Source organism: Halalkalibacter wakoensis JCM 9140 (assembly GCF_000513095.1).
In the GTDB taxonomy this organism is placed as follows: Bacteria; Bacillota; Bacilli; order Bacillales; family Bacillaceae_D; genus Halalkalibacter; species Halalkalibacter wakoensis.
This window is the reverse complement of the sequence record NZ_BAUT01000011.1, coordinates 1-87495: the sequence shown is the minus strand read 5'-3', so window position 1 is coordinate 87495 and position 87495 is coordinate 1. Positions and strand designations below refer to the sequence as shown.

General features: G+C 38.2%; 84 protein-coding genes, 3 pseudogenes, 3 riboswitches and 1 other annotated feature. Of the genes and pseudogenes, 25 read left to right on the top strand and 62 right to left on the bottom strand.

The features are described from left to right. Positions 1-354 precede the first annotated feature (354 nt). Together JCM9140_RS07045 and JCM9140_RS07040 are read right to left on the bottom strand one after the other, a co-directional pair. Positions 355-774 carry an SRPBCC family protein gene (locus JCM9140_RS07045; protein WP_034744264.1) on the bottom strand — a complete coding sequence of 140 codons (420 nt, stop codon included), beginning with the start codon at positions 772-774 and terminating at the stop codon, positions 355-357. Positions 775-870: 96 nt separating this feature from the next. Continuing rightward, positions 871-2502, bottom strand: coding sequence for a DUF2339 domain-containing protein (locus JCM9140_RS07040; protein WP_034744261.1), 1632 nt, complete (start codon positions 2500-2502; stop codon positions 871-873). A 159-nt stretch (positions 2503-2661) separates the two neighbouring features. Between JCM9140_RS07040 and JCM9140_RS07035 the strand changes: the two genes are divergently transcribed. The 5 genes and pseudogenes from JCM9140_RS07035 to JCM9140_RS07020 all read left to right on the top strand — a co-directional run bounded on the left by JCM9140_RS07035 (position 2662) and on the right by JCM9140_RS07020 (position 5965). After that, the gene (locus JCM9140_RS07035) at positions 2662-3195 is read left to right on the top strand and encodes a DinB family protein (RefSeq protein WP_034744258.1); all 534 of its coding nucleotides are present in this window, start codon (positions 2662-2664) and stop codon (positions 3193-3195) included. Between the two features lie 151 nt (positions 3196-3346). Next, positions 3347-4181: pseudogene (locus JCM9140_RS07030) on the top strand (alpha/beta fold hydrolase). Positions 4182-4190: 9 nt separating this feature from the next. Next, complete coding sequence (locus tag JCM9140_RS07025) at positions 4191-5402, top strand: PP2C family protein-serine/threonine phosphatase (RefSeq protein ID WP_034744256.1); 1212 nt, start codon at positions 4191-4193, stop codon at positions 5400-5402. Positions 5403-5543: 141 nt separating this feature from the next. Continuing rightward, the gene (locus tag JCM9140_RS23060; RefSeq protein WP_081727598.1) at positions 5544-5669 is read left to right on the top strand and encodes a YtxH domain-containing protein; all 126 of its coding nucleotides are present in this window, start codon (positions 5544-5546) and stop codon (positions 5667-5669) included. A 17-nt stretch (positions 5670-5686) separates the two neighbouring features. Beyond that, positions 5687-5965 carry a thiamine-binding protein gene (locus JCM9140_RS07020; RefSeq protein ID WP_034744253.1) on the top strand — a complete coding sequence of 93 codons (279 nt, stop codon included), beginning with the start codon at positions 5687-5689 and terminating at the stop codon, positions 5963-5965. A gap of 40 nt (positions 5966-6005) precedes the next feature. Here JCM9140_RS07020 and JCM9140_RS07015 read toward each other — a convergent pair whose 3' ends face one another. Continuing rightward, positions 6006-6884, bottom strand: coding sequence for a radical SAM/SPASM domain-containing protein (locus JCM9140_RS07015; RefSeq protein WP_034744251.1), 879 nt, complete (start codon positions 6882-6884; stop codon positions 6006-6008). A gap of 223 nt (positions 6885-7107) precedes the next feature. Here JCM9140_RS07015 and JCM9140_RS23055 point away from each other — a divergent pair, with 223 nt between their 5' ends. Together JCM9140_RS23055 and JCM9140_RS07010 are read left to right on the top strand one after the other, a co-directional pair. Next, entirely contained in the window at positions 7108-7212 is a 105-nt protein-coding gene (locus tag JCM9140_RS23055) for a YjcZ family sporulation protein (protein ID WP_081727597.1), read from the top strand. Between the two features lie 104 nt (positions 7213-7316). Next, positions 7317-7790, top strand: coding sequence for a CBO0543 family protein (locus tag JCM9140_RS07010; RefSeq protein WP_034744248.1), 474 nt, complete (start codon positions 7317-7319; stop codon positions 7788-7790). An 11-nt stretch (positions 7791-7801) separates the two neighbouring features. On the opposite strand, the gene JCM9140_RS07005 is transcribed toward JCM9140_RS07010, so the two are convergent. Together JCM9140_RS07005 and JCM9140_RS07000 are read right to left on the bottom strand one after the other, a co-directional pair. After that, the gene (locus JCM9140_RS07005; protein WP_034744245.1) at positions 7802-8044 is read right to left on the bottom strand and encodes a hypothetical protein; all 243 of its coding nucleotides are present in this window, start codon (positions 8042-8044) and stop codon (positions 7802-7804) included. Then, positions 8041-8598, bottom strand: a complete 558-nt coding sequence (locus tag JCM9140_RS07000) for a GNAT family N-acetyltransferase (RefSeq protein WP_034744242.1) — start codon at positions 8596-8598, stop codon at positions 8041-8043. The genes JCM9140_RS07005 and JCM9140_RS07000 overlap by 4 nt, the downstream gene beginning before the upstream one ends. Positions 8599-8816: 218 nt before the next feature. Between JCM9140_RS07000 and JCM9140_RS06995 the strand changes: the two genes are divergently transcribed. Beyond that, positions 8817-9233 (top strand): DUF1284 domain-containing protein, encoded by a 417-nt coding sequence (locus JCM9140_RS06995; protein WP_034744240.1) that lies wholly within the window; start codon positions 8817-8819, stop codon positions 9231-9233. Positions 9234-9422: 189 nt separating this feature from the next. Here JCM9140_RS06995 and JCM9140_RS06990 read toward each other — a convergent pair whose 3' ends face one another. From JCM9140_RS06990 to JCM9140_RS06970, 5 genes are all read right to left on the bottom strand, one after another. Next, the gene (locus JCM9140_RS06990; RefSeq protein WP_052002120.1) at positions 9423-11132 is read right to left on the bottom strand and encodes a methyl-accepting chemotaxis protein; all 1710 of its coding nucleotides are present in this window, start codon (positions 11130-11132) and stop codon (positions 9423-9425) included. Positions 11133-11296: 164 nt separating this feature from the next. Beyond that, a riboswitch (guanidine-I (ykkC/yxkD leader) is annotated at positions 11297-11398 on the bottom strand. Between the two features lie 145 nt (positions 11399-11543). Next, a complete protein-coding gene (gene tenA / locus JCM9140_RS06985) occupies positions 11544-12212 on the bottom strand; it encodes a thiaminase II (protein ID WP_034744237.1) in 669 nt (222 codons plus the stop codon). Positions 12213-12233: 21 nt separating this feature from the next. Then, positions 12234-12977, bottom strand: coding sequence for an ABC transporter ATP-binding protein (locus JCM9140_RS06980; RefSeq protein ID WP_052002119.1), 744 nt, complete (start codon positions 12975-12977; stop codon positions 12234-12236). Positions 12978-12992: 15 nt separating this feature from the next. Continuing rightward, positions 12993-14036, bottom strand: coding sequence for an ABC transporter substrate-binding protein (locus JCM9140_RS06975; RefSeq protein ID WP_034744235.1), 1044 nt, complete (start codon positions 14034-14036; stop codon positions 12993-12995). Between the two features lie 23 nt (positions 14037-14059). Then, positions 14060-14833, bottom strand: a complete 774-nt coding sequence (locus JCM9140_RS06970; protein WP_034744233.1) for an ABC transporter permease — start codon at positions 14831-14833, stop codon at positions 14060-14062. Positions 14834-14898: 65 nt separating this feature from the next. Continuing rightward, a riboswitch (TPP riboswitch) is annotated at positions 14899-15011 on the bottom strand. 247 nt (positions 15012-15258) lie between these two features. Between JCM9140_RS06970 and JCM9140_RS06965 the strand changes: the two genes are divergently transcribed. Beyond that, positions 15259-16911 (top strand): alpha/beta hydrolase, encoded by a 1653-nt coding sequence (locus JCM9140_RS06965; protein WP_034744230.1) that lies wholly within the window; start codon positions 15259-15261, stop codon positions 16909-16911. A gap of 585 nt (positions 16912-17496) precedes the next feature. Continuing rightward, a complete protein-coding gene (hmpA, locus tag JCM9140_RS06960; protein ID WP_034744227.1) occupies positions 17497-18726 on the top strand; it encodes an NO-inducible flavohemoprotein in 1230 nt (409 codons plus the stop codon). A 62-nt stretch (positions 18727-18788) separates the two neighbouring features. Here the strand turns inward: hmpA and thiH are convergent, their stop codons facing one another. The 3 genes from thiH to JCM9140_RS06940 form a co-directional block, all read right to left on the bottom strand. Then, positions 18789-19892, bottom strand: coding sequence for a 2-iminoacetate synthase ThiH (gene thiH, locus JCM9140_RS06955; RefSeq protein ID WP_034744224.1), 1104 nt, complete (start codon positions 19890-19892; stop codon positions 18789-18791). Between the two features lie 26 nt (positions 19893-19918). Further along, positions 19919-20686 (bottom strand): thiazole synthase, encoded by a 768-nt coding sequence (locus tag JCM9140_RS06950; RefSeq protein WP_034744221.1) that lies wholly within the window; start codon positions 20684-20686, stop codon positions 19919-19921. Between the two features lie 220 nt (positions 20687-20906). Beyond that, positions 20907-21596: a Crp/Fnr family transcriptional regulator gene (locus tag JCM9140_RS06940; RefSeq protein WP_034744215.1), complete on the bottom strand. Its 690-nt coding sequence runs from the start codon at positions 21594-21596 to the stop codon at positions 20907-20909. A 190-nt stretch (positions 21597-21786) separates the two neighbouring features. Between JCM9140_RS06940 and ric the strand changes: the two genes are divergently transcribed. Further along, positions 21787-22494 carry an iron-sulfur cluster repair di-iron protein gene (ric, locus tag JCM9140_RS06935; RefSeq protein WP_034744212.1) on the top strand — a complete coding sequence of 236 codons (708 nt, stop codon included), beginning with the start codon at positions 21787-21789 and terminating at the stop codon, positions 22492-22494. A gap of 211 nt (positions 22495-22705) precedes the next feature. Here the strand turns inward: ric and JCM9140_RS06930 are convergent, their stop codons facing one another. Beyond that, the gene (locus tag JCM9140_RS06930) at positions 22706-24943 is read right to left on the bottom strand and encodes an MMPL family transporter (RefSeq protein ID WP_439644278.1); all 2238 of its coding nucleotides are present in this window, start codon (positions 24941-24943) and stop codon (positions 22706-22708) included. Between the two features lie 149 nt (positions 24944-25092). Here JCM9140_RS06930 and JCM9140_RS06925 point away from each other — a divergent pair, with 149 nt between their 5' ends. Both JCM9140_RS06925 and solA read left to right on the top strand, forming a co-directional pair. After that, the gene (locus JCM9140_RS06925; protein ID WP_034744206.1) at positions 25093-25719 is read left to right on the top strand and encodes a TetR/AcrR family transcriptional regulator; all 627 of its coding nucleotides are present in this window, start codon (positions 25093-25095) and stop codon (positions 25717-25719) included. 40 nt (positions 25720-25759) lie between these two features. Continuing rightward, positions 25760-26923 (top strand): N-methyl-L-tryptophan oxidase, encoded by a 1164-nt coding sequence (solA, locus tag JCM9140_RS06920; protein WP_034744203.1) that lies wholly within the window; start codon positions 25760-25762, stop codon positions 26921-26923. 222 nt (positions 26924-27145) lie between these two features. Here the strand turns inward: solA and JCM9140_RS06915 are convergent, their stop codons facing one another. From JCM9140_RS06915 to licT, 9 genes are all read right to left on the bottom strand, one after another. After that, entirely contained in the window at positions 27146-28537 is a 1392-nt protein-coding gene (locus JCM9140_RS06915) for a histidine kinase dimerization/phospho-acceptor domain-containing protein (RefSeq protein ID WP_034744200.1), read from the bottom strand. A 325-nt stretch (positions 28538-28862) separates the two neighbouring features. Next, a complete protein-coding gene (locus tag JCM9140_RS06910; RefSeq protein WP_034744197.1) occupies positions 28863-29774 on the bottom strand; it encodes a LysR family transcriptional regulator in 912 nt (303 codons plus the stop codon). A 12-nt stretch (positions 29775-29786) separates the two neighbouring features. Further along, the gene (locus JCM9140_RS06905; protein ID WP_034744194.1) at positions 29787-30488 is read right to left on the bottom strand and encodes a nuclease-related domain-containing protein; all 702 of its coding nucleotides are present in this window, start codon (positions 30486-30488) and stop codon (positions 29787-29789) included. Between the two features lie 18 nt (positions 30489-30506). Continuing rightward, the gene (locus JCM9140_RS06900) at positions 30507-31058 is read right to left on the bottom strand and encodes a hypothetical protein (RefSeq protein WP_034744191.1); all 552 of its coding nucleotides are present in this window, start codon (positions 31056-31058) and stop codon (positions 30507-30509) included. Between the two features lie 133 nt (positions 31059-31191). Continuing rightward, complete coding sequence (locus JCM9140_RS06895; protein ID WP_034744188.1) at positions 31192-32070, bottom strand: polysaccharide deacetylase family protein; 879 nt, start codon at positions 32068-32070, stop codon at positions 31192-31194. A gap of 196 nt (positions 32071-32266) precedes the next feature. After that, the gene (locus JCM9140_RS06890; protein ID WP_052002117.1) at positions 32267-33649 is read right to left on the bottom strand and encodes an MFS transporter; all 1383 of its coding nucleotides are present in this window, start codon (positions 33647-33649) and stop codon (positions 32267-32269) included. Positions 33650-33950: 301 nt separating this feature from the next. Continuing rightward, entirely contained in the window at positions 33951-35387 is a 1437-nt protein-coding gene (gene ascB / locus JCM9140_RS06885) for a 6-phospho-beta-glucosidase (RefSeq protein ID WP_034744185.1), read from the bottom strand. A gap of 88 nt (positions 35388-35475) precedes the next feature. Next, entirely contained in the window at positions 35476-37425 is a 1950-nt protein-coding gene (locus JCM9140_RS06880; protein WP_034744183.1) for a beta-glucoside-specific PTS transporter subunit IIABC, read from the bottom strand. Between the two features lie 212 nt (positions 37426-37637). Further along, positions 37638-38486 carry a BglG family transcription antiterminator LicT gene (gene licT / locus JCM9140_RS06875; protein WP_034744180.1) on the bottom strand — a complete coding sequence of 283 codons (849 nt, stop codon included), beginning with the start codon at positions 38484-38486 and terminating at the stop codon, positions 37638-37640. A 286-nt stretch (positions 38487-38772) separates the two neighbouring features. On the opposite strand from licT, the gene JCM9140_RS06870 reads away from it, so the two are divergent. Together JCM9140_RS06870 and JCM9140_RS06865 are read left to right on the top strand one after the other, a co-directional pair. After that, on the top strand, positions 38773-39651 hold the full coding sequence (locus JCM9140_RS06870) for a Cof-type HAD-IIB family hydrolase (RefSeq protein ID WP_034744177.1): 879 nt from the start codon (positions 38773-38775) through the stop codon (positions 39649-39651). A gap of 229 nt (positions 39652-39880) precedes the next feature. After that, complete coding sequence (locus JCM9140_RS06865) at positions 39881-41320, top strand: glycoside hydrolase family 1 protein (RefSeq protein ID WP_034744174.1); 1440 nt, start codon at positions 39881-39883, stop codon at positions 41318-41320. Between the two features lie 62 nt (positions 41321-41382). Here JCM9140_RS06865 and JCM9140_RS06860 read toward each other — a convergent pair whose 3' ends face one another. The 4 genes from JCM9140_RS06860 to JCM9140_RS06845 all read right to left on the bottom strand — a co-directional run bounded on the left by JCM9140_RS06860 (position 41383) and on the right by JCM9140_RS06845 (position 42587). Continuing rightward, positions 41383-41571, bottom strand: coding sequence for a hypothetical protein (locus JCM9140_RS06860; RefSeq protein ID WP_034744170.1), 189 nt, complete (start codon positions 41569-41571; stop codon positions 41383-41385). Between the two features lie 104 nt (positions 41572-41675). Continuing rightward, complete coding sequence (locus JCM9140_RS06855; RefSeq protein WP_034744167.1) at positions 41676-41960, bottom strand: hypothetical protein; 285 nt, start codon at positions 41958-41960, stop codon at positions 41676-41678. Positions 41961-42001: 41 nt separating this feature from the next. After that, positions 42002-42265, bottom strand: a complete 264-nt coding sequence (locus JCM9140_RS06850; RefSeq protein ID WP_034744164.1) for a hypothetical protein — start codon at positions 42263-42265, stop codon at positions 42002-42004. A 64-nt stretch (positions 42266-42329) separates the two neighbouring features. After that, entirely contained in the window at positions 42330-42587 is a 258-nt protein-coding gene (locus JCM9140_RS06845) for a hypothetical protein (protein ID WP_034744161.1), read from the bottom strand. Between the two features lie 218 nt (positions 42588-42805). Here JCM9140_RS06845 and JCM9140_RS06840 point away from each other — a divergent pair, with 218 nt between their 5' ends. Next, positions 42806-43093, top strand: coding sequence for a hypothetical protein (locus JCM9140_RS06840; protein WP_034744158.1), 288 nt, complete (start codon positions 42806-42808; stop codon positions 43091-43093). Positions 43094-43458: 365 nt separating this feature from the next. Here the strand turns inward: JCM9140_RS06840 and JCM9140_RS06830 are convergent, their stop codons facing one another. From JCM9140_RS06830 to JCM9140_RS23660, 10 genes and pseudogenes are all read right to left on the bottom strand, one after another. Next, positions 43459-44784 carry a DUF4179 domain-containing protein gene (locus tag JCM9140_RS06830; RefSeq protein ID WP_034744153.1) on the bottom strand — a complete coding sequence of 442 codons (1326 nt, stop codon included), beginning with the start codon at positions 44782-44784 and terminating at the stop codon, positions 43459-43461. Next, a complete protein-coding gene (locus JCM9140_RS06825) occupies positions 44759-45298 on the bottom strand; it encodes a sigma-70 family RNA polymerase sigma factor (protein WP_052002116.1) in 540 nt (179 codons plus the stop codon). The genes JCM9140_RS06830 and JCM9140_RS06825 overlap by 26 nt, the downstream gene beginning before the upstream one ends. A gap of 117 nt (positions 45299-45415) precedes the next feature. Further along, entirely contained in the window at positions 45416-45814 is a 399-nt protein-coding gene (locus tag JCM9140_RS06820) for a DUF5412 domain-containing protein (RefSeq protein ID WP_034744150.1), read from the bottom strand. A 95-nt stretch (positions 45815-45909) separates the two neighbouring features. Further along, positions 45910-46317 carry an NUDIX domain-containing protein gene (locus tag JCM9140_RS06815; RefSeq protein WP_034744147.1) on the bottom strand — a complete coding sequence of 136 codons (408 nt, stop codon included), beginning with the start codon at positions 46315-46317 and terminating at the stop codon, positions 45910-45912. Between the two features lie 29 nt (positions 46318-46346). Beyond that, positions 46347-46877, bottom strand: a complete 531-nt coding sequence (locus JCM9140_RS06810) for a hypothetical protein (protein ID WP_156314823.1) — start codon at positions 46875-46877, stop codon at positions 46347-46349. Between the two features lie 136 nt (positions 46878-47013). Continuing rightward, a pseudogene (locus JCM9140_RS06805) lies at positions 47014-48263 on the bottom strand (MFS transporter). Positions 48264-48326: 63 nt separating this feature from the next. Continuing rightward, positions 48327-48578: a binding site (T-box leader), on the bottom strand. An 82-nt stretch (positions 48579-48660) separates the two neighbouring features. Then, positions 48661-49206 (bottom strand): hypothetical protein, encoded by a 546-nt coding sequence (locus tag JCM9140_RS06800; RefSeq protein WP_034744144.1) that lies wholly within the window; start codon positions 49204-49206, stop codon positions 48661-48663. A 59-nt stretch (positions 49207-49265) separates the two neighbouring features. Then, positions 49266-49481, bottom strand: coding sequence for a helix-turn-helix domain-containing protein (locus JCM9140_RS06795; RefSeq protein WP_034744141.1), 216 nt, complete (start codon positions 49479-49481; stop codon positions 49266-49268). A 10-nt stretch (positions 49482-49491) separates the two neighbouring features. Further along, positions 49492-49992 (bottom strand): DUF2975 domain-containing protein, encoded by a 501-nt coding sequence (locus JCM9140_RS06790; protein ID WP_034744138.1) that lies wholly within the window; start codon positions 49990-49992, stop codon positions 49492-49494. A 269-nt stretch (positions 49993-50261) separates the two neighbouring features. After that, entirely contained in the window at positions 50262-50432 is a 171-nt protein-coding gene (locus JCM9140_RS23660) for a hypothetical protein (RefSeq protein ID WP_166485454.1), read from the bottom strand. Between the two features lie 511 nt (positions 50433-50943). On the opposite strand from JCM9140_RS23660, the gene JCM9140_RS06785 reads away from it, so the two are divergent. Then, positions 50944-51123, top strand: a complete 180-nt coding sequence (locus JCM9140_RS06785) for a hypothetical protein (RefSeq protein ID WP_034744136.1) — start codon at positions 50944-50946, stop codon at positions 51121-51123. Between the two features lie 197 nt (positions 51124-51320). On the opposite strand, the gene JCM9140_RS06780 is transcribed toward JCM9140_RS06785, so the two are convergent. Continuing rightward, positions 51321-51581: a hypothetical protein gene (locus JCM9140_RS06780; protein WP_034744133.1), complete on the bottom strand. Its 261-nt coding sequence runs from the start codon at positions 51579-51581 to the stop codon at positions 51321-51323. 320 nt (positions 51582-51901) lie between these two features. On the opposite strand from JCM9140_RS06780, the gene JCM9140_RS06775 reads away from it, so the two are divergent. Further along, on the top strand, positions 51902-52396 hold the full coding sequence (locus tag JCM9140_RS06775) for a L,D-transpeptidase family protein (RefSeq protein WP_034744129.1): 495 nt from the start codon (positions 51902-51904) through the stop codon (positions 52394-52396). A 473-nt stretch (positions 52397-52869) separates the two neighbouring features. After that, positions 52870-53367 (top strand): fasciclin domain-containing protein, encoded by a 498-nt coding sequence (locus tag JCM9140_RS06770; protein ID WP_034744126.1) that lies wholly within the window; start codon positions 52870-52872, stop codon positions 53365-53367. Positions 53368-53442: 75 nt separating this feature from the next. Here the strand turns inward: JCM9140_RS06770 and JCM9140_RS06765 are convergent, their stop codons facing one another. From JCM9140_RS06765 to JCM9140_RS22420, 7 genes are all read right to left on the bottom strand, one after another. Next, positions 53443-53937 carry a GNAT family N-acetyltransferase gene (locus JCM9140_RS06765; protein WP_034744123.1) on the bottom strand — a complete coding sequence of 165 codons (495 nt, stop codon included), beginning with the start codon at positions 53935-53937 and terminating at the stop codon, positions 53443-53445. Positions 53938-53981: 44 nt separating this feature from the next. Beyond that, positions 53982-54542, bottom strand: coding sequence for a DUF7010 family protein (locus JCM9140_RS06760; protein WP_034744120.1), 561 nt, complete (start codon positions 54540-54542; stop codon positions 53982-53984). A 77-nt stretch (positions 54543-54619) separates the two neighbouring features. Further along, positions 54620-54928 carry a YjcN family protein gene (locus JCM9140_RS06755; RefSeq protein ID WP_034744118.1) on the bottom strand — a complete coding sequence of 103 codons (309 nt, stop codon included), beginning with the start codon at positions 54926-54928 and terminating at the stop codon, positions 54620-54622. A gap of 58 nt (positions 54929-54986) precedes the next feature. Further along, positions 54987-55082, bottom strand: a complete 96-nt coding sequence (locus JCM9140_RS23050) for a DUF3885 domain-containing protein (RefSeq protein ID WP_081727599.1) — start codon at positions 55080-55082, stop codon at positions 54987-54989. A gap of 110 nt (positions 55083-55192) precedes the next feature. Beyond that, positions 55193-55462 carry a DNA-binding protein gene (locus tag JCM9140_RS06750; RefSeq protein WP_369384402.1) on the bottom strand — a complete coding sequence of 90 codons (270 nt, stop codon included), beginning with the start codon at positions 55460-55462 and terminating at the stop codon, positions 55193-55195. A 178-nt stretch (positions 55463-55640) separates the two neighbouring features. Next, positions 55641-55799, bottom strand: coding sequence for a hypothetical protein (locus JCM9140_RS23655; RefSeq protein ID WP_166485453.1), 159 nt, complete (start codon positions 55797-55799; stop codon positions 55641-55643). 13 nt (positions 55800-55812) lie between these two features. Beyond that, a complete protein-coding gene (locus JCM9140_RS22420; protein ID WP_052002114.1) occupies positions 55813-56439 on the bottom strand; it encodes a TetR/AcrR family transcriptional regulator in 627 nt (208 codons plus the stop codon). 167 nt (positions 56440-56606) lie between these two features. Between JCM9140_RS22420 and JCM9140_RS06740 the strand changes: the two genes are divergently transcribed. Then, on the top strand, positions 56607-58070 hold the full coding sequence (locus JCM9140_RS06740) for an MDR family MFS transporter (protein WP_034744114.1): 1464 nt from the start codon (positions 56607-56609) through the stop codon (positions 58068-58070). A 72-nt stretch (positions 58071-58142) separates the two neighbouring features. Here JCM9140_RS06740 and JCM9140_RS06735 read toward each other — a convergent pair whose 3' ends face one another. After that, a complete protein-coding gene (locus JCM9140_RS06735) occupies positions 58143-60119 on the bottom strand; it encodes a methyl-accepting chemotaxis protein (RefSeq protein ID WP_034744109.1) in 1977 nt (658 codons plus the stop codon). A gap of 84 nt (positions 60120-60203) precedes the next feature. Next, a riboswitch (cyclic di-GMP riboswitch) is annotated at positions 60204-60289 on the bottom strand. Positions 60290-60649: 360 nt separating this feature from the next. After that, complete coding sequence (gene brnQ / locus JCM9140_RS06730; RefSeq protein WP_034744106.1) at positions 60650-62005, bottom strand: branched-chain amino acid transport system II carrier protein; 1356 nt, start codon at positions 62003-62005, stop codon at positions 60650-60652. Between the two features lie 373 nt (positions 62006-62378). Between brnQ and JCM9140_RS06725 the strand changes: the two are divergent. Continuing rightward, a pseudogene (locus JCM9140_RS06725) lies at positions 62379-63541 on the top strand (dicarboxylate/amino acid:cation symporter). 104 nt (positions 63542-63645) lie between these two features. Here JCM9140_RS06725 and JCM9140_RS06720 read toward each other — a convergent pair. Continuing rightward, positions 63646-64986: a sodium-dependent transporter gene (locus tag JCM9140_RS06720; protein ID WP_034744102.1), complete on the bottom strand. Its 1341-nt coding sequence runs from the start codon at positions 64984-64986 to the stop codon at positions 63646-63648. Positions 64987-65217: 231 nt separating this feature from the next. Here JCM9140_RS06720 and JCM9140_RS06715 point away from each other — a divergent pair, with 231 nt between their 5' ends. Then, positions 65218-66642 (top strand): alanine/glycine:cation symporter family protein, encoded by a 1425-nt coding sequence (locus JCM9140_RS06715; RefSeq protein WP_201769716.1) that lies wholly within the window; start codon positions 65218-65220, stop codon positions 66640-66642. Positions 66643-66704: 62 nt separating this feature from the next. Here the strand turns inward: JCM9140_RS06715 and JCM9140_RS06710 are convergent, their stop codons facing one another. Both JCM9140_RS06710 and JCM9140_RS06705 read right to left on the bottom strand, forming a co-directional pair. Further along, positions 66705-68150, bottom strand: coding sequence for a DEAD/DEAH box helicase (locus tag JCM9140_RS06710; protein WP_034744095.1), 1446 nt, complete (start codon positions 68148-68150; stop codon positions 66705-66707). Positions 68151-68279: 129 nt separating this feature from the next. After that, a complete protein-coding gene (locus JCM9140_RS06705; RefSeq protein WP_034744092.1) occupies positions 68280-68480 on the bottom strand; it encodes a cold-shock protein in 201 nt (66 codons plus the stop codon). Positions 68481-68714: 234 nt separating this feature from the next. On the opposite strand from JCM9140_RS06705, the gene JCM9140_RS06700 reads away from it, so the two are divergent. Beyond that, entirely contained in the window at positions 68715-70559 is a 1845-nt protein-coding gene (locus JCM9140_RS06700) for an SLC13 family permease (RefSeq protein ID WP_034744088.1), read from the top strand. Positions 70560-70589: 30 nt separating this feature from the next. Here JCM9140_RS06700 and JCM9140_RS06695 read toward each other — a convergent pair whose 3' ends face one another. Next, positions 70590-71012 (bottom strand): ASCH domain-containing protein, encoded by a 423-nt coding sequence (locus JCM9140_RS06695; RefSeq protein WP_034744085.1) that lies wholly within the window; start codon positions 71010-71012, stop codon positions 70590-70592. A gap of 229 nt (positions 71013-71241) precedes the next feature. Here JCM9140_RS06695 and JCM9140_RS06690 point away from each other — a divergent pair, with 229 nt between their 5' ends. Next, positions 71242-71862 carry a 3'-5' exonuclease gene (locus JCM9140_RS06690; protein ID WP_034744082.1) on the top strand — a complete coding sequence of 207 codons (621 nt, stop codon included), beginning with the start codon at positions 71242-71244 and terminating at the stop codon, positions 71860-71862. Between the two features lie 286 nt (positions 71863-72148). On the opposite strand, the gene JCM9140_RS06685 is transcribed toward JCM9140_RS06690, so the two are convergent. The 8 genes from JCM9140_RS06685 to JCM9140_RS06650 all read right to left on the bottom strand — a co-directional run bounded on the left by JCM9140_RS06685 (position 72149) and on the right by JCM9140_RS06650 (position 83645). Beyond that, the gene (locus tag JCM9140_RS06685) at positions 72149-72433 is read right to left on the bottom strand and encodes a DUF2798 domain-containing protein (RefSeq protein WP_034744079.1); all 285 of its coding nucleotides are present in this window, start codon (positions 72431-72433) and stop codon (positions 72149-72151) included. A gap of 380 nt (positions 72434-72813) precedes the next feature. After that, positions 72814-74235: a dihydropyrimidinase gene (gene hydA / locus JCM9140_RS06680; protein ID WP_034744077.1), complete on the bottom strand. Its 1422-nt coding sequence runs from the start codon at positions 74233-74235 to the stop codon at positions 72814-72816. A gap of 103 nt (positions 74236-74338) precedes the next feature. Continuing rightward, positions 74339-75073 (bottom strand): aspartate/glutamate racemase family protein, encoded by a 735-nt coding sequence (locus JCM9140_RS06675; protein ID WP_034744073.1) that lies wholly within the window; start codon positions 75071-75073, stop codon positions 74339-74341. Beyond that, positions 75074-76501, bottom strand: coding sequence for a cytosine permease (locus JCM9140_RS06670; RefSeq protein WP_034744070.1), 1428 nt, complete (start codon positions 76499-76501; stop codon positions 75074-75076). Positions 76502-76528: 27 nt separating this feature from the next. Further along, positions 76529-77770 (bottom strand): Zn-dependent hydrolase, encoded by a 1242-nt coding sequence (locus tag JCM9140_RS06665; RefSeq protein ID WP_052002113.1) that lies wholly within the window; start codon positions 77768-77770, stop codon positions 76529-76531. A gap of 88 nt (positions 77771-77858) precedes the next feature. Continuing rightward, positions 77859-79625 carry a hydantoinase B/oxoprolinase family protein gene (locus tag JCM9140_RS06660; protein ID WP_034744066.1) on the bottom strand — a complete coding sequence of 589 codons (1767 nt, stop codon included), beginning with the start codon at positions 79623-79625 and terminating at the stop codon, positions 77859-77861. Position 79626: 1 nt separating this feature from the next. Then, positions 79627-81702, bottom strand: a complete 2076-nt coding sequence (locus JCM9140_RS06655) for a hydantoinase/oxoprolinase family protein (RefSeq protein ID WP_034744063.1) — start codon at positions 81700-81702, stop codon at positions 79627-79629. A 236-nt stretch (positions 81703-81938) separates the two neighbouring features. Then, positions 81939-83645, bottom strand: coding sequence for a sigma-54 interaction domain-containing protein (locus JCM9140_RS06650; RefSeq protein WP_052002112.1), 1707 nt, complete (start codon positions 83643-83645; stop codon positions 81939-81941). Positions 83646-83794: 149 nt separating this feature from the next. Here JCM9140_RS06650 and nfsA point away from each other — a divergent pair, with 149 nt between their 5' ends. Continuing rightward, positions 83795-84538 (top strand): oxygen-insensitive NADPH nitroreductase, encoded by a 744-nt coding sequence (nfsA, locus tag JCM9140_RS06645; RefSeq protein WP_034744061.1) that lies wholly within the window; start codon positions 83795-83797, stop codon positions 84536-84538. A gap of 110 nt (positions 84539-84648) precedes the next feature. Here nfsA and JCM9140_RS06640 read toward each other — a convergent pair whose 3' ends face one another. The 3 genes from JCM9140_RS06640 to JCM9140_RS06630 form a co-directional block, all read right to left on the bottom strand. Continuing rightward, the gene (locus JCM9140_RS06640) at positions 84649-85377 is read right to left on the bottom strand and encodes an alpha/beta fold hydrolase (RefSeq protein ID WP_034744057.1); all 729 of its coding nucleotides are present in this window, start codon (positions 85375-85377) and stop codon (positions 84649-84651) included. Between the two features lie 70 nt (positions 85378-85447). Further along, entirely contained in the window at positions 85448-85996 is a 549-nt protein-coding gene (locus tag JCM9140_RS06635) for a GNAT family N-acetyltransferase (RefSeq protein ID WP_034744055.1), read from the bottom strand. 174 nt (positions 85997-86170) lie between these two features. Next, positions 86171-87235: an HD domain-containing protein gene (locus JCM9140_RS06630; protein ID WP_235715298.1), complete on the bottom strand. Its 1065-nt coding sequence runs from the start codon at positions 87233-87235 to the stop codon at positions 86171-86173. Positions 87236-87495: the final 260 nt, after the last annotated feature.

The window sequence follows — 87495 nt, the reverse complement described above, 5'->3', positions numbered from 1 at the left end:
CTTCTGACTCCTTTATCCTTTTTCATTGCAATCCTGTCAGAAGGTGACCTCTCTTCTGACTCTTTTATCCTTTTTCGTAGCAATTCTGTCAGAAGGTGACCTCTCTTCTGACTCTTTTATCCTTTTACATTGCAATCCTGTCAGAAGGTGCACCCTCTTCTGACTCCTTCTTCTTTTTTAACACCAATCCTGTCAGAAGAGGCCCTCTCCTCCCTTTTCAGTGTGATGTCTTATTTTCATTCCTTAATCGTATCTTTGACGTGCAAAAAAAAGCTGTCTCTCCCGGTTCCCAAACCGAAAGGACAGCTGTTTACTTGTAATAATCAATTTTCGCTCGTAGCATTTTTTCTTACATTATTTCTCCACCACTTCTTTCAACTTTTGAAGAATTCCAATCCAACCTTGGTTCATTCTTTCACGGATCACTGAGCTTTTCTCATTTGCTTTTTCAACCATTTGATCATTTTCTTTCCATCCGCGATGAACCAGAGTAAAGGATGTTTGATGTTCGTCTTCTTTAACTAATTTAAACTCAACGACCCAACCATCTTGATCCCATGAAAAAACAATGTGATTTGGTTTTTCGATCTCAAGAACTTTACATGGTGATGGACCAAACGGAGATTGAAGGTGAAATTCATGTCCTTTAATTGCTTCAAAATCATTGTCCATAAACCAAGAAGCAATTCCGTTTGCTGTAGCTACCTTCTCCCATACGTCTTCAATCGATGCATCAAGGACGAGCGTTTGTTTAATATCTTGAATGGTTTTCATTTTTAACCCCTTTTTATGCAATCATGTAATTGTCCTGATTATACCATTTCTGATCCATTTGAAAAACAAATGCTGCATCCACCACACTCTGCCCTGCTATTTTTTATAAAAAAACCTTGAAATTGCTACGCCAATTGTACCAAGAGAAATAAACAAAAGAGCACGAACAACGATTGAGATGGCTTCTATGTCTACAAAAATAACTTTCAACAATGTTAAAAACAACAAAACGATACCTAAAAGTCGAATGTTCTTTCTGTCTTTAACAACACCTAAAACGACACCGAAAATGGCGTAACAAGCCCATAATGTTGATACTGTTACATTTTGAACGGTAAAAGAAAATTCAGTTGTCGCAGCCATTCCCAATTGAGTTATAAAAATAAGAAGCAGAACAGACTTACTCCCAAAAAGAAAGGTCATCATAGCTTGACGATTAAATGACTTCTCATAAACCGAGTGAAACGAATTAAGGATCACACGTAAACCGAACAAACTCCCAATTAATACAAGCCAAGATATAGTCTCATAGGAAGCCACACGTTCAATTGGTGTAAGGATCGCAATAGCCGCTCCAAAAAAGAGGATTACGAAACCAAAGATCGTCTGCAACTTTCCTCTTGTATAAAGCCCCATATAAATAGCAGCCATCCCCTGAAGAAGCAAAAACACACTTAAATGATCATAGCTAAAAAGATCTGCAAGTAGCATCGCTAAGCTATAGGTTGCTATTGGTAGAAAGATATGCACATGTTCTGTTTGCCTCCGTATATAAGAAACAACACAATACCCTATAAAAGCAACTATTAGAAAAACTGTTTGATCTACATGCCCAGTTGAAACAACCCAAATATGAGTCAAAACAAAACTAGTTAACAGCGTAACTTTCTGCTGATCGAAAAATGCATTTCGTAACAGAAGAGCTAATAATAAGAAAAGATGTTGAGTGATAACCCCAGCAACGATTAATTCACTCCCAAAACCCGTAATAACCATAAAGGCAACGAATGTAAGGTGCAATAAAAAGGTTGAAACAAAATAAAGAGTTATATATTTCTTTATGAAAGAAAAAAAGAGCAATCCAAGAAAAAAGAATATTTCATAACCAACAAACAAATAAACGTTCGGTGACGTACCCTCGACTAAGAAAGGAACAAAAAAACCAGCAATTGATGCTAACACTGCGATTGATTGCGAGCTGTACGTATGAGCCGCATACATTCCCGCTAACACCCAGATTACATTTAAAGTGAACGCTAAAAATCCAGGAATCAAACCATAGAGAGCATTTCCAGCAAATGTACTTAAAATTAAAACAACAATGGCTCCACCCATTAAAACTTGACCTAATGCGTGTCGCTTATGACGGAATTGTCTAGCACCCGTCCAAATCAAAAAGACCGCAGCTACATATCCTAACAGCACACGAACAAACTCATTAATGAAGCCGACATCAATAAGGGCTTTAAACCCCCACAACACACCCATTAATAACACAACGATAAAAATTCGAGGCATCCATACCTGACCAATCAATTTCTCATAATCGACTTCTTTTTTTGGCTTTTGTTTTTTAGAATGTGTTTTCGTCAGTTCCGTACCCCGGTCTTCCTCTTTTACTGTCGTCTTTGTATCAACGGATTGCAACAAACCGCTTAACCGTGAAACTTCATTTTCCAATTTAATAATACGTTCTTCTAATTGTTGCACTTTTTTATCATGTGTCATTCGAACCTCCACTCATTTTTTTCTATATTTTACCATTACTGTACAGACAATAAATAGTTTACTTGAATATTCACGCAGTCTTTTACTTTTAAAAAAAGGGATTTACACAGATTTGTAGAATGAATCTTACTAAAAAATAGGAAAGTCAGGAGTTGCTATATGAATTTTACGATGGAAGAAGCGATTGAAGTACTTGAACGAACTCCAGAGATGCTTGTATCCTTTTTATCTGAATTATCATACGGTTGGCTGACATGTAATGAAGGAGATGGGACTTGGAACGCTTCTGAAGTAATCGATCATCTTATTGAAGGGGAGAAAAACAATTGGATTCCAAGGTTAGAAATCATTCTTGAAGAAGGTGAGGCTGTCCCCTTTCCACCATTTAATAGATATGCTCACATAAACGAACAAAACACACTACCCATTAAAGAAAAATTGCTACAATTTCAGAGCATTCGAATGAAAAATCTAGCAAAACTCAAAACCCTTATGGATTCTTACGCGCATCTTGAATTAACAGGTACACACCCTGCATTTGGCAAAGTAAAAGCAAGAGAATTAATCTCCACTTGGGTCGTACATGATTTGACCCATGTAGCGCAAATTACGCGGGTTATGGCTGAGAGATACAGAGACGATGTTGGGCCTTGGAAAGAATACTTAGGGGTGTTAAAACAAGTTAATAAATAATAAAAATCTCTACTCGGCGCAAAGCGACATTTCCTTGCTTTTCGCCTTTTTCTTTTCTTTTTAGTATATCTTATCTACCACTCACAAAGTTTAAAATGATATGATAGAGTTACGACTATTTTTTTACTGTTCAACACGAAGGAGTCAAACTATGAATGAGACCATTTTGCATCGTAATAATGTAAAAATCCGAGGAAAAGGGAAAAAGCATATGCTATTTGCTCCTGGTTTTGGCTGTGACCAACGTCTGGGAATCGGTCGTTACAGCTTTTGAAGAAGAGTATACAATCATTTTATTTGATTATGTTGGTTTCGGGGAATCAGATATACAAGCTTATGACTTGAAAAAGTACCAATCCCTTGACGGATATGTGCAGGATGTTCTTGATGTTTGCTCCGCTTTACATATGAAGGATGCCATTTTAGTTGGACATTCTGTTGGAAGTATCATCGGGATGCTAGCTTCACTTTCGCAACCCAACTTTTTCTCACACCTTATTATGATCGGCCCCTCACCATGCTATTTAAATGACCCACCAAAATATTATGGTGGTTTTGAGAAAGAACAACTATACGGGTTACTTGACATGATGGAAAAAAACTATATAGGTTGGGCTTCAATGTTCGCTGGAACATTAACAAATAATACCGATCGTCCAGACGTGAAGAATGATCTGGAAAAGCGCTTTTGTTCAACAGACCCTGTGATGGCTCGGCAATTCGCTGAAGCGACATTTTTCGCTGATAATCGAAAAGAATTACCATACGTCACTGTACCAGCCCTAATTTTACAATGTTCCGATGACATTATTGCACCTAATGCCGTGGGCGATTTTCTTCATCAGCACTTGCCTTCAAGTATGCTTATCAAAATGAAGGCAACAGGACACTGTCCTCACATTAGTCACCCAACAGAAACAGTTGAATCGATTCGTCAGTATTTAAGTAAATTTCAATTGTCGAATGATCGGGTAAAACAGAGGTGACCAAAAAGAATGGATGACCAGTTAAATTACGCACCATGTGGTTTTTTAAGTTTATCAAAGGATGGTTTTATCCTAGCCATTAACGAAACGTTATTAACATTGCTTCAATATCAACGCGAGGAACTACAGGGAAAGCATATTAATACCATCCTTACTGTTCCAGCGCAACTGTTTTATCAACTCTATTTCGTTCCGCTTGTAAACGTTGAAAAGAAGATTGAAGAAATCCATACGTCCTTACAATCAGTAGATGGCAGAGAAATTCCCGTCATCATAAACGGTCTGGCTAGAAACAAAGGCGACAGAATAGAAATTGACTGTGTTTTATTTCCCATTCAGAAACGAAGCAGATATGAACAGGAACTGTTAACAGCAAAAAAAGAAGCGGAAGCCGCTTTACTTGCTAAAAATGAAGCGAATAGTCGGCTTGAAGCAGCCTTACAGGACTTAAAACAAAAACAAGCTGAATTACTGGAGCTAAATAAACAAAACCACGCCTATAAACAAAGTACTGAAAAAGAATTGGAACTTGCTCGAAAAATTCAAGAAACGTCGTTAACGGACCCAATCATAAATGAGCACATTCACATTGAATCTTTTTATCAAGGTTCAAATAAACTATCTGGTGATATTTATGGATTTTATCAACTCGACTCATACCGCTATGGGATTATTCTTCTTGACGTAATGGGACACGGCATTTCTTCGGCTTTAATTACAATGTCACTTCATTCTTTGTTCCAAAGACTTATTTCAAGAGGGGTTAACACAGAGACCGTGATGCACGAGCTTGATCATTATCTTCATAACTTGTTTCAAAATAACAAGGAAGCCTGGCATTACTGTACGGCTATCAACTTAGTTATTGATACGAACGAAAAAACCATTGAATATATTAACGCCGGACACCCTCCAGCTTTTTGGCAAGATGAAAGCGGACAGGTTCAGGAGCTTTCTTCAAAAACTCCTCCTCTTGGAACATTTGAAGGCATTCACTTTAAAACAAGCTCGTTTGCATACAAAAATGGTGGTAGACTTCTCCTTTATACAGACGGAGTCACCGACCCGCTTGGAACTGATTCATTATGCACATTAATTGAACATAACGATGCTATGCCTTTAATCAAATTGAAAGACCATATTATCGATTCTCTTCAGAAACAAACTCTGTCAGATGAAAAGAGCGATGACCAATGTTTTATTTTAGTCGATTTAAAATGAATAAAAATGCCACAAGCGTAGAGTTGCTCAAGCTTGTGGCATTTTTATTTCGACAAGATTTGAGATAGATCGACTTTTCATGTTTTACATCGATTGTTACGGGTATCCAACTAATAGAACAAGAAAAAGGAGTTGGTCATTATGAAACGTCAAAGCGTTGCACTTGGAACGGTCGCAGGTGTCGTAGTTGGTGCTACCGTTGCATTACTCACAACACCAAAAACAGGAGAACAACTTCGGGAAGACCTTAAAAATACGATAAACTAGAAAGGACTGATGATCAAATGGCTACTGTAACTGCCGGATTTCAAATTTTACCAGATGGAAAAGACATGCATACAGATGGAATGATTCCAGAGGTTCTAAATGTAGTCAAGGAATCGGGTCTTGAATTTTATATTGGGCCAATGGAAACAGTTGTAGAAGGTGATCTAAATGAAGTCTTCGAACTTATAAAAAAAGCCCAACACGTTGGAATCGAAGCTGGTGCAGGTGAATGTATGACAAATATTAAGATACACTATAAACCGAGCGGCATTGCTATTGAAGAAAAAGTGTATTAATGAAAAAGGGTTGTCAAAAGGACAACCCTTTTCTCTAAGCCTATTTCCCAAACCTTTTTCGGTACCCGCATTTCCTACATAATTCCTCCACAGCTTCTCTTCTTGAAAAGCCATCAACCAGATTGTTTGCTCGTTCCCCTTCAATGATGTTCGAAAAAGAATCCGTGTTAATGTTACCAAGATCAATGATCCCTTCTCCATCTAAACAACAAGGAATCACTGTACCATTGGCTAAAATACCAGCTTGATTTCTAAGACCGTGACAGAAGCCCCTTCCATCATCCTCTTCTTCATGTAACGCAGGCCATTGAAATTCATAATCCTGATTGATATAAATTCGCTCAGCAATTTTAACCCCACTTCCAGGCGTTACTTTTTCTTCAATTTTAAAATCAAGATCAAATTCCTTTTCAATAAGCGCTAACACTTCACGATTTCTTTGTCTTTCTACATTCGTCTGATTGTCTTCAGTCAAATTCCATAGTCTAAGCGAAACAATTAAATCAGACTCGCTCGTTGCCTCTTTAATAAAAGAAAGAACACTTCCTACATATCCTTCCTTATCGACAGAACCAGCATGTCCATCAAAGCTATGAAGAGAAAAATTCATTTGCCTTAGTGCTGGTTTATTTAATAACTTGTGTTTATTTTTGTTAATTAACGTCCCATTTGTTGTAATATTGACTTTAAACCCCTTTTGATGACTTATGTCAAGAAGTTGATCAATCTTAGGGTGGAGCAACGGCTCGCCTTTCACATGCAAATAAATAAAATCTGTATAAGGTTTAATTTCATCAAGCCGTTTCGAAAAATCCTCTACCGAAAGAAACTGTTTCTGACGTTCGGTTGGAGGACAAAAACTACAGGCCAGATTGCAAATACTCGTAATTTCCAAGTAAAATTTTTTGAACTTTTTCAACCTATATCCCCACTTCTTCCACTACTTGAACTCGTTAATAAATACGGTCCTCCCTTTATTAGAGCATAAAATCTCCGTAAAGCAAACAGGTTAGACAAGGAAATTAATGTGATCGCTTAATTGCTTCGGAAAATTAAAGCAGAAGTTGAACAAAACAAGACGATGCGCATACGATACAGTGTGAAGTTAAGCTTCTCAATACAATATGTTAGGAGTTGTTACAATGGGTGCAGCAGCAGGATACGGCGGAGGTTTCGCTTTAATCTTAGTGTTATTTATCCTTCTTGTTATTATTGGAGCAAGCTGGATGGGTTACGGAGCATACTAATTTAGTAAAAAAGAGCCCTTTGTGGCTCTTTTTTTGTATTAGGAAAACATGCATATTTATTCTGTTTGTTTGCCTATACTATTACTCAAAAGGAGGGAATTTCATTGAAAATAGAAGCATTCATTTTGAGATTTGGTGTTGTTTTTGGACTAGTTTCTTCGTTCACCTTATTTAAAAGACCTTCATCTAAATTATGGATTTCTTTATATTTGTCTAACTGCCTATTTAATTATCTGTTTGACAAATCATTAGTCGAAACGAAGCAAATTGAATATCCTGTACGTTTTAAACCGAAAATCTTCAAAATAAATGTTATTTATGATTTTTTAGTTTGTCCCTTCTTATCCGTTTGGTACTGTCAATCGACCTATCACTCAAAGTGGTCCGGGATTATAGGTAAATTAATTCTTTTCTCGATTCCTCAAGCTATTTATGAAGTTTTACTCGAACGAAAAACAGATGCACTAAAATTCAAAGGAAAATGGAAGTGGCTTTATTCATTCTACTTAGTTTTTTTAGTGAAAATTATTTCTAGAAGCATCTTTGCCTTTATGAAAAAAGGAGAACTAAGTAAGTGAGTTGCACACACTTACTTAAATTCCCCTTCATTATACTTAACAATTAACAGCGTTTGTACATATTCTCTGCAACTAGCTGATAATGCCGATCTATCAGCGTGAATGAGATCCCCAAATGGTCTCCCTCCAACAAATTTAACTTCCCCTTCAAACTTATTGTTGGACTCCGCATCGTAACCAACCAATTTTACAAAAGTCGTACGATGTTCCGTCGTTTGAAAATCCACAATTGTAACTAGATGTTCTTCCATCATTCAGTCTTCCCCTTGTTCAAGTAGTCACTTTTAATTAGCCCAAATACATAATGATCAACATATTTATCGTATAGCCATTCAGCACTTCTAAGACATCCTTCTTTTTGAAACCCGAGTTTTGGCGGAATCGCTGCACTTTTTTCATTTTTGGTTGCAGCACGAATTTCAACCCGATTTAAATTCAATTCTTCCAAGCAATATTCAATGACTGCTTGACAAGCATTCGTCATTAACCCTTTACCTTGAAATTCTTTTCCTAACCAATAACCAATCGAGGTTGATTTGTTTGACCAATTTACATGATGCAAGCCAATGACACCTGCTAGCTTTCCTTTATACCAGATCCCCGCTTGAAAGCCATTGTTGTTCCTAAATTGGTCCAAAGTGCCTTCGATAAATGTCCTTGAATCCGCGATAGATGTAGTGAAGTCAACCCAAGGTAACCATTCTCTAAGGTAATCTCTTGATTGATCCGTTAACTCGAACAATTCCTCTGCATGTCTAACTTCTAACAATCGTAATTCCGTATGTTCATTTACTATTTTGGTAAACATGGTACTCCCCCCGCCTGCCATTATGTTTTTGTTTATATGTATCTTACATGCATAATACAAACTGTTACTAGTCATTTTTTATTATGAGACGAAAAAGCTGTACAAATGTTCATACATCCTTAGTTTGAACCATCAAAAAACTCTATGATTATGTTATAATAATCAAAATTGTTAACCGGCGATAAATGATAGTTTACAATCACGAAGGAGTGTTGCTTATGTTCAAGTTAAGAGGCCACCATCTTTTTTGTCTTCTTGGTTATAGGGGGATGGGCTATTCTCCAGAATACACGGAAAATATGACACGCTTGCATCAGGAATTAAGAAGGGAGCCGAACACCATCATCCAAATTGTAGAGGGTCCTGATCATTTGTGTTTGAAATACCCAAATTCCGGTGAATACCATTGTCAAAATTCAGTTATTTATGAACGAGATGCTGTTATCTTAAAAAAGCTAAACCTCAAGATTGGCCAAGTCAAAAGCTGGGATAGCATCGAGACAAGTATTCAAAAGTACGTGACCCCCTCCGATATTGAAACGATTTGCGATACTTGTTCGTGGCGTGCTTATGGCGTTTGTGAAGAAGGTGTCCAGGAGATTCTTGAAGGGAAAGGGTTGAGGGAGGTACGATAGTGGAAAAGGGTTGATTCATAGTTTTTTTGACCTTTGAACCAACCCTAGGCTTTTAAAAATAATCAACTTAATAGAACCTTAACCCCATTTTACTCTCAAAATGAATTAGCAACATTTTGGAACAACGGCAATTCAGTTAGATGCTTAACAAGCATCACACCCTTTAATATTTTATTACCCTTACAAGATTCAATTGCCTTTGCTCTTTTCATGAATTTTAAATTTCCCTACCGTTCCTTGCAGAAGATCGGCCATTTTCGAAAGGTTTTCTGCTGACATTGTAATTTCCTCAATGGAAGCTAATTGTTCTTCTGATGAGGCTGCAACATTTTGCGAACTAGCAGTAGATTGTTTCGATATATCTGATAGATTTTCTACGGCCACCGCAACTTGTCCAACACCAGATGACATGTCCCCTGAAGCCATTGATACATCCTGAATTTGTTTTGTAACTTCCTTAACCGACTGTAAAATTTCTTCAAAAGCAGTTCCTGCCTCATTCACTAAGATAATTCCACTATTTACTTCCGACTCCCCTTTTTTTATCACATTTGAAACTAAATTCGTGTTGATTAATACTTGGTGAATGATCTCCGTAATTTGGGCAGCAGATTTCTTAGACTCTTCAGCAAGTTTTCTCACCTCATTAGCGACAACAGCAAAACCTTTACCATGCTCCCCTACTCTCGCTGCCTCAATAGATGCATTTAAAGCAAGAAGATTTGTTTGTTCAGCAATGTTTGTTATCATATTTGAAATTTGGCCAATCTTCTGAGTCAAATCACTTAAATCATTTGTTCTGTCATTTGCTTCTCCGACGGTAGAGTGAATTAATTTCATTTGATTAACAGCTTGTTGAACAACTCGGTTTCCTTGGACAGCAACCTCTGTTGTGATCCCAGCTGAATCTGAAACCGTTTGAGAAGAAATTGCAATTTGTTGGAGTCCATTTCTCATCTCCATAATCGAATGTTCAATATCTCCTGAACTTAGCAATTGTTGTTCAGAACCCGAGGCAATGCTTTGAATCGACATGGTGATTTGTTTCGTTGCTTGTTCGTTTTGTTCGGCACTGGCGGATAATTCCTCAGAAGATGATGCGACGTCATTTGTAACCTTCGTTACATCTTGAAGAATGGATTGAATGGTATCTAACATTTTATTAAATGCAATTGATAGCTGTCCAATCTCATCTTTGCTGCTAACTGAAATTCTAGCTGTTAAATCTCCCTCATTGCTCGAAATTTCTTCTAGTTTATGTACGACTTCAGTAAGAGGCTTTGTTGTTTGCCTAGAAATAAAAAAGGCAATCAATCCTCCAATTATTAAAGCAACCACTAATCCTATAATACCGAATATCGATCTCTGAGCAATCATCGCTTCATCGACTTCTATTTGAGAAGCAATCGACTCTAATTGAATTTGTTTAAATTCTTCAATATGTGAACTAAAAATTTGACGTACTTCTGCATACTCTCCATTAAAAATTTCTAATACTCTCTCATCATTTGTTCCTGCTAATTGAAGCATTTCTTCCTCTAATTCGATCAATTGTTGATTATGAAGATCGAGTTCAACAAATATTTGTTCTGCCCTTTCACTTGAGACAAGAGGCAATACCGCGTTTATATGCTCATCAATTGTTATTGCATATTGGTCGTATCTGTCTCTTTCCTCTCTATTATTAGGTTCAATTATGACTCCTCTTACTGAATCTGTAAGCGTTAAATCTTCAAACTGAATTTGTTGAGCCAAATGCAATGCTTGGATTTCTTGTTCAGCTAAATGCCTATATTGTTTGGCGACATCCTGCAAAGCCGTATAAGCAATGAGAAACGCACCTAAAGCTGTTAGCAGCACTAGACCAAACCCTAAAAAAAGCTTATTCCTTATCCTCATGTTACTCCTCCATATTAGCTGTTTTTCTCTCGATTGTGTCACGTACCTTTCTTACTCAGGCTATGTAGACACAAATGTCGAGTAGTCTTCCGTCCTGGCCTTGTATCCATACGTAGAGGTTTCTGAAAGGGAAGAAAAAAAGAGAGCTAACGTATCATTACGTTACCTCCCGGGCTTTTCTCCCTCCGTGTAGCATATCTCTATGCCGCCAACTCTCGGACCAGTCTTTTATCTATTGATGAAACGGAACCCTAGTTAGCTTTTACTTATTAAGTTATTAATATGTTAACAGACTTCACATTATAAATTTCTTATGACGTTAAATTATCTTACATAGTTTTTAAAGTTACCTAATTGCAATTCCAAAGAAAGAAACCCATTTGATTCAAAAGTCAAATGGGTTTCTTCATATTATACTGGCCATTTCTCAAGCGTATAGGCCATCTCCCAAAACATGTACTCATACTTACTGCTCGTTACAAAGATAGATTCCATTCGTTCTTTTTCTTCTTCTGATGCTTTTTCGGCCCATTCATCCAGACGATTAATTTGTTCTTTTACTAAATTAGCAAACCATTCGTCCCCGTATGTATCAATCCATTTTTGGTAGACAGGATGACCAGGGGTTGAACCTTTATACTTTTCTCCAATTTCCCAATACAACCAGTAACAAGGCAAAATCGCGGCAATCACTTCACCAAGAGAACCTTTATATGCTGCAGAGAACATATGATTGGTATAAGCAACAGCAGTTGGGGCAGGTTCAGAAGCCATGTGGCCTTCACTATTTTTTTCTAAACCTAAGTCTTTTGCAAATCCTTCATGCAACATATGCTCTGCATCAAATGTTGATTTTGCATGGAACGCCATTCGTGATGTTGTGTCAAAATCAAGTGCTTTGGCAGCTGCGAGTGATTGAACTTGGGCAAATTTTGAAAGATAATATGAATCCTGCTGAACATAATATGAAAAACACTCAATTGGCAGTGTTCCATCGGCTACTCCTGTTACAAATGGATGTTCAAAGCTTGCATTCCAAATAGAATCTACCTTTTGACGAAGTTGTTCTGAAAATTTCATGATATTCATCTCCTCTTAATCTCAATTCATTTCATATAATGCGTTCATTAATTGTTGTTTTACTTCTAAGTATTCGGGCGTCACGGTCATCTCTTTATTTCTTGGACGAGGCAAAGGTACCTTCACGTCAAGAATAACCTCTGTTGGACGTGGTCCGAACACATAAATGCGATCTGATAAAAAAATGGCTTCATCAATGCTATGTGTAATGAACAAAACGGTTCGCTGCATGTGGCTCCATATGTCTAGAAGCCAGCTATGCATCTTCTCTCGAGTTAACGCATCTAATGCACCAAAAGGTTCATCTAACAGCATGAGCTCCTTTTTATGCAAAAAAGTTCTAAGCAAGGCTGCCCTTTGCTTCATCCCTCCTGATAGCACTTCCGGATAATAATGCTCATATCCTTCTAATCCAAACATCGGAAAAAGAGAACGTGCTTCTTCTACTGCTTCTTGTGCTTCCTGTTTTGTAATAGTAGGACCTAAAAGAACATTTTCTAAAACCGTTTTCCACGGAAACAGTAAATCTTTTTGCATCATATAACTGCTATGTCCCCGTTTACCCAACATATTTTTGCCATCAAACAAAATGTCTCCCTCATCAGGTACTTCTAATCCTGTAATGAGATTAAACAAAGTACTTTTGCCACAGCCACTCGGTCCAATGATCGAAACAAATTCTCCTTTTTTTAGCGACAAATCAATGTTTTTGATAACAGATTCCCCATTATACGAATGCTGTAGATTGCGAATGCTTATTTCCATAATAAGAACCTTTCTTTAGGGCAAGAATCGATTTGTCATCACTTCATCTGTTGATACATCCGATTCAATCAATTCAGCCTCAAGCAGCCATGCGGTAAAATCGTTCCAAACATCTTCACTTTGAATGCCCCACTTCTCTGCGTCTCCTTTGTAGCGCGGGCTTAACCACTCTTGTGATGCACGAATGAGCTCTTCACTTGTTTCAGGACTGGCTGCTATTAAAATCTCAGCCGCTGCCGCCGGCTCTTCAATCGCAAATTCGTACCCTCTTGATACAGCTCTTGTGAAGCTTTCAACCAGCTCTGGTTGTTCTTCCATTACGGCATCACTACTAAAAATAACAGGAGAATAATAATTAAAGACCGGATCAATGTCTTTCAGATAGATCATGTTGATGTCTTCTCCGCGAACTTCAGCTTCAATCCCTGTCCACCCATAGAAGATCCATTGAAAGTCAATGTCTCGTTTCGTATTTGTAAAAAAGTCAGCTGAACCGACGATAACATTATCAACAGAAGCTGGGTCGACTTCATACTGATTTAACACCGTGTTTAAAATGGCTTCTTCTTCAGCTCCACCAAATCCTCCATACGTCTTTCCTGCAAAATCCTCTGGAGATGTAATCTCTTTCTCAATAGGAGAGGCAAATCCAGACGTATGCTCTTGAATGACAGCTGCAATGGAAGCCACTGGAATCCCTGTTGACCTAGCAATGGTCACACCCGTTTGCGAACCTATCCCAAAATCAGCTTGGCCAGCAGCCACAATTGGAACGGCCCCTTCCATCGCTGGTTCAATAATCGTTAAATCAATTCCTTCTTCTTCAAAAAAACCTTTTTCTAATGCTACATAAATTCCAGTATGATTCGTGTTTGGTACCCAATCTAAAATAAACGTTGCTTCCATCAATTCCTCTGACTCAGCCGGTGCTTCCGCTCCAGCATCGGATTCAACCTCTGTTTCAACCTCTTCTACTTGCGTAGGCTCATCCACTTGATTACACGCTGCTAAAACGAACATCCCCGCAACGACTAAACTTGTGCGTAGTTTTTTAAACATGACCTTCTCCTCCAACTATGTTTCTATTTTTTATGAGACTTATGTTTCCATGGCATCATCAGTCTGCCAAGTAACACAACAACGAAAAACAAAAGACAGCTTAAAAGCGAAATGAGGGCGATTACAACGAAGACTTTATCCGTTGCAAACGAACTTTGAGCTTTTATCAAGTAGATTCCTAATCCTTTACTCGCACCAACCCACTCTGAAATCACCGCTGCTAACACACTATATGTAGCTCCAATTCGTAATCCTGTAAATAAATAAGGAAGAGCGTGCGGGAAGCGAACAGACCAAAACACCTGCCAGAACGATCCTCCCATCGACCGAACCAGTCGAATCATATCGCGATCACTCGATTGCAATCCCTCAGCTACACTGACAACAACAGGAAAGAACGTCACTAAGGCAACAACGAGAACTTTTGGGAGAATGCCATATCCAAACCAAATGATCAATAAAGGGGCAATCGCAATAATGGGAATCGTTTGTGAGAATAGAAGAATCGGATAAAAACTTTTTCGCAACAATGGCGAAATGTCTAAAATAAAAGCAATTATTAACGCAACAATAATCCCTAATAAAAACCCAAGTACGGCTTCTTTTGTCGTCATCCAAATATGATCAGGTAGTAAGTGCCATGTATCAAAAAACGCCTGAAAAATTAAACTTGGCGCTGGCAAGATCCACTCTTCAACGTTCCAAATCCACACAGAAACTTCCCAAATGACGAGAAAAAGAATAACGGCAATAACTGCAGGTGCCGCAAACGAGATCCCCCGTCGCAAAGTACGCATAAATACCTCCTTTCAACAAAAAAAGTCTACACACCAAGAGAGGCGTGTAGACTTCACATGTAAACATGCAATTCTAATAAACATCCCTCCGCTGGCATTATCCAGATCAGGTTTAAAGGGTCGATATCTTCAACGGGATATCCTCTCAGCCAACCTCGTAGCTCCCCTATTCATATTTTCATAATTTTCTTACCAAGAGTAACATAGATTTCCAGCTACGACAACTACCTGTTTGAATAGCATTAAATGCTACTCTTACCATACTCCAGCAAAAAACTCACAATTCATTGTGAAACAAGGACCTCTAGAAAAAGATAAGTATGTATTCCAAGTAAGGAGTTAAAAATAAAAAGCGTGCAACTTTTAGACAAACATCATTCCTTAAGAATAGTTTGTGTTTACAATTCAATTAAGGAGCATACATTATGAAAAATTCCGTAAGACACGAACGAAAACACCTACAAATTTTGATTAAACTTTTACTTAGTGCGAATATCGCATCGATTTTTCTCGGATTTCTTTATATCGTAACCGGGGCCTCCCATAACAAGTGGAACATCTTCGGACTGCTCCTTATCCTTACTCTTTTAGGAAACGTGGCTGCGACTTTGCTTGAAAGTGAACATACATACTTAGATTATCTTTATTATTTATTAACGATTGTTGCAATGGTCCTCATCCCAATTATGAATCGATCCGCTTCCGAGGAAGTTGTGAATGCGACATCACGAAGTATTACTTCCCTTATTTTATTTTTTTCACTGTTTGTTCTTGGCATCGTCATTTCAAACGTAAAATTACAACCAATCAAAAAAGTCAAACGAATGCGTAAAAGACCTATTGAAATTAGATTACTCCGAATGATGGCGCTTCTAATTTTTACAGGTTTGATCTTGTTGTTCGGTATTTACTTAACCTATAAATTGTTAGTCGGCAGGAGCAGTGATCTAGTCGAGATGGTTTTGCCAGCTAATTCGTTGTATGTCAGCATAATCTTTTTTACACTGTGTGTATTTGTTTTAAAGATGCTTCCGAAGACATTACGAGTACTTCGCATCAGTGTGATGATCATGGGTTTATCATTTGCTCTTATTTTTAGTTTGCCTTTATTGAGTACGTTGTTAACCATTTCAGACGTTGAATCGGCTTATGCAAAAGCATTTGATAAAGAGCCAACGAAAATCGTAGCACCTACAGACAAACAGTACTTTTCAGAAGCTCCTTTCCGACTTCCAGATTACTTCCTCGGGGTTGCATCAGGGGATCATCAAGTACAGCAGAATATTCTATATTATGAAGGAAAAACAGGTGTTGACCAGGGGATCAAGCTCTATTTCGATGCGTACATGCCCCCTGAAGGCAAAGAAGATCTTCCTGGAAAACACGCTGTCTTAATCAGGATTCACGGAGGCGCTTGGACAGCTGGTGACAAAGGCTCTTTAAATCGGGCTCAAATCAATAAACACTTTGCTAGCCAAGGGTATGTCGTGTTCGACGTTCAGCATGGACTTAGCCATGCGGATCAGCTTTTTGATTCTCTTGATGTTCCTAAAAATAAAGTTGCTGGTTTTACCATTGATGACATGGTTCGTCATGTTGGGATCTTCACTGATTATTTAGCTAAACACCACGAAGAGTTTGGGGCTAATTTAGATTCTGTTTTTCTCTCAGGAAGATCTTCCGGCGGACAATTAGCAAATGCTGTTGCACTAGGGGCTCAATCTAGAGATCATAACGTAATCCATCCAAACCTAACGATTAAAGGGATTATTTCCGTTTACCCGGCAATTGGTTTATCAGAACAAGCAGGGATAGATGGAAACATGATGTTAACAGACCCAGGTCTCTTAGTAAAAAAAGATAGTCCTCCTACTTTAATCTATCAAGGGACACATGATGGATTTGTTGATCAATCGATCTCAAAAAAATTTCATCAATCTTACTCCGAAAAAGCTAATGGAAACTCAGTTTTAGTACTAATGCCACTAGCTGGACATGCAAGCAACACGTATTATCCAGGCTACTACAACCAAGTTTTTATTTATTATATGGAGCGGTTTATGTATCAATTTCGATAATCTAAAAAGGCGTTATATGCGAGCACTGAACGATTCCACTTCTCAGTGCTCCTTTCTCTTGTTCACAAGGCTTCATGGCTACTAGCCCTACCACCTTAATCCCCACCAATTAACATCTACTTCCTATTTCACTATAACAAAAACAAAAGGCTCGACATCAAAGTCGAACCTTTTATTTTTTATTTAAATGTAATGTGCTTCTTTTATCCCTCTTGTTATTGCATGGCGCTTGGTAAGCACTTGGATAACAAAATGAACTGATCGGACAATAAATCATAAAAAGTGGACAATAAATGCCTCATTCCCGACAATAAATCATAGAAACTCGACAACAAATCAGTTTTTCATCTATTTGAACACGTATAAAAAGGTGTCTATGGTCATTAAAAGGACTCATAGACACCTTTTTCTTTTAAAAACAGTTTAATGAACTAGTTCATATTAATTTAATCCCCTTCTCCTTGAAACTTTTTTATTAAAATTTGTCTATTTTTTAAAGATGCATTTAATATATTGCTTTTAATCATAATCAGATTCATAATAAACATGTATTACAAATACTGGATATATGAGGGGGATTTTCCTTTGTCTACTAAAACATTGGATTCAAGAACAATTGAGATCATCAAATCAACGGTACCTGTACTAGCAGAACACGGTACAGCAATCACGACCCATTTTTACAAAACACTTTTCAACAACCACCCAGAACTGCTACATATTTTTAATCATGTGAATCAAAAACAAGGTAAACAGCCGCAAGCGTTAGCCAACACTGTTTATGCTGCGGCCCAATATATTGATAATTTAGAAGCGATTTTGCCAGTTGTAAAGCAAATAGCGCACAAGCACCGCAGTCTAGGAATTCAAGCGGAGCACTATCCGATCGTTGGTAAATATTTGCTCATAGCGATTAAGGATGTACTAGGAGAAGCGGCAACAGACGAGATCATCGAGGCATGGGGAGACGCTTATGGAGTGATCGCGGACGTATTTATTTCGGTTGAAAAAGAAATGTATCAAGTGGCTGCGTCTAAAACCGGCGGATGGGATGATTTCCGTGAGTTCGTTGTCGCAAAAAAAGAAGTTGAAAGTGATGTCATTACTTCTTTCTACTTAAGTCCGAAAGATGGAGCTCAAATTTCTGAATTTCAGCCTGGTCAATACATTACCGTGAAAGCGGTTATAAACGGTGAGACTTATACGCACTTAAGACAATATAGTTTATCTGATGCATCAGGGCAACCTTACTACCGAATAAGCGTAAAACGTGAAGACCAAAAAGGAAATGTCCCAGCAGGCATTGTGTCAACGTTCCTTCACAACGAAGTTTCAGTTGGAGATGTGATTGAAGTTACGGCACCTGCTGGCGACTTTGTCCTAGATTCAGAGAACAGTCGCCCTGTCGTTCTCATTAGTGGAGGTGTCGGTCAAACTCCGATGCTAACCATGTTAAAAGCAGTGGCCAACCATCAACCGAATAGAAAAGTAACCTATATTCATGCGGCCATTAACAGCAAGTATCATGCCTTTAACGAAGAAGTTACGAATCTAGCAAACCAATCAGAGAACATTTCTTACTTCTTAGCGTACGAATCTCCAACTGAACAAGACAAAGAAACAAAGAACTATCAAAAAGAAGGCTATGTTGACCTTGCTTGGCTTCAATCGATTTTAGAAAACAATGATGCAGAATTTTACTTCTGTGGACCTGTTCCCTTTATGAAAGCCATCAACAAAGCATTACAAGACTGGAACGTACCACAAGAAAGAACCCATTATGAATTTTTTGGTCCTAAAGGGAGTTTAGAATAGTAGTAGTTTGAAAGGAAAAGTCAAGCCAGAGCCATGGTTTGACTTTTCTTTTCATTAACTCCTTATGTCAGTACCCAATCTTTAAACACGGGCTGATACCCATTTTTGTACAACACCTTGGTGATCTCTTCTACACTACGCTCATCTGAAATTTCAAATTGATTCGTTCCTTCAGCTTCAAACGTATAGCCGCCCACCTCTGTTTTAGAGCCTGCAGACATTTTTGTCACTCCAAGTGAAATGAGATGATCTCGCAACGGAGCTGGTTCCCTCGTTGAGAGCGTAATTCCTGCCCTTGGTAAAAATAAACGCAATGCAAGTAGACTTTGAACAAAAGCTCGATCGTCCACTTCTGACCTCGGTGTAAAGCTCCCTAAATGTGGACGGATTCTTGGAAGAGATACACTGATGTCTGTTCCGATGTATGTTCTTTGGAGATAATCAGCATGCATGCCGGTAAAAAAAACTTCTTTTCGCCAATTATCTAAGCCAAGAAGTGCACCGATATTCACACTTCGCAGACCTGCTTCACACCCTCTTTCCGGTGTTTCTAAGCGGTAACGGTAATGCCTTTTCGGTCCTTTAACGTGAAAATTTTTGTAAATCTCTTCATTGTACACTTCTTGATAAACGGTTAGCCCATCCACACCAGCTTCCTTAAGTTGTTGATACTCTGCCGTGTCAAGTGGATTGATTTCAATCGAAATCGAGTCGAAGAACTTTTTTAACACCTCGACCGTTTCCTTTATATACACTACAGACGAATGCTGCTTCGATTCTCCCGTCAAAATCAAAACATGCTTAATGCCGGTTTCCGCTAATTTTTTTGCTTCTCTCTCTATTTCTTTCATTGAAAGTTTTTGCCGTTTAAATTGATTCGTTACGCTAAAGCTACAATATGTACAATGATTCACACAAAAATCAGATATGTAAATGGGATTAAACAATTGAATCGTTTTTCCAAAATGCTGCACAGTTACTCGGTGGGCTTTTTGTGCGAGTAGTTCTAAGCACTCTCCTGCAGCTGGTGATAAAAGCTGTAGAAAGTCTTCTTTATTGAGCACATCTTTTTGAAGAATACTTATCACATCCTGCGCTGTCACTGAATCAAGAAAATTCTCTAAATCATGTGTCTTCAATTGCTGATACACGTTATAAAAACTCATTTTCGCCTCCCTCCTTCAAATTGAAATCAGCCTAAAAACCCTGTCAACGGCGATGATGCTCTTGCTTCTAAAGCCGTATCTGCGAGTCCACTGAGATAAGCACTTCTCCCTGCTTTCACACTGTTTGCAAAAGCTTCCGCCATCTGGACCGGGTTGGATGAAGTGGCAATGGCTGTATTCACTAATACCGCATCCGCCCCAAGCTCCATCGCTTCACACGCTTCAGACGGCTTGCCAATTCCAGCATCTACGATAATGGGAACATTGCTCTCTTCAATCATAATCCGCACTAACTCTTTCGTCCGAAATCCCCTATTTGAACCAATTGGGGAGCCTAAAGGCATCACTGCGGCTGCACCAGCTTCCTCTAATTGTTTTGCCACTACTAAATCCGGGCTCATATAAGGCAACACAATGAACCCTTCTTTTGTTAATGCTTCCGTCGCTTTTACTGTTTCATAGTTGTCTGGTAGTAAATATTTTTGATCTGGAATGACTTCAATTTTGACCCAATTCCCAAGACCCGTGGCTCTAGATAACTTGGCAATCCGAACAGCCTCCTCTGCGGTTCTAGCCCCAGATGTATTCGGCAAGAGAATCATGTTTTCAGGAATAGAATTGATAATGTTCTCTTCAATTGAATCAAGATCAACCCTTCTCATGGCAACAGTTATCACCTCAGCCATCGAGCTTTTGACGACATTGTGAATTAGGCTATTTCGATGAAATTTTCCCGTTCCGATCATTAGCCGACTTTTTAGCGTAACCCCGCCTATCTTTAATTCATCTTTCATTTTTTCTCCTCCTCTCCATCGTTGGCATGGACAAGGTGAAAATCGACCTTTTTTCGATGCCCTTGCGCAATCTCCTCCCTACTATAAATCTTCAGAGCATATAAGGCTGTTACATCATTCACACTAGATACTAAAAAATCAAACAAATTTACTGAAATTTTATTATCATTTGTCACACGTAAAAAAGACTACTGATTTTTTCGATCAGCAGTCTTTTCTATCACATAATCTCATCTTCTAATTTTGTTGCATGAATCAGAAAGAACCCATCGTGATCTGGAGATATCATACCCCTCTTTCTCAGCTGATTAATGGTTCGATTGATAGTCTCTCTTGACGTCCCAATCATGTTAGCGAGTTCTTTATTGGTAAAATGGGAGGTTAGTTTGTATTGATTAGCCACTTGTTCACCATGAGATTTACATAACCTAAGAAGGAGCATCACAATTTGTTCATACGTGTCACGAAGAATTTTTTCCTCTAGGCGGTTTTGAAGATCAACTAATTTCTCTCCTAAAACTTTAAACATCTTCACACACAGCTCGGGATATGTTAATAAAATGTTTTCAAATTCCCCAACTGGAATGACAATCAACTCAGCTCGCTCCACAATTTCAGCATGAGCTGGGAAATCCCCTCCCCGAAAAAAGCCAGCATGCGGAAACATATCTCCTGCCTGCAAAATCGAGACAATTTGCTCTTTCCCTGCTAAGTCGGTTTTGTGTATTTTAACTTTTCCAGAATGTATGAAAAACACTCGATCAAGTGGTTCGCCCTGCATAAAGACAAAGGATCTTTCCGAATACGGCCGCAGCCTGGCAATCCTGACGATTTGTTCAATTTCATCTTCAGATAACTCTTTGAAAAGTGACACTTCCTTTAAATGTCTTTTTATTGTTGCTAGTTTCATTTACAAAACCCCTTAGCATGGACTTTCCTCTATTTTACTGAATTGAGATCATGAAAACTGTGATCAATGTCATACCTGCACTCTGTTAGAAAAATCACATCAAATACGTGATCTGAATCACAACGAAAATGTATGTTTATTGTTACCATTTTGATAGAAAGTTAAATCAAACGTACTGGAGGAATAAAACATGACACAAACATTTACTGAAACATCTGTTGTCGCTGAGATCGTAACCAAATTCCCTAAATCAAGTGATCTATTTAAAAAATATCGGATTGATTTTTGTTGCGGCGGGAATCGTCCGCTCATTGAAGCGATCCAAGAAAGAAACCTATCGGCTGAGGAAGTGTTAACCAATTTAAACACTCTTTTTGAAGAAACAACGGCTTTACATGGAGCCAGTATTGAATGGGAGAATGCTTCCTTTAGTGAATTAATTGATTACATTATTCAAAAACACCACCGCTATCTTAATGAAGAGTTGCCTCAACTAAGCCCATACATCACAAAAGTGCTGCGCGTACACGGGGAGCATCAACCTCATTTAGCGCAAATTCATCGACTGTTTCATGAATTACGGGTGGAATTAGAGCAACATTTAATAAAAGAGGAAACGGTTGATTTCCCTCTTATTCTAGCTGTTGAGAAGCATCGCACCGAAGAAACGGTCGAGCAATTGCAAAAAATTGTTGATGCGCTTGAACATGAACACAGTCATGCTGGCAATATTTTAAAAGAACTTCGTGATGTTACCAATGACTTCACTCCACCACCAGGTGCATGCGGCACGTACCGCCTTGTCTATCAACGTCTGGAAAATTTAGAATCAGATCTCTTTTTGCACATTCATTTAGAGAATAACGTGCTGTTTCCACGCGCACTTGCAGGGGAGTAAGTTCGCTTTAGTGGGTGTTATTGTCCGGTCACGTTGATTTATTAGCCGGTGGGAACGATTTATTGTCGAGCACGGCCATTTTATTGTCCACATTCACGATTTTATTGTCCCGCAAACCAACACTCCCAGCTGTGCCAACACATAAGGCATTGAAAAAGGTAAAATTGACCTTTTTCAATGCCCTCACAAAGCTCCACGCTAGGGGTGTTCTCTAACTATACTCCTTTGACTTGCTATCTTTCTTTTCTTTTTTCCACAAAACTCCAGGCCAGAATGCATATTTTCCTAATACAGTCGTAATCGCAGGCACAAGTAATGGTCGAACGATGAATGTATCCATTAAGATTCCAACAGCTGTAACGATCCCAAACTGCACCAATACTTGAATGGGCATAACAGCGAGAACAGCAAATGTCCCAGCCAAAATGAGGCCGGCTGAACTAATGACACTACTTGTTCCTTCGACCCCTGTTGCAATCGCCTTTTTATACGGCATTGTTTTACTCTTTTTCCAAATGCTTGAGATCATAAAGATGTTATAATCTCCTCCAAGTGCAACAAGGAAGACAAAGGTATAAAGCGGAATCAGTCCCTGCATAGCTGGGGCAAGACCATAATGAATAATCAACCAACCTAATCCAAGTGCAGAAAAGAAGGATAATACAACCGTAAACAGGAGATACGCCATGGCAACAACAGAACGTAAATAGATGACTAATAAAATAGCCATGATGATTAGAATGACAGGGATGATGCGATTTTGATCTGCGTTTGTAATCACTTTCGTATCATACAATTCTGCCGTTTCCCCACCAATCCACACGTTCTCAGAGGCACGGTTAACACCAGCTCCATTAAGCGCGTCCTCTACTACTTGTTTGATCAACGGTATTTCTTCAATCGCTTGTGATGAATAAGGATCCATTTGCACCTTTACTTCATATTTTTGAATCTCCTTATTTTTCTCTCCCAAAACGGGTTCGCTTACATTCTCAACTGCTTCTAGTGCAAGAAGCGTATCTTGTAAATCAACCTCATTCCCTTTTGTATCAACAAGCACTTGTATTGGTGCTATTTCACCAGCAGGATAATGCTCTGCAATGATTGAAAAGCCTTCTCTAGATGGCATATCCTCTGGAAACGAATCTAGTAATCCATAACTATACTCGATTCTTGGTACAACAGCTGCTAACGAGACTAAGAGAATCATAGTTACAATAATAATCCTCCACGGTTTTTCCGTAACGAGGCGACCTGTCATTTTACTAAAAGCACTTCGCATTTTTGGTTTTCGAACAGGCTTCCCTTTTTTCTTTTCCAATTCAACAATCATGCGTTCTGTTCTTGGAATAAAGGGGAAAAATGCTACTCTTCCAATCAGAGCAAGTAAAGATGGCAACAGCGTTACAACAGCAATCGCCATCACGAGAATCGCCAAACTAAAAGGTACAGCAAACCGATCATAGGAAGCATAATTGGCAAGACCTAAACTTAACAACCCGATCATCGTTGTTAATCCACTCATCATAATAGCTCCGCCAGAGTTTGCTAGAGCTAGCTGCAATGCCTTATATTTGTTTTCTTCCAATTGCAATTCATCACGGTATCTTGAAATTAAAAACAAGCAATAATCCGTCCCTGCACCAAACAAAAGAACCGTCATAATGGAAATAGCTTGTGCATCGACAACAATCCATCCCTCTCGAGCTAAAAACCCGAGCAAAGGACTAATAATCCCAAAAGCAAAACCAACTCCTATTAAAGGTACAATCGCTAAAATCGGTGATCGATACAACAAAATCAACAAAATCAACACTAATAAAACGGTCGCAATGAGCAAGGTGAAATCTGCTTGGCTAAACAACTCAGTTGCATCAATGGAAATCCCAACTGGTCCACTAAAGCGAAGGTGCAACCCTTCTTCTGCTAGGTCGATATGTAAAAGTTCTGTTCCTGTTAGGCTCCCTACCTTTTCCTCGAGTACGCTTAAAGCCTCTTTCAATTCATCGACGCTTGCATCACGATTAAAAAATACAGGAGTCGTAATTGCCTTTTCGTCCTCTGAAGCTGCATTTCGTAACACATCAATCGGCAACTGACCAAAAGGTGGAACCATAGACTGCTCTTGAAGTGGGTTTACTTCTAAGTCCATGTATAACGATTGAATCAGTTGAAAGTTCTCTTCTGTAAGGCCACTTTCTTGGTACCAAACTAATAGCAAAGGAATTCCAACATCATCAGAAAACTGTTCTTCTATGATCTGGTCGGCTACAACGGACATCGCATCTTCCGGCAACAAGTTACTTGTATTGGTCTCATGTTCATTAACTGCTGGCCAAATAACAGACACTAGTCCAATCAAGACCATCCAAACGATTAACGTGAGCCAACGAGTTTTTGAACCCGCCACATATGAAGTATAATTTTTTAGAAAATGGTTCATTTCCATCTCTCTCCCTTTTTCAGTCAAAACACATATTTGCATTAATTATATATACCGGTTAGTTAATTATCAATTAAAATGTGTTTATATAGAGCAACAAGAGCTGTTTATGTATGCTATACTAAAACATAATTTTATTTTTCAAGGAGAGACAGATGGGAAACACATCGAAACGAGCTTTAGGGAGACCTCCTACTAATCAACAAAAGCAACCAACAGATCATCTCATTCTAAATGCTGCTACGAGCCTGTTTTTAAAGAATGGCTACAAAAATATCTCCGTTGATGACATTGCAGCAACATGCAATGTCACAAAAGCAACCGTCTATTATTACTACTCCAGCAAAACGGAATTATACACGGAAGCAATGATACAGTTAATGTACCGGATTCGTCAGCATATGGAAACGATGTTAAGCAAAGATCTTCCTTTACGCGAGCGCTTGTTAGAAGTGGCAACTGGTCACTTAAAAGCGACAGTCGACATCGATTTAGATCATTTTTTGAGAGAAACAAAAGACGTCTTATCAGATGAACAAATCAAAAAAATGCATGATGCCGAGCATTACATGCATGATGTAATAGAAAAAGCCTTTAACGAAGCAATGGACTCAGGAGAAATAACTGCTGTAAATCCTTTATTTGCTACACAAGCATTTATCTCTTTAATGAAGGTTGGAAATTACCGAAATCCAGATAACACTCCTATTTTCCCAACGATTCAAGAATCGGCTGAACAACTTGTCGCTTTCTTTTGGAATGGACTTTTTCAAAAAAACTAATTTCATAGTAACAAGACAAACGTAGATTAAGGAGATTTTCATGAAAAGACATTTTGACGTGATTATTATTGGCGCAGGTTCAATGGGGATGGCTGCGGGATATTACTTAGCAAAGCAAGGCGTTACAACTTTACTTGTTGATGCGTTTGACCCTCCTCACACTGAAGGTAGCCACCACGGGGATACACGAATCATCCGTCATGCTTACGGAGAAGGCCGTGGGTATGTGCCGCTTGCGTTACGCGCACAACAATTATGGGATGAATTACAAAATGAAACACACCACAATATTTTTACGAAAACTAGGGTCTTAGGGTTTGGTCCCAAAAACGATTCTGCTTTTATTGATGAAGCCATCGAAAGCGCCAAACAATATTCCCTGCCTATAGAAGTACTTGATGCAACCGAAGTTCAAAACCGTTGGTCTGGCGTCAAACTTCCGGATGATTATCATGCTATATTTGAGCCTGAATCAGGTGTATTGTTTAGTGAAAATTGTATTCGTGCGTACCGTGAGCTTGCACTTGCTCACGGCGCAACAATCTTACCGAATACGCCCGTTGAGGACGTGACCGTTGGGGAGAATAGCGTTTCCATTCAGACAGATAAAGGCTTATTCACCGCCAATAAACTGATATTAAGCTCTGGTGCTTGGAACAGTAAATGGTTCGCTAAACTCGACTTAAACGTTCCCATTGAGCCACGTCGGCAAACAATTGGCTGGTTTGAAGCGGATGAAATGCTATATTCATCGACTACATTCCCAGCGTTTACGGCTGTTAGCTCAATCGGAATGTATTATGGCTTTCCAAGTTTTGATGGGAGTGGTGTCAAAATAGGGCGGCATGATTACGGTCAACCAGTTGATCCGGATAAGGTTGATCGTCAGTTTGGTATTTATCCAGAAGATGAAGCGTATACTCGAGAGTTTTTAGAGCGTTATATGCCCCAAGCTGCTGGCAGCCTAAAAAGAGGACGGGTGTGCATGTACACGAATACCCCTGATGAACATTTTGTGATCGACTTGCATCCTTTTTATAAACATGTCGTTCTCGCCGCTGGTTTTTCTGGTCATGGATTTAAATTTGCTAGTGTAATAGGAGAAGTCCTAAGCCAATTAGCTCTTACTGGAAAAACCAAACATGATCTTTCACTTTTTTCGATCACGCGACCAGCATTGCAACAATCTAGCCGAAACAATTAAAAAACTCAGGGTTGAGTAGAGCACGAAAAAAGGAAAATCTCCCTTTTTTCGTGCTCTTGGCTCAAAAGTACCCTGAGTTTCTCTTTATCTTATTTCACTTTCAGTAGCCTTCTGTTTTTTTCTCGTTCAAAGGAAGAAAAAGATCAACCACCGCGCTACCATGTTCATTGTTAAAAACCTTCAATTGCCCCTTATGAGTTGATTCAATAATTCGCTTGCAAATCATGATCCTAAGCCATTCCCGCCTTGTTTTGTTGTGACAAATGGTTGACCAGCTTTTGTAAGAATTTCATTAGGAAATCCTTCTCCATTATCCTCAAACCGAATCCGGATAGACTGAGCAGAAGCCAACTGGACAGAAATCGAAATAACCCCATTTTGTTCAACTGCCTCGACACTGTTTTTAAATAAATTGATAAAGACTTGCTTCAATTGATTTCCATCACAATACATAGCTGGAACGTCTTCCAAGTTCAACACAAAATCAATGTTTTTAGGAAGTGCTAGACTGGATAAAATCACTTCAAGTTCTGTAAATAATTTACTCATCACATACCAATCTTTTGCATTCACAGTTGGTCTAGATAAATTCAGAAATTCATTTGTAATATGGTTAATTCTCTCAATTTCTTTTAGTAGAACTGGTGTGAAAGATTCATCATATTGATTTTCTTGAATGAGTTGAATAAACCCTTTTAACGTTGTTAAAGGATTTTTAATTTCATGTGCAACTCCAGCTGCTAATTGCCCGAGGATTGATAATTTCTCTGCATCCTGAATGTACGATTCCGTTTTTTTATACTCAGAAATGTCGTACAACTGAATTAAACTTCCTTCTAAAAAAGGAAAACAATCCACTAAACAAATACTCGTTTGGGGGTTGCGCAGAACCATTTCATAGTCATTTAAGCTGTTGCCTTGTTCAATGAATTCCTGAATGTCATGAAACTCTTTTATATCATGGATAAACTGTCCCTTTTTTTCAAGGGCAGGCATGAGCGATTTTGCTTTTGGATTAGCCGTAATAATATGACCATTTTTCTCAATCACGATATATCCAATCGTCGATTTTTCTAGCATCATTTGATTGATTTGATCTAAATAGCGGTTTTGTTCGCGTAAATCTAATTCTCTTTGAATGGAATCAACAACAGTTTCTAAGGAAGTGAGAATCATAGGATGCGCATAGTTTAAAAATGTCATAACCGATATGGTGCCTTTTAACTTGTTGTTTACAGATAGCGGAACACTGTAACATGCAGCTGAATGAAGAAAATGGTGATAGTGATCAGATCCTAACAATTGAATGGGACGATTTAACTCTATTGCAGCCAAAACAGAGCTAACACCAGCTTTCTCTTCTGTAAATTGAATCCCTTTCTGTAATCCAGCATGGTGTACCATTGTATCTTTCATGCTTTTATCTCCAATTGACTCAATAAAAACTCCATTCTGATCGGTTACTGAGACTAATAATGGAATTCCTTTACTTTTCTCTAAAAATTTTTTGATAAAAAAATGAATGACAACGATCATCTCGTTGTATTCCATCTCCATTTTTGCTAATTCTTCAGCCGTAACCTTTGAAAAAGAAGGAATCTTACTTGGATCCACTCCATTTCTTACACAACGCTCTCTTACCTCGCTATATATGCTTGAACCATGCCTAAATCAACCCTTTTGATTCTATTTCTATTAATATCTAAAACATGTTTTAATCCATCTCTAGTTAAAAATTTCTAAATCATCACAAACTTCACTAACGTGTAGCCATTCCTAGTGCTTTTTAACTAGTTACGCAATTACATTTATAAACACTTTCAAACTAAAGTTACTGACTCTTTCATTATAAAAAATTTCCTGGTCATTTCATATACATCGTGCTACCGAATTGCTGATATTTTTCAGATCATTACACCTTTATCAAAATGAACCTTCCTCATGAGACATGCGAATCAATGATCTGCTCTAGCTCCTGTAAATATAATTTGGCCATTCGAGTCAATTGTGTTTTCTTATGAACAATCCAGCCAACCGAGATCGACTCATCCTCTTCAAGAGGAACGGACACAATATTCGATCCATTTAAATCTGAGTTTAAAATTCCAGTTGAGATCGTATATCCATTTAAACCAATTAACAAGTTAAAGAGAGTGGCTCGGTCACTTACTTGAATGCTTTTTTTGTGCGGAATGGTACTAAAAATTTCTTCTGAGTAATAAAATGAATTAAATTCTCCTTGTTCAAATGATAACCTTGGATACTCTTCTAAATCTTCAAGCGTGATTGATTTTTTACACGCAAGAGGGTTTTCTGAGCTAACGAAGATGTGAGGAGATGCCTCAAAAAGCGGGTTGAACTCTAGTCCTTCTTCTTTCAGCATTTGCCTCATAACCTTCTCGTTAAATGAACTCACATACAAAATGCCAATTTCACTGCGCAAGTTTTTCACATCTTCAATAATTTCATATGTTCTTGTCTCTCTTAATGTAAATTGATATTCGTCAGCACCGTACTTTTTAATCATTTCTACAAAAGCATTGACCGCAAACGCGTAGTGCTGAGTCGAAACGGAAAACAACTGCTGAGTAGGAGCCGTATCAAAATAGCGTCGCTCTAACAGTTCCGTTTGCTCCACTACTTGTCTAGCATAACCTAAAAATTCAGCTCCGTCTGGAGAAAGAGTAATTCCTCTTGTTGTTCGTGTGAAAATCGTAATTCCTAATTCCTTTTCTAATTCCTTAACCGCTTTTGACAGGCTAGGTTGTGACATATAAAGCCTTCTTGCTGCTTCATTAATTGATCCACAAAGGACTATTTCAATTACATATTTTAATTGTTGTAGTGTCATCGTATGTCACCTCTATTTTCTTCCGCTAACTTTTCTCTTTTCTCTCACCTGTTCGATATGTAACTTTTTAACCGTATCATCCACTCGTGAATATGTAAAAAGCTTCGAGAAAATGCTATCAACCTGGAAGGAGCTCCAACGTTTTTCTGACCTACTCATTTCGTCTGTAAGTGTTCGAGTTAGGTCATTCCTCTTCATAACTTTTACATCTGGAGAAACGACATCAATCTTTTTCAACGTGCACCTTTCACTAAAAATAATGTAAGACTTAAACAAATGAGCTTCCTGCATATCCAGAACGCCTTTTATTGCGTTGATGTGCGCGCTATTTTGCCAAATCGGATTAAAAAATTGATGTTTTTGCTTGTTTGGAAACATCTGCATCCAATACCTCGATTTCTCACTTCCAAAAATCCAGCCACTATAATTTTTTGATTCAACTACATACAGCCCTGTCTCGGTGATCATAAGCAGATCGACTTCTGTCGTCTTGCCATCTTTTCCTGGTATATATAAATTCGTCATAATACGTTTATATCCATCGACCTTCTGTAACTTTAAATAAGTTAAATACTCTCCGTAATTGCCTTTGTCAAAAAACGTTTTTATAAAACCATTTCCACTAGCTGCCTCATATTTCGAATCGCGAAAATTCTTAAAAGGTACATAGACGATGTATCCTAGCACTAGTAAAAATGCGATAAATCCTATCATCACCCAACCCCCCTTTCACTATCTATTTTTCCATACCTTTGCATATTTCTTCTGATACTTTTCATCTGATTCGTCTTGAATTAATTCAAGAGCTTGCTGTTTAATTTCTTCATTTTTAGTAGCATCATATAACTTTCCTAACCCCTCCATAATATCAAATCGAATCAACGTGTAGTTTTTTTCCGTTAAACAATTAAGATACCTCTCTCGAAGGTGATTGACGACCATCTCTCTCTGCTCTTCTCCTGCTAGCCCTACGCGCCAAATTGCTTGCAAGCTATGTCGAGCTGTCACAAATTTCTCATCTTTCATCACTTCCCAGACAGCCGAAAAATCTTGAATTATCCTTTTTTCTGGATCACTAATAGCCAAATTCGCTAGAAATTGCGCTGCTCTCGAACGCTTATGCGCGTCTTTATTCGTGACCTCTTCTCGCAATTGATCCCATACTTCATAAGCCCAGTCTACTTCTTCTTTTGTAACCTCTATAATGGTTTGATAAGCCTCATATTGTATTTGTTTGTCTTTAGATGCGAGGTCTTTAAGAACTTGCTGGATAGATTGCTCCATTGGTTCAACTCCTATAACTTTCTATTTCTCATTAATCATACAGGAACCTAGCTTTTTTGTTAATATTTGTCTATACAATAGACAAAAGAAGAAGGTCACGTATTTTACATACATGACCTTCTATTTATGAGTCTCACTTCGTAAACGGAACATTCAATAATTCCGGTACGGTGACGAATTCGTAACCTTGTTCTTGCAAGGTCGGAATTATTTGACGAAGAGATTCAATCGTATTCGTTCGATCTCCGTCCCAATCCGCGCCGTCATGCATGAGAATAACCGCACCAGGGTGAACGTTATCTAATACATTCGATGCGATCACTTCTGGCGGATCTTCTTGCCAATCCAACGAATCGACAGACCAGCCAATAATTAAGTATTGCATTTCAGCAAGTTTTTCTACCAATTCATTATACAAAAAACCGTATGGTGGCCGAAATAAACTGGTTCGATACCCAATCACGTCATTCAGAGCGTCTTCCGTTCTAGCTACTTCCCTCTCTAATGTAGGTATATCTCCCTCTTCCACAAGGTTCGGATGGAAGTACGTATGATTTCCAATCACATGACCTTCATTATTGATTCGCTGAGCAATCTCAGGAAATGCAACTGCTCTTGATCCCATTAAGAAAAATGTAGCTGGAACATTGTATTGATTTAATACATCCAATACTTCCTCCGTAAAACGAGGGTCTGGACCATCATCAAACGTTAAAGCGATTCTATTTTGATCAGCAGGGCCTTGTAAAATAAATGTATCTGGGTAGCGTTGCTGCAAGATCCTCATATCTACTGGTACCTGACGAACTCGTTCTGGATTTTCAGGCCCTCCTCTAAGATCAGGAATGTCTTCTTTAGGGTTATCAGACTTGTCTTTCTTCCACCAAAACTGCTGCTCCACATCACCATTTACAGCGCTCGTCTCATTTGCTTGAGTAGCTAAGCTATCTGAAATTTGAAAACATAATATAAGCGCTAAAACCAACATCCATTTGATCATTTTCTTTTTCATCTATTCATCTCCTATCTACTAATAAACACATCGTTATTTTTTATTAAAAAGGAGGGTTTATTCAAAGAAAAAGAAAATAATTCTAAATTCAAAGGCTGTTTGTGAAAATGGTTGTTGGTGAAGCAAGTTTTTTTCATAATCAAATGGAGTAGAAGTCACAGACATTTGCTCCATTTGATTCAAAAGATTTTCTAATTTAAACAGTTGAATTCCTTAAAGTTAAATAAAAACAAAAACCATTCACGACCGTCAACAACAACAAACCAATAAACACATTGCTATACATGATGGCGTGGTCCTGCGCAAAAGAAAGAGGATTAAGCAGGACTCCACTTTCGTAATCTAAAATTTTCCCGATAACAGCTCCACCAATTGCTCCTGACATAAAATTAAATAAGTTGTAAATTCCCATTCCAACCCCTATTTCATTTTTAGGAAGAGAGGTGGAAATTAACGTCGCCGTTCCTGTTTGAATAAACGGAAAGGCAATATAACTTATAATCACAACCAACCCTATGACCCAAGCCGGGCTGCCAACAAATGTCGATAACAAGAAAAAACCAGTTACCATTAACACAAATGCAATGATAACTACCTGCTTACTCCCTCTTTTATCGGTTAAAACCCCCGCTATTCTTCCAGTAAAAGCAGCCGCCATTGCAGCTGGGAAAATCGTAAGCCCGATATGTAATGTGTTAAGATGATTCACTTCATTTAACATAAGAGGCAGCATTAACATCATGCCGAACATCGTCATAATCGCAAAAAAGCCAGCAAGAATCGTCGTTCTAAATGGTCTGTTCCGAAATAAATCAGGACGGATAAATGGATTCTCACTAGTCCGCGTTCTTGCGGCAAACAACCCAAAAAATCCGATACTACTTACGAGAAACCACCAATTAACCACTGTAATGAAAAGCATTAATGAAGCAACCGCGAACGCAATCAGCCCTGCCCCAAAAATATCGACTTTTCCCTCCTTCTTTTTCTCTTCCGGCATCCAAATCCAAAAAAACGGAATAGCGAAAATGACCAATGCAGAGATTAAAAAGAGAAACTGCCAATTAAGAACACCAGCAATAAATCCACCAATGACTGGTCCAATTCCTGAAGCAAAAGCCATTGTACTTGAGACAATTCCAAGTACTTTTCCCCTTTCCTCCTGAAAATATCTTGTCGGCACAATAAAAACTAATGCCACAATGGAAGAGGCACCGGCTGCCTGAATAACCCGAGCAAGAATAACAACCCCAAAGCTAGGTGCAAAGAAACCCAAAATAGAACCAGAAACAAAAAAACTTAATCCAATGGTTAATAACGTTCTTAAAGGATAAATATCCGCTAACTTCCCGTACATTAATGCCCCAATCGCATAAATGACAATGTACCCAGTAACAACCCAACTGACTTGTGAGGGAGCAAGCGAGAACGTCAGCGCAATATCAGGCACTGCAATCATAAACATCGTTCCATTCATGACAGAAAACAATAAAACTGAGCAAATTAAAAAGATGACTTTCTTCTTTTCCGATTTAGTTAGACTCTTTTCTAGACTGGCTTGCCCGGCAATCGTTGTCATGTTTTCACCTCTCCTTCCATCTTCAAACTGTTATCTCGAATTCATTATACTCCTGTTCCGAAGAATTTACCTTATTTTAACAATGGTTTTTGGTTTTTATTAGCTCTTTTATAATAGTTCGGCCTCACACAATGCTTTACCTATTTCAAAATGAAAACCTTAAACAAGAAAAAAACTACTCCATCTTAGAGTAGTTTTCTTAGCTTGATTCTTTTATTGAAAATAGATGATTAATATTTTTTCATGTTAACACTGAATAATACTTTCACATAGCTTCATAAAAACCAAACGCCTCTTTTTTTTAATCTAATTTTTGACCATTTGATTCGATTACTTGTTTGTACCAATCGAAACTTTTCTTTTTCGTGCGATTCAAAGAGCCATTTCCTTCATTATCTTTATCTACATAAATGTAGCCATAACGTTTCTTCATTTCTCCAGTCGAAGCACTAACAATATCAATTGGGCCCCAGCTTGTATAACCGATGATTTCGACCCCATCTTCAATCGCTTCTCCCATTTCGGCGATATGTTTCCGTAAATACTCGATTCGGTAATCATCCCTTATTTCACCATCACCGTTCACTTCATCAATAGCACCTAATCCATTTTCGACGACAAATAAAGGTTTTTGATAACGATCATATAATTGGTTAGCTGTGATACGGAACCCTTTAGGATCAATCGTCCATCCCCATTCTGATTTTTCTAAGTACGGGTTTTCAATTGAACCAAATACGTTACCGGCTGTTTGATTTTTAAGTACTTCCGGATCTGTACTCGTTGCTCGACTTGCGTAATAGCTAAATCCTATATAATCAACGGTATGTTTTTTTAATAACGCTTCGTCCCCCTCATTCATTTCAATCAACAGGTTATGGTCTTTAAAGAAGCGTTTCGCATATCCTGGATAAGCTCCACGAGATTGTACGTCGATAAAGAAAAACGATTCACGGTCTTTATCCATCGCATCCATAACGTCTTCTGGGTTGCACGAAAATGGGTACGTCATCCCTGCAGCAAGCATACATCCAATTTTAGCATCTGGGTTGATCTCATGACATGCCTTTACCGCTAAAGCACTTGCTACTAATTGATGATGCGCAGCCTGGTACTTAATCTGCTTCTGATCTTCTCCTTCTTGAAACACAAGACCTGCTCCAACAAAAGGGAGATGTAAAAGCATGTTAATTTCGTTAAATGTCATCCAGTATTTCACTTTCTCTTTGTAACGCTCCAAAATTGTTTTTGCGTATGTCTCAAAAAAACCAACAAGCTTGCGGTTTCTCCAGCTACCGTATTTCTCAATCAAATAAACAGGAACATCAAAATGAGCAATCGTGACAACGGGCTCAATATTATGCTTCAATAATTCATCAAATAAGTCATCGTAAAATTGCAAGCCTGTTTCATTCGGTTCTGCATCGTCGCCATATGGAAAAATACGAGCCCAACTAATGGACACACGAAGAGCTTTAAAACCCATCTCCGCAAAAAGAGCGATATCCTCTTTATATCGATGGTAAAAGTCGATTGCTTCATGAGAAGGGTAAAATTCTCCTTCTATCGGTGTAAACTGTTCTAGTTTCCCGAACATCATATCCCAACGCTTCTTTCCAGTTGGCAATAAGTCAACAAGCGTCAACCCTTTTCCTCCCTCTAAATACGCACCTTCTGTTTGATTGGCAGCAATCGCACCGCCCCATAAAAAGTTCTCTGGGAATTGCACTTTAGACATCATAAAACTCCTTCCATTATTAAAAGAAAAACCAGAAGGAAGGCCAAGATATCGTCCTGTATTCCTTCTGGTTCTATCATTTAGACCATTATTTAATTAATGTAATTAAGCTATCACCATGTTTCACTTCTTTTTCATTCGTTGTCATCAAGTTATAGTGATCTGGATTTGTGACAACTACAGGTGTAGAAATCTCGTATCCAGCTTCCTGGATTCCCTTAATATCGAACTCAATCAGAAGTTGTCCTTTTTCAACACGATCTCCTTGTTTCACAAGTGCTTCAAAGAACTTGCCTTGTAATTGAACCGTATCCATCCCTACATGAATTAACAATTCCGCACCGTTATCAGAAGTAATCCCAATTGCATGCTTTGTTGGGAACAAGGCTGAAACCATACCCGACACAGGAGCTACTAATTTTCCTTCTGCTGGAACAACCGCAACACCTTTACCGAGCGCCTCTGTAGAAAACGCATCATCTTTAATGTCTGATAAAGGCAGTACTTGACCGACGAATGGACTGGAAATGACTTCACCTTTTGCTTCTACTTCACTGTTTACGTTTTTTTCTTCTACTCCTGAATCTACAGATGTTTCAGACGTCTTTCGTTCTGCTTTCTCAAGTGGCGTTTCTTCTTTATTCACACCACCAAATAAATACGTTAAAACTGTACCTAATACAAAGGCTACAACCATCGCAATTAAAGCACCCCATACAGTCATATCAAGACCATTTGGACCAATAAAGGATGGGATCATGAAGATTCCAAGGCCACCAATCATATACGTTTGTGTTCCGAAGAATCCAATGATTCCTCCACCAATACCAGCAGCAATACAACTGATGATAAATGGTTTTTTCTTCGGTAGCGTAATCCCGTAAATGGCAGGTTCTGTCACTCCGAAGATACCTGAAATGAATGCCGGAATACTAAGTGACTTTAATTTTTTATTCGTTGTTTTTAAATAAACACCAAGTACCGCACCAATTTGTGCAAACGAAGCAGCAAACATCATTGTTAATACTGGGTCTGCACCAAATGTTGATAAGTTGTTAATGACAACAGGTACAAGGCCCCAATGTAACCCAAAAATAACTAATACTTGCCAGAAACTTCCGATAAATAAACCTGCAATGACTGGACTTAAATCATAAACAAATACCGTCCCTTGACCAATAATTCGTGCTGCCCATGTAGAAATTGGTCCAATGATCATAAATGTTAATGGGACAATAACAAGCAATGTAAAAAATGGTACTAAGAATGTTTTTACAACATCAGGAATAACTTTCTTAAACCAGTTCTCAATTTTTGCTGCAAAATAGGTTGCTAGAATAACTGGAATAACGGAAGATGCATAACTCATTAAAATAACCGGTATCCCCAAAAATGTTACATAAATAGGCGATTCAAACATCGTTCCTGCAAATAATACGTAAAGCGGATCTCCTGTCATTAATGTATCAACTGCTGGATACACTAATGCCGCACCAATCGTAATCCCGATAAATGGTGATCCACCAAACTTCTTCATGGCCGTGTAACCTAAGAAGATCGGTAAGAAATGAAACAAAGAATCTCCAACAATATTGAGGATTTGATACGTACCATCACTTGCATCAAGCCATCCAATCGCTAAAAATAAGGCAGTAAATCCTTTAATCATCCCAGTAGCAGCTAACACACCTAAAATTGGTGTAAAGATGCTTGCGATGATATCGATAAAGCGACTTAAGAGACTACCTTTCTCTTCTTTTTCCTCTTCTCCACTTTGCTGTGATTGATCCGCAAACCCACCGACAGCGACAACCTCTTTATACACATCTGGAACATGATTCCCAATGACAACTTGATACTGACCACCGCTTTTCATAACGGTTACCACATCATCCATCTCTTTTAACGCTTCTGTTTGCGCTTTGCTTTCATCTTTTAATTTAAAACGTAATCTTGTAATACAGTGAACAACACTTTTCACATTTTCTTTTCCGCCAACTCTTTCAATAATGGTTTTGGCTAATTGCTCGTATTTCATGACTAACCCCCGCTTTCTCATTATCTTTCGTCTTTTTTTCCAATAAAAAACCTGATCCGATCGAGCGCACAGAGATATCATTTGTGCTTCTCATCAGACCAGGTTAAGCCCACTTAAGGTAACATTCCATGGTAGAAATATTAAGTTTTGACTTCTATCTTTCTCAAAAAAAGTAAGAGTGCTGTTGCTTTTTGAACTTTTTTTACTCATGCTCAGCTCTGTTGGTAACGCTGTGTGACGCGATAAATGTGAAGCGTCAAATAGATGATTTCATCCTTCGAAATCTCCCAGTTATAGCTCTTTTCTAGGTATACTTTAATTTTTTCACTACACCGGAAGGCTTCTGGGTATTTTTTATTCAACTGTTCATAGAGGAAATGGTCTTCAGATTCCTCCACTTTTTCTTTACGGACAAACCTCATCGCAAAGAAGCGAAGGTGAGTCAGAAAGCGTTCATAGTTAATGGAGCTTTCATCTAATTCCATGCCGAAATGGTACTTTACAATGTTTAGTATATTGTTCACCATTTCTGTTACTTGTACGGCTTCCGCCATATTTTCACCGGATAGTTGGCTATTGACTAAATGAAGCGCAATGGACGCTGCCTCATCTTCACCAAACAAAATCCCCGTTTCTTCTTGAATAATGGCTAGTGCTTTCAATGCTACTTGAAATTCAAGTTTATAATGTTTTCTTATTTCCCATAGAAGAGGGTTTTTTAAAGCAATCCCCTGCTCATGTCTGCTAATAGCAAAACTAATATGGTCTGTTAAAGCTACATATAGATGATCATCTAACTTGTAAGGCAGTCGCGATTTGGCATAATCTAAAATCTTAGACGATATATTTAAATATCTTTCAGAAGTATCGTTTAATAGCTTAGCTAACTTATCCGAAACACCATGTTTTTCTAAAACAAAGGTTTTCTCGATCTTAGAAGTATCGATTGGCTCTCCAGCTTTTTTTTGAAAGGCAAGCCCTCTCCCCATTACAACCACTTCTTGGTCTTTTTCGTTATTTGCTATTACGACATTATTGTTAAACACTTTTTTAATCTTCATCTTCAAACCCGCCCTACTTCTGTTTTGTTTCGGTCTTCTGTAAAAATGGGTACAAAAAAAACCCAACCTTGTATACAGAATACCAATAACGAGATTCCGAAACAAACTTAGGTTTTGCCTGCCGAACAGTAACAATCCGTCTAAGAAAAAATATTTAATTGAAATCGCTTACTCATTTTATATCATGGGATTAAATAGATTGTCAACAGATCTTCAAAAAAATTTCCTGTTTTTTAGATCTTGTTTATGAGTATGATAGAAACAGAGTGATGGAGAGGAGAAACCTATGAAATTAATTGCAACAGATATGGATGGAACATTATTAAACGAGAACAACGAAATTAGTCCTGAAAACATTCAGGCCATACTCAAAGCACAACAATTAGGTATCGAGGTTGTCATTGCAACAGGTCGATCTTATGAGGCAGCATCAAAACCTTTACAAAAAGCGGGATTATCATGTCCAATCATTTGTGTAAATGGCTCTCTCATCTATTTGCAAAATGGTGAGATCATTCGTAGTATTCCTTTAGAGAGAGAATCATGCAAAAAAATCGAACTCGCTTGTACGAGTGAACATAGTTACTTTGAAATATTCACGAGTGCTGGAGGTTACTCCATTAACCGTGATCATTTTATTCATGTATTGGTGAATATGATGAAATCGCACTATCCAAACGTCGGAACAGACGAGATTAAGGAGCGAATTCAGCAACGTTTTCAAGATGAAAAGATACAAACCATTGATGATTTTGATCAACTTTTCAATAATGACAACATTGACGTTTACAAGTTCCTTGCTTTCTCACTAGAAGATGAATCTCTACAAAGAATTCGTGAACAGTTAACAAATGAACATGACCTTACTATTACCTCATCTGGTCATCTAAATCTAGAATTCAATCATAGGGATGCTAATAAAGGAGTCGCCCTTGCCTTTTATACAGACAGATTAGGGATTGAACTTAAGGATGTAATGGCACTCGGTGATAATCTTAATGATTATTCTATGCTCGAAGTAGCTGGGTATAGTGTTGCAATGGAAAATGCTGATCCTGTTATCAAAAATCTATGTGATTTCACGACAAAAACTAATTCGAACGACGGGGTAGCCTTTGCGATTGAGAAAGCACTAAAAGGTGGCTTCCCTAAGAAAGTATCTTAACCTACAGAAATACAACGGTTACAAAATCCTTGACCACTAAAAAAAAATCATGTTATAGTTATCGCAACTTAACAAAACAACCCTTTTAGGATTGTAACTGTTCACACAGGCAAAACCTAAATCACGTATGCATGAGGAATTCGTATGTCCCTCTTACGTGGTTTAGGTTTTTTTATTTGCATTTTGTGACAAAGATTCACTATCAAATATTTTACTTGGAGGTTTTCACATGACAAATTATCAATTTCCAGAAGGATTTTTATGGGGTGGCGCTACAGCAGCCAACCAATTAGAAGGTGCCTATCTTGAAGGCGGCAAGGGAATGAACCTAGCTGATGTGATGCCTGGAGGAAAAGTCCGTTTAAATGTTATCTCAAAACCTGGTTTCGATTTTAAAATTGACCATGATAAACATACGTATCCGAACCACGATGGAATCGACTTCTACCACCGTTATGCAGAGGATATCGCCCTATTTGCTGAAATGGGCTTTAAAACATACCGGATGTCAATCGCTTGGTCTCGAATTTTCCCTAAAGGAGACGAATTGGAACCAAATGAGGACGGCCTAGCCTTTTACGACAGAGTGTTCGATGAATGTTTAAAACATAAGATTGAACCAGTTGTCACGATCTCACACTATGAAATGCCTTTGTATTTAATTACTGAGTACGGTGGCTGGAGAAATCGTGAAGTCATCACTTTCTTCGAGCGTTACGCAACAACATTATTCAATCGCTACAAAGAAAAAGTAAAGTACTGGTTAACATTTAATGAAATCAATGGAGCGACTCATCTTCCAATTATGAGCCTTGGCTTCTCCCCTGCAACAGAAGATGTTCGCTTACAAGAAAGCTTCCAAGGGTTACATCATCAATTTGTTGCAAGTAGTTTAGCTGTAAAAGCTTGCCATGAAATCATTCCTGGCTCACAAATTGGTTGTATGTTAATTTATATGCCTGTTTACTCGTACGATTGCAACCCACAAAATGTTCTACATGCAATGAAAGAAGAACAAGTATTCAACTTTATTTGTGGAGATGTTCATGTTCGTGGAGAATATCCAGCTTTCTCTAAACGTTTCTTTAAAGAAAATGGCATTTCTATCGAGATGGAAGAAGGAGATTTAGACACGCTTAAGAAATACCCTGTAGACTTTATTTCATTAAGCTACTATATGTCTCGTACTGAAAAGAAAGAGCTTACTGCAGAAGAGAAAGCATCAGGAAATCTGATCGCGGGTGTAAAAAACCCACATCTTGAAGCGAGTGATTGGGGCTGGGAAATTGACCCAACTGGTTTACGAATTGGCTTAAATCAACTGTATGACCGTTACCGTGTTCCGCTCTTCATTGTTGAAAACGGACTTGGCGCATACGACACAGTTGAAGAAGACGGTAGCATCAATGATGATTATCGCATCAATTACTTGCGCGAACATATTAAAGCAATCGGAGAATCAATTGAAGATGGCGTCGAAGTGATGGGCTACACTGCTTGGGGTTGTATTGACTTAGTAAGTATGTCAACCGGCGAAATGTCGAAACGTTACGGCCTAATTTATGTAGACAAACACGATGACGGCAGCGGTACCCTTGAACGCAGAAAGAAAAAGTCATTCTACTGGTACCAAAATGTAATTGAATCCAATGGAGCGAAATTAGATTAATAAAGGAAAAAGCAGAGATCACGAGTTTTCCTGATCTCTGCTTTTATGTCTGTAAATTCCACTTAATACTCAAACCAAAACCCCGCTACATTTAACCCTCTCAATTCTTCTACATCTCCTTTTTCGTCCTCCAGTTTGAGGAGCCCTTTTGAATAAAAAAGAAACCAATTAAAGCGTCTCTCCTGTACTTGAACGACTTCTGGTACAATCTCCAACATATCTTCAGGTGTTACATGTTCAACGATCTTCACACATTGCCAGCTAGATAAACATTGATACGATTCCTTTGAATTTACAAAATGATCAAATGAAGCTGGATTAGTCGGAACTCTAAAAATGGAAAACAATATAAGTATCACGACGACAAAAACGATTTTTCTTCTTTTTTACTACTGACCGTTTCATAGCAAATGACAAGCCCTAACACAGAATAAAGAGTGATCCAATACAGCCACTCAATTCCAAAAATATAGGCTCCAAAAAAAGAATTGATAGCACCAAAAAAAAGAAACTGGATGGAACTTTTAATAGAAGGAAAATGTATTTCTTTACGCACTTCCTCCCAGGCTTCTTTATTTTTTTTGATGTAAAGGTTGTATGCGCTTAGAAACAAAATAACCATCATAAAAACATAGTTCAATCATGATCCCCTCCAAGCTCATCCAATTGATGACACAACAATTATCTGATAAAGTTTGTAAACAGCCATTCGAATCCTTTATAGCCAATCCATAAAAAGTAAATTACATATGTAGCCACTCCAGCGACTCGTAACAAATGATGTTCAGCCTTCTCAATTTTTGAAGTTCCTATAAGAACTAATGCCAGAATCCAAAAAAGAGTAGAGCCTTCACTTTGAACATATAAGAGCGCCGATACAATCGACAATAAAAGGAAAAGGATACGTGAACGATCCGTATTCCTCTCGATTTCTAGTTCTTTCATAAAACTCTCCTTTAAATAACCATATATGTATTAAATGAACTTCTTTTGTTCCCGTCCAAGCAAACTAAAAAAAGATCAACGTTACGATCGTAAGCAGTACAATAGAAAAAATAATTCTAATTACAATTACTCTTTTACCAACACCCGCTTTTGACTCTAAATAATTGATGTAACTAATGGTTAACAAAAAGCCAATAAGCGTAGTCATGAATCCATCCATGTTATCCATCTCAAAAAATTGCAACGCCCCTATTAATATCATAACTGTGCCAATTGCACCTACAACCATTATGGAATAATTTCTTTTTCTGTTTTCTTCCAATTAGTTATCTCCTCTCAACAAAACCAGTGAGGTCATATTTCCTTTTAGATTTTAACATAATTATCCAAATAATGGAGTATATTATAAAAGTTCTCTATCATGTTACCTTTTGTGGGAAAGTGTTAACTAGTACAATCTAAAAAAATGAAACGTTCACTATCTCATATACGTTTCATACTAAGAACGTACAATCCATTTTAGCCGGAGGAGTTTTTGACGTGTTTAAACGAATTGTAATTACAGGATTTTTCACTTGTCTTATTATGGGAGCTATCAATGGCGCAATCGCTATGGAGCCTAATAAGCGAGATGTTGTTCCTATTGAAACAACCGCCAAGGAAGTACCAGTTGACGGTGTTAAAATTGACCAGGCAATGGTCGTAGAAGTGAATTCAGAAGGAAATAGGGTTCTTGTTCAACCATCTGTTCACAACCACCATGAATTGATCGCGTTAAATATAACGAAAGAGACAAAGATAACATCTAATGCACTGCCATTAACTTAACCGAACTACAAGAAGAACAAATGATCACCATACTCCATTCAAAAGCGATGACTCGGTCACTTCCACCGCAAACTGCAGCGTATGAAGTGGAAGTAATTGAGTAAGAGAGGACAAAAGTTTATTCCTAATTAGATGAGACCTAGAAGAAAGGGCTATGATTTCCTTTCTCTTTTTTCTGCTGTAAAAGGGAACCATTCCTTTGCTTGCGTTCCCTTTTTCTTTCTTCTCTTCTGAAAAAGGGCAGCATTCCTCCATTTGTGTTCCCTTTTTCTTTCCTCTCTTCCGAAAAAGAGCAGCATTCTTCCATTTGCGTTCCCTTTTTCTTTCTTCTCTTCTGAAAAAGGGCAGCATTCAAGATATCAACTCTAGTTAAGCTCTACCTCAGTGGCTAATTCCTCGAAAATCCTAAAGTTCTCTACCGTTAACACCGTACCTGTTTTGTGTTCTATTTGAGGATACACGATTTCTACGAATCCATTATCTAGTTTCTCAAAATAGAGTGGCCGATAATGTTGATCACTTTTAGAACGATAGGCTGTGATTAAATGAAATGGAAAATACGAATTTTCTTTATCCATTTGGATCGTGACAATTGTGTGAGGATCTGAATCCGTTATAGCTACAACATTCATTGGATATTCGGTTAAAGAAAGAGTTGACCCTTCCTTAAGTTCAGTATGAATAACCCACTCCTCATCGCTAGCATGTACATATGGAACGACTGTAAACTGATCCGCAAAATGTTCTCTACTAAATTGAACGTCACCTTTAAATGATGAATATTTATAAGAAATATCATGATAATTAGGCTCAGCTTGATAACCTAATAATCGAGGTGAATGTTGGACTCTGCCGTTCTCCTCTTTTCCAATCACATAGACTCCAATGCTCGGTTTTGAACCGAAAGACAGTTCTTTTGGTACTCTCAGTTTCGTATGGAGTAATACTTGTGAAGGAGTATACTGAACTGGTCCGACTTCAATTAATTGATCTTCAGCTAGCTCTTTTGTAACATAGAAATCTGTAACCGTTTCTTCAGTATCTTTTTCCACTACAATCGAAAGAACTTCTTCCCCAACCCCAATCTTATTCTGTCTAATCTCTGGAATGAAAACATCAATGGAGAGCTGGTCGGGAGCATCTTTTAAATTTTCTATGATTAAGACATCTTCATAGACTGGTTGGTTCTGAGTGAATCGAAACGGCTTTGGAAAAAAGAATTGTGGTTCATCATCAATCAGAACTCCCATTGAATCTAGCTCAATAACTTGATCGTTCCTTAGTAAATCCGTATTGACTTTAACTTTATAAGTTAAAGCAACTAATCCACTGTCATAGTAAGCCTCTTCAATTGCGAAAATAACATCCTCATTCTCTATGAACTTCTCAAGTTCTTGAAAACGTCCTTCTTCCGCCACTTTTTGCAACCTTTCGTCATCAATCATAAAAATAGGATCGTTGTTGCTACTCATTGATTGCCTTTCCCCTAATGGTAAAAAGACCGTTGCAAACAAAAGAGTAACTAAACCAATCATGAATAAAGAGGCTATCCCCATTAACACGCGCTGATTTTTCTGTATCTGCCTTTTTCTCGTACTAGCAAAAGCCTCATTTACAGCACGATCAAGTTTCTCTTTCGGAACTGAAATGTCATCTATCGATTTTTTAATACTTTGACCAAGCTTTTCCATACTGCTCTCCCCCTTCACCTAATTTTTTTTTCAATTCATTAAGTGTTCGATGAAGCTGTGATTTAATCGTTCCTTCTGGCTTTTTTAATAGTTCGGCTAATTCTTTTATGGAATATCCATAATAAAAGCGGAGTATGACCAAAGTCTTTTGCTCAGGCTTTAAGTGATTAAGCTCTTCAAGAAGATCAATTTGTTGTGTGAATGGAGGATCTTTTGTTACTTTATCGTCAAACCTATCTTGATCAAGATAAACAACATCTTTTTTTCGCTTAACTGCATCCAATGCAGTATTAATTAAAATCCTAGTCATCCATGTTGAGAAATAGTCGAGATTCTTTAATTTATCAAAATGGTTATAACCCTTGATAATGGCATCCTGCACTACATCTAATGCATCTTGCTCGTTTCGCACATAAGTATAGGCGATCTTGTACAGCTTTTCTTGCTCACCTTTGATTAATGTTTCAAATGATGGTTGTTTCGACCTACTAAATAATGATTTCAGTTTTTTCAAGCTCTTAGCCTCCTTTCACCTATTAGACTGTAAAGATTTCGAATGCGTTCCCTCTCCCAAAAAAAATTCACCTTTTTTCCCGAAAAAAAAGAGCTGCTACAGCAACTCCACCATTCATTACGGATTCCTAAAGTCATATTTATCATGAGGGACATCAAGGATATAGTTGTTAATGCTAACCGTATCGTTATCAATCCATTCAATCGTTGCCAAATCTTCACGGTAATTCCAATAGATTGTTTTCGTTTTGTCATTTTGGTTATGAATTACAAGTTCTCCTCTTATACTATCAGCTACGGTTGCATGGCCATGAGAGACAAAAGCTCGTACAGTATAAGCCCCATCTGGGGAACGCTCTTCTGTGAGAAACTCTCCTGTCGGCAATCGACTCATATCAAAAAAAGCCCAATAAATTCCGTATCCGATCCCTAATATAAACAACATGGCAAACGAAAGAAATACTGTACGTACTTTTTTCTTTGTACGTTTCATTTCATTGAAATACTCTTCGGTCATTGGTTTCCCTCTTTTGTAAATTTCATATAACTTCAAACTACGAATACAGCAAGTTCAACACGATTTAATACCCCATAGACTCCAAATTCTACTTTCTAGTCCTGCAATGTATATGGTGCACCTTCTTGACTCACAAGCGCTGAAATTCCCTTTGGATAATATGGCATTAGGCGGTCTGCTTCTGATAAATTTTTCCACTCTACTTTTACGATATTTTCTTCTTGTGGAATGGTCTTAGGTTGTTTTACCACTTCCGCATAAAACGTAATAAAATGAATATGACGGTTATTCATAAAAGCTTCGTTTAACATGGCAATATGACCAACCGTAATATCATAACCTGTTTCTTCCTTCGCCTCGCGAACAGCTGCCTCTCGTAAGGTTTCACCTTTTTCAACTCCGCCGCCCGGTAAAGACCATCTCTCATTTTTATTTAATACCATTAAAACCTTATTTTCTCTTTCGTCAAACAACAGTGCATATGCGACATCAACTCTCTCCATAATGACCACTCCACCATTTTCATATTTATCTATAATCCGACTTGCCTTTTAAACTCCTGTATTTGAGTTGCTTCGTTTCTTTTAAATTCGTCTATCAGTTCTTCTTGTCGTTCATTCCATGATTTACTTGGGTTCTCTTGTCTTTCATACTCCATGACTTGCTCTCTCATTAACATTTGCTTATATGAAGTAATGACGTATTCATTCCAATATTGATCTTCTGAGATGCCCAATTGCTTTATTATTGCTTTCGTATGAGCCGAAGCCTCTTCAGTTTCATTCGAATTCTCGACCAAGTACTGTCTCATTTCTTGAGCAACGTTGAGTGCTTCTTCTTCGGAAACATCCATTCCTAGTTCCATAGCTCGATTCACAATAGCGACTTCATTTAGTTGAATCCTATATGCTTCCTCGTTTGCCTCTTCCATTGAAAACCCTTGATCTTCTATTAACATCTCAACATAACTTTCATGCTTTTCAATAAAGAACTGATCATTCAGGGGATTTAACTCATCTTTTAAGCTTACTTCTTCCCTACCTCCGCAAGCAGAAACAAACAAAATAGCCATCATTACAGTCGAGAAAATAAGTGCGTTTCTGATCTCACATCTCTCCTAACGATAACAAGATCAATAGAATTAAGTGTACCACAGGAAAAGGGATTATTTACCACACATTCAAAAAAATCTCCCTAACCTAATTCACTTTCATTTCATCAACATGAGGTGATTGCTCGTATTTTCTTTTTAAAGGTAATAAAGCAACACAACTTAATAGAACAGCTATCAATAGCATCACAAAAGCACCTGCAATGACAACTGTTTGAATCGAAATCATCTGTGCTACAATCCCCATCATAATCGTTGTTAGTAATACAAAGAATGATTGAACGACCCCATACAAACTAATCATTCTTCCCATTACCTCAATCGGAATCGTGTTTTGGTAAAACGTATGAAAGCCCGTATTGGCAAATGCTAGAAAAAAGGCAAGAATAAAAAAGCCAACAGCTGCCAAAAGAAACGTTTCTGAGAAGGCATAAACGAGATAACCAATTGAGACAAAGACAGAGCCAATTCCCATTAAAATAGAGATAGCTATTTTTTTCACTACAAACGTGTTCAAAATCGCTCCTATTATAATCCCTGCACCCGCAACGCTAACTAAAAAACCATAGTCACTATCAGATAAATTCAAAACTTCCTTAGCAAATGCGGCTTCTAAAGAATCGACAGCTGCTGTCATGACGATAACGGAACTAAATAACAAATAAATAATCATGACGTACACATGATTACGCTAAATGCCATAACCGTGTTGAAATCGCTTCTAATTAGCCGCCACGACCATTCCTCTCTTCCGATAGAAGACGTTTGTTTTTCCAAATTAGGCATAAGAAGGGTTATTATCCCTGAGAGAAATAACGCACCTGCATTGATTAAAATAGCTAAAACTGGGTCCCCCATCATAAAAAGAACTCCTGCAATCGCTGGTCCAATTAGAAACGCACCTGAATCCATTAAGCTTCGAAGTGAGTTGAACCTCTTTCTTTGTTCAGCTGGTATTAATCTCGTTATATAGGACATCGATGTTGGATTAAACATGGAGGTAGCCATATTAATCAAAAAAACGATCATGTAAAGCAACCAGATTGAAGCATCCAGCACCCATGGTAAAGAAAAAATACATAGAGCTCGAAACAAATCTAGAACAACCATTAAGCTTCTTTTATTTAATCGATCAATTAAGCTCCCAGACCAAAAGTTTGTTACGATTGTAGCTAGTGGAATAAGAATATACAGCCCTGCTACAGCAAGAGGGGATCCTGTCTGCTCAAAGACAATCAAATTTAATGCTAGTAAATAAACCCAAGCTCCAACATTCGAAATGCCTATTCCAGCCAACAAAATAAATGGATATTTCCACGATTTTAATATCTTGTTTATGTTCATTTCGTTCACTCCTAAATCATGTTTCAACTAAAAAAACTCACCCCCAAGACTTAGTGTCTTGAGGACGAGTTTAAAATCGTGGTGCCACCCCAGTTCATTAATATGTTTCCATACTAACCTTATCAGGTACGACATGAATATGCTTATACCTTAGCTCTATAACGGGAGCGCCCGTTACACCACCCCCTACTGTAGGTTCCGATGTACTACTCAAAGACTTGGTTCAACAAAACGATTCTTGCTCCATTTCAGCTTGCGGAGCTCTCTGTATAGAAACATTTTATTTACTCTTCTCATCATCGCATTTTGTAAATAGTTTCCAACATTATACCACTCGTATTCATGTGATGCACGACAAATCAACTAGTCTTAATAGAATGTTCGAACAATCCTAATACATCGATAACCAGATGTTCGCGACAGATTGTTCATCCTTGGTCCATATAGTAAGCAAGTGTCTATTTTTTCGATCAACATAAACCACGGCTTTCCCCAACCCCATTTCTCTGTATGTGTAAAAGTGATCCCCATAAATGCGTTTAGCTTTTTCTAACGAGTCCCCTACTTGTAGTCCAGAAGACGTTTCAATTGGTAACGAACCAACTGACAATGAAACAATTTTATTTTCTTTGTTTGTACTTAGAAAAAAGTCATCATACATATAAGTATAGCCATCAGCCTTTTCCCTTTTTTCAAACGAACCAACCTTATGGAAAAATTCCGATGTTCGTGTGTCTTGTAACGCATAATCGCCAATTGATTCTTTCTGTAAGTTAGTCGAAGGGACGAAGTAATGGTTCGTGGCTACTACCCACCAACCAATCAAAAGAACTAAAGGGAATGAGGCAACGAATACAGCTGTACGTTTCGTATATTGATAAAGAAATAGACTAAAAATAGGCAGAGCCAGAAGTAGCACGATGAACAGTAGTATCATTTTAGTCCCTCTTCCCATAGCGTTCAACAGAAGTTGCTCTTCGTAAAAAAGTTCTTCGGTTAATCATTATCTTCGTTCCGATATTCAATCAGATCACCAGGCTGACAATCCAAAGCTTTGCAAATTGCTTCTAACGTTGAAAATCGAATGGCTTTTGCTTTTCCATTTTTTAAAATAGATAGATTAGCCATTGTAATTCCAACTCTTTCAGATAGCTCTGTTACACTCATTTTTCTTTTCGCTAACATAACATCAATATTGATGATAATTGCCATTTCTTTCACCTCAAACCGTTAAGTCATTTTCTGTTTTTAGAGCCATGGCACTTTTAAATAATCTCTGAAGAACCGCTGCAAAAACAGCAATAACAATTGAAGCAAACGTAATTACTGCTCCTAAAAGTAAAATTCCTGGGTTACCTGCATTAACCGTAATAAGAATGATGATGCCGAACACATATAAGAGAGTGATTGTACTTGCACATATGGTTATATATTTTAATGATTCTACAGATGATTCTGAGAAAGCTTCGTTTCTGTCAATGTTGCTCAACAGTTTTAACCCACTATATAAAGCAACGAAAAACGGAATAGTCGTAATGTATATGCCGATTAATAGAGGATACTTAACATAACCAAACTCTGGATACATTTCATGCAATACATTTCCTATCCAAGGCAACCAAAAAGCACATAATCCAACTACCGTAAAGCCAATTAAAAAAATCGCTACCTTTAACATGAGTGTTTTTCCTTGCTCAGCTATTTCCTTAAATTTTGGTTTCATCATAGCACCTCACTAATTAATCTTTCATGTAGATCTTAATATACATTTTATCGATTATCAATAAATATTTAATGATTAATAATATATCATGATTGTAATTTAACCTAAGATAAGGGGAACTGCTAAGAGAAAATAAAAAACCAAATTGTTACGAAGAAAACTTCAAACAAAAAGCGCTCCTAATCTAAATCAGGAACGCATTGTTTTACATAATTCGATTGTTAGTCTAGTCCTATTACTTTTCTATTTTCATTAGACTGACCCTATTTTTACTCATCCAATTTATTAGCTGATGTTTTTAATGATTGTGCAGTTTTATCAAGATAGATGTCGAAAAACGTACCATCGGTAAATTTAATCACGACAGCACTCTTTGTGATAGCCATGTCTTCAACGGTTTTCCCCTTCAGTTCATCAGGTAAGACTTTAATGGTTTCCATTTTTCATACATTCCTTTCACTAGTCTATTTGTGTACGTTAACTTTATTATACTACTTCATCTACTGGGTTAAATAAAAATGAGATGGAAGCCTATATTATGTAAGCTATCTTCCCGACCCTTTTTTCATTTAATTCATATGATTGAGAACGATATACCAAATAACTAGCTCAGATCGCTCTTTTCAGCCCATTTCCTTTCAACAATTAGAATATTGTATAACTCCAATAATATAATTAATTAAAGTAGGCTTAAACCATCATATCCTTAGTCCGATTGCACAACCATTGTATCAAGAGAGTGGCGCCTTCATTCTTATTCGTTTCATGACTGATCCTAGTAATCAAGATGGTAACATGCCGAGATGGAAGATTCACCTTTAAATATAATCACTATAACCTTAAAATAATTATTAAAAAGTAGTGTACCTAAAAATGAAATTATGTTAAAGTATAAAACAGAAAAACTAAATGCAAGAAAACGATAAAACAAAGACAACTGGAGGGTTTAAGATGAATAAATTAGCAGGACTTAACGCGTTAAGAGAAATCTCGAGAGAAGAGTTTCTTGAGTTAGCCAAAAATGGCGCTCGCGAATTATTTGATCTTGCACATTATAAAATATTTGACGGATCCATGGTAACGCGCAAAGCCACTTTGTTTACGATATGGGGTCGCACCGTTGCTATTTAATAAATAAGGATACATGCTACGATTTAGTAACTGCATTTTATTGTGGTGGAAGTAAAGAGGACATTCTTGAAAATTTAAACAAGGTTGCTTCATCCGTTCAATAAACCTTTAAAAAGGGAACTTCTCATTTAGTAGAGTTCCCTTTTGTGTTTAAAAAAGTCTAAACTCGCATTATTATATCTACATAAAAACTGACCCTATGAATGCTCTACACTTGAAAACACTAAACGATCGTTAATAAAAACCAAGCAATGTAACCTAAAAACATACGTCCCAATCGATACTTTAATAGGTTCTACTTCCTGATTTTGATTATAAATCCTCCCGTAAAGCCGAGATTCCGATCTCACACCCATTCGTTCATCCTGTAATTCTCCATTCACATATAACCGTTCCGAATTCCATCTGTTCTCCACTCGAATCGTTTGCATATGATGTGTGATTTCCCAATATTTCATCTATCATCTCTCCCTACTCTTATAAATATTAATTTAAGCTTCTAGATTTTGACGATTTTACTTAAGAAGAATACACTCTTTAGGAAAGGTCATCACATCGACAACATTCCCTTCCATTTTATTCTATTAATATGTACGTCTCACAAAGCGAAAAGTTCCCACTAAAAGAATGTCCCTTTATTATTGAGTGAATGCTTTGTTGAAAATAAGCGGCACACCCTAACTGTTACAACCAACCCAGATGATCAGATTCATAGGTCAAAATGTTTGATGCCATAACATAGAATAAGATAAGTCCCAACATTGCGGAGGTGTGAAAGATGATTCATATCGTTAAACCCGGTGAAACACTCACTCAAATATCCATTGATTATCGAACATCACTACAGGACATCATTCATGTTAACCCATCTATAAACCCCAACGTAATTCTTCCTGGTCAATCTATTGTGATCCCAGGGCTTCCGTCCCCTGATACCATTCCATATAGGATTGATGTGTCTGTTGACAACCGCTCGTTAACGTTACGAAAGGATAACGCTATACAAAAACAATATCCAATTGCGGTTGGAAGAATTCTACATGAAACACCGATCGGCAACTTCATTATTATTAATAAAGCTCCGAATCCTGGTGGACCATTTGGGACAATGTGGATGAGCTTGTCGAAACAACACTATGGAATTCATGGAACAAATGATCCTAGTTCCATCGGCCAGGCTGTCTCTAGAGGTTGTATTCGTATGTACAATCAAGATGTCGAGGAATTAGCTAGCATTGTCCCCATCGGAACACCTGTCACCATACAACCGTAATTTGTTTGCAGATTGCTATTATATGAACTAGGTTAGTCAAAACGAATTTTATTTTTGAATTCTATTACCACCCATTTATTACTCCTTCCAACGTTCCTTTTGACTTCTCACGTGCTCATAGTCAGTACAGTACGATCGTTTTAATCTTCTTTTTATTTCATGAATCCTATATTGTACCGTGTTATCTATTTTTCATCTAAACAATGCTCGGTCAATGATAGTTCACCGCTCATGCGGAAGGTGTCTATTATTTTTAAGATTTTTAAGAAATCATATAGCAAAAACGTTTGGAGAGCGTTCACATCCAAGCGTTTTATTTTGCTGTTTACCTGTTAATTGGAATAAAAAGGTCATTGAATCGAATACTACCTTTTAGATTGATCTTGGAGGTGGAACGCGCAACAATCGTACATGAGAGCGCATTTATCTTATTTTTGGCACATTTTAAAAAGTGAATAACAGGAGGCTTAACTATGGTAAAGAAGAAATTGGTGTTGATGTCAGTTGTCATGATGATGATTTTATCATTGGCTAATGGTGTATTAGCCGCAGAGAACTCTGATAACGGGAAAGACATTTTAGAAACAGCGAAAGAAGCTGGTACCTTTAACACTTTGGTCGCTGCTTTAGAAAAAGCTGAGTTGGTTGATACACTAAAAGGTGAAGGTCCTTTTACCGTTTTTGCTCCAACAGATGACGCTTTTGAAAAACTATTAAAGGATTTAGACATAACAGCCGAAGATTTGTTAGCACGAGACGATTTGAAGGACATTCTCTTATACCATGTCGTACCAGAAAAAGTAATGTCTGAAGACTTACAAGACGGAGCACATATTAAAACCGCAACCGAGCAAACGGTGAGAATTTCACTAAACCCTGTTCGAGTTAATTCATCAAATGTCGTGACACCCGATATCGAAACATCAAACGGTGTAATCCATGTTATTGATAAAGTATTATTACCGAACTAAAACGTTCTGTATTAGAGTTATAATAAACGAAAGAAATCGTCCTTAAAAGGGACGATTTCTAGCATAACCTATTCGTTAGTTAATCACATACTTATAGAACTTCTTATCAACTTCTAACACAGGAAACCTCTCAGGTAATTCGCCTGGAGAAATGCTGCTAAATCCGTTCTTTTCATAAAACCTATGAGCAGCTAAAAATTGCGGTGTTGTCCCAAGGTATATAGCATGAAGTTGTTGCTTCCTCGCCCATGTTAAGGCCGTATGAAGTAGAAGGCTTGCTGTTTTATACGTTTGTCCACGGTAATTTTTATGTACAAACATCTTCCTTAACGCGACTTGATCTTCCCCAATGTCTAAAAGACTAATTGTACCGATTACTTCCTCGTTATTCAGGGCAATCCAGAAGTTCCCAGTTCCATTTTGATAATAGTCGTCTATGACAAACAAATCAGGCTGATCCTCTTCCGTAATTGATATATTGTATTCTACTTGCTGTATATGCAGAATCAAATCTAAAACGTGAGCTTGATAGTTAGAGGAGTACTCCTGAACAAGAATGTCTTTACTCATTTTACACCTCCCTCCACACAAATCGAGTTTAATATTGAATTAAATTATAATTTTACTTTTCGTTTATAATCGTTGTAAAGCCATAACGCTAGCAATAGCAACAATAGAACCATAGACAATGGAATGAGCCAAAGTTGCTCAGGTTGAACGAACGACCAAATTAAAATCATTAAAGCAGAAATAACGGGAGCCATAAAATAAAAGGCTTTTGTATGATAAAACCAACCATAGGGAAAAAAGTGAGCACCCACAATAATGGCAAAGAATAACACAGCCTCATTCGGACTATATGCAATCGCCCAAAAAAGAATAGGGAAGTACATGATTTGAGCTACATTTAAATGCGTCGCTAAATTGGCAAGTGGATTATTTTCAAAACGCCAATCCGCTTTCAACAACTTAGACGTTACGACCGCTAAAGGAAACAATAATCCCGTAGTGAATAACATCAATATGTTCTTAGCATGCGTTTCTATGGGCAAAGCAAAGATGATCGTAATTATCGTCCAGATCGCAGCGGCAGCCAAAATAAACCCGATACCGTTCTTCCCTTTTATAGATAACTCTCTTCTTATTTGCAGCAAGTCAACATTACCTTCATTCATGAAAAGTTCCCCTCTCCAGATTGAAATAGACTTTCTTACAATGGCATGTTCGCATTCCTGAAAATGAACTGGTTCATTTACCCCTCACCGTAAAACTCTACGATATGAAAAAAGCCTCTTTTTTTAACGAGGTAGTTTCTAAGCTCCCCTTGTGTCGCCTTTTCAATTGGAGGTTTTGTCAAGGTGTATGCTTTCGCATTCCATTCAGCGAATTTTTCTTTGTCGACTTCATTATGGTAGTCGTCATGAATAATATTTGTTGTAACAGCGGCTACCGGATAACCAGTGAAGAATACATACGTTCTCACAGCCAAATGTGGGGTTGAATGCAACAAATAAATCAGCCCTATGAACAACGTTAACGCTATCAGATTCTTTTTTTTCATGATATCCTCCGTTTGCCGCAGCCTACTTATGTTCAAACAATTGCTTTAACTCTTTTTGTTACTGCTCAGGAATCATCTCTTTATATTCCATGTAGAACGGACTGATCGTTTCCTTTTTACTAGCAATTAATTCACAGTCACGATCATCGTAAATAAAAAAATCAGCTGTTTAGATATTTACAAAGAAGATGTCTGGATTGTCTAAGTAGTCCGTTAATTCCATCCATACCAATATCCTCTTTTCTATCATTGGCTAACCTAAATCTAACAACCATTGGCGCAACTTAGCTTCGGGTAGTACACATTTCCATTAATTTTAATGTGTGGGATATCTGAATGTTCTTGAATTAACGATTTTGCATCTTCTTTTGAGATTCCGATAAAATGATGGACTTCTTTTTCTTTAATTAATTCATGTTCATCGTCTTCCTCTAGCGATTCCATGAAATTTTTCGCATCGGGATTGTTAATGTTTCTCAACCCATGTCCAATAAAATATCCAGCAATGGCGATTCCGATTGCTAATGACACCAAATAAGCTCCTCCTCTCTTTCCTCCATCTCACCAACAGTAACATTTTACCATTTTTAGGTAGTTTTGATCTATTATTCTTGCAAACACAACCACATTTTTATAAAAATTACCTTAGACCGATCCTTCCGAAAACAAAAAGCCCTTCCCATGGAAAAGGCTTCTTAAAAAGAAATCATTATCACCGCTTCTCTACTACTGATTGAATAACAGTCGCTGCTCCGTATTGGCCACGAATCGTTTTTCTGGCTTCTATCGAACTCCTCGCTGTGACAGTCTTTGTCTGTCTTTCACCGTTTTGTTCCATTTCAACTAAAAAGCATTTTGAGTTGCATCTCATGCTAACTCCTCCTTTAATTGGACCTTAACGCTGTTTGAATGATTGGCATAATCATGTTATCAACGATTTGCTCCACATAATCTCGGTCAAATGGTTTCCCAATAAAAATTCCTCGATACGTAAGCAAGGCTGGTGCAAGATCCGTAAGAAGATCGCATTCTGCATCGGTTAAAGATTTTTCTTTCAAAAATGGTTTGACAACGGATTCAATTGCCTGTTTCGTGAGCCAGTAAAAATCATTTTTCAGCTCTTTTTCTAATTGTTCATTTGAAGACGTTGCCGCGTGAATGGCCATCATTGCGCTTTGATGTTTATAATTATCAAATTGAAAAATTAGGGAAATAACATCCATTAATTGCTCTCGTACCCCTAGATCTCTGTTTATAGTTTCATTTAACTTGTTAAATGGCCAGATAAAAGCATTCGCCTCGATAACAAGTTCTGTTTTCGATGACCAACGCCTATAGATTGTCGCCTTCCCGACTTTTGCCCTTCCTGCTACTGCATCGATCGTTAACGCATCGTACCCACACTCTGCCAACAAATCAAGCGTTGCTTTTAAAATGACTTCATTGCGAGATAAATCAAGCGGTCTCCCTCTTTTGTTTTCTTCATCTTTTTGTTCATTCGGTTCCGACATCGTGATTCACACTACCTTTCAGCATCCGTCCTTATCCTTAAACGTAGTGTAGCATCGCCTCTATTATTTTTCAAATACGAAACTGTTGCGTTTCGTATTTGATGGTGATAAGATAATTTAGCGAAACGAAGCCGTTTCGTATTTATAGATTGATTGGAGGAATACTTATGGCTAGTATAGCTCAAGATAGCACCGCTGCTACACAGGAAACAAACCAGCCGACGGTAAACGTCATTCCACTTATCGCTGTGTTACTTTCCGGCGCATTTGTCGCTATCTTAAGTGAAACGATATTAAATGTAGCCTTAAATGCCATTATGGCTGATTTTGGGGTTGGTTCGAGTACAGTACAATGGCTCGTCACAGGATACATGCTTGTCATTGGTACGCTAGTCCCGATTTCGGCATATTTTATGCAACGCTTTACAACACGCCAACTGTTTATTACAGCGATGTCTTTGTTTACAATTGGAACACTGATTGCTGGTTTTAGCCCAGTGTTTTCCATCCTTCTTGTAGGCCGCTTAACACAAGCTGTCGGCACAGCGATTATGATCCCGCTCTTAGTTAATATTATTTTAGCTGTGATTCCAGTTGAACGTCGCGGTGCAGCAATGGGAATGGTCGGGCTTGTGATTATGTTCGCACCGGCAATTGGACCAACTATTTCAGGCCTAATCGTGGAAAATTTCACTTGGCGTTGGTTGTTTTATTTCATTTTTCCGATTGCACTTCTTTCCTTAATGTTTGGAATGAAAGTTTTAACCAATGTGTCCGAAACCTCAAAACCAAAACTTGATGTGCTATCCTTTCTTTTATCCACAATCGGATTCGGTGGAATTGTCTACGGTTTTAGCTTAGCCGGAAAAGGGGATGCAACATTTGCTGATCCACTTGTCTTCTCTTCTTTACTTATTGGTTTTCTTTCACTCGGTATTTTTAGCTGGCGCCAGCTAAAGGTTGAATCGCCAATTCTTGACATTCGCGTTTTCCGCTATCCGATGTTTTTACTAGGACTTTTGCTTGTCATGCTAGTAATGATGACGATGTTTGCGATGATGCTCGTTATGCCGATTTATATGCAAGGAGCTCTCTTGTTCACGGCTGTTTTGACGGGGTTAATCATGTTGCCAGGGGGATTATTGAACGGAGCGATGTCACCTTTTATGGGACGTCTATTTGATAAATTCGGACCGCGTCCTTTATTAATTCCAGGTACCATTATTCTTGCTTCAGTTGTTTTCACGTATCGCTTCACGGTTCCTGGTGTTCCGGTTTGGATGATCATTGTTCAATTATCCATTCTTATGATTGCTGTCGCGATGATCATGATGCCCGCCCAAACAAATGGGTTAAATCAAATTCCTGCAAAGCTGTACCCTCATGGTACAGCCATTATGAACACGCTCATGCAAGTGTCTGGAGCGATTGGAGCCGCATTGTTTATTTCCGTCATGGAAACAGGACAACAAAGCTATTTAACGAGCAATAATATTGTTAATCCAAATTCAGAAGATATGATAGCTGCTCTTACACACGGAGCACAGCAAAGCTTTTCAACTGGTTTTTATTTAGCCTTAGCAGCAGTTGTTCTCGCTCTTTTTGTTAAAAGGAGTAAGCAAGCCGAATAGTGTTATTGCACCAAACGAAAAAGTGTCACAGCTCTTAAAGGCTGTGACACTTTTTTTCTTGCCGCTATGCAATTAAATCTTAAATCGATGTAACAACGTTCTTAATTCTTCAGCAAATTGCGCTGTTTGTTCAATTGAATCATTGATTCCTTGTATAGAAGATAATTGTTCTTCAGAAGTAGAAGCCACCTCACGAATGTACTTCGTAGATTCTTGGAACTTCTGAGAATTAATCTTTATTACGTTTTCAACCTCTTCCACTTTTCCTAATAGGTTCTCAACTTCTATAAAAATTTTATCTACTTCATTTGTTGATTCTTTAGAAGAATGATAGATGTTTTGCAAACTTCCTGTTACGTCCCTTAATTTTTCCATTCCTGTTTCGAATTGACTAGTACCAGACTCGATCTCGACCACCGCAGTTGATGTTTCGCTTTGAATTTCTCGAACGAGCGTAGCAATTTGCTTCGCTGATTCAGCGGACTGCTCCGCTAATTTGCGAACCTCATCCGCAACAACCGCAAACCCTCTGCCATGTTCCCCAGCTCTAGCAGCTTCGATTGATGCATTTAGAGCTAGCAAATTGGTTTGTTCAGTAATACTTGTAATCATTTGAACAATATTCCCAATTTCTGATGAGCGATTTCCTAAATTTCTCACAATCTCTGACGAGTGCCGAACGGATTTTTGAATATGATTCATTTCACGCAGCAATTCATCTACCTCTGTATTCGCTCTTTCTACTTCTTCGTACGCAACTTTTGTTTTATCAGAAACCAATGATGAATGTTCCTTTATCCCTGAAACAATATGTGTAATCCCGTTAATCGACTCCAAGTTCTTTTTATTTCCATTTTCTTGTTCTTTCGAAAGCTCTGCTGACACTTGAACATTCGTTGTCACCGCATCAGAGAGCTGAACCATCTCCTCTGCATTCTCTGATAAAACATTCGTATGCTTCGAAACCACTTCACCTTTTTGCAAAATTCCTCCAAGTAAATCCTGTAAACTATCTAATAACAAATTAAAATTTGTAGCTAATGCCCCGACTTCATCTTTTCGATTAATAGGCAATCGTTGAGTTAAGTCTCCTTCATTGTTAACTAGTTCCTCAATTTTTTTGTTAATGTCGTTAATTGGTTTTAAGGACCTTTTGTTCAGCACATAACTTATAATCGCGCTAATCACAATGAACATAACGGTTATGATCACAAAATAGTTCAATAGCGAATTCGCATCTGCAAAAGCTTCACTTGTTGGAATGGAAATCATAATTCCCCAATCCATCTCTGTCGCTTTGCTATAAAATAGCAAGCTCATCTCGCCATTGAAGTTCGTTTCAACGACACCTGTTTGTCCATTCATACTTTCTTCAACCAACTGATCCAAAAGAGCATTTTCATAGTCTGACATGTTTTTGGTAAGTGTATCTTCTGGATGCTGCCCCGCAACAATCGTTCCGTCTGATGTAAAGACGGTAACGTAACCACTCTTCCCTAATGTTATATTAGAGATGATTGTCATGAGACTTTCAATTTGGTTCCCTCCAGAGGCCACTCCAACAACAGCACCATTATTGTCATAAACCGGTGCTGATGATAGAACGATCGGCGCGCCATTTACACTAGGAGAGGCAGAAGGAACTGGATCATATGTTTTCGTAAGCTCACTCATCCCACCTTGATAATGTTCAAAATCAGCGACAGGAATAATTGCTCCATCTAAGTATAAAAGCCCATTTGCATCCATAAATCCGAACGCATCCGGGTTGTCCATTCTCTCCCCTATTCTTGTTCCTAAAGTAGTTGCACTACTTTCATTACTTGCTTTTAGTTCATCCGCTTCTGCTATGTATTCCATCGCTTCTTGCTTTCCATTGATCCAAATATCAATATTGGCTTTTACGGAATCTAGTTGACTAAAAGCTTGATCTTGGAATCGATCATACAGGAAGTCTTTTGCTTTCATATACCCAATAGCTGACAGACTGATCATCGATACGGTAATCAACAAACTCATGACTACTGTATTTTTTACTACTAACTTCATAAGACACTCTCCTTTTTTGTTAAATCATGATGTTAAAGAAATTGAAAACAAAAAAACCACCCGAAAAAGGTGGAAGTCCACTTGTTCGGTAACCCAGCCGCCATTGCACTTTTTGCTTTAGGCCCGTGGCTTTGCGTCCCTATTTTTCAACAGGTTTGCCTTTTCGTACGGTAATCTAATTTTATTGTTAAAAGATAAAGTAACTGGCAGAGAATCCCTCCAAAAGGACTAGCACTATAATATCATATTTTTGGAAATAAGAAATAAATATTCTTCTAGATTTAGCTCTTTTTGTTTTTCTCGCATAAATTTCCAGTGTTTCTGCTCTTTCACTTAAAAAAAGCTATAAAATCGGTAGAGATCGGCTGTTTTATTGTCGAGGATTTTGAATTTATTGTCCACAAATAGGAATTTATTGTCCAGGGTTCACCATTTATTGTCCATTCCGCCTCCTTTATTGTCCACTGCCATTTCCCTCATCCCACAAAAAAACTACCTAACACCCTTTCAGGCATTAGATAGCTCTCTACTCACACAATTTGTTTCTCTTCAGCTATTGGCTGATTCATATCCCCTTTAGGATTTGAATCAACGAAGAACCCGATTAACCCTCCAATAATAGCCGGTACGACCCACCCAAGTCCAACCGTATATAATGGAAGAAAATCAGTAAATAACTGATGAACGGCATCGATTTGAAGGCCTGCAGCATTTAATCCTTCCACTAAACTCACAACAAACGTAAACAAAATACTAAACTGATAGACTTTTTGCTTTCCTTTAAAGAAAGGATGTAAAAACGTTAAGACCATTAAACACATCGCTAGCGGATAGAGCATATACAACACAGGAACTGAAATCGAGATTAATGTCGACAAGCCGACATTTGCAATCACAGCACTAAAAATCGTGAACACAATCGCCCACGTTTTGTACGTGAACCTAGGTACAATTTTATTAAAATAAGATGCACACGATGTGATTAAACCGATGCTCGTTGTTAAACAAGCTGCAATCACGATAAAACCGAGCACAACTTTACCAAATGAACCAAAGTAATAACTTGAAATACTCGCTAAAATCGCGCCCCCATTATCTAAATGACCTAGCTCGATTACACTTTTCGCACCCATATACGTTAAAGACGAATAAATAATCGCAAGCAACGCCCCTGCAATGACTGCTACTTTCAATGTGGAAACCATCATTTCCTTTTTCGTCGTAATCCCTTTTTCCTTCATGATGTTAATAATGACAATACCAAATACAAACGCAGCAAGCATATCCATCGTTAAATAGCCTTCTTGGAACCCTTTGAAAAAGCTGTTCTCAACAAATGATTCTACTGGTGCTTGTACATCACCAATTGGGTTTACAAAAGCCACAACAATTAAAATTCCAATAAAAACCAATAATAACGGTGTTAAAAATTTCCCAATCACATCGACTAGCTTACTAGATTGCAACGAGAAAAATAACGAAATCCCAAAGAATGCAATTGTAAATAGCATCAGTGGCCAAGCACTGTCTGCGTTACCTAAAAATGGTCGAACTCCCATCTCAAAAGAAACGGTGTTCGTTCTTGGTATAGCAAAAAGCGGGCCAATCGCCAAGTAAAGAGCGACAGTAAAAATCAACCCATATACTGGATGGACGCGGCTTGCCAATGATTGCAAATCACTCTTTCCTGAAAAGGCCAAAGCCAATACCCCAAGGATCGGTAACCCCACTCCGGTTACTATAAAACCAGCATTAGCTAAGAAAATATTCTCACCAGCCATTTGGCCAAGCATGACAGGAAAAATTAAATTTCCCGCTCCGAAAAATAAAGCAAACAACATAAAACCTACTGCGATAAAACTTGTGAATGACACTCTTGATGACACGTTCATCTTCTCCCTACATTTTGCCTATAAGGACCTTCCCAACTCAAAATCGTCACTTATTAAACAATTTTCTATAATTTTGCCTTTTATCAAAAAATTCATCGTAGACTCATATTTTTTAAAGCAACGCTGGATACTATATCATAAAAAAAGATCAAAGCGCAATACGTTTTCAGAAAATATAGCAAAAAAAGATTAACTATCTACTTTATCCCACTCCATCTCAAACAGTTAACACCACATTCCCTTCTATATAGGCATTTAACAATATCATTTATCCAAATGTTAAAAGCACAAAAAATTCATTAACTATTCTAAAAAATTATTGTATAATCTCAGAATATAAATTTTTTCATAGATTAGGAGAAGAAGGATGAAACATTTTGGACTATTGCCTCGAATTATTTTAGCCATCATTATTGGGATTTTAATCGGAAAGGTAGCACCCGACTGGGCTGTAAAAGTACTCGCTACATTTAATGGCTTATTTGGGAATTTCTTAGGTTTTATTATCCCGCTTATTATCATTGGATTTATTGCACCAGGGATTGCGCAACTTGGAAAGGGAGCGGGTAAACTTTTAGGGATAACCGCTGGATTCGCTTATCTTTCTACTATCATAGCTGGTCTGCTAGCCTTTTTTGCAGCTTCTATCATCTATCCTTCTATTTTGCAGGTTGATGGCGTTCTAGCAACTTTTGAAAATCCTGAAGAAGGGCTGCTTTCTTCCTTCTTCACGGTTGAAATGCCGGCGATCATGGGTGTGATGTCAGCTTTGGTACTGGCTTTTCTATTAGGATTAGGGGTCACTGTTATAAAGGGAGACACATTAACAAAGGTACTAGTTGAATTTAGAGGGATTATCGAGAAGGTCATTACGGCTATCATTATTCCATTATTACCAATTCATATTCTTGGCATTTTTGCTAATATGTCCCAAGCAGGACAAGTAGAAACAATTATGTCTGTTTTTGCAAAAGTATTTATCTTAGTCATTGTTCTACATCTTGTCATGTTGTCTTTACAATATACAGGAAGTGGGATCTTAAATAAGAGAAACCCATTGCTGATGATAAAAGGAATGCTACCAGCATACTTCACGGCACTTGGAACACAATCTTCTGCATCAACCATACCTGTTACATTAAGACAAACAAAAAAATGGGTGTACGAGAAAGAACCGCCGATTTTACAGTTCCATTACTAGCTACGATTCATTTATCAGGTAGTACGATTACACTCGTTAGTTGCGCGATGGCAATAATGTTTCTTATGGGAGACGCACCTACGATTGCATCTGTTCTTCCATTTATCTTTATGCTTGGTATTACAATGATAGCAGCTCCTGGGGTTCCTGGCGGGGCCGTTATGGCTGCATTAGGCTTATTGGAAACCATGCTTGGTTTTAACCAAACGATGATTACGTTAATGATCGCTCTTTACCTTGCACAAGATAGCTTCGGTACTGCATGTAATGTCACCGGAGATGGAGCCATTTCCGCTTCAGTTGACCGAATGAATAAATTGGAGAGTTAAGTGTAAAAGCACCTGAATTAGGTGCTTTTTTCTTGTGTATAATGATCGCTCTTTTTTCACCTATCAAAAAAGGAAAGCAACCCTAAAAGGCGCTTCCCTTCCCCCTATAAAACTCCTAACACATCCATAAACACAAGAACAATGGCAGCTGGAGTGAAATATTTCAGTAAGTAATACCAGACTGAAAAGAATATTTTCCGCTTTTGTGATCCAAGTGCTATCTCTTCCATCAATTCCCTCTTTGATAGTTTTAACGGGATAAAAATGGAGATCAATAACGCACCTAGTGGAATAAATACATTGCTCACAGCAAAATCAAACAAGTCAAAAATCGTGACATTGAATACCAAAACATCAGACAATACCCCGTACGATAAACATGATGGAATACCTACAATAAAAATCAATATTCCAACGGTCCATGTCACTTTTTTTCGTTTTGACTGATCTTTTCTCGTCATTGCTGCCACGATAATTTCAACCATTGAAAAGGCCGAAGTTAAAGCAGCAAATAAAAACAAAAGTAAAAAGGCAATAAAGAAAACCATTCCAAATTGCATTTGACTAAATACCGCTGGCAATACGGAAAAAATCAACACCGGTCCCGCATCAGGCTCCATTCCAAACGAGAATACCCCTGGAAAAATCGCCAACCCTGCTAGTAGAACGATGAAAATATTCATGAAGATAATCGAAAACACCGATTTAGGTAGATTATGTGTTTTCGGCAAATACGACGCATATGTTACCATTGCTGATACCCCAAGCGACAAGGTGAAAAATGCCTGCCCTAACGCTAATAAAATGATCTCGGATGTTAACTTAGTGAAATCAGGATATAAAAAGAACGTAATTCCTTCACTTGCTCCTTCTAAACTAATAGAACGAAAAACGAGTAGTAGAAAAAGAATAAATAAGGCCGGCATCATTATTTTACTCGCTTTTTCAATCCCTTGTTGAACCCCTTTTGCAACGACCAAAATTGTCATGACGATAAAAAGAAATTGAGCAAGCAAAGTCGGCAGTGGGTTTGAAATCATCTCACCAAACAACGAGCCAAACTGCTCAGGAGATAACCCGTTGAGTCCACCTCTTATTGCCTCGAATAAATAAAGTATGATCCATCCTCCAACGACACTATAAAAAGACAATAAGATAAAACAAGTAACAACCCCTAATTTTCCAACTATTCCCCAATAAGAATTCGGAGCTAGTTTCTGATAAGCTGTAACCGCATCACTTTGCGATTTGCGGCCAATAACGAATTCCCCCAATAAAAGTGGAGCTCCTAATAATAACGTAAATAACAAAAAGACAAGGAAAAAAGCCCCTCCTCCCCCTGTTCCAGCTACATACGGGAATTTCCATATGGCTCCTAACCCAATAGCAGACCCTGCTGCTGCAAAAATAAAACCTACTTTCGAATTCCATTGCTCTTGTGACATAATCGATTCCTTCCAACAAAATATAGTAATATAAAAAATATATTTTAAAACAATAACATAGATTAACTGTAATATCTCGTATTTTGAAACAAAAGTTCTTTATTAAGCATCAAAACAGCGAATCCCGTACGCTTCACTCTAGCTTTTCGCTCACTTTGTATTATAATAGTAGAGTTACTCATTAGTAATTTACTTTACTAGAAAACTTATAAGGAGAGATGACGTCAGATGATGACAGCATTTATTGAAACGATCGTATCAGTAGGAAATGACATCCTTTGGAGCTATCTATTGATTGCTCTACTAATAGCAGCGGGTGCCTACTTCACGATTGCTTCTGGCTTTGTTCAGTTCAAATACATCGGTGAAATGTTCCGCCTTTTAACGGATAAAGAGACGATCCAAACGGGAAAGAAAACCGTATCAAGTTTCCAAGCCTTTTGCATTAGTACTGCTTCAAGAGTTGGAACAGGAAACCTAGCTGGGGTAGCTTCAGCCATTGCTCTTGGAGGACCAGGTGCTATTTTTTGGATGTGGCTGATTGCTCTCTTAGGGGCAGCAACCGCTTTTGTTGAAAGCACGTTAGCACAAATTTATAAAGTAAAAGATGGGGATAGCTTCCGAGGTGGACCAGCTTATTACATGGAAAAAGCATTAGGCGCTAGATGGCTCGGAATCATTTTCGCTGTTCTTATTACGTTCTGTTTTGGACTTGTTTTTAACTCGGTTCAATCGAATACGATCTCGATGGCCATGAATAGTGCCTTCGGTTCCAACACGTTTACAATTGGAGTTATTATTGCCATTTTAACAGCTGTTATTATTTTTGGTGGTGTACACCGAATTGCGAAAGTAACAGCCGTCGTAGTTCCTGTGATGGCCTTAATTTACTTATTTGTTGCTCTCATTGTCGTTCTGATGAATTTAACAGCGATTCCTAGTGTGTTTATGTTGATATTCAAAAGTGCCTTTGGCTTAGAGCAAGCCATTGGTGGAGGAATCGGCGCTGCGATGATGATGGGAATCAAGCGTGGATTGTTCTCAAATGAAGCTGGTATGGGTAGTGCGCCGAACGCTGCTGCAACAGCAAACGTTAGCCATCCAGCAAAACAAGGATTGATTCAATCATTAGGCGTATTTGTTGATACATTAATTATTTGTAGTGCAACCGCATTTATCATCCTTATTTCAGGTGATTTCGCAAACGGAATGGTCGGAATTGAATTAACTCAAAATGCGCTAGCTTCGCAAATGGGTGAATGGGCTAGTATCTTTGTAGCCATTGCGATTTTCTTATTTGCTTTCAGCTCTATCATCGGAAACTATTACTATGGGGAAACGAATATTGAGTTTATCAAAAAGAGTAAACTGTCTATTATGATTTACCGTTTAGCGGTAATTGCCATGGTTCTATTTGGAGCAACAGCTGAATTTTACCTTGTTTGGGATATGGCCGATTTTACAATGGGATTGATGGCTTTGATGAACATCTTGGTTATCTTCCTTTTAGGAAAATTTGCCTTTGCTGCTCTATCTGATTATGGAAAACAACGAAAAGCAGGTAAAAACCCTAAATTTGTAGCTAGCAGTATCCCCGGACTGAAAAACGTTGAACACTGGCAAAAGAGTGATCACAATCAGAAAGAAGAGCTTTAGGTTGAACCATTTTTATTAATAAAGGTAGTGATCCTAGTTGGATCACTACCTTTTTGCTTAACCTATTTAATCGCCTTGCTGACTTTTAATTTCTTGCCTTTGATGGTTGTATTCTCCATTGCTTGCAACACTAACGAACCTTTTCCGTTTAAAACATCGACATATGTTAAGGTATCCTGAATGGTAATAATGCCAATATCTTCAGCAGTCACCCCCGGAATTTTAGCAATGGTTCCGACAAAATCGACAGCTCGAAGCTTCTTCTTTTTCCCGCCCGTAAAATGAAGCTTCATAATATCTTGGTTGATGCGTTCTGTTTTATTGTTTTTTACAATTCGACGTACGCTCATCTTCTCTTCAAATGCTGCTCTTGCTGCAATCACTTCATGTTGACTTGGAATGTCAACTTCAGGAATATCAAAACCAATATATCTTTCAATTAACTTAATGTATTTCCCATCATTTGGAGTTGCAAATGTAATCGCTGTTCCAGCATTGCCAGCGCGACCCGTTCTTCCTGTTCGATGGACGTAACTCTCCTTTTCCATCGGTACATCATAATTAATCACCAACGTTACATTATCAATATCAATTCCTCTTGCTGCTACATCCGTTGCGACAAGATAACGGAAGTCTCCAGCTCTAAATCCCTTCATAACCGCAAAGCGCTCTTCTTGCTCTAAGCCCCCATGAAGCTTCTCACAATGGTAACCAGCATGCTCTAATGAAGCAAATACTTGATCAACCTGTTCTTTTGTATTACAGAAAATCATGCAACTATCAGGATTTTCAATCGTTGTGACATCTTGTAGCAATGCCGATTTTCCTTCTTCTCTCACTTCTATTAATTGATGTTCGACTGTAGATGTAGTGATTCCTGACGCTACTCTTTCAATATTGATGGGATCGTTCATGTACTTATGGCACAAGCTTTCAACGTCTTTAGGCAATGTAGCTGAAAACACCATCGTCACTCGATTGGAAGGTAGTTGTTTGACGATCGCTTCTACGTCGTCAATGAAGCCCATATTCAACATCTCATCCGCTTCATCAATAACCAAATGGGTTATTTTCGCTACATCGAGCGTTCCCCGTTCAATATGGTCCATGACACGACCAGGTGTCCCAACGACAACATGTGTTTTTTGTTTTAATTCTTCTTTTTGTTTTGAAAACGGCTCTTTCCCGTACAACGCCAAAGCTTTTATTCGTTTAAATCGACCAATATTCGTAATATCTTCGCGCACTTGAGCAGCAAGTTCACGAGTCGGGGTCAGAATTAAGGCTTGAGGCTTTCTCTCTTCCCATTCGATCAATTCGCATACAGGAACACCAAAGGCTGCTGTCTTCCCGCTTCCTGTTTGTGATTTCACAACAAGATCAGACTTTTCAAGCGCCTTTGGTATTACTTTCCTTTGCACCTCTGTAGGCTTTTCAAATTTCATTACACGAAGTGCGCGTGTTATTTCTTCACTTAAATGATATTCATCAAAATTTCGTTCGCTCATGTCGTTACCTCTTTTTTTAGACTAATATTAGATTTCTCTCCGTGAAGTCATCGTATACACAAACCTTAATTTGGAGCCCTTTTTTAACCAAAACAAAAAGGACTCTACAATAGAGTCCTTTTTCAATCATTATGCTTTGTTAACGTTAACTGCTTGAAGTCCACGTTGACCTTGTTCAGTATCAAATGTTACTGCTTGGCCTTCGTCTAATGATTTAAATCCTTCGCCTTGGATAGCTGAGAAATGTACGAATACATCATCTCCACCTTCGATTTCAATAAATCCAAATCCTTTTTCTGCATTGAACCATTTTACTGTACCTTGTTGCATATGATTAATCTCCTTATGTGGAACCTAGTCCACTGTTTATTACTATAGATGCTCAAGTTAGATATCAAAGGCGAAAAGTTTAAATACTTATCTTCCTCAACAGACCGAACAAAAATAACTTCTTAATCATAGCACGTCGTTTTCAAAATAGCAACCTTGATAAAAATTAATTCGTACGTGCAAACTAATTAGAAGCTTTTTCAAATGGGTTATAAATGAAAGGATACTTCTACAATGATAACAGATATGCAATTAGTTTTTCTCATTTTAATTATTACAACTATATGCTTTCTGGTCCCACGTTTTAGAGCTGACCTTGTTGCAATAAGTTCTTTGCTAGCTTTGTTAGTAACAGGGTTGATAACGGTCCCTGAAGCGTTTGCTGGTTTTTCAAACAGCGTCGTCATCATGGTCGCAGCTTTGTTTATTGTTGGAGCAGGCGTTTTTCAAAGCGGATTAGCTCAAAAAGCAGGCGATGTCTTAATCAAGCAGACGAAAAACAGCGAATGGAAATTAACGATTTTTATGCTTATTCTAGTCGCGGGACTAAGTGGATTTATTAGTAACACTGGAACGGTTGCCATTCTTCTTCCCATCGTTGTCAGCTTATGTAGACAAATGAACATTCATCCCGGAAAGCTTTTAATTCCGCTAGCTTTTGCCAGTAGTATGGGAGGAGCATTAACATTAATTGGGACGGCGCCAAACTTAATCGCAAGCCAAAGTTTACAAGAAGCTGGATATGGCGAATTATCCTTTTTTTCATTCACACCAGTTGGCCTGACAATGCTTGCTGTCGGCATCCTCTTCTTATGGTTTGTTGGCCGAAAAATGCTTGATAAACCCGCTGATCAAAAGACAGGTACAGCAGTCAAATTTGATGCAGCAGAACTTGTGGATCAATACGGAATCTCAGATGCTATTTTTGCCGTAACCGTACCGACTGAGAGCAAAGTCATCGGTCTAAGAATTAAAGATCTTCATATGCCAAGCACCTATAAACTTACGGCATTAGAAGTAATTAAAGAAGAAGCAACCAAACTAACGCGTCTTACCGGACGCGGAAAATCGCAACGAGTTACAGTTGAACCAAATTACGTAATAGAAGCTGAAGACACGTTTCTCATTTACGGAGAAGAAGAATCCATGAGCGCGTTTATTGCCGATACGAATTTGATTTGGCAAAAAGAAAGAACCTATCAGCTTGAGGAAGGTCATTTAGCTGAAGTCATCTTAACACCACAATCTAGATTGCTAAACCAAACGATCAAAGAAGTCCAATTTAGAGCCAAATATGGGCTAACCGTTCTGGCAATGAAACATCAATTTAAACAACCTAAAAAAGCTACGGCTGATGAAACATTACTTTATGGTGACTCGGTTCTTGTCCACGGAAAGTGGAAGGATATTGCCCTTCTCTCCGCTGAAAAAAATGATACCGTCGTTTTAAAATCAGCTGCCGAAGAGACGGATTTAGCCAACCAAACTCACCACACCATGATAGCCGGAATCATCCTCCTTGGAATGCTTTTAGCCATGATATTCGAATGGATTCCTGCAGTCGTTTCCATCGTCATCGCCGCATTACTCATGGTTTTGACAGGTTGCATCAGACAAACAGATCAAGCGTATCAATCGATTAATTGGCAAACGGTCATTCTTATTGCCTGCATGCTACCCATGGCTACTGCATTAGAGAACACAGGCGGTGTTACCTTTATGTCTGAAGGACTCATCCAAAGCTTAGGAGCAATCGGCCCACTAGCTGTTCTGGCAGGATTATATGGTTTAACATCCTTATTCAGCCAGTTCATCAGCAATACAGCAACAGCTGTTTTGTTGTTTCCAGTTGCGATCTTAACAGCTGAACAAATGGGTGTGAGCCCCCTCCCACTAGTCATGGCTGTCGCCTTTTCATCAAGCATGGCGTTTGCTACACCTGTTGCAACTCCTCCTAATGCAATGGTGATGGCAGCAGGCAAGTACACCTTCCTCGACTTTGTTCGTGTTGGTGTCCCTTTACAGCTGCTGATCGCATTAGTTGCCATCTTTTTGCTTCCATTGTTTTTCCCTTTTTAAAAATCAAATTTGGAGTATGATTCCCACTTATCAATCATACTCCCATAATCCAAGTTGTCCTTTTGCGGGAATAGGATCATCCAACAGTCTCATTCCCTCCACTTCCCACACATACCCTCCAACTTTAAAATCCCCCAAAAAATAATCATTGCCCATAACCAATCTCCCATCTTCTAAAACCGCTGATGTTCCATGATTTTCTGTTACCTTCAAACAATTGATCAACAGACATTCAGCTATGATCGTTCCAGTTGGGATGTTTTCTTTCGTTATGCCATGCTTACGCAATAACGCTTCGACTGCCTTATGGTTCAAGACAGCTTTATCGATTTTTTTACTTGTATGTATAGCAAGTGGACCTCGGTAATTCGTTTTCCAAGATCGTGTTTCATACGTGGCCTCACGATGGACAAATAAGCTTGCCCACGGCTGAATCATTGATAAGACTTTCATGTACCGATCTCCTTTAACCTGTTCTTTTCCTAGAGTTTCCTTTTTTAAATAATTTAGACACTATCTCATATATAACCGAAGTTTCCCCAGCTAGCTCCTGCCTAGAAGACTCGTTGGTTTGCTTCGACTGTTCCTATTCAAAAAAATACCAATCCGAAACTCTATGTCATTTCTCTTATTTTTCGTTATACTTAACTATACTAATGATAGATTGTTAGGAGGATTTTCATTGGATTTTGTTGCAATAGATTTTGAAACAGCGAATACAACCCGCTCAAGTGTATGCTCAATCGGACTTGTTGTCGTAAAAAATGGCCAGGTAGTACAAGAATACTACCAGTTGGTTAAACCAGACGATATGTATTTTGACCCGATCTGTGTACGAATTCATGGCATTACCCCTGAAGATGTTAAGGATGCCCCGTCTTTTCAAGAAGTGTGGCAGGACGTTTCCCATTTATTAGAAGGAACTCTCGTCATTGCTCATAATGCAAGCTTTGATATGTCCGTATTAAGGTACTCACTCGATGCATGTGATCTTGACTATCCAACCTTTTCATATAACTGCACCGTTAACGTTTCGAAAAAAACGTGGCTTGGACTACATAGCTATTCGCTAAATGTCGTCGCAGAACATTTACAGCTTGAATTCAAACACCACCATGCCCTTGAAGACGCTCAAGTTGCTGCGCAAGTGTATCTAGAAGCCTGCCAATACAACCAAGTTTCAAGTCACGAAGAACTGATTGAAAAACTTGAAATTGGGCAAGGTACGATCTACCCCAACGGCTACACGCCTGCCCGAGCGAACAAAAAGAAACAAAAACGAAGTAGCGTCCGGTCATTTTAATCATTTCGTTAAGTAAAAAAGACCTCCAATGGGTACGTTTCCCCATTGGAGGTCTTTTTTTATTGATTTCACCCTTCAATCATCGCCATTTCTAGCCGTTATTGTCCGGCTACGTTGATTTATTGTCGAGTATGCGAAGTTTATTGTCGAGAGTAGGCAATTTATTGTCCACTCTCTGCCTTTTATTGTCCGATCGTTCTTTAGGTCACTAGAAAATTACATAGAACCCTAGATTTTACAGTCCACAAAAAAACCGCAGATCTTTTGGTTTCTGCGGAGTTACATCCTATTTATCAATCGACTTTTCTTTCAATATTACGTCATTCTCTCTTTGGACAGGTTCATCGACAAAGGTAATGTGTCCCATTAACTTTTGAATTCCTTTTGGAAAGAAATAAGCTCCAAAGAAAGCACAAATAAAAGCCTGCGACCACATTTTCAACCAAGTATGCAAGAACGTCTGACTAAAGCCAAAGTTAATAGAAACTAAGATAAAAGAGATAAAAAAAGACATAGTAAAAGCCATCAAAAAGGCAAATAATAGGCTTTTGTATTTGGCATTGATTTTCATGATTCCCCACCTTACTCATGACGTAAATTTCTGATAGATACAATTACAATCAGACGAAAAATCCCAAACCAATAAAATTTCGAGCTCCTAATGTTTTTCATCCTTTATTATGCATGCGTTTACTAGATTCTTCAACTACCAGCTAACAAATTAATTAAAAATGAATATTTAATACGGTACGTGAAATTTCATTAATTCTATTCGTATCGATCTGTGCACATCTATTAATTCCAATAAATCATCCTTTTTTCTTTTATGTAAGTTGATTTACATCTAGTGAAAAAATGTTTAATCAAGTTTCGGCTTAAGAAAGAATGGCAAAAAAAGTGGAGATACCATTTCTCCACTTTTTTTATTTTCCCAAAAACCTTAATTTATAGTTACACCTCAGCCTTTGCTTTTTCTACAGTAGCCACCCCTTTATAACAAAGACCAAATGGCTTTCTCATTTGGAAATTGCCATCTCCCAGTGTTCCAACATATTTAGAGTCTTTGACGATTTGCTTGCCTCTTAAAAAGACATCTTTCACGACGCCAGTAATGTCAAATCCTTCAAACATATCATAATCTAATCCCTGATAAGATGTGACGTGAGAGATGGTTTTGCGTTCGTTTGGATTAAAAATCACAAGGTCGGCATCAGCTCCAACTGCGATCGTTCCTTTTTCAGGATACAACCCCATTACTTTTGCCGGAGTCGTTGCAAGCAGATCAACCATTTGATTAATGGTCATTCTGCCTTTCGTCACCCCATACGTATAAAGCAAAGTTAAACGATGTTCAATGCCATTTCCTCCATTCGGTATTTTCGTGAAATCCCCCATTCCTAGTTCCTTCTGTCCTTTAAAATTAAATGCACAATGATCCGATCCAATCGCTTGCAACGTACCATCTTGAAGTGCATTCCATAATGCCTCATGATGCTTGCTATCACGGAGTGGTGGCGAACAAACATACTTGGCTCCTTCAAAGTTAGGTTTCTTTAATTCCTCCGTTGTTAAAAACAGATAATGAGGACATGTTTCCGCATAGATTGGCAGACCTTTTGCTTTCGCTTCCCTAATTCTTTCGGCTGGCTCTTCTCCACTAACATGAACAATGAATAAAGGCGCACCAACAATTTCGGCAATGGCAATCGCTCGACTTGTCGCTTCTGTTTCCACTTCAATTGGCCGGCTGACGGCATGGTAATATGGTTCTGTTTGTCCATTCTCCAAGCATTTTTTTTGTAAGAGATCAATAACCGAACCATTTTCAGCATGAACCATAACAAGAGCTCCTACTTCCTTTGCAGCCTCTAATGTTTCATATAATGTTGAATCCTCTATCATCAAATCTCCCTTATAAGCCATGAATAACTTTAATGTTGGTATGCCCTTTTCTACTAATGTAGGGATTTCACGAATCGTCTCTGAATGTAGATCGGTCACACCAATATGAAAACCATAATCAATAGCTGATTGACCATGAGCTCGTTCTTTCCACGTATTTACACCTGCCTGTAATGACTCACCAGGGGTTTGCAAAGCAAAATCAACAATTGTTGTCGTTCCACCTACAGCTGCTGCGACACTTTCGGTTTTCCAGGGGGCTGTGATGGTTCCTCCAAAAGGACTTTCTACATGTGTATGTTCATCAATCATGCCAGGTAATACGTATTGACCAGTAGCATAAATCACTTCAGCGTCAGCATCACTTAAATTGTTCGCGATTGCTACGATCTTTCCTGACTCCACAAGAATATCCGCTTTATAAGTATCTGCACTAGTAACGATTGTTCCACCTTTAATCAGCTTTTTCATTTTCTTCTCCTCACTTTGCTATTTTTTCGATGAAGCTATTACTCTTTTGTGAAACAAAAGAGAAGAAAACCGTTTGTTCTCTCCTCTTTTGTCCTTGCCCGTTTTATTGACTACCGAATGAAGTAAGCATTCCGATATATTCTTTTTTCTCCGGGAATTTATACGTTTTATGTTTACTTGTCTTTTTCCCAAGGTCAACGATGGCCTCTGCCATTTTAACCGCTGCGACTACTCCATCAATTACAGGAACACCTAATTCTTCTTCTAAATCATTAGCAAAATCGGCCATCCCAGCACATCCTAAAAGAATCGCTTCCGCATCATCTTCTTCTACCGCTCTCCGCCCTTCTTGCCGTAACATTTCCATTCCTGCAATCGGATCACGTTCAAAATCAAGAACACACATCGGAGTTGTTCGGATATTTAAGACTCGATGCCCCATTCCATAGTTTGCAACAACCTCTTCTAACATGGTCTTAATTCTCGGCAACACCGTTACAACTGAAAACCGAGCAGCTAACATAGAGGCCATGTACATAGACGCTTCAGCAATGCCAATAACAGGAGCCGATGTTACTTCCCTCGCCGCTTGCAAGCCAGGATCTCCATAGCATGCAATGATATAGGCATCCACTCCCTCGGTTTCTCCTTTTTTTATTTCTTCTAACACCCCAGGAATGGCTAAATACTCATCATAAAAAGACTCAATCGATGCTGGCCCTAATTCCGGGCTAACAGCAACAATTTCTGTATCTTCTCTTTTTACACTAATCGCTGCCTGTTCAATGGTTCTTGTCATTTCCCACGTCGTATTAGGATTAATTACTTTAATTTTCACTTAGATTGCCTCCTTGCTTTCTGATTCTTGTGTATCCAACTGATGATGAATTTCAATTTTCCCGAAAATTTCAGGCTGATAATATTTCTTCGCAATCCAATACTTCATTAATGGATAATACAGAATATTAGAAATTAAGAACGCAGTAAAGAATCCATAGTCTGGGAAAAAGAAAACAGACAACCCAGCAGGAATATAGGCCAATAATGCAGCTGGATTAATATTGTTCCAATACCTATACTGTCCGCCAGATGTATATAGCTCCTCGATATTAAGCTGACGTTTACGTAATAAGTAGTAATCACAGAACATAATTCCAGCGATAGGCGATAATAATGCCGAAATGATGATTAAGATTTGTGGTAGGAAATCTGCGACTGCCCACGGCTGAGCTACAAGCCCAATAACACCAGCGATAATTGCTCCATGCGCAAATGTAATCTTTTTAGGGAAATAGTTAACAATAATGTACCCAGGTGGCAAAAGGTTTGCACTAATGTTTGTTGACCATTGAGCTAAGATTACAAATGCTAAACAAATAACGAGAACGAGAGGGTTTCCTTCACCTAATACAACGGTCATCGTCTCAATTGGATTCCAATTACCGGTTGCCACACCACTTGTCATCCCAATAATCGTAAATAAAATCATTGAGCTAAGTAGACCAAAAACTTGAGCAATGGCGCTACCTTTATTCGCTTGGAACCAAGTCCCCTTTTTATCTGCGCTTTTCACTTTTAAAAATCTAGTGAAATCAGCCGCATTTAATGCCATCGTAATGTACATCCCCATGAAAACAACAACTCCATAGCCTAATGAAAGACCACCATTTCCTTCTAGAGAAAATAAGGAGCTAAATGTAATATCAAAACGATCCATCACTAAGTATTGTAAGTAAATCCCAATAACTAAAATACTTGGAGCAGCTAAAATTTCAAACTTTTTGATCGCATCGATTCCCATTGCTGTATTAATAATTTGTATAGCCCCAAATAAAATGATTAATAAGGTTAAGTTGGAGTACCCAAACAGTATGATCATGATTTGATCAAGTGCGAAAGCCCCCATCCATGTTTGAAAACCAAACCAGAAGATAGCTGGAATTGCACGAATTGTTGATGGAATATGTGTTCCTAAATACCCAAAACACGCCCTAATGTACACAGCATACGGAATTCCATATTTAATACCAAAATCACCAAGTAACACAAGTAGAGCAGCAACAATGAAATTTCCTAATAAGGCGGCAAGGATAATTTGCATCGGTGAAAGGGAGGGGTATAATTGAGCAGCAGCAGAAAATGTAGCAAGTTGTACAGCAATTCCTACCCATAAAAAGAAAAATCCGACAGTTGAGATGTTACGCTTCTTATCTGGAGTTGGTTCAATATCCTTACCTCTTAAACTTAATCCACCTTTTTCGCTCATTTCTGAAAACCCCCTCAATTTTTTTCCTTAACAATATGCTAGAGTTGTTTCAAACAAAAGAGAAACGCCAATAGAAATGTCATCTATGTCAGCCCATTCATTTGGGTTATGACTTATTCCATCCTTGCATCTCACAAAAATTAAGCCAATGTCCGTTAGGTCGGCTACCATCATGGCATCGTGTCCAGCACCACTAATCATAATTGGTGCCTCAACACTTAATAACTTGCTTGCATGCTTCATTGTATCTATTACATGTCCGGCACAAGCAATCGGCTCTTGAACCAAATGTTCACATATATGAAAGGTTAAACCTCTTTTGTGACAAATCAGCTCTATTTTTTCTTTTATTTCTTTCATGCAAGCATCTCTTCTTGTAAGGTCTATATCACGGATGTCTAAGCTAAACTCCACTTGCTCTGGTATAACATTGGTCCCACCAGGTAGAGCATTTATTTTCCCAATGGTTCCAACAGTAGGTGCATCATCTTGCCGCGAACAGATCCTTTCTATCTCCGAGATCATTTCGGCTGCCCCTGCCATGGGGTCTTTTCGTAGTTTCATAGGGACTGTTCCGGCATGACCTGATTCTCCTTTAACGGTAACGCTTAACCAAGCCGGTCCTGCAATACCCTTCACAATTCCTACAGGTTGATTTATTGCTTGTAAATACGGGCCTTGTTCAATATGCAGTTCTAAAAAAACTTTCATGTCTTCTCTCTTTCTTACACTTTCCATCATCAGTGAAGGGTCGAGACCAAACTCTTGCATGGCTTCTAGACGACTTATTCCCTGACCATCTTTTTTCAATAAGTCCGCTTCAGTAAGCTTTCCTACCATTCCCCTACTTCCGAATAGCCCACCGTCAAAGCGCGTTCCTTCCTCGTCTAAAAAGGCAATCACCTCTAATGGGTGGTTGATGGTGATGCTTTCCTCTGAGATGATTTGAGCAACCTCAATGCCTCCGATTACTCCAATGGTCCCGTCAAAATTACCCCCGTTTGGAACTGTATCAATGTGAGACCCGATCACCACTGCAGGAGTCGCAGGGTTCGTACCTGCGATCCTACCAATGATGTTACCGAAGTGATCTTGTTTAACCGTCATTCCTGCTTCTTCCATCCACTTTGTTACGAGCAATTGAGCTTTGCGGTCTTCTTCCGTTAATGCTTTTCTTGTCACGCCTCCTCTCGTTTGTTTCCCGATTTCCGCTAGTTCAGAAATTCGATTTTGCATTCTTTGACTGTTGACTCTATATAATTGCTTCATATCTCTCCTCATTTCTAGTTCTAGTCTCCGTCAATGGTATTTGGAGGGCATTAAATAAGGTAGTGACCGCCCTTTATCCGTGCACTCATCATTGACCTCTTAGAGCGAGTGTCCGTTTTAGATCTACTTGATTCTTTTCAATCACTACACCATATTCTTCTTTCGCCATATCAAGGGTGATAAAGTCATCAAGTACATCAGCCAATACCTCCTCAGGATTTCGCTCAAAAGGATTTCCGTACCCACCTCCAGATGGTCCAGTTAACAAGATCTTATCTCCTTTTTTCATCGTAGTATTCGGAATCTTTGACGGTAAATGCTGCTCTCTATCTGTGTTTGGATTGAGAACGACACCTCCAACATATCCATCTGCCCCTCCTAAAAATCCCCAAGGAGCATATTTGTGGCCATCTGCTTCTAGTGATAAGCTTCCATCTGATAAAAAAGTTACTTCTTTCACGGAGCCAATCCCCCCGCGATACTTACCTGGAGCACAAGCTTCATTTCTAAGCTCATACCTACTTACTTGTAACGGATAATGAGATTCAATATCCTCAATAGGGTTGTTTCTCGTATTTGCGTACAGTGTATCAACAGCATCCATCCCTTTCATGCCATTTCTACCTCCATAGCTTCCTTCCATAATGTCCATGAATACCCAATAATCTTCCCCATTTAATCCGCTATAGGCAGCAACCTGTAAGTTCCCAACTCCAGCACTAATTTGATTAGGAACAACCTCACCAAGTGCCTTCATTAACGTGTCTGCTACGATATTCCCAGGGCAAAATCTAGCAATCGTTGGTGCAGGGAATATCGGGTTACATAGCGTACCTTTTGGTGCATAAATTTCAACCGGACGAATCAATCCTGAATTTTGCGGTATGTGACCATATGTTTGTGAATCTAGTAAGATTGAACGTAGTGTTAAATAAATCGCACAATCAACGGTTCCTTCAAACGGCATATTAATAGGGCGATCGACTTGTGGGGAAGTTCCCGTCAAATCAATTTTGATATCACTTCCATCAATCGTAAGGGTGACGGCAATTTTCAAATCCTTCCTAGATGGGTCATCACTATCTAAATATCCATCTAGAAAACCTTCTGCTGAGTACGTACCATTCGGCAGATTTTCAATCGCTTTCCTCAACATGGTTTCTGAATAAGTCATTAAGTCTTCACTAGCAGCAAGCACGGTTTCCAACCCGTACTTTTTAATCAGTTCAATATAACGGTCCGCCCCAATTCTTGCTGCCGCAATTTGCGCTTCAATGTCTCCAACGACCATATCAGAAGCTCGAATGTTATCTTTTAAAATGCTCCATATTTGCTGATTCTTTTTCCCTTGTTCATATACTTTTATCGCTTTAAATTGTAAGCCTTCTGCGTACGCATCCACAGCATCAACAATCCCACAACTCCCTGGTGTTAATGCCCCTATATCAAGGTGATGCGCCGTCGTTACAGAAAACCCAATTAATTCACCTGAGTAGAAAACGGGAATACAGATTCCAATATCTGGTCCATGAGAGGCTCCGTGGTACGTAGAGTTATGCATGATCACATCTCCAGGTGAGAAGTCATCTCCTCTCTCATTAAAAATTTTCTGGATTCCGCGAACGTAACCAGGAATAGGCCCTGATTGCAGTGGTGTACTTTGTGTTGATTCACATAGTTGCTGCATATTCACATCTACAATGGCACACCCAAAGTCTTCTGATTCCCGAATAATACTAGAATAGGACATTCGAGCAAGCTTGTGCCCCATTTCAACCGCAATGTTTTCGAGTGCACCTTGAATGACTTGTGAGGTTATTGGATCAATGGCTGTCTTGTTTTTTATGACACTCATGTTATTCTCCTCCTAACGAAATCGTTATATTTCCATTCTCCTCTACGAACGCCCGACAGTTTGGCGGCATGACGGTTGTCGTATCTTTTTGGAAAACAATGGCTGGTCCATGGAAAGTCGCTTGAGCTGGAAGTCTTTCTCTTTGATAAAAACTCGTTTCAAATTCTTTCAACTCCCCATCGACACGAAAGACTGTTTTTCCCTTTTTAATAAGCGCTTCATCAAGAGTAGACTCATTATCAACGACAGGGTTTTGAATTTTAGGCATTAATCCTTTTCCTGTAATCCGAATGTTTACAATTTCAATCGGACTTTCTTGAAAAAAGTGACCATACTCCGCTTCATGCAGAGCATGAAATTCTGCCCACGAGCTTTGAATGTTTTCTTCAGTTATCTCCTCTGCCGGCAAATTAACTCGTAACTCATAACCTTGACCAACATAGCGGCAATCAGCCGTACATTTTATATGGATACTAGATCGATCCACCCCATCTTCTACTAATTGCTCAATAATTTGTGTTGAAAGAATCGTTGCATCATCATTTAATTTGTCTAAATCAAGTAAATTACTAAGCATGAATTCCGTTTTAATAAGGTCATATTTTAAATCAGTAGTGAGCAACCCTGTCGCAGATGTGATTCCTGGATGTGGAGGGATAATGACTTCTGGAATATTTAATATATTTGCAACTTCTACCGCATGCAGTGGACCGGCTCCTCCAAATGCAACGAGTGAGAACTCCCGAGGATCGTGACCTTTTTGAATGGTTTTTTCACGAATGGCATTTGCCATATTGTTATTTACGATGGTTAATATGCCTTCAGCCGTTTCGTTAGTTGATAACTCTATTTTATCTGCCAACTCTTCTACAACATTCAACGCCTCTTGCGTATAAATCGACATAGACCCACCTAAGAAATTATCTTCATCCAAGCGGCCTAACACAACATTGGCATCTGTTACTGTAGGCTTCGTTCCTCCATGCCCGTAGCTTGCAGGACCTGGTCTTGAGCCAGCACTTCTCGGACCTACTTTAAATGCCCCGCCTTCATCGACATAAGCAATGCTACCGCCCCCTGCTCCTATCGTATGAATATCAATCATCGGTACCATGACGGGGTATCCTGCAATCCATGTATCTCGAGCGGAAGATTCATCAATTCCTTGCTCAGTAATAATACCAATGTCTGCACTTGTTCCACCTACATCAAAGGTAATCAACCGTTCTTTTCCAGATAGCTTCCCTGCCCAACTTCCACCAAGCACCCCAGCTGCAGGTCCCGATAACAACGTATTCACCGGCTTAGCTGATACCGTTTCCGCGGTTCCAACCCCACCATTTGAACACATAATATGTAAATCAGCTGAAAGGCTAGCATTTGTTAAACCTACTTTTAAGTTTTCAATGTAGTTTTTTACTTTCGGTCCAACAAAACCATTAATGGCTGCTGTAGTAAAACGCTCAAACTCTCGAAATTGAGGAGACACATCAGCCGAACTCGTAATAAACGCTTCTGGATACTCCTCCTCAATAATCTCCTTCACTCGTAACTCATGTATTGGGTTAATGTAAGAAAAGAGAAACGAAACGACAATGGATTGAACTCCCCCTTCTTTTAACTCACGGACAACGGCTCGCACTTCCTCCTCATCAAGCGGTGTTAAAACCTCTCCTTTTGGCGCTGTCAGTCTTTCGCTTACGACCTTTCTATGTCTTCGTTCAACAAGTGGACGATCTTGCCATGGAATTTCTTGCATGATTGAATAGTTTTGGGGACGCTGATGTCTGCCAATATGGGTAATATCTCGGAACCCTTTTGTTGTAATCATTCCCGTAACGGCTCCATCATTTTCTAAGATTGCATTTGTTGCAATGGTTGTACCATGGAACACATGATCAATCTCTTCTTTTTTGATTCCTTCCTTTTCACATAAGTCAATAATGCCTTGAACAACTCCGATAGAAGGATCCTCTAGTGTTGTTGGCACCTTATTAATCCATGTCTTATTTTCATCTGTGTCGGTATACATAATATCTGTAAACGTTCCACCTACATCTACACCGATTAGTTTCATTGTTTCAACACCTCTACTTATGATTAATAGTTTGACAACTCTCTTGCTAACTTGCTGTTATCTTATCTAAATAAATTGGCCTTTTTCTAAAAAAGGTAAGATAATCTCTCTATCAAAATGGAATCAAAAGAAAACCAATTGCGTTTATGCAATTGGTTTTCTTTTAATATTCTGAAAATTATTTTATTTCTTCTTCTTACACAAGCATTTGAAACATAATTGCATTTTTGCAATTTTTATTTCACACCTGCAACACTGAGTTGATATTTTTTAGCTTTTCTTGTAATCGTTGACGCATCTATCCCCAACTTCATACTAGCTTCTTTTAAGGTGAGACAGTTTTTCAATGTGTTTTCTATCAAATGTTTTTCGTAACGGTCAACGGCATCCTTTAAGGAATGCTCAGTAAAATCTATTTCCAAAAGGGCTTTATTTGAGATATGCTCAGGCAGTTGATCAAATGTTACTTCATTAGTAGACACGGTCACAACAAGCATCTCAATTGTATTTTGTAACTCCCTCACATTTCCTTTCCAATCATAATGAATAAATGCAGAGATTACCTCCTCAGTGATCGTAACATGACGAGAATATTTCTTGTTGTATCGATCTAAAAAGTGATTGATCAGAAAAGGAATTTCCTCTTTTCGTTCATTTAAGCTAGGCAAACGAATAGGCACTATGTTCAGATGATAATACAAATCACTACGAAACTCATTTTCCAAGACCATTTCCTCTAAGTTTCGATCGGTTGTCGCAATAATGCGAATATCAATCTCTTTTGGTTCCGCTTGCCCTAAGGGGGTAATCTTTTTCTCCTGAATAACATGAAGCAATTTCGCTTGTAAATGTAGTGGAAGTTCTGCAATACCATCCAAAAATAACGTACCTTGATGCGCTTCTTCAATTAACCCTATCTTTGTACCTTTTTGTTTTGGCGACATCATTTGGCCCTGGGCATACCCAAACAATTCCCCCTCAATTAAAGCTTCAGGAATGGCTCCACAGTTTATTTTTACAAAAGGCTGATCACCACGGATAGTAGAAGAGTGGTGCAGATATCTAGCTAACACCTCTTTTCCAACTCCAGATTCCCCTAGTAAAAGAACAGTAGAATCCACATCGGAAATTCGCTCAACTAAGTCGTAAATTTCTTTCATCCTCTGGGACTTTATAATTGGTTTACTCTTTCTTTTTTTACTATGCAATTCGGATTCATATTGCTGAATTATATTTTTCAATTCTACTAATTCTTTTGTGATCAGACTTTTTTCGGTGATGTCTTTTGAAATATTGATCACTTTTGTTAACGTACCCTCTTCATTGAAGATTGGATGTCCAGATACTAACAACCTTTTCCCTGATTTGGTTGTTTGTGTGATCGTGACCTTCCTCCCCTCTTCAATCACCTTTTTTGTTGAAGATGTACTGACGATCTTTTCTTTTTCGAGCGACTCTAATGGTTTTCCAATAAAGTCTTTTCGGGTTACACCTAATATTCGTTCACATTTTTCATTTACTTTTAAAATATTTCCTTCCGCGTCTGTAATCGTGACTAGTTCACCGACTAAGTTCATAATTAAGTTTAACTCTTGTCGCAAATCACGAATCTTATCAACAAAATAAGCCAGTTGCTCGATATAGCTACTATGAAACATAAGACTAATTCCTACAGGATTTCCTCCCATTGTTTGTGGGTATTCATAGATAATTTGTGGGTTGACTTTATTACGCTTTAGTATGGAGATTGATGGTTGATTCGTTTTTATCGATTTAATCGCATTGCTTTCTGGAAGAACCTTCATGATCGACTCATCCGTTACTTTACACTCTGGTAGTTTCAACATTTTAAGAGCGACTTTATTATGATATTGGATCATTCCCGTTTCTGCAGTAACAATAACTCCAATTGGCAGCTCGGACATGAGTTGTTCGATATTCATCGTTTCCCCTCCACACACATACTCTTTTCTACTATCTTATCAAACCATACAGAACAAATAGTAAAACTTTGTCAGTTCTTCTTCCAATAAAAGGCATAAATTCACCTAGCCTCTCTATAATGAAATAGAAAAAATAGGAGGCGATTTCCTTGAACAACGTAACTGATTTACTAAGAAGTCATCGTTCAATTAGAAAATATACAGAAGAGCCAATTTCTGAGGAAGTGTTAGAGGACATTTTAAGTACAAGTCAATGGGCACCGTCTAGTCATAACACACAAGCATACAGCATTATTACCATTAAGGATCAACAAAAGAAGCAGAAATTATCAACGATTTGTAGAGGCCAAAAATACGTTGCTAATTGTGCTATCTTTTTAGTCTTTTGCGTGGATTACTACCGCGTCCATCTAGCAGCTGAAATGAATGATTTGTCTATGAATATCGAAGAAACAAACGACTTAGTGACCGGGGCAGTAGATGCGGCTCTTGTCGGCGAAAATGTTCTAATTGCTGCTCGTTCACATGGAATCGGAGGGGTGATGATTGGAGAAATCAGAAATAACCTTGCTGAGGTAGCTGACCTATTACAACTACCACCTTTCACCTTCCCCTTATTTGGTATGTGCCTTGGCTATCCCGAACCAACGGAAATTCCAGGCCAAAAACCTCGTTTACCTACTCCGACAGCCATCCATTCTGAAACCTATAAAACGGAAAATATGATCGAGGAATTGGCTAAGTACGAGATAGATTCAGCTAGTTATTACACAAAACGTACAAACGGACTAAAAACAACTGGCTGGACTAAACAAATATCTACCTATATGGGGAATCGGCGCAATATAAAATTAAAAGAGTTTATTTTAAAGCAAGGGTTTGATTTAAAGTAGCGGTTATAACACATAAACAGTAGGGTCCACCTACTAGCATCTGCACAAAAGGCAAATTAGTTTATCGCCCTCCTATTTTGAGAGGGCTTATTTGTCCATTTATCCAAGCCTCACACTACGCTATCAATCAAAGATTTGACCGCACTAACCACGACTTCTGGCTCATCATCCTGTATATAATGAGCACTCTTTTTAGCAATAATGAATTGGCTATTTGTTGATAGATCACTAATTTCTTTCTGCATTTTATTCCATAACAATTGTGATTCTTTGGAGTAATGAGCTTTTTTGCCAGCTGACAGCACAATTAATGGTACATGTAACTTCCTCTTTGAGTCTTGAAGTTGTTTTAGACTTTCCATAAACTCATCATAAGTTCCCTCAATTACAAATTGTTTGTTGTACGCTAGTTGAAATTCTTTTGGCATCGTCGGAAGAAATTTTTCTCGATACTCTTCAGGCGTAGAATCAATTAGGAGAATTCCACAAACGTCATTCGGATATTCAGTTGCAAACAACCGTACATTAACTCCTCCAAAGGAATGACCAACCAATATGTATGGCGCTTCTATCTTTGCTTCAGTAAGAAGTTCTTTTAATTCATTTACCATCTCATAACTCGTCCTTGAACGAGAACTGGATTCACTCTTTCCAAGTCCGGCTCTATCATAAACGAAAACATTTGACAGCATAGAAAGTTCGATTATGACAGAATCCCAGACTGTTGAAAAATCGCCATACCCAGCATCCATTACAATTGTTGGCTTTCCTTTGTTTTCCCCGAGTAATTGGGCATAAAGCTTACAATCGCTTACTTGAATCATCATCTCTTTTTTCATTTGATCAATTCCTACTTTTTAAAATTTGATGGAACATCCCCGAACTCTATAACAAACATAAGAAGAAGCCTCACCCGCCTAAACGAAACGATTTTCGGTGAAAAGTATTGATCGATACAAACAGGTCTTCCCCACTCAGCTTCCCCGAACCGGCAACAAGAGGAAGGTACATGGCCTGATAGGTTTCCGGAACCCAAATATAGTGATGGACATACTCTGTAAGGAAAAAACCACATGAACGCCAAAAGTCGATTCGCCTTTTGTTATCTGATGTTTCTTCCGACTCGACCTCAACAATCAGATTCTTATACCCTTTTGTCATCGCTTGTTTTCTTATGTAAGCAATCAACAGCTTGCCTAGTCCATGGCCACGCTCGTTTTCAGATACGGTCAAATAATCAATGATCATCATACCATCAGCTTCTAGTTTTCCAGTGAGAGCCATTACAACAGGAGTCGATTTGTTATACCCTACATGAAGCTCGGCCATTTCTTTAGCAAACATATTTTGGATGATCTTTGTTGGTTTAGCTCCTTTATCTCCAAATGCCTCCATATAGAGCGGGCTCGCGACTCGCCATAGATGATCATCCCAGTCGGTAGCAGTTTTTATTTCCATCATACTTTCTCCGATCTATAGTTGATGTTTCTATTTTACACGAATTGCTATTTCTATTATAAAATTAATAAAACAGTAATAGCCCGCCAATAACTGTATTCCTCATCATTATACTTATTTCCTAATTGTTGATTATGTAAAAATTCTTTAAAATGGTTTCTCTACATTGTTGATTCAAGAAGTTATGAGAACTTCTGATTCAAATGATAAATTTTGTAAATCATCTACAATATTCTTTGCTTTCTGACTATGTTCAGTTAATGGTTTCCCATCATTCAAAGGTACTTTACTGTATATCTTCCTTATATTAATTGGGTACCCCTTGCCTGTTTGGTGCTGATTAATTCTGAACTTGTGTGGATTAAACAGTAACGTATTTATTAGCTCTTTAGCTTCACGAGAAGGAGAAGCTTTTAACATTGCTAGCACATCTGAATCTGTTAATCTGGCAAATTCTTGTTTAGTCATTGTATCTACACTAAAATGAAGTTTAATCGCCTCTGCTAATAATCGATCTACGGCAACCATTTCGGGCGATAAAAACAGTTTATGATCTGACAATATCAGTTGTAGTAGATAATGTCCTGTTTCAATATCGGTATCTATTCCTTTTGACGTACATCTAATTTTATGCAATATATGTTTAGGAAGAATTTCTAACGTCCCCGCCATATAAGTGTCTCTAAAAAAACTATCCAGATGGTCAATACCTAAAATATTGTCTTTACCCGTGATAACAGACGGTTTATTTAAGATCGCGATAATTTTATGCGGATCCATATTAAATTGATGCAAAATAGCAAATACGTCATTCTCTAAGATATATTGTTCTGTTAATTGGTGATGGTTAAATTTCAAGGTGTTTTCTACCGCATGAGAGAATGGAAGGTGACCAATATCATGAAGCAATGCCGCTATCCGTAATTCAATATCTTCTGGATAATAATAGGCAGCTAGTTTCCATACACCCACTGTATGTTCAAATCTACTATGTACAACAGGGGAAACTAATGAACCGGCACCGTAATGCGCTAAATGTTTCAACCTTCTAAGTGGTTTACTTTGGACTAATTGTACTTCCAAACTATTAGGTTTAATAGATGGATAAAGTGGTTCTGAAAATAGTCTTACTTCTTTTTCCTCCAAGGAACTCCCGCCTTTACTTATTTCTACAACTCCCATGCCTACTCGCTTAAGTATACTCAAGTGATAGCTGGTGACTTTTTGCATTTCCTTCATACTAGATAAGCTTTCTTTACCGTCATTATAATACTATTATTGTACTATTTGTTCATTTTTTCCATTCGGATTCGAATACTAGGCATAATCGGAACATTCTAAATACCCTTTTCTCTTCTAGGAAAAGGACAGTAACCTCTTAATTGAAGAATTCAAGAAACTTACGATACGAGAAGCTCGTCTCACAGAGTGACTTGATGAATTTTCGAAGAAGTTTATGCACGTGAAAAAAGCACAACCCATTGGGTTGTGCTTTATCT

Coding starts and splice junctions, on each gene's coding strand:
- JCM9140_RS06990 (WP_052002120.1), bottom strand. CDS start 11,132: ATGAGGATAAGGAATAAGCTTTTTTTAGGGTTTGGTCTAGTGCTGCTA.
- JCM9140_RS06685 (WP_034744079.1), bottom strand. CDS start 72,433: ATGAAAATCAATGCCAAATACAAAAGCCTATTATTTGCCTTTTTGATG.
- JCM9140_RS06895 (WP_034744188.1), bottom strand. CDS start 32,070: ATGAAAAAGAAAATGATCAAATGGATGTTGGTTTTAGCGCTTATATTA.
- JCM9140_RS06980 (WP_052002119.1), bottom strand. CDS start 12,977: ATGGAAATAAGCATTCGCAATCTACAGCATTCGTATAATGGGGAATCT.
- JCM9140_RS06850 (WP_034744164.1), bottom strand. CDS start 42,265: ATGAAAGAACTAGAAATCGAGAGGAATACGGATCGTTCACGTATCCTT.
- JCM9140_RS07040 (WP_034744261.1), bottom strand. CDS start 2,502: ATGACACATGATAAAAAAGTGCAACAATTAGAAGAACGTATTATTAAA.
- JCM9140_RS06740 (WP_034744114.1), top strand. CDS start 56,607: ATGGCTAGTATAGCTCAAGATAGCACCGCTGCTACACAGGAAACAAAC.
- JCM9140_RS06705 (WP_034744092.1), bottom strand. CDS start 68,480: ATGCAACAAGGTACAGTAAAATGGTTCAATGCAGAAAAAGGATTTGGA.
- JCM9140_RS06975 (WP_034744235.1), bottom strand. CDS start 14,036: ATGTTTAAAAAACTACGCACAAGTTTAGTCGTTGCGGGGATGTTCGTT.
- JCM9140_RS06760 (WP_034744120.1), bottom strand. CDS start 54,542: ATGAATGAAGGTAATGTTGACTTGCTGCAAATAAGAAGAGAGTTATCT.
- hydA (WP_034744077.1), bottom strand. CDS start 74,235: ATGAAAAAGCTGATTAAAGGTGGAACAATCGTTACTAGTGCAGATACT.
- JCM9140_RS06630 (WP_235715298.1), bottom strand. CDS start 87,235: ATGAAGGAAATGCAAAAAGTCACCAGCTATCACTTGAGTATACTTAAG.
- JCM9140_RS06640 (WP_034744057.1), bottom strand. CDS start 85,377: ATGAAAAAAGAGATGATGATTCAAGTAAGCGATTGTAAGCTTTATGCC.
- JCM9140_RS06870 (WP_034744177.1), top strand. CDS start 38,773: ATGAAATTAATTGCAACAGATATGGATGGAACATTATTAAACGAGAAC.
- JCM9140_RS06735 (WP_034744109.1), bottom strand. CDS start 60,119: ATGAAGTTAGTAGTAAAAAATACAGTAGTCATGAGTTTGTTGATTACC.
- JCM9140_RS06710 (WP_034744095.1), bottom strand. CDS start 68,150: ATGAGCGAACGAAATTTTGATGAATATCATTTAAGTGAAGAAATAACA.
- JCM9140_RS06785 (WP_034744136.1), top strand. CDS start 50,944: ATGAATAAATTAGCAGGACTTAACGCGTTAAGAGAAATCTCGAGAGAA.
- JCM9140_RS06765 (WP_034744123.1), bottom strand. CDS start 53,937: ATGAGTAAAGACATTCTTGTTCAGGAGTACTCCTCTAACTATCAAGCT.
- JCM9140_RS06660 (WP_034744066.1), bottom strand. CDS start 79,625: ATGAGTGTCATAAAAAACAAGACAGCCATTGATCCAATAACCTCACAA.
- JCM9140_RS23655 (WP_166485453.1), bottom strand. CDS start 55,799: ATGAGATGCAACTCAAAATGCTTTTTAGTTGAAATGGAACAAAACGGT.
- licT (WP_034744180.1), bottom strand. CDS start 38,486: ATGAAGATTAAAAAAGTGTTTAACAATAATGTCGTAATAGCAAATAAC.
- JCM9140_RS06865 (WP_034744174.1), top strand. CDS start 39,881: ATGACAAATTATCAATTTCCAGAAGGATTTTTATGGGGTGGCGCTACA.
- thiH (WP_034744224.1), bottom strand. CDS start 19,892: ATGAGTTTTTATAACGTGTATCAGCAATTGAAGACACATGATTTAGAG.
- JCM9140_RS06890 (WP_052002117.1), bottom strand. CDS start 33,649: ATGACAACGATTGCCGGGCAAGCCAGTCTAGAAAAGAGTCTAACTAAA.
- JCM9140_RS07035 (WP_034744258.1), top strand. CDS start 2,662: ATGAATTTTACGATGGAAGAAGCGATTGAAGTACTTGAACGAACTCCA.
- ascB (WP_034744185.1), bottom strand. CDS start 35,387: ATGTCTAAAGTGCAATTCCCAGAGAACTTTTTATGGGGCGGTGCGATT.
- JCM9140_RS07020 (WP_034744253.1), top strand. CDS start 5,687: ATGGCTACTGTAACTGCCGGATTTCAAATTTTACCAGATGGAAAAGAC.
- JCM9140_RS06880 (WP_034744183.1), bottom strand. CDS start 37,425: ATGAAATACGAGCAATTAGCCAAAACCATTATTGAAAGAGTTGGCGGA.
- JCM9140_RS06770 (WP_034744126.1), top strand. CDS start 52,870: ATGGTAAAGAAGAAATTGGTGTTGATGTCAGTTGTCATGATGATGATT.
- JCM9140_RS23055 (WP_081727597.1), top strand. CDS start 7,108: ATGGGTGCAGCAGCAGGATACGGCGGAGGTTTCGCTTTAATCTTAGTG.
- JCM9140_RS06925 (WP_034744206.1), top strand. CDS start 25,093: ATGGGAAACACATCGAAACGAGCTTTAGGGAGACCTCCTACTAATCAA.
- JCM9140_RS06780 (WP_034744133.1), bottom strand. CDS start 51,581: ATGAAATATTGGGAAATCACACATCATATGCAAACGATTCGAGTGGAG.
- JCM9140_RS06775 (WP_034744129.1), top strand. CDS start 51,902: ATGATTCATATCGTTAAACCCGGTGAAACACTCACTCAAATATCCATT.
- JCM9140_RS06755 (WP_034744118.1), bottom strand. CDS start 54,928: ATGAAAAAAAAGAATCTGATAGCGTTAACGTTGTTCATAGGGCTGATT.
- JCM9140_RS06700 (WP_034744088.1), top strand. CDS start 68,715: ATGATAACAGATATGCAATTAGTTTTTCTCATTTTAATTATTACAACT.
- JCM9140_RS06995 (WP_034744240.1), top strand. CDS start 8,817: ATGTTCAAGTTAAGAGGCCACCATCTTTTTTGTCTTCTTGGTTATAGG.
- JCM9140_RS06655 (WP_034744063.1), bottom strand. CDS start 81,702: ATGAAACTAATCGGTGTAGATGTAGGTGGAACGTTTACAGATATTATG.
- solA (WP_034744203.1), top strand. CDS start 25,760: ATGAAAAGACATTTTGACGTGATTATTATTGGCGCAGGTTCAATGGGG.
- ric (WP_034744212.1), top strand. CDS start 21,787: ATGACACAAACATTTACTGAAACATCTGTTGTCGCTGAGATCGTAACC.
- JCM9140_RS07005 (WP_034744245.1), bottom strand. CDS start 8,044: ATGATGGAAGAACATCTAGTTACAATTGTGGATTTTCAAACGACGGAA.
- JCM9140_RS06965 (WP_034744230.1), top strand. CDS start 15,259: ATGAAAAATTCCGTAAGACACGAACGAAAACACCTACAAATTTTGATT.
- JCM9140_RS06665 (WP_052002113.1), bottom strand. CDS start 77,770: ATGAAGCAATTATATAGAGTCAACAGTCAAAGAATGCAAAATCGAATT.
- JCM9140_RS06930 (WP_439644278.1), bottom strand. CDS start 24,943: ATGGAAATGAACCATTTTCTAAAAAATTATACTTCATATGTGGCGGGT.
- JCM9140_RS06910 (WP_034744197.1), bottom strand. CDS start 29,774: ATGACACTACAACAATTAAAATATGTAATTGAAATAGTCCTTTGTGGA.
- JCM9140_RS06950 (WP_034744221.1), bottom strand. CDS start 20,686: ATGAAAGATGAATTAAAGATAGGCGGGGTTACGCTAAAAAGTCGGCTA.
- tenA (WP_034744237.1), bottom strand. CDS start 12,212: ATGAAATTTTCAGAACAACTTCGTCAAAAGGTAGATTCTATTTGGAAT.
- JCM9140_RS06830 (WP_034744153.1), bottom strand. CDS start 44,784: ATGGAAAAGCTTGGTCAAAGTATTAAAAAATCGATAGATGACATTTCA.
- JCM9140_RS07000 (WP_034744242.1), bottom strand. CDS start 8,598: ATGTTTACCAAAATAGTAAATGAACATACGGAATTACGATTGTTAGAA.
- JCM9140_RS06900 (WP_034744191.1), bottom strand. CDS start 31,058: ATGGAGCAATCTATCCAGCAAGTTCTTAAAGACCTCGCATCTAAAGAC.
- JCM9140_RS06795 (WP_034744141.1), bottom strand. CDS start 49,481: ATGGCAATTATCATCAATATTGATGTTATGTTAGCGAAAAGAAAAATG.
- JCM9140_RS23060 (WP_081727598.1), top strand. CDS start 5,544: ATGAAACGTCAAAGCGTTGCACTTGGAACGGTCGCAGGTGTCGTAGTT.
- JCM9140_RS06650 (WP_052002112.1), bottom strand. CDS start 83,645: ATGAATATCGAACAACTCATGTCCGAGCTGCCAATTGGAGTTATTGTT.
- JCM9140_RS06670 (WP_034744070.1), bottom strand. CDS start 76,501: ATGAGCGAAAAAGGTGGATTAAGTTTAAGAGGTAAGGATATTGAACCA.
- JCM9140_RS06695 (WP_034744085.1), bottom strand. CDS start 71,012: ATGAAAGTCTTATCAATGATTCAGCCGTGGGCAAGCTTATTTGTCCAT.
- JCM9140_RS06790 (WP_034744138.1), bottom strand. CDS start 49,992: ATGAAACCAAAATTTAAGGAAATAGCTGAGCAAGGAAAAACACTCATG.
- JCM9140_RS07045 (WP_034744264.1), bottom strand. CDS start 774: ATGAAAACCATTCAAGATATTAAACAAACGCTCGTCCTTGATGCATCG.
- JCM9140_RS06635 (WP_034744055.1), bottom strand. CDS start 85,996: ATGGAAATAAAAACTGCTACCGACTGGGATGATCATCTATGGCGAGTC.
- JCM9140_RS06905 (WP_034744194.1), bottom strand. CDS start 30,488: ATGATAGGATTTATCGCATTTTTACTAGTGCTAGGATACATCGTCTAT.
- JCM9140_RS23660 (WP_166485454.1), bottom strand. CDS start 50,432: ATGGAAACCATTAAAGTCTTACCTGATGAACTGAAGGGGAAAACCGTT.
- JCM9140_RS06940 (WP_034744215.1), bottom strand. CDS start 21,596: ATGAAACTAGCAACAATAAAAAGACATTTAAAGGAAGTGTCACTTTTC.
- JCM9140_RS07025 (WP_034744256.1), top strand. CDS start 4,191: ATGGATGACCAGTTAAATTACGCACCATGTGGTTTTTTAAGTTTATCA.
- JCM9140_RS22420 (WP_052002114.1), bottom strand. CDS start 56,439: ATGTCGGAACCGAATGAACAAAAAGATGAAGAAAACAAAAGAGGGAGA.
- JCM9140_RS06815 (WP_034744147.1), bottom strand. CDS start 46,317: ATGGAGAGAGTTGATGTCGCATATGCACTGTTGTTTGACGAAAGAGAA.
- JCM9140_RS06715 (WP_201769716.1), top strand. CDS start 65,218: ATGACAGCATTTATTGAAACGATCGTATCAGTAGGAAATGACATCCTT.
- JCM9140_RS06720 (WP_034744102.1), bottom strand. CDS start 64,986: ATGTCACAAGAGCAATGGAATTCGAAAGTAGGTTTTATTTTTGCAGCA.
- JCM9140_RS06820 (WP_034744150.1), bottom strand. CDS start 45,814: ATGACCGAAGAGTATTTCAATGAAATGAAACGTACAAAGAAAAAAGTA.
- JCM9140_RS06800 (WP_034744144.1), bottom strand. CDS start 49,206: ATGATACTACTGTTCATCGTGCTACTTCTGGCTCTGCCTATTTTTAGT.
- JCM9140_RS06970 (WP_034744233.1), bottom strand. CDS start 14,833: ATGCGTACTTTGCGACGGGGGATCTCGTTTGCGGCACCTGCAGTTATT.